104 protein-coding genes and 1 riboswitch (2 of these 105 cut by a window edge) are annotated in these 115,343 nt (G+C 39.1%); of the genes, 79 read left to right on the top strand and 25 right to left on the bottom strand.

The annotated features are described in order from the left end of the window. Window positions 1-776, top strand: the 3' end of a protein-coding gene (locus L1999_RS04520) for a WG repeat-containing protein (protein WP_235742485.1). The gene continues 1,189 nt to the left of window position 1, outside the view; the window shows 776 of its 1,965 coding nt (coding positions 1,190-1,965); its start codon lies off the left edge, out of view; the stop codon is at window positions 774-776. Window positions 777-841: 65 nt separating this feature from the next. On the opposite strand, the gene L1999_RS04525 is transcribed toward L1999_RS04520, so the two are convergent. Further along, entirely contained in the window at window positions 842-1,198 is a 357-nt protein-coding gene (locus tag L1999_RS04525) for a hypothetical protein (protein WP_235742486.1), read from the bottom strand. 305 nt (window positions 1,199-1,503) lie between these two features. On the opposite strand from L1999_RS04525, the gene L1999_RS04530 reads away from it, so the two are divergent. From L1999_RS04530 to L1999_RS29530, 5 genes are all read left to right on the top strand, one after another. Then, window positions 1,504-2,310, top strand: a complete 807-nt coding sequence (locus L1999_RS04530; protein ID WP_235744248.1) for an MBL fold metallo-hydrolase — start codon at window positions 1,504-1,506, stop codon at window positions 2,308-2,310. A 127-nt stretch (window positions 2,311-2,437) separates the two neighbouring features. Beyond that, window positions 2,438-2,737 carry a DUF5658 family protein gene (locus tag L1999_RS04535; RefSeq protein ID WP_235742487.1) on the top strand — a complete coding sequence of 100 codons (300 nt, stop codon included), beginning with the start codon at window positions 2,438-2,440 and terminating at the stop codon, window positions 2,735-2,737. 96 nt (window positions 2,738-2,833) lie between these two features. Continuing rightward, entirely contained in the window at window positions 2,834-3,979 is a 1,146-nt protein-coding gene (locus tag L1999_RS04540) for a DEAD/DEAH box helicase (protein ID WP_235742488.1), read from the top strand. A gap of 96 nt (window positions 3,980-4,075) precedes the next feature. Beyond that, window positions 4,076-5,545, top strand: coding sequence for an amidase family protein (locus L1999_RS04545; RefSeq protein WP_235742489.1), 1,470 nt, complete (start codon window positions 4,076-4,078; stop codon window positions 5,543-5,545). A gap of 55 nt (window positions 5,546-5,600) precedes the next feature. Continuing rightward, complete coding sequence (locus L1999_RS29530) at window positions 5,601-5,735, top strand: hypothetical protein (protein ID WP_275677366.1); 135 nt, start codon at window positions 5,601-5,603, stop codon at window positions 5,733-5,735. A gap of 68 nt (window positions 5,736-5,803) precedes the next feature. Here the strand turns inward: L1999_RS29530 and L1999_RS04550 are convergent, their stop codons facing one another. The 3 genes from L1999_RS04550 to L1999_RS04560 form a co-directional block, all read right to left on the bottom strand. Continuing rightward, window positions 5,804-7,336, bottom strand: coding sequence for an FAD-dependent oxidoreductase (locus tag L1999_RS04550; protein ID WP_235742490.1), 1,533 nt, complete (start codon window positions 7,334-7,336; stop codon window positions 5,804-5,806). A gap of 253 nt (window positions 7,337-7,589) precedes the next feature. Continuing rightward, window positions 7,590-7,736, bottom strand: coding sequence for a hypothetical protein (locus L1999_RS04555; RefSeq protein ID WP_235742491.1), 147 nt, complete (start codon window positions 7,734-7,736; stop codon window positions 7,590-7,592). A gap of 80 nt (window positions 7,737-7,816) precedes the next feature. Continuing rightward, window positions 7,817-8,203 carry a DUF1360 domain-containing protein gene (locus L1999_RS04560; RefSeq protein ID WP_235742492.1) on the bottom strand — a complete coding sequence of 129 codons (387 nt, stop codon included), beginning with the start codon at window positions 8,201-8,203 and terminating at the stop codon, window positions 7,817-7,819. Between the two features lie 112 nt (window positions 8,204-8,315). Between L1999_RS04560 and safA the strand changes: the two genes are divergently transcribed. From safA to L1999_RS04610, 10 genes are all read left to right on the top strand, one after another. Beyond that, on the top strand, window positions 8,316-8,927 hold the full coding sequence (gene safA / locus L1999_RS04565) for a SafA/ExsA family spore coat assembly protein (protein ID WP_215041248.1): 612 nt from the start codon (window positions 8,316-8,318) through the stop codon (window positions 8,925-8,927). 153 nt (window positions 8,928-9,080) lie between these two features. Continuing rightward, the gene (locus tag L1999_RS04570) at window positions 9,081-9,428 is read left to right on the top strand and encodes a lmo0954 family membrane protein (protein WP_235742493.1); all 348 of its coding nucleotides are present in this window, start codon (window positions 9,081-9,083) and stop codon (window positions 9,426-9,428) included. 83 nt (window positions 9,429-9,511) lie between these two features. Further along, window positions 9,512-10,156 carry a PspA/IM30 family protein gene (locus tag L1999_RS04575; RefSeq protein ID WP_235742494.1) on the top strand — a complete coding sequence of 215 codons (645 nt, stop codon included), beginning with the start codon at window positions 9,512-9,514 and terminating at the stop codon, window positions 10,154-10,156. A 429-nt stretch (window positions 10,157-10,585) separates the two neighbouring features. After that, window positions 10,586-11,320, top strand: coding sequence for a cell wall-active antibiotics response protein LiaF (gene liaF, locus L1999_RS04580; protein WP_235742495.1), 735 nt, complete (start codon window positions 10,586-10,588; stop codon window positions 11,318-11,320). Then, on the top strand, window positions 11,317-12,366 hold the full coding sequence (locus tag L1999_RS04585) for a sensor histidine kinase (protein WP_235742496.1): 1,050 nt from the start codon (window positions 11,317-11,319) through the stop codon (window positions 12,364-12,366). The genes liaF and L1999_RS04585 overlap by 4 nt, the downstream gene beginning before the upstream one ends. Further along, window positions 12,359-12,991: a response regulator gene (locus tag L1999_RS04590; protein WP_215041243.1), complete on the top strand. Its 633-nt coding sequence runs from the start codon at window positions 12,359-12,361 to the stop codon at window positions 12,989-12,991. Before L1999_RS04585 ends, L1999_RS04590 begins: the two co-directional genes overlap by 8 nt. A 329-nt stretch (window positions 12,992-13,320) precedes the next feature. Next, complete coding sequence (efeO, locus tag L1999_RS04595; protein ID WP_235742497.1) at window positions 13,321-14,169, top strand: iron uptake system protein EfeO; 849 nt, start codon at window positions 13,321-13,323, stop codon at window positions 14,167-14,169. Beyond that, the gene (gene efeB / locus L1999_RS04600) at window positions 14,170-15,459 is read left to right on the top strand and encodes an iron uptake transporter deferrochelatase/peroxidase subunit (protein WP_235742498.1); all 1,290 of its coding nucleotides are present in this window, start codon (window positions 14,170-14,172) and stop codon (window positions 15,457-15,459) included. A 19-nt stretch (window positions 15,460-15,478) separates the two neighbouring features. Further along, window positions 15,479-17,239 (top strand): FTR1 family iron permease, encoded by a 1,761-nt coding sequence (locus L1999_RS04605; protein WP_235742499.1) that lies wholly within the window; start codon window positions 15,479-15,481, stop codon window positions 17,237-17,239. 108 nt (window positions 17,240-17,347) lie between these two features. Then, window positions 17,348-18,682: a polysaccharide biosynthesis protein gene (locus tag L1999_RS04610; protein WP_235742500.1), complete on the top strand. Its 1,335-nt coding sequence runs from the start codon at window positions 17,348-17,350 to the stop codon at window positions 18,680-18,682. A gap of 80 nt (window positions 18,683-18,762) precedes the next feature. Here the strand turns inward: L1999_RS04610 and L1999_RS04615 are convergent, their stop codons facing one another. The 4 genes from L1999_RS04615 to L1999_RS04630 form a co-directional block, all read right to left on the bottom strand. Beyond that, window positions 18,763-19,401: a Bax inhibitor-1/YccA family protein gene (locus L1999_RS04615; RefSeq protein ID WP_235742501.1), complete on the bottom strand. Its 639-nt coding sequence runs from the start codon at window positions 19,399-19,401 to the stop codon at window positions 18,763-18,765. A gap of 73 nt (window positions 19,402-19,474) precedes the next feature. Continuing rightward, entirely contained in the window at window positions 19,475-19,867 is a 393-nt protein-coding gene (gene mscL / locus L1999_RS04620; protein ID WP_235742502.1) for a large-conductance mechanosensitive channel protein MscL, read from the bottom strand. A 382-nt stretch (window positions 19,868-20,249) separates the two neighbouring features. Then, window positions 20,250-21,482: an aminopeptidase gene (locus L1999_RS04625; RefSeq protein ID WP_235742503.1), complete on the bottom strand. Its 1,233-nt coding sequence runs from the start codon at window positions 21,480-21,482 to the stop codon at window positions 20,250-20,252. A gap of 88 nt (window positions 21,483-21,570) precedes the next feature. Further along, on the bottom strand, window positions 21,571-22,842 hold the full coding sequence (locus L1999_RS04630; protein ID WP_235742504.1) for an MDR family MFS transporter: 1,272 nt from the start codon (window positions 22,840-22,842) through the stop codon (window positions 21,571-21,573). A 157-nt stretch (window positions 22,843-22,999) separates the two neighbouring features. Between L1999_RS04630 and L1999_RS04635 the strand changes: the two genes are divergently transcribed. Next, window positions 23,000-25,189 (top strand): DNA topoisomerase III, encoded by a 2,190-nt coding sequence (locus tag L1999_RS04635; RefSeq protein WP_235742505.1) that lies wholly within the window; start codon window positions 23,000-23,002, stop codon window positions 25,187-25,189. A 123-nt stretch (window positions 25,190-25,312) separates the two neighbouring features. On the opposite strand, the gene L1999_RS04640 is transcribed toward L1999_RS04635, so the two are convergent. Continuing rightward, complete coding sequence (locus L1999_RS04640; RefSeq protein ID WP_215047786.1) at window positions 25,313-25,516, bottom strand: hypothetical protein; 204 nt, start codon at window positions 25,514-25,516, stop codon at window positions 25,313-25,315. A gap of 140 nt (window positions 25,517-25,656) precedes the next feature. On the opposite strand from L1999_RS04640, the gene L1999_RS04645 reads away from it, so the two are divergent. After that, window positions 25,657-26,031, top strand: coding sequence for a DnaJ family domain-containing protein (locus tag L1999_RS04645; RefSeq protein ID WP_235742506.1), 375 nt, complete (start codon window positions 25,657-25,659; stop codon window positions 26,029-26,031). Between the two features lie 459 nt (window positions 26,032-26,490). Next, a riboswitch (cyclic di-GMP riboswitch) is annotated at window positions 26,491-26,581 on the top strand. 29 nt (window positions 26,582-26,610) lie between these two features. Further along, window positions 26,611-26,754 carry an anti-repressor SinI family protein gene (locus tag L1999_RS04650; protein ID WP_235742507.1) on the top strand — a complete coding sequence of 48 codons (144 nt, stop codon included), beginning with the start codon at window positions 26,611-26,613 and terminating at the stop codon, window positions 26,752-26,754. 45 nt (window positions 26,755-26,799) lie between these two features. On the opposite strand, the gene L1999_RS04655 is transcribed toward L1999_RS04650, so the two are convergent. After that, the gene (locus L1999_RS04655) at window positions 26,800-27,129 is read right to left on the bottom strand and encodes a helix-turn-helix domain-containing protein (RefSeq protein WP_215047789.1); all 330 of its coding nucleotides are present in this window, start codon (window positions 27,127-27,129) and stop codon (window positions 26,800-26,802) included. A 321-nt stretch (window positions 27,130-27,450) separates the two neighbouring features. On the opposite strand from L1999_RS04655, the gene map reads away from it, so the two are divergent. Then, window positions 27,451-28,200: a type I methionyl aminopeptidase gene (gene map, locus L1999_RS04660; protein WP_235742508.1), complete on the top strand. Its 750-nt coding sequence runs from the start codon at window positions 27,451-27,453 to the stop codon at window positions 28,198-28,200. A 47-nt stretch (window positions 28,201-28,247) separates the two neighbouring features. Here the strand turns inward: map and L1999_RS04665 are convergent, their stop codons facing one another. Further along, window positions 28,248-28,472: a DUF1128 domain-containing protein gene (locus L1999_RS04665; RefSeq protein WP_098532862.1), complete on the bottom strand. Its 225-nt coding sequence runs from the start codon at window positions 28,470-28,472 to the stop codon at window positions 28,248-28,250. Window positions 28,473-28,695: 223 nt separating this feature from the next. Between L1999_RS04665 and L1999_RS04670 the strand changes: the two genes are divergently transcribed. Then, complete coding sequence (locus L1999_RS04670) at window positions 28,696-29,061, top strand: YtxH domain-containing protein (RefSeq protein WP_235742509.1); 366 nt, start codon at window positions 28,696-28,698, stop codon at window positions 29,059-29,061. A 25-nt stretch (window positions 29,062-29,086) separates the two neighbouring features. Then, the gene (locus tag L1999_RS04675; RefSeq protein ID WP_235742510.1) at window positions 29,087-29,923 is read left to right on the top strand and encodes a YihY/virulence factor BrkB family protein; all 837 of its coding nucleotides are present in this window, start codon (window positions 29,087-29,089) and stop codon (window positions 29,921-29,923) included. Window positions 29,924-30,156: 233 nt separating this feature from the next. Here the strand turns inward: L1999_RS04675 and L1999_RS04680 are convergent, their stop codons facing one another. Beyond that, complete coding sequence (locus tag L1999_RS04680; protein ID WP_235742511.1) at window positions 30,157-32,076, bottom strand: heavy metal translocating P-type ATPase; 1,920 nt, start codon at window positions 32,074-32,076, stop codon at window positions 30,157-30,159. A 217-nt stretch (window positions 32,077-32,293) separates the two neighbouring features. Then, the gene (locus tag L1999_RS04685) at window positions 32,294-33,472 is read right to left on the bottom strand and encodes an MFS transporter (RefSeq protein ID WP_235742512.1); all 1,179 of its coding nucleotides are present in this window, start codon (window positions 33,470-33,472) and stop codon (window positions 32,294-32,296) included. A 171-nt stretch (window positions 33,473-33,643) separates the two neighbouring features. On the opposite strand from L1999_RS04685, the gene cax reads away from it, so the two are divergent. The 10 genes from cax (at window position 33,644) to L1999_RS04735 (ending at window position 43,223) form a co-directional block, all read left to right on the top strand. Then, window positions 33,644-34,702, top strand: coding sequence for a calcium/proton exchanger (gene cax, locus L1999_RS04690; RefSeq protein WP_235742513.1), 1,059 nt, complete (start codon window positions 33,644-33,646; stop codon window positions 34,700-34,702). Window positions 34,703-35,086: 384 nt separating this feature from the next. Next, a complete protein-coding gene (locus tag L1999_RS04695; protein WP_235742514.1) occupies window positions 35,087-35,707 on the top strand; it encodes a YczE/YyaS/YitT family protein in 621 nt (206 codons plus the stop codon). A 101-nt stretch (window positions 35,708-35,808) separates the two neighbouring features. Further along, window positions 35,809-36,618, top strand: a complete 810-nt coding sequence (locus L1999_RS04700) for a YfkD famly protein (RefSeq protein WP_235742515.1) — start codon at window positions 35,809-35,811, stop codon at window positions 36,616-36,618. 131 nt (window positions 36,619-36,749) lie between these two features. Further along, entirely contained in the window at window positions 36,750-36,947 is a 198-nt protein-coding gene (locus tag L1999_RS04705) for an SE1561 family protein (protein WP_235744249.1), read from the top strand. Window positions 36,948-37,076: 129 nt separating this feature from the next. Further along, a complete protein-coding gene (locus L1999_RS04710) occupies window positions 37,077-38,621 on the top strand; it encodes a fumarate hydratase (RefSeq protein ID WP_275677367.1) in 1,545 nt (514 codons plus the stop codon). A gap of 374 nt (window positions 38,622-38,995) precedes the next feature. Then, the gene (locus L1999_RS04715) at window positions 38,996-39,952 is read left to right on the top strand and encodes a nuclease-related domain-containing protein (protein ID WP_235742516.1); all 957 of its coding nucleotides are present in this window, start codon (window positions 38,996-38,998) and stop codon (window positions 39,950-39,952) included. A 79-nt stretch (window positions 39,953-40,031) separates the two neighbouring features. Beyond that, entirely contained in the window at window positions 40,032-40,799 is a 768-nt protein-coding gene (gene pdaA / locus L1999_RS04720; RefSeq protein ID WP_235742517.1) for a delta-lactam-biosynthetic de-N-acetylase, read from the top strand. A 155-nt stretch (window positions 40,800-40,954) separates the two neighbouring features. Beyond that, window positions 40,955-41,761 carry an amino acid ABC transporter substrate-binding protein gene (locus L1999_RS04725; RefSeq protein WP_235742518.1) on the top strand — a complete coding sequence of 269 codons (807 nt, stop codon included), beginning with the start codon at window positions 40,955-40,957 and terminating at the stop codon, window positions 41,759-41,761. Window positions 41,762-41,778: 17 nt separating this feature from the next. Next, on the top strand, window positions 41,779-42,459 hold the full coding sequence (locus tag L1999_RS04730; RefSeq protein WP_235744251.1) for an amino acid ABC transporter permease: 681 nt from the start codon (window positions 41,779-41,781) through the stop codon (window positions 42,457-42,459). A gap of 17 nt (window positions 42,460-42,476) precedes the next feature. Further along, the gene (locus tag L1999_RS04735; protein ID WP_235742519.1) at window positions 42,477-43,223 is read left to right on the top strand and encodes an amino acid ABC transporter ATP-binding protein; all 747 of its coding nucleotides are present in this window, start codon (window positions 42,477-42,479) and stop codon (window positions 43,221-43,223) included. A 124-nt stretch (window positions 43,224-43,347) separates the two neighbouring features. Here the strand turns inward: L1999_RS04735 and L1999_RS04740 are convergent, their stop codons facing one another. Then, a complete protein-coding gene (locus L1999_RS04740; protein WP_235742520.1) occupies window positions 43,348-44,658 on the bottom strand; it encodes a competence protein CoiA family protein in 1,311 nt (436 codons plus the stop codon). A gap of 258 nt (window positions 44,659-44,916) precedes the next feature. Here L1999_RS04740 and rlmD point away from each other — a divergent pair, with 258 nt between their 5' ends. From rlmD to sdaAA, 6 genes are all read left to right on the top strand, one after another. Then, complete coding sequence (rlmD, locus tag L1999_RS04745; RefSeq protein ID WP_235742521.1) at window positions 44,917-46,305, top strand: 23S rRNA (uracil(1939)-C(5))-methyltransferase RlmD; 1,389 nt, start codon at window positions 44,917-44,919, stop codon at window positions 46,303-46,305. 234 nt (window positions 46,306-46,539) lie between these two features. After that, complete coding sequence (locus L1999_RS04750) at window positions 46,540-48,867, top strand: helix-turn-helix domain-containing protein (protein ID WP_235742522.1); 2,328 nt, start codon at window positions 46,540-46,542, stop codon at window positions 48,865-48,867. A 203-nt stretch (window positions 48,868-49,070) separates the two neighbouring features. Further along, complete coding sequence (locus L1999_RS04755) at window positions 49,071-50,261, top strand: glycine C-acetyltransferase (protein ID WP_235742523.1); 1,191 nt, start codon at window positions 49,071-49,073, stop codon at window positions 50,259-50,261. 111 nt (window positions 50,262-50,372) lie between these two features. After that, complete coding sequence (locus L1999_RS04760) at window positions 50,373-51,350, top strand: L-threonine 3-dehydrogenase (protein ID WP_235742524.1); 978 nt, start codon at window positions 50,373-50,375, stop codon at window positions 51,348-51,350. Between the two features lie 59 nt (window positions 51,351-51,409). Next, window positions 51,410-52,813 (top strand): amino acid permease, encoded by a 1,404-nt coding sequence (locus tag L1999_RS04765; RefSeq protein WP_235742525.1) that lies wholly within the window; start codon window positions 51,410-51,412, stop codon window positions 52,811-52,813. A 68-nt stretch (window positions 52,814-52,881) separates the two neighbouring features. Then, window positions 52,882-54,441 (top strand): L-serine ammonia-lyase, iron-sulfur-dependent, subunit alpha, encoded by a 1,560-nt coding sequence (gene sdaAA / locus L1999_RS29535; protein WP_275677368.1) that lies wholly within the window; start codon window positions 52,882-52,884, stop codon window positions 54,439-54,441. A gap of 137 nt (window positions 54,442-54,578) precedes the next feature. Here sdaAA and L1999_RS04780 read toward each other — a convergent pair whose 3' ends face one another. After that, window positions 54,579-55,745, bottom strand: coding sequence for an MFS transporter (locus L1999_RS04780; RefSeq protein WP_235742526.1), 1,167 nt, complete (start codon window positions 55,743-55,745; stop codon window positions 54,579-54,581). Window positions 55,746-56,081: 336 nt separating this feature from the next. Between L1999_RS04780 and L1999_RS04785 the strand changes: the two genes are divergently transcribed. The 4 genes from L1999_RS04785 (at window position 56,082) to L1999_RS04800 (ending at window position 58,584) form a co-directional block, all read left to right on the top strand. Next, window positions 56,082-56,240 carry a DUF1540 domain-containing protein gene (locus L1999_RS04785; protein ID WP_235742527.1) on the top strand — a complete coding sequence of 53 codons (159 nt, stop codon included), beginning with the start codon at window positions 56,082-56,084 and terminating at the stop codon, window positions 56,238-56,240. Between the two features lie 104 nt (window positions 56,241-56,344). Beyond that, window positions 56,345-57,127 carry a transporter substrate-binding domain-containing protein gene (locus tag L1999_RS04790; protein WP_235742528.1) on the top strand — a complete coding sequence of 261 codons (783 nt, stop codon included), beginning with the start codon at window positions 56,345-56,347 and terminating at the stop codon, window positions 57,125-57,127. Between the two features lie 35 nt (window positions 57,128-57,162). Next, the gene (locus tag L1999_RS04795) at window positions 57,163-57,828 is read left to right on the top strand and encodes an amino acid ABC transporter permease (RefSeq protein WP_235742529.1); all 666 of its coding nucleotides are present in this window, start codon (window positions 57,163-57,165) and stop codon (window positions 57,826-57,828) included. A 12-nt stretch (window positions 57,829-57,840) separates the two neighbouring features. Beyond that, window positions 57,841-58,584 (top strand): amino acid ABC transporter ATP-binding protein, encoded by a 744-nt coding sequence (locus L1999_RS04800; RefSeq protein ID WP_275677369.1) that lies wholly within the window; start codon window positions 57,841-57,843, stop codon window positions 58,582-58,584. 160 nt (window positions 58,585-58,744) lie between these two features. Here L1999_RS04800 and L1999_RS04805 read toward each other — a convergent pair whose 3' ends face one another. Next, a complete protein-coding gene (locus tag L1999_RS04805) occupies window positions 58,745-59,071 on the bottom strand; it encodes an AzlD domain-containing protein (protein WP_235742530.1) in 327 nt (108 codons plus the stop codon). Beyond that, window positions 59,062-59,781 carry an AzlC family ABC transporter permease gene (locus L1999_RS04810; protein ID WP_235742531.1) on the bottom strand — a complete coding sequence of 240 codons (720 nt, stop codon included), beginning with the start codon at window positions 59,779-59,781 and terminating at the stop codon, window positions 59,062-59,064. Before L1999_RS04810 ends, L1999_RS04805 begins: the two co-directional genes overlap by 10 nt. A gap of 109 nt (window positions 59,782-59,890) precedes the next feature. Here L1999_RS04810 and L1999_RS04815 point away from each other — a divergent pair, with 109 nt between their 5' ends. The 7 genes from L1999_RS04815 to L1999_RS04845 all read left to right on the top strand — a co-directional run bounded on the left by L1999_RS04815 (window position 59,891) and on the right by L1999_RS04845 (window position 67,688). Further along, window positions 59,891-61,276, top strand: coding sequence for an aminotransferase-like domain-containing protein (locus L1999_RS04815; RefSeq protein ID WP_235742532.1), 1,386 nt, complete (start codon window positions 59,891-59,893; stop codon window positions 61,274-61,276). Window positions 61,277-61,721: 445 nt separating this feature from the next. Beyond that, window positions 61,722-62,066 carry a TIGR04076 family protein gene (locus L1999_RS04820; RefSeq protein ID WP_235742533.1) on the top strand — a complete coding sequence of 115 codons (345 nt, stop codon included), beginning with the start codon at window positions 61,722-61,724 and terminating at the stop codon, window positions 62,064-62,066. Further along, window positions 62,066-63,112 carry an aldo/keto reductase gene (locus L1999_RS04825; RefSeq protein WP_235742534.1) on the top strand — a complete coding sequence of 349 codons (1,047 nt, stop codon included), beginning with the start codon at window positions 62,066-62,068 and terminating at the stop codon, window positions 63,110-63,112. The genes L1999_RS04820 and L1999_RS04825 overlap by 1 nt, the downstream gene beginning before the upstream one ends. Window positions 63,113-63,171: 59 nt before the next feature. Next, a complete protein-coding gene (locus tag L1999_RS04830; protein ID WP_235742535.1) occupies window positions 63,172-64,641 on the top strand; it encodes a Na+/H+ antiporter NhaC family protein in 1,470 nt (489 codons plus the stop codon). A 303-nt stretch (window positions 64,642-64,944) separates the two neighbouring features. Continuing rightward, window positions 64,945-65,922 carry a tRNA dihydrouridine synthase gene (locus L1999_RS04835; protein WP_235744254.1) on the top strand — a complete coding sequence of 326 codons (978 nt, stop codon included), beginning with the start codon at window positions 64,945-64,947 and terminating at the stop codon, window positions 65,920-65,922. 554 nt (window positions 65,923-66,476) lie between these two features. After that, window positions 66,477-66,809 (top strand): hypothetical protein, encoded by a 333-nt coding sequence (locus L1999_RS04840; protein ID WP_235742536.1) that lies wholly within the window; start codon window positions 66,477-66,479, stop codon window positions 66,807-66,809. A 309-nt stretch (window positions 66,810-67,118) separates the two neighbouring features. After that, a complete protein-coding gene (locus L1999_RS04845) occupies window positions 67,119-67,688 on the top strand; it encodes a DUF4256 domain-containing protein (protein WP_235742537.1) in 570 nt (189 codons plus the stop codon). Window positions 67,689-67,880: 192 nt separating this feature from the next. On the opposite strand, the gene L1999_RS04850 is transcribed toward L1999_RS04845, so the two are convergent. After that, the gene (locus tag L1999_RS04850) at window positions 67,881-69,356 is read right to left on the bottom strand and encodes a DHA2 family efflux MFS transporter permease subunit (protein WP_235742538.1); all 1,476 of its coding nucleotides are present in this window, start codon (window positions 69,354-69,356) and stop codon (window positions 67,881-67,883) included. Next, window positions 69,256-69,519: a hypothetical protein gene (locus L1999_RS04855; RefSeq protein WP_235744505.1), complete on the bottom strand. Its 264-nt coding sequence runs from the start codon at window positions 69,517-69,519 to the stop codon at window positions 69,256-69,258. The genes L1999_RS04850 and L1999_RS04855 overlap by 101 nt, the downstream gene beginning before the upstream one ends. A 292-nt stretch (window positions 69,520-69,811) precedes the next feature. On the opposite strand from L1999_RS04855, the gene L1999_RS04860 reads away from it, so the two are divergent. Next, window positions 69,812-70,111 (top strand): TetR-like C-terminal domain-containing protein, encoded by a 300-nt coding sequence (locus tag L1999_RS04860; RefSeq protein ID WP_235742539.1) that lies wholly within the window; start codon window positions 69,812-69,814, stop codon window positions 70,109-70,111. 163 nt (window positions 70,112-70,274) lie between these two features. Here the strand turns inward: L1999_RS04860 and L1999_RS04865 are convergent, their stop codons facing one another. Continuing rightward, the gene (locus tag L1999_RS04865; protein ID WP_235742540.1) at window positions 70,275-71,654 is read right to left on the bottom strand and encodes an MFS transporter; all 1,380 of its coding nucleotides are present in this window, start codon (window positions 71,652-71,654) and stop codon (window positions 70,275-70,277) included. Between the two features lie 502 nt (window positions 71,655-72,156). Here L1999_RS04865 and L1999_RS04870 point away from each other — a divergent pair. Further along, on the top strand, window positions 72,157-73,374 hold the full coding sequence (locus tag L1999_RS04870; RefSeq protein WP_235742541.1) for an AraC family transcriptional regulator: 1,218 nt from the start codon (window positions 72,157-72,159) through the stop codon (window positions 73,372-73,374). A gap of 34 nt (window positions 73,375-73,408) precedes the next feature. On the opposite strand, the gene L1999_RS04875 is transcribed toward L1999_RS04870, so the two are convergent. Together L1999_RS04875 and L1999_RS04880 are read right to left on the bottom strand one after the other, a co-directional pair. Beyond that, the gene (locus L1999_RS04875; protein ID WP_235742542.1) at window positions 73,409-73,966 is read right to left on the bottom strand and encodes a TetR/AcrR family transcriptional regulator; all 558 of its coding nucleotides are present in this window, start codon (window positions 73,964-73,966) and stop codon (window positions 73,409-73,411) included. Window positions 73,967-73,976: 10 nt separating this feature from the next. Further along, a complete protein-coding gene (locus L1999_RS04880; protein ID WP_235742543.1) occupies window positions 73,977-75,200 on the bottom strand; it encodes an MFS transporter in 1,224 nt (407 codons plus the stop codon). A 322-nt stretch (window positions 75,201-75,522) separates the two neighbouring features. On the opposite strand from L1999_RS04880, the gene L1999_RS04885 reads away from it, so the two are divergent. Continuing rightward, window positions 75,523-76,707, top strand: a complete 1,185-nt coding sequence (locus tag L1999_RS04885) for an ROK family transcriptional regulator (protein ID WP_235742544.1) — start codon at window positions 75,523-75,525, stop codon at window positions 76,705-76,707. Between the two features lie 108 nt (window positions 76,708-76,815). On the opposite strand, the gene L1999_RS04890 is transcribed toward L1999_RS04885, so the two are convergent. Continuing rightward, the gene (locus L1999_RS04890) at window positions 76,816-77,712 is read right to left on the bottom strand and encodes a DMT family transporter (protein WP_235742545.1); all 897 of its coding nucleotides are present in this window, start codon (window positions 77,710-77,712) and stop codon (window positions 76,816-76,818) included. Window positions 77,713-78,114: 402 nt separating this feature from the next. Between L1999_RS04890 and L1999_RS04895 the strand changes: the two genes are divergently transcribed. Beyond that, window positions 78,115-78,789: a uracil-DNA glycosylase gene (locus tag L1999_RS04895; RefSeq protein WP_235742546.1), complete on the top strand. Its 675-nt coding sequence runs from the start codon at window positions 78,115-78,117 to the stop codon at window positions 78,787-78,789. Between the two features lie 136 nt (window positions 78,790-78,925). Here L1999_RS04895 and L1999_RS04900 read toward each other — a convergent pair whose 3' ends face one another. Further along, the gene (locus L1999_RS04900; RefSeq protein ID WP_235742547.1) at window positions 78,926-82,894 is read right to left on the bottom strand and encodes an endo-1,4-beta-xylanase; all 3,969 of its coding nucleotides are present in this window, start codon (window positions 82,892-82,894) and stop codon (window positions 78,926-78,928) included. A 288-nt stretch (window positions 82,895-83,182) separates the two neighbouring features. Here L1999_RS04900 and L1999_RS04905 point away from each other — a divergent pair, with 288 nt between their 5' ends. From L1999_RS04905 to L1999_RS05015, 23 genes are all read left to right on the top strand, one after another. After that, window positions 83,183-85,219: a Na+/H+ antiporter gene (locus tag L1999_RS04905; RefSeq protein ID WP_235742548.1), complete on the top strand. Its 2,037-nt coding sequence runs from the start codon at window positions 83,183-83,185 to the stop codon at window positions 85,217-85,219. 300 nt (window positions 85,220-85,519) lie between these two features. Beyond that, window positions 85,520-86,764 (top strand): C40 family peptidase, encoded by a 1,245-nt coding sequence (locus L1999_RS04910; RefSeq protein ID WP_235742549.1) that lies wholly within the window; start codon window positions 85,520-85,522, stop codon window positions 86,762-86,764. 370 nt (window positions 86,765-87,134) lie between these two features. Beyond that, complete coding sequence (locus L1999_RS04915; protein ID WP_275677370.1) at window positions 87,135-88,049, top strand: proline dehydrogenase; 915 nt, start codon at window positions 87,135-87,137, stop codon at window positions 88,047-88,049. 30 nt (window positions 88,050-88,079) lie between these two features. Beyond that, window positions 88,080-89,651, top strand: a complete 1,572-nt coding sequence (gene pruA, locus L1999_RS04920) for an L-glutamate gamma-semialdehyde dehydrogenase (RefSeq protein WP_235742550.1) — start codon at window positions 88,080-88,082, stop codon at window positions 89,649-89,651. Between the two features lie 117 nt (window positions 89,652-89,768). Continuing rightward, a complete protein-coding gene (gene putP, locus L1999_RS04925; protein WP_235742551.1) occupies window positions 89,769-91,232 on the top strand; it encodes a sodium/proline symporter PutP in 1,464 nt (487 codons plus the stop codon). Window positions 91,233-91,564: 332 nt separating this feature from the next. After that, window positions 91,565-93,259, top strand: a complete 1,695-nt coding sequence (locus tag L1999_RS04930) for a sigma-54 interaction domain-containing protein (RefSeq protein WP_235742552.1) — start codon at window positions 91,565-91,567, stop codon at window positions 93,257-93,259. Between the two features lie 71 nt (window positions 93,260-93,330). Then, on the top strand, window positions 93,331-93,957 hold the full coding sequence (locus tag L1999_RS04935; RefSeq protein ID WP_235742553.1) for a nucleotidyltransferase family protein: 627 nt from the start codon (window positions 93,331-93,333) through the stop codon (window positions 93,955-93,957). Between the two features lie 172 nt (window positions 93,958-94,129). After that, window positions 94,130-95,587, top strand: a complete 1,458-nt coding sequence (locus L1999_RS04940) for a protein adenylyltransferase SelO (protein ID WP_235742554.1) — start codon at window positions 94,130-94,132, stop codon at window positions 95,585-95,587. Between the two features lie 357 nt (window positions 95,588-95,944). Continuing rightward, window positions 95,945-97,075 carry an ATP-binding protein gene (locus L1999_RS04945; RefSeq protein ID WP_235742555.1) on the top strand — a complete coding sequence of 377 codons (1,131 nt, stop codon included), beginning with the start codon at window positions 95,945-95,947 and terminating at the stop codon, window positions 97,073-97,075. A gap of 239 nt (window positions 97,076-97,314) precedes the next feature. After that, a complete protein-coding gene (locus L1999_RS04950; RefSeq protein ID WP_235742556.1) occupies window positions 97,315-98,007 on the top strand; it encodes a Na-translocating system protein MpsC family protein in 693 nt (230 codons plus the stop codon). A gap of 86 nt (window positions 98,008-98,093) precedes the next feature. Further along, entirely contained in the window at window positions 98,094-98,798 is a 705-nt protein-coding gene (locus tag L1999_RS04955) for a Na-translocating system protein MpsC family protein (protein WP_235742557.1), read from the top strand. A gap of 124 nt (window positions 98,799-98,922) precedes the next feature. Continuing rightward, a complete protein-coding gene (locus L1999_RS04960; protein WP_235742558.1) occupies window positions 98,923-99,192 on the top strand; it encodes an iron-sulfur cluster biosynthesis in 270 nt (89 codons plus the stop codon). 168 nt (window positions 99,193-99,360) lie between these two features. Further along, the gene (locus tag L1999_RS04965) at window positions 99,361-100,137 is read left to right on the top strand and encodes an IclR family transcriptional regulator (RefSeq protein WP_235742559.1); all 777 of its coding nucleotides are present in this window, start codon (window positions 99,361-99,363) and stop codon (window positions 100,135-100,137) included. A gap of 47 nt (window positions 100,138-100,184) precedes the next feature. Beyond that, window positions 100,185-101,072, top strand: coding sequence for an acetaldehyde dehydrogenase (acetylating) (locus L1999_RS04970; RefSeq protein ID WP_235742560.1), 888 nt, complete (start codon window positions 100,185-100,187; stop codon window positions 101,070-101,072). Window positions 101,073-101,096: 24 nt separating this feature from the next. Next, window positions 101,097-102,125, top strand: a complete 1,029-nt coding sequence (gene dmpG / locus L1999_RS04975) for a 4-hydroxy-2-oxovalerate aldolase (RefSeq protein WP_235742561.1) — start codon at window positions 101,097-101,099, stop codon at window positions 102,123-102,125. 212 nt (window positions 102,126-102,337) lie between these two features. After that, a complete protein-coding gene (locus L1999_RS04980; protein WP_235742562.1) occupies window positions 102,338-103,744 on the top strand; it encodes a GntP family permease in 1,407 nt (468 codons plus the stop codon). Between the two features lie 221 nt (window positions 103,745-103,965). Next, on the top strand, window positions 103,966-105,036 hold the full coding sequence (locus L1999_RS04985) for a branched-chain amino acid aminotransferase (protein ID WP_235742563.1): 1,071 nt from the start codon (window positions 103,966-103,968) through the stop codon (window positions 105,034-105,036). 10 nt (window positions 105,037-105,046) lie between these two features. Further along, window positions 105,047-105,961, top strand: a complete 915-nt coding sequence (locus L1999_RS04990) for a ketopantoate reductase family protein (RefSeq protein ID WP_235742564.1) — start codon at window positions 105,047-105,049, stop codon at window positions 105,959-105,961. Between the two features lie 289 nt (window positions 105,962-106,250). Beyond that, window positions 106,251-107,027 carry an amino acid ABC transporter substrate-binding protein gene (locus tag L1999_RS04995; protein ID WP_235742565.1) on the top strand — a complete coding sequence of 259 codons (777 nt, stop codon included), beginning with the start codon at window positions 106,251-106,253 and terminating at the stop codon, window positions 107,025-107,027. Window positions 107,028-107,124: 97 nt separating this feature from the next. Continuing rightward, window positions 107,125-107,784: an amino acid ABC transporter permease gene (locus tag L1999_RS05000; RefSeq protein ID WP_235742566.1), complete on the top strand. Its 660-nt coding sequence runs from the start codon at window positions 107,125-107,127 to the stop codon at window positions 107,782-107,784. Window positions 107,785-107,799: 15 nt separating this feature from the next. Continuing rightward, window positions 107,800-108,543, top strand: a complete 744-nt coding sequence (locus L1999_RS05005; protein WP_235744256.1) for an amino acid ABC transporter ATP-binding protein — start codon at window positions 107,800-107,802, stop codon at window positions 108,541-108,543. A 352-nt stretch (window positions 108,544-108,895) separates the two neighbouring features. Continuing rightward, window positions 108,896-110,458 carry an ATP-binding protein gene (locus tag L1999_RS05010; protein ID WP_235742567.1) on the top strand — a complete coding sequence of 521 codons (1,563 nt, stop codon included), beginning with the start codon at window positions 108,896-108,898 and terminating at the stop codon, window positions 110,456-110,458. Window positions 110,459-110,509: 51 nt separating this feature from the next. Then, window positions 110,510-110,740, top strand: a complete 231-nt coding sequence (locus tag L1999_RS05015; protein WP_235742568.1) for a hypothetical protein — start codon at window positions 110,510-110,512, stop codon at window positions 110,738-110,740. A 62-nt stretch (window positions 110,741-110,802) separates the two neighbouring features. Here L1999_RS05015 and L1999_RS05020 read toward each other — a convergent pair whose 3' ends face one another. Next, a complete protein-coding gene (locus tag L1999_RS05020) occupies window positions 110,803-112,299 on the bottom strand; it encodes a peptide MFS transporter (RefSeq protein ID WP_235742569.1) in 1,497 nt (498 codons plus the stop codon). Between the two features lie 283 nt (window positions 112,300-112,582). Here L1999_RS05020 and L1999_RS05025 point away from each other — a divergent pair, with 283 nt between their 5' ends. The 3 genes from L1999_RS05025 to L1999_RS05035 form a co-directional block, all read left to right on the top strand. Continuing rightward, complete coding sequence (locus L1999_RS05025) at window positions 112,583-113,533, top strand: sensor domain-containing protein (RefSeq protein WP_235742570.1); 951 nt, start codon at window positions 112,583-112,585, stop codon at window positions 113,531-113,533. A 117-nt stretch (window positions 113,534-113,650) separates the two neighbouring features. Further along, a complete protein-coding gene (locus L1999_RS05030; protein ID WP_235742571.1) occupies window positions 113,651-114,415 on the top strand; it encodes a MerR family transcriptional regulator in 765 nt (254 codons plus the stop codon). A gap of 231 nt (window positions 114,416-114,646) precedes the next feature. Beyond that, on the top strand, window positions 114,647-115,343 hold the 5' portion of the coding sequence (locus tag L1999_RS05035) for an ABC transporter ATP-binding protein (RefSeq protein ID WP_235742572.1). 311 nt of this gene lie beyond the right edge of the window; 697 of the gene's 1,008 nt are visible here — the first part of the coding sequence; the start codon lies at window positions 114,647-114,649; its stop codon lies off the right edge, out of view.

Genomic DNA, 115,343 nt, shown 5'->3' on the forward strand with positions numbered 1-115,343 from the left:
ATGATCAGCATACTTATTTTATAGATAAGAAAGGAAATCGAATGGATCACTTGCCCTACGTAAGTGGAAACGGGAGACTTAGCATTGAAAAGACCCTTATAAAAGGTGAGATTGATCAGCGCCTCATTTACTTTAATCAAAAAAATGAGTTGGTTTGGAAACAAGCATCTATCTACCCATTAACTAACCAATACGCTGTTGTGGAGCATAAATATAAGCCTAATTTTGATTATCTCGTTTATTATCCCGAGATAAAGGGAGTGGAAAATGCAGTCCAAGTAAACGATGCTTTAAAGGCAATGGCAGGGGTAAAACAAGTTCCTGTTACACCATTGGATTCCCATTACACAGGCGATTTTACGATAAGTTTTTTTAAGAAAAATTTACTCGTGATTGAGATAACTGGTTATGATTATCCATTTTGTGCGGCTCACGGAATGCCGCTAAAAAAATATGCCCATATAAACCTTAAAACGGGTAGTTTGTACCATTTAGCAGATCTTTTTAAACCAGGAAGCCCTTATGTAAAGGTGATTAGTGATTTAATTGAGGATCAAATCAAAAGTAATGACGAATACTCATACCTCTTTCCAGATCAATACCATGGGATTCAAGAAGATCAGCCGTTTTATATAAGTGAAGCAGGATTAAATATCTACTTTCTGCCTTATGAAATTGCTCCTTATGCGGCTGGCTTCCCAACTTTTTCAATACCGTTTTATGAACTGAAAGAATGGATTGATGATAATGGTGAATTTTGGCTGGCCTTTCATTAAGAATAGAACTAAACAAAAAAGCGTATACCTTGTGGTTAAACGCTTTTTTGTTTCATGAAGATCTTCTAAACATACTTCCTCCTAAAACCAAACCAGTAGCCGCCAAGGACGATGATGAGGAAAAGACACACAGCTGCAGGAACAACGTAGTCTTTAAAGGAAGGCTGAATACTCTGGTTTTTTTTCATAAGCAAAACCGCATTTTCTGTCTGATTTTTAGTGCCTTTTGTATCTGTTGCCTGTATATTTGGGTTTTTATTTGAGCTGGTCACCACAGTTAATGTTGAATTATTATGAAATGAATCTGCCGGTATAGAATCAGATGGAGGAGTAGATTTTTCTAAATGTGTATAGGCAAAACTAGTTGTTCCAAATAAAAAGAACAATAACGATGCGCAAAGTGCAATTCTGCTAAACATCATATTCAACTCCGATATATTGTTTTCCTGATGTTCATTTTATCATCAATTGCACTGTTTAAATCCAATTAGCGACAATGTTCACAAACCTTTCAATTTTCATATCTTTGAAGATAAGTAAGATTTCTTAATAAAAGCATGAAGGTATAATTATTCTTTATTAGAAACAAAAATGTTTGTTATAATGTAAATGCCGGTTGCATTTAGAATCTAACATAAAATTACTTACTGAGTTACATAATATTCAAAAAGGGGGTGTTTGCTTGGATCAGACTCAGGATAGTAAATTTGAGGATTCATTTCTTCCAATGTCTTCGATTGGCAGTGGGATTGGCGTTGCTGTTTTGCCGGATATATATTGCTACACGGACCAAATTGTTAATCTAGTTTTGATAGGAAACCCAGGAGAGACAACTGAATTTGTTCTGATTGACACTGGGATGCCAAAGTCGGCTGGGCAAATTAAGGATATGATTCAGGAGAGGTTTGGCGAAAATGCCACTCCGAAAGCAATCGTCCTAACACATGGACATTTTGATCATGTTGGGTCTATTGCCGATCTTTTAGAGGATTGGAAAATACCTGTATATGCACATGAAAAAGAGCTTCCTTATTTAACGGGAAAAGAGAATTATCCACCTGGAGATCCAAATGTGGACAGCGGGCTTGTTGCTAAGATGTCAACGATGTTCCCCAACCATGGGATTGATATTAGTGCGCAGGTTCAGCCGCTTCCAAGTGATGGGACGGTTCCATGTATGCAAGAGGGTTGGAAATGGATTCATACACCTGGACATACACCAGGCCATATCTCATTATTCCGTGAACAAGATAGAACCCTAATTGCCGGAGATGCCTTTGTGACTGTTAAACAGGAATCTCTTTATAAAGTGATTACACAAACACAGGAAATCAGCGGTCCGCCGCGTTATTTTACGACTGATTGGGATACGGCCTATCAGTCAGTGCAGAAATTGGCGGCTTTGAAACCACAAGTTGCTGTAACGGGGCATGGAATTCCGATGAACGGGGAAGCGCTATCCAAGAACCTCAAGTATTTAGTGGAACATTTTAATGAAGTGGCTAAACCTGCAAGCGGGAAATACGTTAATTAAGGGGATTACATGGGTTGCTTTAACCAGCAGCCTTTTATTTCGGTTGTTGTGTTCTTAATAAAGAATGTATTGCTGGATCAATATTTAGAAAGAATGGTGTTGAAACAGGGAATTTTAAGGAGGAAATATGAAACCTTGTATCTTTTTATTTGCTGCAGGTTTATTAGATGCAATCTTGACAAATGTTGGAATCTCATTGGGGTTTATTGAAGAGGGAAACCCGATGATGAGAGAAATTATTGATGAGGGCTGGTCCTATTTTTACTTAATTAAAATATTACTGCCGCTGGTGCTGATTGTTTTATTTTATCTCAAACCCTTTCAAGGAATCATTCGGACGCTGCTTATTTCAACTTGTGTCCTTTATTTATCTGTCTTGGCCTACCATATGGTCTGGGTGATCCTCTACCTCAATACTCCGGCCTAATCCAAACTAGACACCTCATGAATTATAAGATAGTATCAATACGATATCGATTAACAAATAATAAACGTAAAATGATATAGATAGAAGGAGTACAAAATGTTAAACACCTTACAACCCTTTTTACAGGAAGCATGGCAAAAGTCAGGATTTCAAGCACCAACCTCCATTCAGGAGTCAGCGGTTCCGCTCATCCTTGAAGGAAAAGATGTAATTGCGGAGTCACCCACAGGGACGGGGAAGACATTGGCTTATTTACTTCCATTGTTACATAAAATCGACATGAAGGCCTCTTCCTTACAGGCAGTAGTTTTAGCCTCTTCTCAGGAGCTTGTCATGCAGGTTTATCAAGAATTTCAAAAGTGGTCAGAGGGAAGCGGGATAAGAGGTACTTCCATTATTGGCGGTGCCAATCCAAAACGTCAGCTGGAAAAATTAAAGAAGCGCCCGCAGATTATTTTTGCTACGCCAGGAAGGTTACTGGAGTTAATCAAGCAAAAAAAGGTAAAAATGCACGAAGTTAAGATGGTGGTCCTTGATGAGGGTGACCAGCTGCTCATTCCGGAGCATTTGCAGACGGTACAGCAGATTGTCAAAGCGACTATGGGTGACCGGCAAGTCGTATTATTTTCGGCCACAATGAAACAAGTGACAGAAAAGTTAGCTAAAGAATTGACCAATGAACCTGAAGTATTGCGGATTGAAAAAGATGAAATGGCTTCTTCGGGTGAAGTAGAACATATCTATCTTTTGTGTGAGCAAAGGGATAAAATTAAACTCCTTGAAAAAATAGCCCGCCTAGAGAAAAGTAAATCGTTAGCCTTTATTAATGATATTGGTGAGATTCAAGTAGTTAAAGAAAAATTGTTATTTAAAGAGTTATCAATTGGTATCCTTCATAGTGACATGAAAAAGCTTGAGCGCCAGGCAGCATTAAAGGATTTCCGTGATGGAAAAATGAAAATGCTGATTGCTACCGATATTGCGGCACGAGGTCTGGACATTCAAGGCGTCAGCCATGTCGTACAAATTGATTTTCCTAAGGATATTACTCAGTATGTCCACAGAGCTGGAAGAACGGGAAGAATGGGGGCAAACGGTACGGTTATATCGCTTGTAACAGAGCGTGAAGAACGCGAGCTGAAACGTTTTTGCCGGGAATTACAAATTCCGCTTCATAAAAGAGTTTTTTATCAAGGGAAAATCGTTGCGGAAGAACAAAGACAGCAAAAGCTTAAACGGTAAGAGAAAAGCAGTGGTGTATTCCACTGCTTATTTTTATGAAAAAAGGATTCTTTATGGGTTCACTTGAATTATTTATGTGATATGAGGAGGGAAACGATGCAAAAACCAAAATTGAAAAAACTAGTTGATGAGTGGCTTGAGGAGGCCTCAATCCGTGCGATGCAAGAAAAATTAACAGCTGGTGAGCTTACCTCTAAAGAGCTTGTCTTGCTGTATTTAAAGAGAATCTCTATTTTTGATAAAACGATTCATTCTATCCTAGAAATAAATCCAGATGCTTTACATATTGCTGAAGCTCTTGATGCGGAACGGAAGAAGTCTGGACCACGCAGCCAACTGCACGGTATACCGATTTTAATCAAGGATAATATCGATACACATGACAAAATGCATACAAGTGCGGGTTCATTAGCCTTAAAAGATTCGATTGCATTGGAGGATTCGGCCGTAGCGGAACAATTACGTCAGGCAGGGGCAGTTATTTTAGGGAAAACCAATATGACAGAATGGGCTAACTTTATGGCTTACGGTATGAAAAGCGGTTATAGCTCAAGAGGCGGGCAGGTCTTAAATCCGTATGGACCTGAAAAATTTGACGTTGGTGGTTCAAGTTCCGGATCGGGAGCAGCCATCGCCGCTAATTTTGCTGCTGCGGCAGTCGGGACGGAAACATCCGGTTCGATTTTAAACCCAGCCTGCCAGAATTCTTTAGTGGGGATTAAACCAACGGTTGGTTTGATCAGCAGAAGAGGGATTATCCCAATAGCACATACTCAAGATACGGCAGGACCAATGGCGAGGACGGTTGAAGATGCTGCTATTTTATTGACATCTTTATGTGGAATGGATGACTGCGACCCCATCACGAAAACAAACCCATTAATAGGGACAGACTTTACGAAGTTTTTGCGAAAGGATGGTCTTAAAGGGAAAAGAGTCGGTATCGCAACAGAAGGTTTTATCGAGCTTCTAGATAAAAATAAGGCGGACGTCGTTAGAAAAGCATTGGATGTATTAAGAAAATCAGAGGCTGAGGTAGTTGAGAATATTTCCATTCCTTCAGTCAAAGCCGAGTGGAAGTATGATGTGTTAACCTATGAATTTAAGCCGGATCTAAATGCGTATTTAAGTAAGCTTCATCCGTCGATTCCAATTAGAACGCTTGCTGATTTAATTGCTTTTAATAATCAAAATGACGAGCAAACGCTTAAGTATGGGCAAGAGGTACTCGTTGAATCAGAAGCAACAAGCGGGTCACTAACCGAACAAGCTTACATTGACGCATTAGAGTTTGATCTTTATCATTCCACCGAGCAAGGGATCGATTATGCCCTTAAAAATAATCACTTAGATGTGCTAATCATTCCAAGTGACGAAGGGTCGCATATTAGTGCGAAGGCGGGATATCCAACCATAACAGTACCAATTGGTTACACTCAAGAAGGAGAACCTGTGGGTATTTCGTTTGCTGGAACGGCTTTTAGTGAACCGGTATTAATTGAAATTGCTTATGCTTTTGAACAAATTACCGGCCATCGAAAACCACCAGTTTTAGGTAAGGAATAGGGGCAATCTGAATCAACCATACTATAAATGATTTTCTTACAAAGGAGATGGTTGTGTGGGAAGACAGAAACTTGGTAACGCCAATGCCCAGCGTAATAATAATCGTAAAAAGGGTATGAAGGATAGTGCAGAGTTAGTGGAATTTACAACCGGAGAAGAATTAAAACGGAACCGTCCGAATAGCAAATAAATAAGAAAAAACGCCTCCTCCGGACGGAAGGAGGCGTTTTTGGATGTTGAGTGATGACGCTAATGAATTTATTCTCCTTGAAGCAGTTCTAACGGCTTTTTAGTTGGACCCTCAATCACATCGCCAGCGTACGAATAGCGGGAGCCGTGACATGGGCAGTCCCAAGACTTTTCGGCACGATTCCATTCACATTCACAGCCAAGATGGGTACAAGTGGTGTCAACAATATAGAGTTTTCCCTGGTCATCCTTATAGGCACCCGCTCTTTTTCCACGGTACGTAACAACCGAACCTTCACCTGTCTGTAAATCTTCCGGCACCTTTTCAACAACTTCAAGCTTACCCTTAAGTAAGTGTTTGGCCACATCAACATTCGTTGAAATTACTTCCTTTAAAGCGGGATCGGCGTGAAAGCGTGATGGACTATATAACGCTGCATATCGACTCGTACCGCTGATAATATAATCTTTTAAAATATGCCCAGCCAGAATCCCCGTGGTCATTCCCCATTTTTTATAACCGGTGGCTATTAAAACATTTTTTCGGTCCTCCGTATAAGGGCCGATGTAAGGCATTTTATCCAAGGTCACATTATCTTGAGCAGACCAGCGGTATTGGTATTCCTTTATGCCAAAAACTTCTTCGGTAAAGGCCTGCAGCTCGTCAAAGTGCTTTAACGTATCAACGCCCTGACCCGTTTTGTGGTTTTCACCGCCAATAATTAACAAATTCTCTCCATTATCCAGAGGGGTATACCGAATCGAACGGGTGGGGCTGTCAGCGCTGATGTACATGCCGCCAGGGTATTCTTGCTTCGTTTTGACCCCGATAGCGTATGAACGATCAGCATACATCCTTGCAAAATAAAGTCCTGGCTTATCATAAAAAGGAAAATGCGAAGCAATAATTACCTGTTTAGCTGTCACTTTTTGGCCATTCTTTGTGATCACCTTGGGCTCTGTAAAATCGTCCTCTATATTATCAGCAACGGTATTTTCATAAACAGAACAGCCTGCTTGCACTGCTTCATCCAAAAGGGCCTTTAAAAATTTTAAGGGATGATACTGAGCCTGATTACTCATCATAAGTGCCATTTTAACAGGAATATTAAATGGAATTGAATCTTTTAAGGCTCCAGCAATATCAAGATCCTTGTAAGCCTCCCATTCGGTTTTAAGCTTGTCCGCATACTCCTCCGTTGTGGCATATACATAAGCATCCTGCTTACTAAAGTCGCATTGAATGCCTTTCTCGTTCACGGTATAATCCACAAATTGAACCGCCATCATCATTGATTCATAATATAATCTAGCCTTTTCTTTTCCAAAATGATTCATAAACTCATCATAAATAAGGCCGTGCTGAGCCGTTAATTTGGCTGTTGTGTGCCCAGTCGTTCCGTTTAAAATGCCCCCTGCTTCAAGAAGGGCTACCTTTTTTCCTTCCTTTGTCAGCAGGTAGGCCGCCGTAATACCTGTAATCCCAGCACCCACAATGGCTACATCCACATTAATATCCTGATCTAAAGACTTAAATGCAGGCAGTTCAATTTCACGCCAATATGTCCGAGGAAACTTTTGGGTGTTTTCAGATGAACTCATATGTATTCCTCCACTTCAAAGTAATCACATGTTTAATTTTTCCTAAAAAGAAAAAATCATGTGAAAAAGGATTTTATTTTATTTATTGGCTGTGATAAAGGTTATTGTTGATTTTTTAGCATGTTGATTGGAGCGGAAAGCGAAGCCGCCTGGAGCGGAAATCAACATTCAAGATTAACACAGCCTATTTATATCTAAAAAAGAAGACTCGCCTATTAGGCGAGCCCACAGTTCGTTAATTTAATGAGAGAAGCTACATAGATTCTTGATCAGAATTAATTTTATCAATCCGGTTGGGGTCGTCTGTATCCAGCCCTTGCCGTAAGAAATAAATAAAAATTCCACCTGCAATGCCAAGACAAAGGACAAAAGCGATGGTCGTAATCCACCAAATTGCCATTGGAAATCCCCCTTTAGATATGCCTAGCGTAGAAGCTTATCTAAATATATGCGCAGGGGCTCGTAATTTTTCCACTTGTCTTATGTTTTGTTTCTGTCCTTTTTATGAAGCTCGGAGTAGTAATCGACCTTTTTTATGTTCACTCCGACAAAGGTTTCGATAATCGATTGGCCGCCTGCTATGGAGAGAATTAAAATAATGACATAGGTGACCTTAGGGAATAGCAAGTAGGCGCCGCCTAACAAAAAAGCGCTCCATACGCCGGCACACCAATAACATTTTAATAAGTAACCAAACAGTGAGGTAGGAACTTCCTTTGTTGTGGTTCCCTCGCTCGTTTCTACCTTGACCTTTTTTACAAATGGTCTGCGGATAAATTCGGTGATTTTATCAAAAACAATCAAATGGGTTAATCGGTAACTTGCTAAAATTAGCATAATATAAGTCATCCCAGAAATGTCTGCCACTTTTTTAGTCCTCCAAAGACGTTTTGTTATTGTGATTCTTTCAGAAATATTTTTTCGCCGCCTGTATATTTTGAGCCTGAAATCAAAATTATATATCGAGGAGGCGAATAAAATGAAAAAATCTTTTTGGTTTAGTTTTCTGTTCTTACTATCCCTTTTCTGCATTCCAAGTGTTTCGTTTGCCCAACAAATCTATACGGTTCAGTCAGGTGACTCACTTTGGAAGATTGCTGTCAGGTATCAAGTTGGAATTAGTGAGATTATTTCAGCAAACCCGCAATTTAAGAATCCTAACTTGATTTATCCTGGTCAAAAGGTAAACATTCCTGATTTAGGTGGAGTAAAATCAATTGAAAACCAAGTGATTCAACTTACAAATCAGGAGCGTGCAAAGAATGGGTTACCTGCCATGACGGCCGATTGGGAACTGTCACGGGTTGCACGCTACAAAGCGATGGACATGAGAGACAAAAATTATTTTAGTCATACAAGCCCAACGTATGGAAGTCCTTTTACGATGATGAAGAATTTTGGTATTACATATCGCTCTGCAGCGGAAAATATTGCTGCCGGACAAACGACACCACAATCGGTCGTACAGTCATGGATGAATAGCTCAGGTCACCGTGCCAATATTCTTAGCTCCAACACTAGAATTGGGGTTGGTTACGCTAAGGGCGGTTCCTATGGTTATTACTGGGTTCAGATGTTTATATCCAAATAATCTAAAGAAAAGGTCAGTTTCTTAAAGCTTATGCTTAAGAGGCTGACCTTTTCTACGTCTTAAGACCGATACAAAAATCAAGCTTAGGCGCAATTTTAGGAGCAGTGAAAAATAGGTAAGATGAAAGTAAGAAAAGAAAGGAGTGAAACAAAGATGAAAAAATTTGGTTTACTTTTAGCCGGAGGGATTGCCGCAGTCATCCTTTTGTCAACGATCGGTCCAATGGTAGGATTACTTGTAAGTGTGGTTCTTCTGTATTTTATCTTTAAGCAATTCTTAAAGACAAAATCGATTGGGGGCCGAATCGGGCTTGGAATAATTGGCTTTATCGTCCTGATGGCATCCCTTCACAACGCCCCAGCGATTATTGGTGTAGCAGCGGCTTACGTTTTATATCTTGTTTATAAAAAGTGGAATAAAGGGAAGGTCAACAAAATTCACGCAGCTGATGATCCATTTATTAATTTTGAAAAACAGTGGAACGAATTGAAGAATTACTAAAAATTTTAAATTAAGCGAAGCCGCCTGGAGCGGAAATCAACATTCAAGATAACACAGCCTAAATTAAAAGGAGAGAATGAACAATGACAAACTTATTTACAAGGATTAAAAATACGATTACTGCAGATCTACATGAGGCGCTCGACCAGAAGGAAAATAAAAACCCAATTGCGATGCTGAACCAATATCTTCGCGAATGTGAGCAGGAAACAGAAAAGGTAAGAAAACTGTTAGAGCGTCAATATACTTTAAAGGATGAATTTACGAGGGAATACCATCAGGCGGAGGAGTTAGCCAATAAAAGAAAGCACCAAGCAGACATTGCTTCAAAAGCGGGGGAAACAGAACTAGCCCACTTTGCCTCGTCAGAATATCAGCAATATCAAGACAGGTCAAACCGCATTAAGGCATCACTTGACCAAGTCACTGGACAGCTCGGGGATTTAGAAAGAAAATATGAAGAAATGAAGCATAAATTAAAAGACATGCATTTGCGCCGGATGGAATTAATGGGCCGTGAGAATGTAACCCGGGCAAACCTAAGAATGAACCAAGTGCTTGATGCCCATACTTATTCCGATCAATCTTACTCAAAATTTAAGGAAATTGAAAACTATCTCGACCGACTCGAACATCAAGTTAACAGCTCTTATTACCGCAATACGATCGATACGAGGATTGCCCAAATAGAAAAAGAAATGAAATTAGAAGAAAGCAAGTCCATTTAATCAAAAAAATGGTATTCTATAAAAGAAAGCGGAAGCGCCTTGTTCAGCCCCGACAAGCACAAGACGAGCCGGCCGAAAGGTTGCTTTTTAACCTTTTGGGCGGATTGTCCTAATGGTGGAGGCGACTGCTCTGGGACGAAGGCATAAGACGGCCCATGCAAGAAGGCGTTTTTGGCCTTCTTCAGGGGATGGCTTATGACTTGAGTCCCAAGGAGCCGAAACTGAATAAGCTTGTGACCTCGAGGGGCTAGGCGCTGGAGCTGGACTAAGAAAAGCGGAAGCGCCCGTTTAGCAAAGTACGCTGAAGCTGGACAATATTCAAAGCAAAGCGGAAGCATTTTCTAGAGAGAGAAGTGCTGGTCGGTAAAAGGCGTAGTGAAACTGCGCCTTTTACCTGTAAAAATCCTGCATAAAAAGGGAGGGTAGCCAATGTTTAAAAATACAAAAAGTGATTATCTTAGCTGGCTGGTTATCATCGGGATTGTCATTCTGCTCTTAGAGATTCTATTTTTTAACAGAGGGCTGATATTCTCTCTTTTTATTGCAGGCGGAATGATGTATTTAGGCCGCAGAAAAGCTGGTAAAAAGCTAGGGAAAGTTCTCTTTATTATGGGGATCATTTTCTTTATTTTAAGCATCATCAATATGATGACGTTTAAGTTTTTATTATTAGCCATACTATTGCACTTTTTCATTCAATTTATAAATTCAAAGAAGCATGCTAGAAAAATAGTACCTGATATCGGTCCTGCAGAACCAGCACAATCCGAAGAGACGTTGATTAGTTCGGAACCATTGTTCAGTAATATTCTCGTTGGACAGCAAAAAACGCCTCAAGGTGTTTACGAGTGGGATGATGTGAACATTCAAACAGGGATTGGCGATACCGTTATTGACCTTAGTTATACGATGCTTCCAAAGGGAGAAGCCGTTATTTTTATCCGCAATATCATTGGAAATATCCATATCCTTGTTCCATACGAAATGGAAGTAAGTATTCACCATTCTGGTGTCGTGGGTTCGGCTAGAGTATTTGGCAATGGCAGAGATAAAATATTCAATCAAGTTTTTCGCCTAAAAACTTCTGGCTATGAAACTGCTGAGACTAAGGTGAAAATCGTTACCTCGCTTGTGGTCGGGAATCTAGAGGTGAGCCGGATATGAGTTCAACCCAGCGGCAAATGATCTGGCATATATCGTTTTGCTTTCTTATCGCGTTAGTCATTGGAGCGGTTTTAATTTATGTATTTCCATTGGGAAACTGGTCGGAGTTATGGTCGAGACAATTCATGAATATACCGATTGTCATTTTTGTTCCTGTCTTTAGTATTGCAATCGGAATATTTTTAGGCGGGTTTTCAGGCCTTTTTTGGCGTAAACAATTACTAGCAGTTGAACATTCATTGCATCAGCTGGAAGAAGGAAGACAAATCGAAGTGCCAGAGAAGCCCGCTGTTTCAGAAATCCAAGCCATTGCTAAAAGAATTGAGAACGTTGGAAGGCAAATGTCTGAGCAGGCAAAATTGTCACAGCGGCTAGCTACTGAAAAGGTAGAGGGTCAAGAAGAAAGAATTCAGCAAATCATTGAACAGGAGCGGAATCGTCTTGCCCGAGAATTACATGATTCCGTCAGCCAGCAATTATTTGCCGCCTCGATGATGATGTCCGCCATCAACGAAACAAAAGACCAATCTGAAGATGACCGGGAAGCGAAGCAATTAAAGCTCGTTGAGGAAATGATTCATCAATCACAATTAGAGATGCGGGCACTTTTATTACATTTACGCCCGGCTGCGTTAAAGAATAAATCGCTTCAAGAAGGAATTGAGGAGCTGTTAATCGAACTATCTCAAAAGGTGACAATGGATATTAAATGGAAGGTCGAGAATTTCCCCTTAGATAAAGGAGTAGAAGATCATCTGTTTCGAATCCTGCAGGAGTCTGTTTCCAATACCCTTAGGCACTCAAAAGCCAGTAAATTTGAGGTTTTATTAGTAAAACGGGATGACCTTGTTATTCTTAGGATTGTAGATGATGGAATCGGCTTCGAAGTGAATGAAATGAAAGCTGGATCCTATGGCATGCAGAATATGCACGAACGGGCAGTCGAAATAGGCGGCACACTGAAAGTGGTTAGTGTTAAAAATAAAGGAACAAGGCTGGAAGTGAAGGTTCCGGTGATTATTAATGGAGATGGTGTGAATGATTAGAGTAGTGTTTGTCGACGACCATGAGATGGTAAGAATCGGAGTTTCTTCTTACCTTTCAGCTCAGCCGGACATTGAAGTGGTAGGTGAAGCTGATAATGGCAAAAAAGGGGTAGAACTCGCATTGTCCCTTCGCCCTGATATTATTTTAATGGACCTTGTTATGAAGGAAATGGATGGAATTGAAGCAACCCGGCAAATCATTGAACAATGGCCGGAGGCTAAGGTTATTATCGTGACAAGCTTTTTGGATGATGAAAAGGTTTATCCTGCGCTTGAAGCCGGGGCGACCAGTTATATGCTGAAGACCTCTAAGGCCAGCGAAATTGCAAACGCTGTCCGTGCTACCTATCATGGACAATCGGTCCTTGAGCCTGAAGTGACTGGAAAAATGATGGTCAAAATGCGTCAAAAAACTACTCATCTTCCACATGAAGAACTAACGACCCGGGAACTGGAAATCCTCCTGTTAATGGCTGAGGGGAAAACGAATCAGGATATTGCAGATGAATTATATATTGCCCTGAAAACAGTAAAAACACATGTCAGCAATATCTTAAGCAAACTAAATGTCCAGGATCGTACCCAAGCGGTTATCTATGCTTTTAAGCATTCCTTAATTAAATAAACGATCAAACCTCCTAACAGTTGATGGGAGGTTTTTTAATTTTTGGCTGTGTTAATCTTGAATGTTGATTTCCGCTCCAGGCGGCTTCGCTTTCCGCGGGCGTGCCGGGGAGCCTCCTCGGCGCTAAAGCGCCTGTGGGGTCTCCCCAGCCCCGTACTCCCGCAGGAGTCTTCGCCGCCTTCCGCTCCAATCAACGTGCTAAAAATCAACTACATCCTTTAACACAGCCTAATTTTTAAAAAAATGATTGAAAATAGTTCTCATTTACTGTTATTATAATAATAATGAAAATCATTCTCACTACTATTCTATTTGGAGGAAATTCATATATGAAAATACATACATTATCTGGACTTGTTTTATTATCTAGCAGTCTATTATTTGGCTGTTCCAATTCGGACCAAACCTCGAGCACAGAAAAAGCAAAGAAAACCCAAAACACATCAATGGAATCGTTAAAAGGTGTATCGGCTGAATATCGGCAATATGCCATTTCCGAGATTGAAGAATTTGTTAAGGCCACAGACGCTTTTACTGCAGCTGTTAAAAACGGCGAAATTGATAAAGCAAAGGAGCTATATGGACCAGCTCGGATGCACTATGAGCGTGCTGAACCAATCGCTGAAAGTTTTGGTGACCTCGATCCTAAAATTGATGCACGAGAAGGAGATGTTCCCGCTGCCGAATGGGGCGGATATCACCGGATTGAAAAAGGATTATGGATGGAAAACACAACAAAAGGTTATGAACAAATGGCTGATCAGTTATTGAAAGATGTAAACCTGTTACGTGCTAAAGCAGATACAGTAGAAGTGACGCCCGATTTATTAATTACCGGAGCTGTTGACCTTCTAAATGAAGTTTCCACTTCAAAAGTAACCGGCGAAGAAGACCGCTATTCCCATACAGATCTTTACGACTTTGCGGCAAACGTTGAAGGAGCGGAGAAAATCTATCAGCTGCTTAAACCAGCACTAGAGAAAAAGGACAAGGAAGTTTCAACAGAGATACAGGCTCGTTTTGATGATGTTTATCGTCTATTAAACCAGCATAAAAAAGGTGATGGCTACAAGCTTTATACAGAATTGACAGAAGCACAAGTAAAAGAACTTAGCCAGGCCATTGATGCACTAGCAGAACCATTATCACAAATAGGTATCATTACGGAGGCGTCTTAATTGACTAACAATCCAGCCAACTTAGAGGGATTAGCAGAAAAAAAGGTATCAAGACGGGATATTTTGAAAACTGCCGGCATTGGCGGGGTCGGAGTCATACTAGGAGCTTCCGGTCTCGGCAGTGTCCTTGCACTAAAGGAAAGTAAGGCATCAGGCCCTGAGCCAAGTCAGGATATTGTTCCTTTTTATGGCGATTACCAGAGCGGTATTACGACAAAACCACAAAATCATGTTTATTTTGTTTCCTTAGATGTCACGGCGTCTAAGCGAGAAGACTTGTCCAAACTATTTAAAGAATGGACCAAGGCATCTGCTCTGATGACAAAGGGGAAGTCAGTCGGCAAGCTTTCTAGCAATGAATTTTTACCTCCAGATGATACTGGGGAGGCGGCAGGACTATCGCCATCCAATTTGACGATTACATTTGGGGTCGGACCTAGTCTTTTTGTAAAAGACAATCAAGACCGCTTTGGGTTAAAACACAAGCAGCCGAAGGAACTGGTTGATCTTCCCGCCTTCCCGCTTGATGCCTTAGAAGAGGAATGGACCGGTGGTGATCTTTGTATCCAAGCTTGCGCAGATGATTTGCAGGTAGCCTTTCATGCGGTCAGAAATCTGATTCGAATCGCCAGAGGGAAAGCCACATTGCGCTGGGCGCAAACTGGTTTCCAGCGGACGAAGCAGGCAGATCCTAAAAAGGAAACACCGAGAAACCTATTCGGTTTCAAAGATGGTACAGTGAACCCTGATGTTGACAGTAAAAAACAAGTGAATGAACATATCTGGGTTCAACAGGGCGACGGACCGGATTGGCTTGTTAATGGCAGTTACCTTGTAGTCCGGCGGATTCAAATGTTTATTGAGGTATGGGACCGAACCAATCTAAGGGAGCAAGAAAACACTTTTGGCCGCTACCGGGACAGTGGTGCACCGTTAGGGCAAAAGAATGAGTTTGATAAACCTGATTTCACGCATAAGAAAGAAACTGGTCAGGACGTGATTCCTGCCAATTCTCATGTTCGCTTATCTCATGGAGATGGCTCGCAGCAGATTCTCCGTCGGGCCTATTCCTATGCAGATGGGATGGATTTGAAAACGGGCAGCTTTGATGCAGGTCTTTTGTTTCTATGCTTCCAGCGGACACCAAGTAAACAATTTATCCCCATTCAGAACAGGTTAGCTAAAATGGATAAATTAAACGAATATACCGTCCACCGTGGAAGTGCCATTTTTGCTTGTTTACCAGGTACTAAAGAGGGCGGTTTTATCGGAGAGACACTATTTAACTAGTGGTTGAGGAGAGAAGATTATGCAGTGTTTAAATTGGAAGCCTTTATTAGTAATGATTATGTTAATAAGTTTTTTTCAAATGAGCCTTCCCGTAAAGGCAGCAGAAAATAGTGATGAACTTTTTGTCTTAATTGGTGATAGTTTAATGAAGGCCAAGGATGGCGAGCAGACTGTTGTAGCCAAAAACATGGAGCAGTTTGCAAGCGAGTGGCAGTCCATTAAAAAAGCTGGCAGCGAACGAGCCCAAGCTGTTGACCAAGAGTTAAAAGAAGTTCAAAGTTTACTAGCTAAGAACAGCGTTGATCAAGAGGCACTCTCGAAAGGTCTCTCGGCCCTTTCAAGTGCAGTCGTTCAATATGAAGAGGAACAAAATCCCAAAGATAAAGAAAAAGGCAAAGAGCAGGTAAAGCAGTTGCTTCCGCTTATTTCTGTTATGGAGGGCTCGGTAGAAAAAGGGGATACCGCTTCATTAAAGCTTCAATACCAAAAATTAATGAATGGGTGGACAGCTTCAGAGAAGGCTGTTCACGATGAGAGTATTGCTGCATATGGAAACATTGAAAAATACACAGCTCTCATAAGAATTGCGATTACACAGGAACCAGCCGATTTAGATAAGGCCGGGCAAAACTTAGATCAACTTAAAGTAGAAGTAGAAAATTTTCTTGCTGGTAAGGTATCGAAACAGCTAAAAGGAGATTACTCCTTGAATGACTTAGCTGCATTGTTAAGTGATTCTGAAAAAGCAATTTCTCAAAGGGACTACAAAGGGGCCAGTGAACATTTAAATAAAATTTTGACCATCTGGCCAATGGTAGAAGGCGATGTTCAAACGAGGGACAGCAGTTTGTACAGCGATATCGAAACGAAGGTACCAACTGCCATCAGTCTCTTAGATTCTGAACAAGTAAATGCCGATAAAGCTACCAATATTGTTAAGGACCTAGAAGATCGGCTTGCACCGTTATTAAGTAAAACAAGTTATTCATTTTGGGATGCAGCCCTTATTTTATTGCGTGAAGGATTAGAAGGATTATTAGTTGTCGCAACCCTAATTGCCTTTTTAAAAAAGATGGGGCAATCCACCCAGCAAAAGTGGATTTGGACTGGAGTGGTTGCCGGAATCTTGGCCAGTGCCGTCCTAGCCGTCATTATTAATATTGTCTTTTCAAAATTTGTGGCAGCTTCAAGCCGGGAGTATATTGAAGGGATTACCGGTATCGTTGCTGTCATCATGATGCTGACGGTCGGGGCTTGGCTTCATAATAAGTCAAGTATTGGAAATTGGAATAACTACATTAATCAGCAAATGCAGCAGGCAATTGCCAAAGGAAGTCTCCTTTCCTTTGCCTTTATTAGTTTTCTTTCGGTCTTTCGTGAAGGTGCAGAGACAATTATCTTCTATACAGGCATTACTCCTTATATAGGTTTAGCGGAGCTTGTATTAGGGATTTGTCTGGCGCTTGTGGTGTTAGTCATCGCTGGCTTTGCCATTATTCATTACAGTGTAAGAATTCCCATTCGCTTATTCTTTCGAACCGCAACCATCTTAATTTACTTCTTAGCGTTCAAAATTTTAGGGATCAGTATACATGCACTGCAGATTTCAAATGTGCTATCAACCACTACAGTGGAACGCTTGCCATTTATTGACTGGCTGGGGCTTTATCCAACATATGAAACCACTTTACCCCAATTACTATTACTGTGCATTATCTTCTTCACTACTTATTTGGTGAAAAAAAGTGATGGGAAACAAGTAATCTCAACCAATGTTTAAAAGGGCTGACTTGATCAGTCCTTTTTCTTTTAAAAAAATTTCTCCTACTATTCAAGGGACTTGTCTCATAAGTTAGTAAAAGAGATGAGAGTAAGGGAGATTTGCAAATTGGGTATTTATTATAAAGGAATCTTTTTTCTAGCTGCTTCTGCTTTCTTGGGTGAAATGATTGAGGTTTTAATCAATATGATTTTGGCGAGAGAATTGGGATCTCATGGGCTGGGACTTTATATGACAATCCTTCCATCCATTTTTTTACTGGTGTTATTGTCTAGCTTTGAATTACAAGTTTCCATTTCAAAGTTCATTGCTGAGAGGGAGCAGCGGTATCACCGTACGATTCTTTATCATGCTATGACCATCACTATCACTTTTACTTGTATTCTATTTTTAGCAGCCGCTGCGCTCCTTCCGTTTATCTCGGTATTTGATAATTACCATCCATATGTCAGATGGCTGGTTTTGATTTTAATCCCAGTTATCTCGTTCACCTCTGTGGCAAGAGGCTACTTTATGGGTGTTCAGGAAATGGGGAAAATAGCGGTTTCCAACTTCCTTCGTAAGGCAGTCCAGCTAGTAGGCTTATTTATCCTCTTTCGCTATTTTGAATATGATGCGGAGGCCTCGTTATTAATTGCGATTTGCGCCCTGATTGGCAGTGAGGTTGTGATGTTTTTATATCTGTTCTACTTGTTCATTATTCAATTTCAACAGTTAAAACGGAAGCCCTTCTCTAATATGAACCGAAAAGGGGTACGGAAAAACTTAATCGCTGTGTCGATTCCAACGACAGGCCTGCGGCTATTCTCAGCGGTCATGAATGCCGTTCAACCGTTTGTGATCAAGGGAGCCTTGGTTTACTCTGGAGTGTCGAGCACCCTGGCAACCCAACAATTCGGCATGCTGATGGGGGTGGCGGCTTCGATTGGATTTTTCCCGGCTTTTATTGCACACTCGTTAATGATCGTGCTGATTCCAGCCGTTTCTAAGACCAATTCACAAAAGGATTACGCAACCTTGCAAAAAATGCTCCAACAGGTGATGACGATAACGTTTCTATATGGTGTTCCTGCTGTAGCAATTTTTTACTTTTTCGCTCCGGAACTAACCTCTTTATTTTTTAAATCGGATACATCTGCTGTTTATTTGCAGCTGCTCTGGCCGTTTTTTCTCTTTCATTTCTTTATCATGCCAATGCAGGCTTTTTTAATTGGTCTTGATATGTTAAAAGAGTTGTTTTTTCATATAATTTGGTCGACCATTATCTCCTTTGCTTTAGTCCTGTGGCTTGGCTCCTCGCACGACTGGCAGATGAATGGGGTAATTATCGGCATGAATACAGGGGCCGTTCTTTTGGCTCTCATGCATTACTTAACAATCTGTAAGAAGATTGGGGTTTCTATTTTTATGAAAGGGATGGTTACAAATGCAGCGGAACGATGAGCTTTTTTTAAAGCGGAGGGGGCAGCAGTTATCGAGACTAAAAAAACAGGAGCTTGGCAATTTGCCAAACTCCTGTTTTTTTAGTCTCTACTTGAAACAATTCCAAGGATACGAAGAATGCTGATAAATAAGTTAATAAAATCAAGATATAAATTTAAGGCCATCAACGGCACATCTTCAGCTCTTACTCCGTAGTGCTTCATACGGCTGATATCGAAAAGAACATATCCGCTAAAAACTAAAACACCGACAAAGGAGTAAGCTAGCATTCCTGTCGAGCTTAAAGGGAAGAAGATATTATAAAGTGAAATGGCTACTAATGCTAAGATAGCTGCCAGTAAGAACCCGCCCAAGAAAGAAAAATTACGTTTGGACTTTGCTGCGTAAATGGCAATCCCTGAAAAGACTACGGTTGTGCTCGCAAATGCCATCCCGACTACATTAGCTCCTGAAGTAGAAAGGTAGTAAGCTACGATCGGATACAAGGTAATCCCTGAGATAAAAGTAAAGATATACAAAAAGCCATAAGAAACTGCTTTTCTCCTTCTAAAGAAAAAGGCGGTTATCAACATAATAAATTCTAAAATCATTAACGGCATAAACAATCCAGGCGGAACAACAAATGCCCCTGCCATCGTCCCTAAGAAGGCAATTGCTAATGAAAGTGCAAACGTCCTTAAAACGGAAGGCATAAATTCAGTCGATGTTTGTGTATACAAAATCTTCACCTCAAAATGAATTTGATAGAAAGTCTAGTCTCTGACTTCCTTATTAAGATATACGTATAAGTGGTCAAGATGTTTCATTTTTTCTAAAAGATTCTTGGTTTTCTTTTAAAAGGTCACGAATCTCCGCCAAAAGCTCTTCTTGACGTTCTACTTTTACCACGACCTCGGCAGGTGCTTCCTTCTTTTTAAAACGGTTAATGAACTTTACAAATAGGAAAACGGAAAATGCAATGATAAAGAAATCAACCACCGACTGGATGAATTTCCCGTAGTTCAAGCCGAGAAACGAAAGCTCCGCAAAGGAGTCCACTCTCCCAAGTAACAGCGCAACAATTGGCATAATAATATCGGCGACAAGCGAAGAGACGATTTTTCCGAATGCTCCGCCAATGATTACCCCAACGGCTAAATCAATGACATTGCCTTTAATAGCAAACTGTCTAAATTCTTTCCACATTTAAGCAGCCTCCCTTGCTTTTTTTCTTAATTGTTCATTTTATCTTTACCTAGCAAGAAAGGCAACTAGATATTTTTGGTACATATGGTCCGTTTAGGATATTAATTTCATTTTTAGGATCATAACCGCCGAAGCCCCACCAAGTTGTGGAGTACGAAGGATAAGAAGGGTTCATAACTGCCGAAGCCTCACCAAGTTGTCGAGTTCGAGGGATAAGAAGGGTTCATAACTGTCGAAGCTTCACCGTGCTGCCGTGTTGGAGGGATAAGAAGGGTTCATAACGGCCGAAGCCTCACCAAATTGCCGTGTTCGAGGGATAAGAGACACAGTGAAGGAATAACTCCAGCTCCATCCCTCAATCACGTCATTCTGCTATCGTTTTTTAAAAAGCCCAGTTACCCGCTCTGAAGATAGGTTCTGTTTTTCCATCAACCGTTACTCCGTCAATGTCCATATCCTTAGAACCAATCATGAAATCAACATGGGTAATACTTTCGTTAAGCCCATTTTGTGCTAATTCCTCTGAAGACATTTTCTTTCCGCCTTCAATACAAAAAGCGTAGGCACTGCCGATCGCTAAATGATTTGAGGCATTTTCATCAAATAAAGTATTGAAGAAAAGAACATTGGATTGTGAAATGGGAGAATTATAAGGAACAAGCGCTACTTCCCCAAGATAATGTGAACCCTCGTCAGTTTCCACAAGTCGCTTCAAGATTTCTTCGCCTTCTTCTGCTTTCACACCAACAATTTTCCCATTCTCAAACGTAACCGAAAAACGGTCGATGATATTGCCGCCATAGCTTAAAGGCTTCGTACTTGCAACCGTGCCGTTCACACCGATTTTTAGAGGGACAGTAAAGACCTCTTCAGTTGGCATATTTGCCATAAACTCATGCCCGCTTTCATTAACACTACCGGCACCTACCCAAAGATGTTTCTCCGGCAGTTCGATGGTTAAATCTGTTCCTGGCGCAGTATAATGAAGTTCTTTGTATCTTTTCCCATTTAGATAGTGAACCTTCTCATGAAGGGTTTCGTCATGTTTTTTCCAAGCCTCGACCGGATTTTCTGTATCGACCCGGACAGATTTGAAAATAGCTTCCCAAAGCTTATTTACTTGATTGTCACTCGGTTCGTTCGGAAATACTTTCGCAGCCCAATCCTTTGAGGCTGCAGCAATCACTGTCCAACTGACTTTGTCTGATTGGATGGCTTTCCGATAGTGGGAAAGTGCCTTTCCGGCTGCCTTCTGGAAGTTAGCGATTCGCTCAGGATTGACCCCTTTTAATAAGTCAGGACTGGAAGAAATAACCGACATAAAGGCTGCCCCTTTTTCTGCTAGATCCTCCATTTCCTTTGCACGCCATACCGGATACTCTAAGAAAGCCTCATCTGGTGCTAAATCATATTTTGTTCTTGAAACAAAATCATCATTCCAGTTCACAATGACATTTAGTGCGCCTGTTTCGTAAGCCTTTTTGACAATAAGACGAACCAATTCAGCTGCTTCTAAAGTGGCATTTACCACCAAACTTTGGCCTTTTTGAATATTCACACCAACCTTAACAGCTAGCTCGGCATATTTTTCAAGATTTTTAATAAAATCACTCATAGTATGTATCTCCTTTTTATCAGAATCTTCCTATATTGTAGCGTGTTCAAATGGAAAAATAAACCGTAAACCATAGTAATGAAGCAGTCTAAGCTGTGATTCTGCTTTTTTGTTTTTCGAACACATAAAACATAATCCAATATAATCCTGCACTCGCAAGGGCAAGCAGACAAAGAATGAAGAACGTCCATCCATAGCCCACCCAAACAGTCATTGGAATGGCAAGAGGGGCGATTGTCCGGCTAATCGTAAATCGCAAGCTGGCCGCTGCGAAATATTGGCCTCTCATATGCTCTGGTGCAAGTTTGGAAACAAAACCTTGCTGCAATCCAGCTCCCATTAATTCTGCAAAAGTAAAAATGGCCATTGCGAAAATTAATCCCCAAATCCAGTGTGTCTGACTAAAAATAACAATAGATATTGCGTAGACAACAGATGAGAGGGCGAAGACGTTTCTCTCATAATATTTACTCATCCATCTTGTTACAAAGACCGTCAACAAGGCAACAAGGAAACCATTTTCAGCTAAAACAATTCCAAATGCCTGCTCTCCTTTAATAAGGAACGACCAATCGCCAATGGTTAGCAGACTTTGGTCTTTTACATAATCCTTGATATAGACCGGTATTAATAAGTCCAATTGCATAAAAGTCTGACCTGCTAAAACTCCAGCAATTATGAACAGAAGGAAGGTTTTATCTTTCACAATTAAAGCATAGTCTCTTATTTGGTTCCTTAAAAAATAATACCATTTTCCCTCGGTGGTGAGAGAGCTCCTTGTTTGCGAGGGGACGGTTTCCCGAGTCCATTTTGTCAGGATTAAGCCTACTAAAATACAAACAGCCCCAGCAAAAAGCAATAGCTGAAAGCGATAATGAACATAAAAAATCGATCCCAAAATGGGCCCGACTACAACAGCTATGTTAATCGATGTGTAAAAGATAGCAAACACATCACTGCGGTCCTTTTCCTTGACCACGTCGGCGACCATGGCCTGACTTGCGGGCCAGTAAAATGAACCAAACACACCTGCTGCCGTAAACGCCACAAATCCTAACCACGGAGACTGAAGCCATGGAGAACTGGCTAAGGCAAAGCATAAGAATGAAAGCCCCTGGCCGAAAGAAGCTAGAACCATCATTCGTTTTCTTCCAAAGCGGTCAGCAAAATATCCGCCCATTAGGTTAGCTAATACAGAAAATACTTGTGAAAACACTAATAATAAACCTGCTTTATTTTTGCCAAACTCTTCAGCAAAATAAATCGATAAGAACGGAAAAAACATCCAGTAGGTGATATTCACCAAGGCTTCCGCAAATAATCGAACCTTTAAATTTGCATCCCAATCCCTTATCCTCATAAGAATCCTCGTTTCTCTTTATGCGTGCCACTACATCATACTATCCCCTTGGAAGTGGATTCAAGGGAAAAAAAGCCACTTCCCCGGCTAAACTGAATTTAATGATGTTTTATGCTATATTAGAGGTTAATGGGTTACCGAAAGGATGTTTAGAAAAGTGAAAAAAAGTGTAGTTATAGCCGAAAAACCCTCTGTCGCTCGAGATATAGCACGAGTAATGCATTGTAATAAAAAAGGGAATGGTTTTTTTGAAGGAGATAAATATATTGTTACATGGGCATTAGGACATTTAGTTACCCTTGCAGACCCCGAAGTGTATGACGATAAATATAAAACCTGGAAAATAGAAGATTTGCCAATGCTTCCAAATGAGCTGAAGCTTGTTGTCATTAAGCAAACGAGTAAGCAGTTTCATACTGTTAAAAGCCAATTACAACGCTCTGATGTCGGGGAGATTGTTATTGCAACAGATAGTGGTCGTGAAGGGGAATTGGTTGCAAGATGGATACTTGCTAAGGCAAAGGTGAATAAACCTACAAAACGTCTATGGATATCTTCCGTTACTGATAAAGCAATTAAAGATGGCTTTGCGAAATTGAAGCCGGGCAAGGACTATGAGAATTTATATCATTCTGCTGTTGCACGGTCAGAAGCGGATTGGTATATCGGTCTTAATGCCACCCGTGCATTAACAACTCGTTTCAATGCCCAGCTAAACTGCGGCCGTGTTCAAACTCCAACGGTTGCAATCATTGCAGCGCGGGAGGATGAAATCAAAAACTTCAAACCGCAAACCTATTACGGGATCGAAGCCCAAACAACCGACAATTTAAAATTGACTTGGCAGGATCCAAAAGGAAATAGCCGCAGCTTTGATAAAGAAAAAACCGATGCAATTGTGAAAAAACTAGGCAAACAAAATGCCATTGTAAAAGAAATTGAGAAAAAACCGAAGAAGTCTTTTTCTCCGGGTCTTTATGATCTAACTGAACTACAGCGCGATGCGAATAAAATCTTTGGCTACTCTGCAAAGGAAACGTTAAACATTATGCAAAAACTATACGAGCAGCATAAAGTCTTAACCTATCCTCGTACAGACTCGCGTTACCTTTCTTCTGATATTGTCGAAACACTTCCTGAACGTTTGAGGGCATGTGGAGTTGGAGAATATCGTCCGTTAACTAATAAGATCTTAAGCAAGCCGATAAAAGCTTCGAAAGCATTCGTTGATGATAGTAAAGTATCCGATCACCATGCGATTATTCCAACAGAAGGGTATGTAAACTTCTCGGCTTTCACCGATAAAGAACGAAAAATTTATGACTTAGTGGTAAAACGATTTTTAGCGGTGTTATTCCCGGCATTCGAGTATGAGCAGCTAACGCTTCGTGCAAAAATCGGGGAGGAGAACTTTGTTGCAAGGGGAAAAACCATTTTATCAACCGGGTGGAAAGAAGTATACGAGAATCGCTTTGATGACGAGGATGCAGCAGAAGACCTAAAGGAACAGATTTTACCTCGCATTGAAAAAGGCGATACCCTTATCGTGAAACTAATCGCTCAAACATCTGGTCAAACCAGTGCACCTGCCCGTTTTAATGAGGCAACGTTACTATCAGCAATGGAAAACCCTACGAAGTATATGGAAACCAAAAGTAAGCAACTGGCCGAAACTTTAAAATCAACTGGTGGATTAGGAACTGTCGCAACCCGTGCTGATATTATTGATAAGCTTTTCAATTCATTCTTAATCGAGAAGCGCGGCAAAGACATTCATCTTACTTCTAAAGGACGTCAATTGTTGGATTTAGTGCCTGAAGAATTAAAATCTCCTGCCTTAACAGCTGAATGGGAACAAAAGCTAGATCAAATTGCCCATGGAAAGTTGAAAAAAGATGCGTTTATCAGCGAAATGAAAAAATATACAAAAGAAATTGTTGCTGAAATTAAATCGAGCAATAAAAAGTATAAGCATGACAATATCTCAACAAAAAGTTGCCCAGATTGTGGTAAACCAATGCTTGAAGTAAATGGGAAAAAAGGTAAAATGCTTGTGTGCCAAGATCGTGAATGTGGACATCGCAAAAATGTTTCGCGAGTCACCAATGCGCGCTGCCCGCAATGCCATAAAAAACTGGAACTCCGAGGAGAAGGGGAAGGACAAATTTTTACTTGTAAATGCGGGCACCGTGAGAAACTATCTGCTTTCGAAGCGCGCCGTAAAAAAGAATCGGCCGGTAAGGTGGATAAACGTACGGTGCAAAAGTATCTGAAAAGCCAAAACAAGGAAGAAGAGCCCATTAATACAGCTTTGGCAGATGCTTTAAAAAAGCTGAATCTAAAATAAGCTGTATGTGTTGCAATATAGAAAAGAGGCTCCGATCCCTAATCTAAAAGGTTGAGGAATCCAGCCTCTTTCTTCCTTTTATAAAAGAGTTCATCAAAAAAGGCGTGAAAAACTCACGCCCTTTTACTTCATATGATTTGGGAGCCAGCGGCCAGTATCTACACGCTGTTCCTCCTCATTCTCGATTCTATTCTTAAAAGCTTCTTGGGTAACAATTAATTCTTCATCTCCAATGGCTTCCTTTACATGCTTTTCTGTAAGGCTGTCCTTTGGAAAATTACCTGGGTGATTTTTCTTTTTGTGTTCAAAATGTTCTCCACGAGCCAACGTTAACACTCCTTTCGTCTTCGCATGTAGTTTCCCCAAACATTCCTAAAAATAAATTGGAATCATTTTTCCAATTTATCAATAGGTCAGCAGTTGGTATAATTATGAGAGACAATCGAGTGTAAAAGGAGGCATTGAACATGGACTTTTTTCAGATTCTGTCAGAAGACCGAATAAAAAAAGCGTATCAAGATGGTGAATTCGATTCACTGCCTGGCTTTGGCAAACCAATGCAGCTTGAGGATTTATCCGGCATTCCTGAGGACATGCGTATGGCCTATAAAATAATGAAAAATGCCGGTTATACAGAGGATGAAAGACGCATACGTCAAGAAATGCTGAACATTGAAGATCTCCTCAAAAAATGCGATGATAACGACAGGAAGAACCTTCAAAAAAAACTAAATGAAAAGCTGCTCAGGTTTAATCAGTTAATGGCAAAGAGGGGCGTTAAAACAAATTCTTCCATGTTTAAAAACTATGAGTTAAACCTTCAACGCAAAATAAATAAATAAGAAGAGCTGGTTTGGTGAATAGGGAGCTACTCATCACCAGCTTTTTTTTCTTGTTCAATCGGTTTGCACATTCTGTCTAATAAAAAGCCAGCAACCACCATAAAGGCAATAGGGATGGAAAAATTCAAAACATGTATCAAGGTCATTTTACACACCTACCTCATATTTTTTGAATTTTTAGTATATTTATATGTTGTTTAAATTATATGTCAGTTGTCACACTTTAGACAAATTTAACCCTAACCAGTAATTCAGGGAAAATTTGTAAATAAAAAGTAGTTATTTGTAGAATTATAGGAGAAATTGATTTAAAAAGGTGTTAGAAAATTAGTAAAAAATGACAAAAAACAACACAATCCAGTTGCGGTAATCGATATAATGAACATATCACAAAAAGATTAAGTAAAAAGACCTAGATAAAAAGTGTTGGTGAAAAGATTGCATTACTTAAGTAGGGAAAGCAGAAAAGGGCAAACCTGTTGAAAAGCAGGGACGCAAAGCCGAGGATCTAAGGCAGGGAAAAAGCTGCTATGATGGCCGGGTTACCTGGAATACAGAGGTATTTTGGGAGTGAGTAGAATGGTGATTACTGAAAAAGAAATGGATGTTGTTGATCAGGAATGGATGGAGCTTATTTTAGAGGCAAGAAAAATCGGACTCTCCATCGAGGATGTGCGCAATTTTCTTACACAGGATGAGTTAAAATCATCAGCTACATATTAAAAAAAAGCATTCTACAAAAATAAACGCTTTTGTAGAATGCTTTTTTTATTCATTATTATTTTGATTAATCCGCCATTTATTAAATTCGAGAAAATCCTTGAATTGCTCTTTAGAAACACCAGAATTCATGGCTTCTTTGACAAGGTTCATCCAATCCGTATCTAAATCGTCCTTATTGATTTGTTCGTGAATCAGATGCTCGACAGGAAGATTTAATACGCCGGCAATTTTTTCAAGAAATTGAATGGAAGGGTTCTTTTGTAAATTTCTTTCTAAAGAACTTAAATAAGATTTTGCAACTCCCGCTTGCTCAGCAAGCTCGGATAGTGACATCTTCTTTTCTAAGCGGTATTTTTTAACACGGTCACCAATCATTGAATCTCACACACCTACATTTTAAATTTTTCCGATAAACAGTGTAATTACATTTTAATCGGTCAGAGTTCTTTACATATATTCTATCAAAAAGGTTGATGAAGTACCATATTAAGAACAGACTATTATTACAATATCATGAACTATGTGAATATTTTCCTAGACCTAGGACCTGTGGAAGGTTTGTTTTGAAAAAAAAGCTCAATAGCGTTACTATTATGTTGTTGCCATTATAGTATGAAAGAATAATGTTCTAAACCACACTACAGCGAACAATATCAATGAATGTACATAAATATAATCAAAAAGGCAGGGAATCAGATGATTGTATTAAAATCACAACGTGAAATTGAAGCAATGAAAAAGGCGGGAGAAATACTTGCAGCCTGTCATAAAGAAATTGCTAAGCTTATTAAACCAGGAATCACCACGTGGGAAATTGAAGAATTTGTAGATGAATTTCTCAGGAAACATGGAGCAACACCTGAACAAAAAGGGTATAAAGGATACGAATATGCAACCTGTGCTAGTATAAATGACGAGGTATGCCACGGGTTTCCTCGAAAGGATCCATTAAAAAATGGAGATATTGTTACTATTGATATGGTTGTAAATTATAATGGGGCGCTTGCGGATTCTGCCTGGTCTTACGGTGTTGGCGAAATTCCGGAGGAAGCAGCCCATTTATTAAATGTTACAAAAGAAGCCTTATACAAAGGGATTGAGCAGGCGGTTGTCGGGAATCGAATTGGAGATATCGGTCATGCGATCCAAACGTATGTAGAAGGGGAAGGGTTTTCTGTTGTTCGTGATTTTATTGGCCATGGTATCGGCGCAGTTATGCACGAGAAACCAGATATTCCGCATTATGGGCTTCCAGGCAAGGGGGCACGTATCAAAGAGGGAATGGTATTTACGATTGAGCCGATGGTAAATATCGGACGATACCAGACCAAAATGGATCTCAACGGCTGGACTGCTCGAACAATTGATGGCAAATATTCTGCCCAATATGAGCACACACTAGCCATAACAAAGGACGGTCCCATAATTTTAACTGAACAAAAATAAACGAAAGACCCGTTATTTGGATAGATCTAAATAACGGGTCTTTTTTATTATTTCTTTCTAAGACTACCAAGTTCCTCGACTAAAGCCTGCATTTCATTTGGACTAAACGATTTCTTCTTCAAGACCATTTCATAGATTTCTTTTAATTCTTCGTACATTTCTTCATCGAAATGGGAGGGTTTAATTGCTCCAAGGTTCAGCACCTTTAATTTTTCTTTTATTTGTTCGATCATGAATTCGACATTCTCAACAGACTTTTCTGATAAATTCATTTTCCGTCACCCTTTTCACAAATTTTAATCCCATCTTTTCATGTTAAAAAGTATCTGTCAATACTAATCTCATTTGTAGTTTGTCCAAAGAAAATCATTAATGATATCGATCTGTTTGCATTGTAAGGTTTGATATCGCAAAATAAATGGTAAGATAAACAATGGTATTATTTTCTTTTATGATGAGCAAATGATAATTATAAAGAGGGAAGGAGAGGTTAAGATGACAAGAAAAAACCAGTTTTGGAAGGGGATCCTGCTAGGGGCAATTGCAGGTGGTGCACTTAGCTTATTAGATAAAGATACACGTGAGGCTATGAAGGAAAATGTAATAAAGACTTCTGGAAAGGTAGGGTATATCATCCGTCATCCTGATGAAGTATCTGAAAAAGTGAAGGAAACAGCTGCAAAATTTAAATCGACCTTTGAAACAGTTAGTGAGGATATAACCTTTATTACTGAAAAAGTCGAGGAGTTAAGGGAACTGACACCACAGGTAACGGAAATGATTAAAGAAACAAAAGAAACCTTTGCTGTTAATGCGGAAGATGATTTATTTGACGATGTAACAGTAGGAAAGGGCGAATAAATCTCAAATAAAAAGGAGGATCTATATGGACAAGAAAGCAAATGTACGCTCTTCATTAATTAGATTACTTTGGCATCGGATTGAAGAAGATGATCTTCCCGGTTTGAGTGCGCAATTGGCCTACTTTTTTCTTCTTTCCTTATTTCCACTTTTAATTGTATTATTTACGCTTCTTCCGTATTTCCCGATTCCACATCAGAATATACTCGGGATGATCAAGGATTTCGCACCTGATGAGGCAATGGCACTTATTGAAAAAAATGTTAAAGAAATTATGAGTCAACGAAATGGCGGCTTGCTTTCGTTCGGGATTATCGGGACCATTTGGTCGGCATCGAATGGAATTAATGCCATCGTAAGGGCTTTTAATAAGGCATATAACGTGAAGGAAAGCCGTTCCTTCATTGTCGCAAGGGGTATGGCGGTTTTATTAACATTTGGTATGATTTTTGTTTTCTTACTTGCCCTTATCCTCCCTGTTTTTGGTAAGGAAATAGGCCTTTTTTTATTCTCCCAATTAGGCTATACGGAAGAATTTATAAAGATTTGGAATGCGTTAAGCTGGCTGGGCAGTGCGATCATTTTATTTCTAATTTTTACCGGGCTTTATTGGATTGCACCAAATGTCAAAATCAAATGCAAAAGTGCTTTTCCGGGGGCTATCTTTGCCACGGTAGGCTGGATCATATCGTCAATGGGTTTATCCTTCTACGTCGGGAATTTTAGTAATTATTCTCTTACATATGGGGGGATTGGCGCAATTATTGTGTTAATGATTTGGTTATACCTATCCGCCTTTATTATTATTCTTGGCGGTGAAGTAAATGCCTTCTACAGTGAAAAATACAAGACAAACTGCTAACACTTACCTTACTGAAAATAACTTATCAGGCCAAACTATGATTAGGGGCTTAGCACCCGAACATCAAGGGAGGATGACAAGATGACAAAGCATACGAAAAAAGATGGCAGCACAAAGCAAAAAGGTAAAGGCAGTAAGGGGAATAAAACTTCAGGTTCTGCAAACGGATCTAACGGCTATCACTAAGCCTTCTATAAAAGGACCAGGTGAGAAAATTCACCTGGTCCTTTCGATTACCTTGATTTTAACAACCTAAGGCTATTTAAGATCACAAGAATAGTACTTCCTTCGTGACCGATGACTCCGAATGGTAAATCCAGCAGTTGAAAGAAATTCGAGCATATGAGCAACATAATTACAGCAATAGAGAAGACGACATTTTGTTTAATAATCTTGTTCATTCGCTGTGAAAGACGGACAGCCTCGGCAATTTTGGGCAAATCATTTTTCATTAACACAATATCCGCCGTTTCGAGGGCTACATCTGTTCCTTCTCCCATTGCAATTCCAACGCTAGCAGTGGCGAGTGCCGGTGCATCATTAATTCCATCCCCAACCATGGCGACCGTTTTGTATTTCTGCTTAAGTTGTTTTAACTGCTCCACCTTTTCTTCAGGAAGACATTCTGCGTAAAATTCATCCACATGACTCTCAGCAGCTATAGCATGGGCTGTTTTTTCACTATCACCGGTCAGCATGATCGTCTTTATGTTTTGTCTCTTTAAATCCTCAATCGCATGCTTAGTTTCCTCGCGAACCACATCTTTCATCGCAATCATCGCACTAAGCACACCATCAATCTCAATAAAAACTAAGGTATTCCCTAAGCCAGCCAGTTCTTTCGATTTACCTTCAGCAAACGTATCGGCCTCGTCGTTTCCAACAAACGCTGCCTTACCAATTTTCCACTGCTCGCCGTTAATGGATGCTTTTACACCCCAGCCGGGTATGTCTTCAAGGCTGTCTGGTTGTAATAATTCCTGTTTTAACGTTTGTTTAGTGTATTTGACAATTGCTTGTGCAAGTGGATGTGTTGATTGGTTCTCAATCGATGCAGCTTTTAAAATAAGTTCTTCTTTATTAAGTCCTTCTTTTACAATGACTTCGGTTACTTCGGGTTTTCCTTTTGTTAAGGTACCCGTCTTATCAAAGGCAATCGCTTCTAAATGTCCTAAATTTTCTAAATGGACACCGCCTTTAACTAAGATTCCGTGCTTTGCCCCATTTGAAATGGCAGAAAGGGTGGCAGGCATAATTGAGGCAACAAGGGCACATGGTGAGGCAACAACCAGTAAAATCATCGCCCGATAAAAAGACTCATGCCAGCTCCAGCCAAGTAAGAAATAGGGTAAAAAGAACATGCTGATCACGACAAGCAGGACCACTTTTACATAGGTTCCTTCAAAGCGCTCAATAAAAAGCTGAGAAGGCGATTTTTCACTTTGAGCCGATTGAACCAGTTGAATGATTTTTTGAAAAAGTGTATCGGTGCTTGCCTTGTTTATTTGGACTGTAATTGATCCAGTCAAATTGACCGTACCAGCAAACACTTCTGCTTGCTCGCGCTTCGAGACAGGCATAGATTCTCCGGTAATGGCCGCTTCGTCAATATTGGTTTGCCCCTTTATGATCACCCCATCAGAGGGCACACGCTCACCCGGTTTAATTAAAATATGGTCACCCACTATTAGTTCAGAAACGGCGACTCGCTTTTCATATCCATTGGTAATCAGTAACGCCTCTTGCGGCTGCAGTTCCATTAAGGAGGAGATCTCCTTGTGGCTTTTATTCATGGTGTAGGTTTCCAAAGCTCCGCTGACAGCGAAAATAAAGATTAGCACGGCTCCTTCTGTCCAATAACCGATAATGGCCGAACCGACTGCAGCAAATATCATTAGCATTTCTACGTTTAGTTCCTTATTTTCATAGGTGGCCTCGATCCCTTCTTTTGCCTTGGCAAACCCCCCAATGACGAATGCTAATAAATAGGCAATAATCGCTTCGACCCCATAATCATACTTATCAAACAGCCAGCCTGCCGCGATTAAGATGCCGCTTAACCCTGCAGCGATCAATTCAATATGTGGTTTTATTTTTTCAATCAAACTGGTTTCTTCAATCCCCTTTGTTAAAACTTTTGCATCTGAACTCATTGTACTCCCCCCTTATCATTGATACGGCTAGCTTCAGTGCCTAAACAAGGCGCTGAAGCTTTTGAATCTAATTGATAAAAATAATCATCTTCATTACCCTTAAAAAACACGAAAGCTGTCATCAAGTGATGACAGCACAAATCTCGACATATATTCTTTTTATTTATTTTACCATATATCGTATGTTTAAGGATATGATTTTGCTTTTAAAAAGCACTTAGGAATTTTGCTGTTCAAGCCTTACCTCCGTGTTTTTTGCAAAGGAAAAAATGATGAAGGTGACGATTAGAAGCATCGTGCTAATAATGTAAAAGAAACTTACATGTTGAAAAAATTTAATAAATAGCCCGCCAATGATGGGTCCGCTTAAACTGCCAAGGCTATAGAAGATTCCACATAATAAATTCCCTGTTGGCAGCAGAAACCTTGGAACCAAATCCGTCATAAAGCTAATACCGAGTGAGAAGGTCGAACCCACAACCATCCCAGAAAAAAGAAAAGCGATGAAAAGGCCAATAAACGAGTGCTCCACAAAACTAGCCATCGTAAAACTTAAAAATCCAAGCAGCAACACGATCATTAAGACATTTCTCCTCCCATATTGATCACTTAACATTCCTAAAGGGAGCTGTGTAATGATGCTGCCGACGGCAAATACAGAGAGAACAAGAGAAACATTGGAAACATTAATGTTGGTCCGAAGAGCGTAAACGGGAAAGCTTCCGTTTAAGCAAGATTCTAAGAACCCATATGTAAATGGAAGTAAAAATGCAACCCAGCCGTATTTGAAAGCTTGCTTAAATTGTTTAATGGTTGCTAAAAAAGAATGAAGGTTGACAGTTTGTTCAGGAAACTCATTTTTCAACGTAAATACAAAACCCCAGCCAATTAAACATAAAATCGAAGAGATAATAAAAGGTAAGGATTGAGTAATCGTGACGAGCGGGGTCATTAAAGGTCCTGCCGCAAAACCAATTCCAAAAAACAATCCATATAAGGAAATATTGCGGCCGCGTTTTTCTGCTGGAGAAGACGAGGTGATCCACGTTTGTGTTGCAAAATGGAGGGAGTGGTCACCAATTCCAATCAGTAATCGTAACGCAAACCAAAACCAAAATGTCTTCCATAGCGGGAATAAAGCAAGTGAAATAGCAACAAGACCTCCGCCCCAAACGATGACAGGCTTGTATCCATACTTTCTTAATGGCCTTTCCATAAACGGAGAGACTAAGAGTATTCCGATATATAAGGCGGTTGCATTAAACCCATTTAATGAAGGAGATACACCGTTCTTTTCAAAAATAATCGCAATGAGCGGAAGGAGCATCCCTTGAGAAAATCCTGAAATTGCCACAATACTGACAAGAATCCAGAAACGTACATTTATTTTATTCATAAAACATCCTCGCGTAATGTAAAGTAAGTTTATTAGTCCCTCCATGATGGTATCTAGAAAGTAGGTCATTTGCAAGGGAATTGTTACCTAGACATTTTACTCGTTTTTAGGTAAATTAAGGAACATATGGAAACATATAAAAACTAGTTCGAAGTAACTGGAGGGAATGCATTGACGAATAAAGTTTTTATGCTAATGACATTCATTGGGGTTCCAGTGTCTGTGATTGGGACCATGATGCACTGGTCGAGCATTATATTATTTATCCTGTACTGTTTAACGATTATCGCCTTATCGAGTTTTATGGGGAGGGCAACGGAGAGCCTTGCCATTGTGGCTGGTCCTCGGATTGGCGGACTGTTGAATGCCACTTTTGGAAATGCGGTTGAGCTGATCATTTCCATTTTCTCCTTGAAGGCAGGTCTTGTAGGCGTGGTTTTGGCCTCGTTAACCGGTTCAGTACTAGGGAACTTACTGCTTGTTGCGGGGCTCTCCTTTTTTATTGGCGGTTTAAAATTCAAGCGTCAGGAATTTAATGTCTATGATGCCAGACATAATTCCGGCTTGTTAATGTTTGCTGTCATGATTGCCTTTGTTATTCCAGAAGTATTTTCCATTAATATGGATGATTCCAGTACACTAACCTTAAGTATAGGAACATCCGTTATTTTAATTCTGCTTTATTTAGCTGCTCTTTTCTTTAAGCTGGTTACCCATCGCGGGGTCTATCAATCAGGAGCCCCGAAAGAGGTCCATGACGAAGAGGTTCCCGAATGGGGGAAGGGGAAAGCAATCGCAGTTCTCCTCATCGCAACCCTTGCCGTCGCTTATATTTCCGAACACCTCGTTCATACGTTTGAATATGTTGGGGACACTTTCGGCTGGTCTGAATTATTTATTGGGGTCATTATTGTCGCTATCGTCGGAAATGCCGCAGAACATGCCTCTGCCGTTTTGATGGCCTACAAAAATAAGATGGACGTTGCTGTTGAAATTGCGATTGGATCTACCTTACAAGTGGCGATGTTTGTCTTGCCAGTGCTAGTTCTAGTTTCACTACTTTTTGAAACGTCGATGCCGCTTATTTTCAGCTGGCAGGAATTAATCGCCATGGTTTCGTCAGTCCTATTGATGGTGGTTATTTCGAATGACGGCGAGTCCAACTGGTTTGAAGGATTAACATTACTAGCTGCCTATGTCATTATGGGGATTGGATTTTTCTTGTTATAGAAATAGAAAAGACTCTATGCCAAATGGTATAGAGTCTCCTTTTTACAAACTTTTTCAATGTACGGTAAATGCTCATCCATGTGCTATAATAATTCAGCACTATTTTTTAAGGGTTCTAAATCAATCGTTTTCATTTTGTGGGTACCATCAATCACCAACCTTCATGTTTAGTGGAAACTAATAGTAAAACACGAGTGTTGAATTTCATATAAGACGGGAATCCCAACCTCCTTAAGCTAAGTAAAAGTAAGTATATCGTAAACCGATTGATTACTGCCCTCCTTTTTTTAAGGTTAAGTTTATTATAATTCCTAGTTAAAGTTTTGTAAATAATCAGATTATTACAATTTTGTTACTTCTGTACCAATACTTAAGGAGCGAGAAATGAAATTTACGATACGATTACTATTTTTTATTATTGGGCTAGCAATCATGACCTTTGGTGTATGTATGACCATTAAGGTTGCGGACATTGGGGTGGGGGCATGGGATGCATTGAATGTTGCCCTGACAGAAAAATTGGGGTTATCGGTGGGGAAGTGGGTCATGATTGATGGGGTTATTTTAGTCTTTGTTAATGCCCTCTTAGTAAAAAGAAGACCAGATATCTTCTCTCTTATGACAATCATTGTGATTGGCTTGTTAGTCGACTTTTGGCTCGATACTGTTTTCAGTTTGTTTCAAGTTGATGACCTGCCAGTGAAACTGGTCATGCTATTGCTCGGGATTTTGATTATCGGTTTTGGCGCCTCTATCTATTTACAGGCAAAGTTTCCTCAAAGCCCGATTGATAATTTTATGCTAGCGATTAAGGAGCGGTTTCAAGTTAACTTGATGGCAGCAAAGACCATTGGTGAAATTACTGCATTGATTCCGGCTTTTTTCCTACATGGACCTATTTCCTACGGTACTCTTATTATTACGTTTACTGTTGGACCAGCCATTCAACTGTTTTTTCCCTATTTTGAAAAATTTATGCAGCATTTGCAAATGAAATATTCATAGTATGGCTAAAAAAGTCTTAGAGGGAAATGGATAATATGAGGGAACTCCGAAAAAACTACTAGCAGACTGATTAATGTTCTTAGTGAAAGGAGTTCCCACTCGTGAAGAAAAATGTTTCTTTACTTATGACATTGCTCTTAATGTTAACCTTTATACCGTCTGCTTTTGCTCAAAAAGCTCCGGTAAAACAATCTGCAGTAAAATATCAGGTTCCACCATCGGTTCGTAACATTTCAAAAGAAAATACGTATCCGAATTCAACACAGGACTTGCCATTGCTGCAGCCAAGTGATATGACCAAAAAACTGATTAATTCTTCAAGAGTTAAAATTGAAAACCCTGATCTGATTCGGATGCTTAATGAGTCAAGCATTAGCAGTTCACCGTTTGCAATTGGGTATAGGGCGATTATTTATCTGGGCCAGTGGCCATTAAACTACGAATCATCGGAAACTTCCCCAAACTGGGAGTATCAAAAAATTAACACCAACTATTTTGATAATCGTGGCGGCAAAACTCCGTATCAAATCAAGTATGTACAGGAATCGCAAAAGGTTATCAGAGGCGGTTTAACTTCTAAAATTCCCGATGCAGAAGAAGTTAAAAAGATGATGTTGTTGAAGGCAATGGAAAAGACTCGTCTTCCGCTAGCCTTTGAAACCATTATTGGCACAGGGACCAAGAATGACCACATTTACAATATCCCGCCAAATCGCTTGGGTTATTTATATGCTTATGCGCCAGGGGTGAATGAAAAAGGAAAGGTAACCTACGGGGAAGTCTATTTGATGCTAAAAGGAAGTAAAAAGTTTATTGTGATCAAAAACGTTACATCCCAAGGCATTGGTGCTTGGATTCCTGTCCAGGATTATGTTTCCTTCGGATTTGCGGCCTCTGAACGGCCAAGATAATCGTGTGGATTTTTTAGGGCTCCTCAAACCGAGGGGTTCTTTTTTTAGGGAAAAGGGTAAAATATGATTAATCCATTGCCAAAGTTGTTATATTTCGATAGGATGGAACGGTAATGAAAGGAGTGGATCATTTGGGCAGCCCAATTCAGAATAAAAATACACAAGTGGATTTCCTAAAACACCGTTTAAACATGTTCATCGATGTACTTGATGCGATTGATCCGGAAGAAACGGATTTAGAGGATATTGATCGTTTAATCTCGATGCTCGATGAGATGGAGTCTAAGTGCCGTGAATTTACTAATCGTGATGTGAGTGAGTCTGTTTAAGAACAGGCTCTTTTTTACTGGGGAAATTTCCTTTAATTCTAATGGTTATAGGAGTATAATGTAAGCGTGTAAATAGTTGTAAAATTAAAAATAGATAAAATTGCAGACAAGGGGAAAGGGGTACTCGAATTGAATATCGAAAAATTTCAAGAAAGCATGTACGAGCTAATTGTTGAAACATCAACGAAACTCCCGAAAGACGTTCGCCGTGCTGTGTTAGCGGCAAAGCAAAAAGAAAATGCAGGAACAAGTGCCGCAATGAGTCTTGCAACGATTACCAACAATATTAAAATGGCTGACGATCAAGTTTCACCAATTTGTCAGGATACTGGTCTGCCCACTTTTAAAATTAAAACGCCAGTGGGTGTTAACCAATTAGAAATCAAAGAAGCGATTAGAAATGCCATTGTCCTCGCTACAAATCAAGGAAAACTGCGACCGAACTCCGTTGATTCCTTAACTGGTAAAAACAGCGGTGATAACCTGGGTGCCGGGGTACCGGTTATTAAATTTGATCAATGGGAAAAGGACTATATTGATGTCCGATTAATTTTAAAAGGCGGCGGCTGTGAGAACAAAAACATTCAATACAGCCTGCCATGTGAATTAGAAGGGCTCGGACGCGCTGGCCGCGACCTTGATGGCATCCGTAAATGTATCATGCATTCTGTTTACCAGGCACAGGGCCAAGGCTGCAGCGCCGGGTTTATCGGGGTAGGTATCGGCGGTGACCGTTCATCAGGTTATGATTTAGCAAAAGAGCAATTATTCCGTTCGGTTGAAGATGTGAATCCAAATGAGGATCTTCGCAAACTAGAAGAGTATGTAATGGAAAATGCCAATAAGTTAGGAATTGGAACAATGGGCTTTGGCGGCGAAGCAACTCTTTTAGGTTGTAAAATCGGCGTCATGAACCGGATTCCAGCTAGCTTTTACGTTTCAGTTGCCTATAACTGCTGGGCATTCCGCCGCTTAGGTGTGAGTATCGATGCTTCGACAGGTGAGATTAATGAGTGGGCTTATCAGGATGGTGAGTTTATCGATTTCGCTGAAACGGAAGCTGAAAAGGAAACAGCTGCTGCGTTGTCGTCTGATGTGATTACGTTAGAGGCACCTATAACAGAAGAAAAGATTCGCTCGTTGAAAGTTGGCGATGTTGTTCAAATTAATGGTTTAATGTACACCGGTCGTGATGCGATTCATAAGTATTTAAGTGATCATGATGCACCGGTTGATTTGAATGGACAGGTTATCTATCATTGCGGTCCAGTTATGTTGAAGGACGAGGATGGCCAGTGGCATGTGAAGGCTGCCGGTCCGACAACTAGTATTCGTGAGGAACCTTATCAAGGTGATATTATGAAGAAGTTTGGTATCCGTGCCGTGATTGGTAAGGGCGGAATGGGACCAAAAACATTGGCAGCCTTGCACGACCATGGCGGTGTGTATTTGAACGCAATTGGCGGCGCTGCTCAGTATTATGCGGACTGTATTAAAGGCGTTGAAGGCGTTGATTTGATGCAGTTTGGTATTCCTGAAGCCATGTGGCACCTTCGTGTTGAGGGCTTCACGGCCGTTGTCACGATGGACTCACACGGAAACAGCCTGCATGCGGATGTAGATAAGTCTTCTTTGGAAAAGTTAGCTCAGTTTAAGGAGCCGGTTTTTAAATAAGAGAGGGTTGGGGATAGGCGTGAGAGTGGCGCCTGTCCTCTTTTTATTGAAGGAAGTTGGTAAAAAAATACAATTTTTGTTGAATTAACTTTGGATTTTGTAGAATTTCTCTGGTTTTTTGTAGAATTAAGGTCATTATATTTTTAAATGGTAATTAATTTCCGGATTTTGTAGAATTGAAGCCTTGATTTGTAGAATAAATTAAATAATTGTAGAATTCCTCCACTGTTTTGTAGAAATCAGCATCAACTTTGTAGAATTCCTATAACAAGATGCCCTATTTTATTAAATTCATAAAAAGTTCATGTAATTATTAAAGGATAATTCCTCAAATAAAACGAAAATATTCTTCATTATGAAAGGAGGCATGAATTTTGTTTGTTAAAAACTTAAAAGTACCAATTATTTTGCAAAAAGCGGAAGCTCTTGAGAAAAGAATTCCCCCAAATCATCCTAGAATTTCCGATTTAAAATCTTTTATCAAAAATTTACGATCAGGATATAATGGCGAAAGGAAAATAAATTATTATTTAAACCAAATACCGCCGCAAAGGTTCTATATTTTCCACGATCTTCGTCTACAATATGGTGAGAATGCCTACTTCCAAATTGATGCCCTGCTTCTCTGCTCGAGAGGAATATTTATGTTAGATGGTAAAAATCACTCAGGAAAACTAACTATAGAACCGAATCAAATGATCCAAGATTATGATGGAAAAAGAGTTATTTATGAAAATCCTATTTCCCAGGCCAACCGTCATAATCTATTGTTAAATTATTTTTTAGAAAAAAATAAGATACCAGCTGTCCCAATAGAATCCCTTGTGGTGATTTGCAGATCCTCAACTGAACTAGTTATTAGTCCTGGATATACAGAAGCTGCAAAGAAAGTCTGCCGGTTAAGTGACTTACTAAAAAAATTAGACGGACTATATCACCGTTATAATCGAGAGCTACTAGATAACAAAACCTTGGAAAAAATAAAAAAACTGCTTCTAAAGAAACATACCCCATTATATACAGACCTCTATGAAAAATTTGAAATTTCAAAAACTGAAGTAGTTACCGGCGTCCAATGCCCCAAGTGTCTTTCTTTTTCAATGGATTATCATAGGAAGATTTGGCAGTGTCCTACCTGCAAATTTGTTTCCCAAGATGCCTATCTGAATGCAGTAAGAGATTACTTTTTGTTAGGAAATTCCTCGTTTACAAACATGGAATTACGGTCATTCCTTCACGTTCCATCTTCACGGGCTACCACCTATACCATATCATTATTAAATTTCCCTTATACAGGTTCAACCAAGGGCCGCTCCTACCACCCCCCCTAAAGATTTCCTATAAATACTAATCATCCTTTTCCCTTTAATAACAAACACTAAAATGAACAAAATAATAGGGGGAACATGGATGAAACGCTTAATCACCTTTCTTGCCATCATGTGCTTAATAATCCCGACAAGTACCTATGCGGCGGTATCCAACCAGCCGATTAACTGGGGGTTTAAAAAAGCCCAAAACGAGATTCCGCCGGAAGCGGGTGCTCAGTATGATCAACTCTTAGCCAAATACGGGGCTTTTTATAAAGGCGACCCTAACTCAAAAATCTTATATGTTACCTTTGACAGCGGCTATGAAAATGGCTACACTCCGAAAATTCTTAAAGTCTTGAAAAAAGAAAAAGTCCCAGCAACCTTTTTTGTGACAGGCCACTTTCTAAACTCACAGCCTGAGCTTGCCAAGCAGATGGTAAAAGAAGGACATATCATCGGCAATCATTCCTGGAGCCATCCAGACTTTACGGCTGTTGGTGATGCAAAAATTCGGGAAGAGCTAAAAAAAGTAAAGGTTAAAACACAAGAAGTAACCGGGCAAAAAGGAATGAAGTATCTTCGCCCGCCTCGGGGTGTATTTAGTGAAAGAACCATGAAAATTGCCAAAGAAGAGGGCTACACACATGTCTTTTGGTCACTTGCTTTCGTGGACTGGAATATTAATCAGCAAAAAGGCTGGCAATATTCCTACAATAATATCATGAGGCAAGTTCATCCAGGCTGTGTCCTCCTGCTTCATTCGGTTTCAAAAGATAATGCGGATGCATTAGAACAAGCGATTAAAGATTTGAAAAAGAGGGGCTATAAATTTAAAAGCCTTGATGATTTTCCTAAACCGAAATAAATGCAAAAAGCTGAATTCAACCTGAATTCGGCTTTTTGCATTTTCTACTTTTTAAAAAGTCTTTTACTATAATAAAACTATTTTGTTGACATAATAGAATTTCTGGATTAATGTAAAAAAATAAACAATACCGATAAGAATATGGGGGATTAATTGTGAGAAAATATTTACTATCTATTGTAAGCATACTTTTATTGTTTGCACTAGCTGCATGTAACAATACAGAGAAAAAGAATGATTCAGCATCAACTGCTAATAAATCACTTTATGATCAAATTAAAGCGAAAGGTGAGATAACAATAGGTACTGAAGGTACTTATGCTCCATTTACCTTTCATGATAATAACGATAAATTAACCGGTTTTGATATTGAAGTTGCGACAGAAGTATTTAAGCGTCTAAACATTAAGCCAAAATTTATTGAAACAAAATGGGACGGAATGATTGCCGGCCTTGATGCGAAACGTTATGATATGGTTGCAAACGAAGTGGCGGTTCGCCCTGAGCGCCTTGAAAAATACGATATGTCCGATCCTTATATCGCTTCAAAAGCAGTATTGGTTGTAGGATCAGAAAATAATACGATTAAATCGCTTGATGATTTAAAAGGTAAAAAAGTTGGACAGTCATTAGATAGCAATTACCGGGTCATTGCTGAAAAACATGGGGCAACTAATACAGTGGTTGACGGTTTTAACCAAGCAATTGATTTAATTACTTCTAAACGAATTGATGGAACCATTAATGATAGTCTTTCTTATTTAGATCTAAAGAAACAACGTCCTGATTTACCGATTAAGGTTGTTTATACAGAACCAAACGCTACAAAAAATGCTTTCTTATTCCGTAAAGACAACCCTGAATTAGTTAAGGCTGTAAATAAAGCATTAGCAGATATGAAAAAAGACGGAACCTACTTGAAAATTTCCAAGAAATACTTTGGAGAAGATGTTTCTAAGTAAAGGATTGATTCAAATTGATGGCAGATGATCGTTTACATCGGATAATGGGAATCCTAAGTGATTCCTTTTTTCCACTTTTAAAAGCGGGATTGTATTTTACAATCCCTTTAACATTGATTTCTTTTGCATTAGGGATTATTCTTGCTTTCTTGACCGCTTTAGCACGCTTGTCGAGTATAAAGCAATTGAATGCAATTGCGAGATTTTATTTGTGGATTTTTCGCGGCACACCATTATTAGTGCAGCTTTTTATCCTCTTTTATGGATTGCCAAGCATGGGAATCACGTTAAATCCATTTCCGGCAGCCGTCATCGGTTTTACCCTAAATGTTGGTGCGTATAGCTCTGAAATTATTCGTGCCGCCATCCAATCCATCCCAAAAGGACAATGGGAGGCTGCCTTTTCAATTGGAATGACAAAGTCGAAGGCGATGCGGAGAATTATCCTGCCGCAAGCAGTAAGAGTATCCCTGCCGCCGCTTGGGAATTCCTTTATCAGTCTTGTAAAAGATACCTCCCTAGCAGCGACGATAACGGTTACAGAAATGTTTCAAAAAGGTCAACAAATTGCTTCAGTTACTTATGAACCCCTATGGTTATATATTGAAGTGGCATTTATTTATTTGATTTTTTGTACCTTCCTATCTAATCTGCAATCGAAGCTTGAGCGGCGCTATGAAAAAGGCGTTGCTAGATAATGGAGGGAGGGAAATATATGATTTCAGTTGAAAAAGTGGCGAAGCGATTTGGAGAATTGGAGGTCCTTCGGGAAATCAATTTATCCATCGAGAAAGGCAAGACAGCCGTTATTATCGGTCCTTCCGGTTCAGGCAAGACGACATTTTTGCGCTGCTTAAATTTACTAGAAATTCCTGAGTCAGGAAAAATAACTTTAGGCGAAAAGTCCATTGATTTTTCAGGAAAAACAAAATTGTCATCCTCGACGATAACATCATTTCGCCAGCAATCAGGAATGGTATTTCAAAATTATAATCTATTCCCGCATTTAACTGCGCTAGAGAACGTAATGGAAGGCCAGATTCATGTCTTAAAGCGAGAAAAAACAGCAGCTCGGGACAAAGCTTTGGCTTTACTAGACAGAGTGGGTTTGCGAGATAAAGCTGATATGTACCCGCATCAATTATCAGGTGGACAACAACAACGGGTGGGGATTGCTCGTGCCATGGGGTTGGATCCAGCTGTGTTGTTATTTGATGAACCTACCTCAGCACTTGATCCCGAATTGGTCGGAGAGGTCCTAAAAGTAATGAAAGACCTTGCAGATGAGGGGATGACGATGGTTGTGGTAACACATGAAATGTCATTTGCTAAAAATGTCGCAGATCAGGTCATTTTTATGGACCAAGGGGTTATTGTAGAAAAAGGAACACCGGAAGAAATATTCACCAATAATGAAAATCCAAGATTGGTTCAATTTCTAAATAAAGTGATTAGCAGATAGAATAAATTGTAAAAGAAGGCAACTAACCCATTTGGGCGGTTGCCCTTTTTTGTTATTTGAAAGGAATTAACACTGCAATCGGGTATGTTAGGGTTAAACATGGCTCCAGCTGTGTGTTTAAAAACTACCTTCTTTTACTTAATGCCGTCTGAAGAATCGGTCTTAATTCATCAAATGATTTACATTTATTCTCCACCACTAAATCCCATACAAACTGATAATTATGCCTAAGTCCTGGCATTGTTGACCAAAGTTCCATCTGCTCTCGCTGAATTAAGTTAATATTTACTCTCAAAAGTGATTTAAGTTCTTCGTAATTCATCTTTCTAGGGATATTTGAAGTACCTCTTTGTTTTATCATTTCTTGTCGTAGTTGATGTTTGCAATTCTGTTCTTCTTCTCTTGCTGCTTTAAGTCGTTCTTCCTGCTCATTAGCTTCTTGTAATACTTTTTGTTGCTCAGCTTCTTTAACTCTCAATTTTTCATGATATTCATCCCGTAAATGCTGATACCTTTTTAAAAAGTCTTCACGCTCATGTTGATCTATTTCTGGTTTACTTAATACGAATCCATTTTTGATAACAAGCGCATCTGCAAAAGGAATCTCATAGCCCTCGTTTAAAAGAAAGGCGCGGTATGGCTTTTCGATTCGATCTTTTAATAGTCGCTGCACTTTGACCACAATTCGATCCCCATTAGAATATATGTAATACATACTTCTTACATCTATCGAAAGATGACCGTGTGACACGGGGTAATTAAAATAAGTAAAAAACATCTCGTCTTTTACCACGTCTGATAATATGGAATCCCATTCTTGATCTTCTGTCGTTTTCGCGGCAATCGTTAATTCTGCATCCCACAACACGATTGAATTTTTATCCTTTTCAATCGATTGTTCCTTCTTTTCAATAAACCAGATAGGTTCCATCCCATGCTCAAGAAAGGTTTGATGTCTTTTACTAATTTGATTTGACAAATTGGAGTCTGCTGTTGATGTAACATTGGTAACAACGGAAATAGCAAATTCTCGATTGCCAATTCTTACCCAAATATCTGGATATTCTTTTAAACTAGGTTTTGCTTTGTAACCATAATTGACCTCAAGTTGAGGATTATTCTTCGCCTGGGTAGTAAGTTCGTCATGAAGAATAGCTTGTATGACTTGATGAACTTTGGTTTCTCTTTCAATTTGCTTTTTGTACTTTTTTTCAGCTTTATCTATTTTCCTAGATTCTTCACAAGCCTCTGAGTGCATATGTGAAAAATATAATCCTTTTTCGTCGCCATATTTTACTATTAATTTCGCTTTACAATAGGGGCAATGAAATAAGTTCTTCTCTGCCAATTTCTTTAAATTACTTACTTCATCCGTGGTTGTCGAATTGGGCAGTGTAATTACATCGTTATCGATAACATGCAGTGCCTCTTTCAAAAATTCTTCACCTCAAATTATTTCCTTTTTTTACAAGAATCTTATATTACAAGATGGAAGTCAATATGGATTTTTATATAAAAACAACAATTTTAGTAATTATTGTCTTTCTATACAAGGCAGTTGGAATTGCTGTTTAAGCTTGTTCTCGATACCTTAGCAACCATTTACCAAGCTAGATTCAACAGAATTCGGCTTTTCGTATTAAAACATGCTATAATACAACTCAAGCTTTTTTATAAATTTGGAGTGAGAAAAATGAAAACCGAACAAGGTATTAAAATACAATTAAAACAAACCTTTCCGTTAACCATCAAAAGGCTCGGGATCAATGGAGAAGGCGTGGGTTATTTTAAAAAGCAGGTCGTTTTTGTGCCAGGTGCTCTTCCTGGTGAAGAAGTGGTCGTAGAGGCAACCAAAATTAACCCCAAATTTGCCGAGGCACAAATTAAAAAAATTCGTGTAAAGTCACCTCATCGTGTTCAGCCACCCTGTCCGGTTTACGAGCAATGCGGCGGCTGCCAGTTACAGCATTTACAATATGGCCAGCAATTGAAAGAAAAACGCGATATCATTATTCAATCCCTGGAACGGCATACGAAGCTGAATGTGGCTAAACTTGATATCCGCGAAACGATTGGGATGGAAAATCCTTGGGGTTACCGGAATAAAAGCAGTTTTCAGGTAGTACAGAAAAATGGCAAAGTCTTAGCTGGATTATATGGCATGAATTCACACCAGCTTATTGATATTGAGCATTGTGCGGTCCAGCATTCGCAAACAAATGAAGCGGTAACAACTGTAAAGTCGATCCTCCAAGACTTGCAGATCCCTATATATAATGAAAAAACTAGAAAAGGAATTGTTAGAACGATTGTTGCACGTGTAGGTGTGGAAACAGGCGAGCTGCAGGTAGTCCTGATTACCACCCAAAATGATTTGCCTAAAAAGGTATCTATTATTGAGGAAATCCAAAAAAGGCTCCCTAAAGTGAAATCTATTGTTCAAAACATAAATGGTGAAAAAACCTCATTAATTTTTGGAGAAGAAACTCTCGCGCTGGCGGGTGAAGAATTCATTCAGGAAACACTAGGAGATCTTCAATTTGAATTATCAGCAAGAACGTTCTTTCAGCTGAACCCTATTCAAACCGTCAAGCTTTATGATGAAGTGAAAAAAGCCGCAGACCTGACAGGAAACGAGAAGGTCCTTGATGCTTACTGTGGTGTTGGGACAATTGGATTATGGCTTGCTGACCAAGCGGCAGAGGTCCGCGGAATGGACGTTATCCCTGAATCGATTGATGATGCTAAGAAAAATGCCAAGCGTCACGGGTTTACTAATACAAAATATGTCCCGGGTAAATCGGAAGAGGTATTGCCGAAATGGGTCAAAAAAGGGTGGAAACCGGATGTGATTGTGGTCGATCCACCAAGAACCGGACTAGACAATCAGCTCCTTCAAACCATTTTGCAGGTGAAGCCAGAGAAGCTTATTTATGTATCTTGTAATCCTTCTACGTTAGCAAAGGATATTCAAACTTTAAGTGCGAAGTTTGAGGTGAAATATATTCAACCTGTGGACATGTTCCCGCATACGGCGCATGTAGAGTGTGTTTCACAACTCATTTTAAAAGAAGGAAGCTAACCCACATTGGGTATTCCCTTTTCATTTTTCTTATAACAATTAACGTTTATTAATATTTAGCTTCTTCATTAGAACATTAAAAGAGTTCTTTGTTCTTGTCGGACATTGCTTCATCATTTGTACGTCATTAAACGTCTCCCTCTGAATAACGAAGTAAAAAGGCTAGAGTTAAAGACTCTAGTCTATTCTTTATGTGCATACCATGTGTTTAATCTAATCCTGAGGTGAATATTCATGAACAAGCCAATAAAAGATGATTCTTATCAAATAAGTATACAAAACATTGAATATTACTCACACCATATCCGTTTAGGAATTGAGATTCTTCTTATTATAAGGGGAGAAATTGAGGTTACGGTCAATCAAAGTTCCTTCCAATTAGCCGAAAATGATCTTCTGCTTATAAATGCCAATGATATTCGCTCTATTAAAGGGAATAAGGAGAATGTGGTCTTATCGTTACAAGTCCCCTTGGATCTAATCGAGCAGCATTATCCGAATATCCATGAGTGTTATTTTAACTGCAATTCATCCAAAGAGGGTAACGGGCTGTATCTGCTTTTTGATCAAATTCGCCAACTAATGGCGAAAATTTTGATTGCCTATTATCAAAAGCAGGATGGAAGTGAGATCGAGATTAACGGACTGATTTTTCAGTTAGTTACACTGTTGATTCGAAATTTTAAAACCACACACCTTGGAAGTCATCAATTCACCGAAATGAAGGATGAAAGAATTAGAGAGCTCCTGGCTTTTATCGAAAGAAACTATCGCAAACCGATATCATTGGAGGAAATCGCCAAGCAGCAGTATTTGTCTCTTTATTATTTATCGCGTTATTTCAAGCAGGAAGTTGGGGTTAGTTTCTCCCAATATGTTAAAAATGTCCGTTTGAAATCAGCGGTTCATGAGCTCCTGTATACCGACCATAACATTCTTCGGATCTCGCTGAATAATGGTTTTCCCAATGTGAAGGCGTTTAATAAGGCTTTTAAAGAAATGTACCAGCAAACACCTACTGAATATCGCAGCCTTCATAAAGTGGAACCGATGGATGTCGAGGAAATGAACCATGAAACAGAACAATATACTTTACTGCAATCGCCTAATTTTTTAATGGAAATCAGCAAATATATTTCAGGAAATGAGAAAAGCACTACGCTGATGGAACCGGCTGCTTCAGCCGTATATGTGGAGCTGCCGCATGAGCCCATTTTTATCAAAGAAAAATCCTTAAAGGTACTGGTGATTGGGCAGCTGGAATATGCTTTGCACGAAGAGGTGCAGGCAGACTTAAAGTTAATTCAAGAGGAACTTGGTTTTGACTATATCTATTTTACGAACCTTTTTTCGGACAGCTTTGCGATGACAACGCCCCTCTATCAAATCGGTGGGCAATTTTATCAGATGGATGCCTTGTTCACCCGCTTTCAGCAATTAGGGTTGGTTCCTTTCATTCGCGTAGAAGTAGAAAAGGAAGTAGAAAGAAGCTCTGAATATCTTAAAAAGCTTGATGAATTCTTACAGCACAGTCTTAGTTATTTTGGCGGTGCCTTTGTAGGCAAATGGCGGTTTGAATTGGTTTTCTCGGCTTGGGATGAGACAGGAAAGAGCTTTTATCAAGATTTTTATCAAACTGTTAAAAAGTGGGCCTCTGCCGCAAAAGTGGGTCTTCATGTGCCGTTTTCTTTAGGAAAGGCTATACCCGGTCCTGCTGATGACTTTTTAAAGCAAATTTCCGATCGTTGTGACCTGGTCTGCTTCACCTGCAACCCGAATGAAGAAGTGGATTTTACCGATATGGATAATCTTACTTTTGAAGGAGTAAAAAATTATGTAAAAAAAGCATGCAGCAGATTAAAGGAATGCTTATCTCCTGCCGGTTTGGAGGAGATTCCGATCTTTCTTACGGATTGGAATACGCTATATGGGAATACGATGGATTTAAGCGGCACCTTTTTCCGTTCAGCCCTTATTTTTAAAGAAATGCTGGATGCGATGAAGGAAATAACCGGTTTGGGGTTTTGGATTGATACCCACTCGCTGGAAAAAAATAATCTGGATCAAGACCATATTGCCATGAATGGAATTGCTCTCCTTTATTATTATCAAATTAAACGCCCTGCTTATTTTAATTTTCAGCTAATGAAAAAAATAGACTTGAGGATTTTAGCTGAAGGTGAGGATTTTGTCATGACAAAGGGGGAAAGCGGCTATCAATTGGTCGTTTATAACCCCTCCTATATTAATCCTTCTTATTCGGTCGAGAGCTTCTTTTTGCAATCCATCACAAAGGAAAAGAAAGTCGTGATTTCGGGTCTGCCGCCTGGACGGTACCAAATTCGCAAGCACATTCTTGACCAAAATAACGGTGAATTTTATATTAACTGGATTAATTTGCAGCATCAGGATATTTACGACCAAGAGGTCATTTCTTTTATCAAGCAGGGAACCCGCCCTGATCTGCAAATTTATGAGGAAAAAGTGGAAGCAGAGCTTTATTTACAATCCATCCTGACCTTTAATGCTTTTCATCTCTTTGAAATTAAGCCATTAAGTTAAAACTTAATGGTCTTTTTTTGTCGTTGAATGTGACGAAATTGTGAAGGAGGGCAAATATGGGTGATACATACAACAAAGATGGGAATGTAAAGCGACAAAAAACGATATAAACTAGGTATATGAAAACGTTTTCAACCTAACTCTTCCTAATCGAGAATAAAAAGAAATTCTCACTGAAAAGTTAATCGATGGAGGTTTATACGATGTCAAGAAAAGTTTTAGAAGAGATATTAACTCCCCAGCTGCAAGAGCTGCATGAGAAAGGGCTATATAACGTCATTGATACAGTAGAGGGAGCTAATGGCCCAATCGTGACAATCAATGGCAAAGAAGTCATCAATATGTCGTCCAACAATTACCTTGGATTAGCAAACCATGAAAGATTAATCCAAAAGGCGAACGAAGCCACAGAACAGTATGGTGTGGGTGCTGGTGCCGTTCGGACAATCAACGGAACGATGACCATTCATAATGAATTGGAAAAAAGGATTGCCGAATTTAAGCATACGGAAGCAGCGATTGCGTTCCAGTCAGGATTTAATTGCAATATGGGCGCAATCTCGGCAGTCATGACGAAGAAGGACGCGATTATTTCTGATGAATTGAATCATGCCTCGATTATTGATGGCTGCCGTTTATCCGGAGCAAAAATCCTTCGGGTCAAGCATCAGGACATGGATGATTTAAGGCGGGTTGCAAAAGAAGCAGTCGAAAGCGGCGCTTATGAAAAAATTATGTATATTACCGATGGTGTTTTTTCAATGGATGGGGATGTGGGAAAGCTTCCGGAAATCGTGGAAATCGCCGAAGAATATGGCTTGCTTACATATGTTGATGACGCACATGGATCAGGCGTTATGGGCAATGGCGCCGGCACGGTTAAACATTTTGGCCTTTCCGATCAAATTGATTTTCAAATTGGAACGCTTTCCAAGGCCATTGGTGTCGTGGGCGGCTATGTGGCCGGTACCCAGCAATTGATTGATTGGTTAAAAGTACGCGCCCGTCCATTTTTATTTTCAACATCACTTACACCCGGAGCTGCTGCTGCCTGCATTGAAGCCATTAACATCATGACGGAATCAACGGAGAGAGTTGATCAGCTATGGGAAAATGGCCGCTATTTAAAAGAAGGCTTGAAAAACTTAGGGTTTGATATTGGACATTCAGAAACACCGATTACACCATGTATTATCGGAGAAGAAACATTAACGCAACAATTTTCCCGCCGTCTACTGGAAGAGGGAGTTTACGCCAAAGCCATCACCTTCCCAACAGTGCCGAAGGGAACAGGCAGGGTGCGCAATATGCCGACTGCAGCCCATACAAAAGAAATGCTGGACCAAGTGCTTGCTGTATATGGAAAGGTTGGAAAAGAGCTGGGCGTCATCTAAGTTTAGAAGATAAACAGGAGAGGGTCTTGTTTCCGGAATAGGTCCCCTCTCTGTTAAAACTTGATACCATGTGTTCATTAGATAAGGGAAATACTCAGGAGGTTGTTTACGGTGAAAAAAATACTTGTGACTGGAAGCTTGGGTCAAATCGGTTCAGAGTTAACGTTGAGGCTTAGGGAACTCTACGGAGAGACAAATGTCCTTGCCACTGATATCCGCCATGTAGATGGCAACCCAGTGGTGGAAAATGGCTTATTTGATACATTGGATGTGCTGGATGGAGAGAAAATGCAGAAGCTGGTTAATGACTATCAGATTGATACGATTATCCATTTGGCAGCGCTGTTATCGGCCACAGCTGAGAAAAAACCGCTGCTGGCTTGGAATTTAAATATGGGCGGATTGGTAAATGCACTTGAGGTGGCGCGGAATTCCAATGCACAGTTCTTTACACCAAGCTCGATTGGCGCATTTGGTCTATCTACGCCAAAAGACAATACGCCCCAGGATACAATCCAACGGCCAAACACGATGTACGGTGTCACCAAAGTCAGCGCCGAATTGCTTTGTGACTATTATTTTTCAAAATTTGGCGTCGATACCCGAGGCGTCCGCTTCCCTGGATTGATTTCCTACAAAACACTACCTGGCGGAGGAACGACAGACTATGCGGTTGATATCTACTATGAAGCATTAAGGAACAAAAAATATACGTCCTATATTGCGCAAGGCACTTACATGGATATGATGTATATTCCAGATGCGATTGATTCGATTATCAAACTAATGGAAGCGGATTCATTTAGATTAAAACATCGAAATGCCTTTAATATTACAGCGATGAGCTTTGAACCTGAAGAAATTGCTGCTTCCATCAGGAAATTTATACCGGATTTTACCATGGATTATCAAGTGGATCCAGTCCGGCAGCAGATTGCCGACTCTTGGCCAAACTCCATTGATGCGACCGCTGCCAAGGAGGAATGGGATTTTAATCCACAGTACGATTTAGACCGTATGACAAAATCAATGCTCGAAAACTTAGCGAAAAAATGGGACGTTCCGATTGGAGAACTTATATTGGTTTAAAGGAAAGAATAACATCAAGAAGAAACGGTTTAAAACAACAAGGGGAAAGAGGGAAGTTTATGTCAAAAAACCAGGAATTAAAGCGTGGACTTAAAGCGCGTCATATTCAAATGATTGCTTTGGGTGGTACAATCGGGGTTGGTTTATTTATGGGTTCGACCAGTACCATTAAATGGACAGGTCCATCGGTTATGATTGCCTATGCAATTGCCGGCCTTTTCTTATTCTTCATTATGCGCTCGATGGGGGAAATGCTTTATTTGGAACCAACCACCGGTTCATTTGCTGACCTAGGAAATAAATATATCCATCCTTTGGCTGGTTATTTGACTGCTTGGAGCTATTGGTTCCAATGGATCACTGTCGGCATGTCGGAAATCATTGCGGTTGGTGCGTATATGCATTATTGGTTCCCACATTTGCCAACCTGGGTCCCAGGGGTGGTCGCAATGGTGATTCTGGGCGTTGCCAATATGATTTCGGTTAAAAACTTTGGTGAATTTGAATTCTGGTTCTCATTAATTAAAGTGTTAACGATTGTCTTTATGATTATTGCTGGTATTGGTATTATTCTCTTTGGGTTCGGAAATGGCGGCCATGCCATTGGATTTTCAAACATTTGGAAAAACGGCGGCTTTTTCACTGGTGGATTTAAAGGATTCTTCTTTGCTCTTTCCATCGTTATCGGTGCTTATCAAGGGGTGGAACTAATAGGGATGACGGCTGGAGAAGCAGAGAATCCGCAAAAAACAATTACACATGCTGTGAAAACCACCGTTTGGCGTATTTTAATTTTCTATATTGGTGCTATCTTTGTCATTGTAACTGTTTATCCTTGGAACGAGCTCAATCAAGTTGGCAGCCCATTTGTATCGGTTTTCGCTAAAATTGGAATAACAGCCGCAGCTGGTATTATCAACTTTGTCGTCATTACGGCAGCAATGAGCGGCTGTAACAGCGGCATCTTCAGCGCAACACGAATGCTTTACGCATTGGCAAAAAATGGTCAGGCACCAAAGATTTTTGCCAAATTATCGGAAAATAAAGTTCCTGTTTATTCAACCATAACGGTTTTAATAGGTTTGGCTTTTGGTGTTGTGTTAAGCTATGTTGCACCGCCATCCATCTTTGTGTATGTTTACAGTGCGAGTGTACTTCCAGGAATGATTCCATGGTTTGTACTGCTCATCAGTGAAATCAAATTTAGAAAAGTAAACGCTGATGCAATGGAAAAACATCCATTTAAAATGCCTCTTACACCGTATAGCAATTATGCTACAATTGTATTTTTACTAGTTGTTCTTGTCGGTATGGCGATCAATCCAAGCACACGCATCCCGTTAATCGCGGGAATTGGATTCCTTGCCATTATGACAGCCCTTTTCTATCTGTTAAAAATGGAAAAACGCGTACCGTTAGACGAGTCCGAAAACGAAAAAGACACAAAAACGAAAGCAGTATAATAAATAAAACAGGGGGACGGTTCTAATGCTTCTTGCATGGGGACCGTCTTCTTTGAGGGAGTGATATTATGTCTTTCACGAGTTTAAGAGAAGTAATTGAACTGGCCGAGCAGCAAAATATAACGATTGCGGAATTAATGATCCGAACTGAAATACAGCAAAAGAGCATTCCGCGGGAAGCGATTATCGAGAAAATGGCCGAGCAATTTAAGGTAATGGAAGAGGCTGTCCTTACGGGGACGACAAGTGCTGTCATGTCTCGTACCGGCTTGACAGGCGGCGATGGGTACCGACTTCACCAATACGCCCAAAATGGAAAATCCTTTATCAATCCCGTGACTTTAAATGCCGCAGCCAATGCACTAGCAGTATCAGAGGTTAATGCGGCAATGGGGCGGATTGTGGCAACACCGACTGCAGGCTCAGCAGGAATATTGCCGGCAGTACTTGTTCACGCTCTGAACAGCGGAAAATTCACACGGGAGCAGATCGTACTGTCAATGTTTACCGCCTCTGCCCTTGGTTTGGTGATTGCTAATAAAGCTTCCATATCAGGGGCTGCCGGCGGATGCCAGGCGGAAATCGGCTCAGCAACTGCGATGGCCGCTGGCACTTTAGTTGAGCTTGCCGGCGGCACTCCAAAGCAGGTTGGAAATGCCATCGGAATTGCTTTGAAAAATTCACTGGGACTAGTTTGTGATCCGGTCGCCGGGCTGGTGGAAATTCCATGTATCCTTCGGAACGGGTTGCACGCAATTACCGCCCAAGCTGCGGCAGATATGGCGTTAGCAGGGGTGGTCAGCATCATTCCACCGGATGAGGTGATCCATGTGATGCATGAAGTCGGGCAGCAAATGCCAGAGTCGCTGCGAGAAACAGGGATTGGCGGACTTGCCGGGACTCCGACAGGAAAAAAATTAAAAGAGCAGGTTTTCGGGGGAAGCAGTAAAAGTGGACCGGCGCAATACCAAAGTGCCTATGAGATTATCGGGCCTGTCATGGTGGGGCCATCCAGCTCTCATACCGCTGGGGCTGTCCGCATTGGCAATATTGCACGCCAGTTGTTAAACGAACAACCATTATTTGTGAGGTTTTCGTTAATGGGCTCCTTCGCCGAAACTTATCAAGGACATGGAACAGACCTGGCACTAATTGCCGGTGTAATGGGCATGACAACCAAGGATGGAGGCATTCCACAAGCTAAATCCATTGCTGAGGAAAATGGCTTACAATACGAGTTCACGAAACGAGTGCTTGGAAGCTACCATCCGAATACGGTGCTTGTAGAATTATCTGGGGCAACGCAGACTGTAAAGGTACTGGCCAGTTCTTTAGGCGGCGGCAAAGTAGAGGTTCAGGAATTGAATGATTATCCCTTGAAGTTTTCCGGTGAACGGACGACACTTGTGATTCACCATACGGACCGAAAAGGGGTCATTTCCGAGCTATCAGGCATTCTTTATCAAAAAGGGCTTAATATTGCACGTATGGCGAATGAACGATCAAAAATCAATGGTCCAGCGATTACAATTTGCGAAATCGACAATCAGATTGGGGAAGAACTTTTAACCACATTAAAAAAGGAAATTCCAATCATTGATGAAATATTAATAATCCAGACTAAATAATGATTTCGTGAGAAAGGCAACTAACCACTATGGCAGTTGCCTTTTTCAGTTTCCTGACAATAGCCTTTTTCTTGCTGATAATCAGAATATATTTTCTGCAGAGTACTTTCGTTAATTTCCCTATAAACGTAATTTTTTTACCCCGCTAGCTGTTGTTCATGTTCATGATCAAATCTTCTAAATCTAATAAGTGAGTAAACAAGTACAAGCATCACTCCAAGCGCCAAATAAGGAAGGTAAGGAGAATGAATCGACTGAACAAACAGGTACAACAGCAGATATATTATCGAACGGCCAAGTGTGATTAAGAATTCACGTTTCAAAAGAATCACGATTTGATCTTCTTTTTTCATGCCGTTTAAATATCGGAAAAAGGTATTGTCCATTGTGTAACCGTACACGTAAACTGAAATCACAAGTCCGACCATTGCCACAAAATAAAGTGGTTTTAATTGTGCGAAGCCGGTGATCAGAATGAACGCGATACTAATTAGGGTATAAATCACAAACTGTTTTTCCATTTTCAATTCTTTCAATCTCGTTATATATACAATGCCAATGGTTAAAACCACAATATTTAACACATTCAAATACGATACATAAAGTGCATTTTTGGATAAAACCACCATCAAAATGACTTGAAGGCACGCCATACATTCTAAAACGCCTGCAGTAATGATCCCAAATGGCACCATTTGTTTAGATACTTTAACAGTCCTATAATCGTGGACGAAGTTGGATTTAAATTCAGCTTCAATGGAAGGCATTTTTGTGACCGCAACAAAATAAAAAATTGAAATCAAAAGCATAAAACAAAAGGAAACCGTGAAATTAAAATAATAAATGAAAAAAGAGTTAATGAGCGGAAGTATAATCATTAAGATATTCTTTACATAACCAATTCGCGAATTAAAGATATCGAGTTCTGATCGAGTTGATAGAACACTTAACGCGTAATTGGAAGACGAATAAAAGAAACCAAAAACACAGCCAAAACAAGCAGATGAGATGACAAGAAGAACTATATGATTTAAGTAAGAACTTAAAAGCAGGACAATAAAAAGGATGATGGCGGACAAAGCGCTTAAATAATAGCTTGTTTTTAACTTATTTTTAAATAGATAATATGTTCCGATTGTATATGCAAAGCACGACAAAAAATAACTTAAGCCATTGAAGGCAATCAGTAGTCCGAGTGTGGTGCTGTTTTTCCAGAAATAATAACTGATAAAAATGGTGCTGTACCCGGTTATGCTCAAAAAAACCGATTGAAGAAGGAACAGCTTTTTCAAATCTGAATTCATTAAAAACATCTCTTTTCTCGTTGAATTAAAGCATTTGTATACTTAGTTTAAAGGATAAACAAAGTATTGTAAAGGAGAATTAATTTACACTCATGATGGATATTAAGTCAAGGCTCTCATATATGGTGAGAGCCTTTTTACTTATGTCTGAACACTTACATCATAAAAACGACGCTACACCAAAGGGAAAGAAAATACATGATCTTTAAAGAGAATAAAAGCTTCTAAATGATGAGGCTGCTTTGGCAATGGCAAAGCACTGGTGGGAACCTCTTGTTTCAAGCAACTTAGAAGGGGGTAATAAAAAAGAAAACCTATTAGAGGGGGTGGCACAATATGAAAATAGAAGTGAAATGTAATGTTAAAAATTGCAAGTATTGGGCTGATGGCGACCAATGTGTGGCTGACTCCATTTATGTGATCGGTTCACACGGCAGCAGCGAGGCTGATAGTGTGGAAGAAACAGCTTGCAAAACTTTCGAGCTTCGTGAATGAAAATCAGGGGACTGTTCTTCTGCTTCACAAGCAGAAGGGCAGTCCTTTTCTTAAATGCCGGGAAAGAAACGGTATAGCTTGAACGAGAGAGGAGAACATCAAGCATGAAAAAACGATACATAATGATACTATCGTGCTTGTTTCTAATGGGGATGCTGACTGGCTGTATCCAAAAGGATCAGCTGGCAGATGGAACAAAGCTGATAGATAAGCAGAAATTCATTTTTGCAGCTTCAGGAGAATTTAAGCCTTTTAGCTATGTTAAAAATGATGAGTTATCGATGACCGGTTTCGATATTGAGGTAGGAAACGCAGTTGGAAAAGAACTGGGCCTTAAACCAGTCCAAAAGAGGATGAAATTCAAAGGACTCATCGAGGGCATTAAAACGGGACGGGCAGACGCAGCCGTTGCCAGCCACACCATTAACCCAGAGCGTGCCAAACAAGTTAACTTTTCCACACCCTACTATTACTCAGGTCCACAGATTTTCACAAGACCTGACAGCAATATTAAAACAGTAGATGACTTAAAAGGAAAAGAAGTTGCCGTTGCAAAGGGCTCCACTTATGCGGATACAGCCAAAAAGTATACCAGCAATATTAAAATGTACGACAGTGATATTACGGCATTAAAAGCGCTAAGTATTGGCCGGCATGACGCCGTTATTACCGATTTTGTCACTGGTAAAAGTGCAAAAAAAGAGGGGTTCAAGATTCAGGGGCAGCAGTTAATCGAGCGAAGCGAGCAGGCTATTGTTGTTCCGAAGGATAATCCAAAGCTGCTTAAGCGAATTAATGACGCACTTCAAAGACTTCGTAACGATGGAACACTATCACGGATCAGTCAAAAGTATTTTGGTGAGGATATTACGAAAAAACCAGAATAATAGATTGATCATTAGAAAGAAAGGATGTTGTTATTTTGCCTAGTTTTTCTCACTTTTTACATACGTTGATCAGCAGCAAAAACCTTTTCATAGATGCAGCGCTGTTGACATTAAAGCTTACGGTTGTTTCTATTTTAATTGGGATTTTATTTGGATTATTTTTTGCTCTTTTAAAAATATCGAGGATTAAAGTATTGGAATATATTTCAAATGCGTATGTATTCCTAGTAAGGGGAACTCCGCTTATAGTTCAGATTTTCATTCTGTATTTTGGCTTCAGCGGAATTTTCCTCATTCCTGACTTTTGGGCGGCGGCTCTGGCACTCGCCTTCCATAACGGTGCCTATATTGCTGAAATTTTCAGGGGAACAATTCAGTCCATTGATAAGGGGCAAATGGAAGCGGCACGATCTCTCGGTATGACCAGAATACTAGCAATGCGCCGTATCATTCTTCCACAGGCTTTCAAGAGGGCACTGCCTCCCCTTGGAAACCAATTTATTATTGGACTTAAGGATTCATCTCTGGCCGCCTTTATTTCCATGAATGAATTGTTCAATGTCTCAACGACACTGGGTTCCAATAATTTCGATGAAATGACCTACTTGTTAATAGTAGCCGTTTATTATCTCATACTTGTTGCAGTATTAACGATGCTGGTGAGCCTGTTCGAAAAGAGATTGGCCGTTAGTGATCGATAGGAGGACGATAGCGTGAATGAACGAGAAATGATAAAAATAGAAAACTTACATAAATCTTATGGCAGTTTACATGTATTAAAAGATATAAACATGTCCGTGTATGAAAGTGAAGTTGTCTGCTTGGTCGGAGCATCTGGTTCTGGTAAAAGTACGCTGCTGCGCTGCCTGAACTTTTTAGAAAAAAGGGATGGTGGGAGAATTTCAATCCGCGGGGAAGAGATTAGCCCGGAAACCCACAATATTAATAATGTCCGCCAAACGGTGGGGATGGTCTTCCAGCACTTTAATCTATTCCCGCATAAAACTGTTCTTGAAAATGTCATGGAAGCACCTATCATGGTAAAGAAAATCCCTAAAGACCAGGCGATTGCTGAAGCAAAGGAGCTGCTCCAAAAGGTGGGTCTTGAGGATAAGGCAGATGTTTATCCTAGCAAATTGTCAGGCGGTCAAAAGCAGCGTGTGGCAATTGCCAGGTCGCTGGCGATGAAGCCCGATATCATGCTTTTTGATGAACCGACATCTGCCCTTGATCCGCAGCTTGTTGGTGAGGTATTGACAACCATGAAAGAGTTAGCCGATGAAGGAATGACGATGGTAGTGGTTACGCATGAAATGGGCTTCGCTCGTGAGGTTGCTGATTGGATTGTCTTTATGGACGATGGGAGAATTATCGAAAGAGATCGGCCAAATGAATTCTTTGATCATCCAAAAGAGGAACGTACAAAAGAATTCCTCCAAGCTACCATGTTAAAATAAAATAGCAAAAGCTCCAATAACAATGATTGGCTTAATCAAAATGAATAATTGTTAATACTCAAGATGTTTGGAGAATAACGAAGAGGGGCTGTTCACGAAGTGTTGGAAAATAACTTTGTGAACAGCCCCTCTTCCCTTATTACAGCAGTACTTTACCAAGTTAAAACACAAAACGTAAGACCATTATAGAGAGGATTCCAGCGACAACAGTTCCTAATAAACTGCGTGTGACAATCGCAATCATAAAAGCAGGCAAAGCGGCGAGTAGTTCAAGGTTTTTTTGCAAAGGTTCCAATTTTCCGTTTGGCATTAGTAATTCTTGCCCCACTAAGGCTGCCATAACGGCAATGGGAACGTAGTTCAACCACCGCATGGTCCATTCTGGCAGTTCAACACGGCTCAAGATCGCAATTGGAAGTACTCTTGGAATGAATGTTACAAGGGCTGAGCCTAAAATAATTAAAAAGATGGACCATCTTACTTCCATTTTTCCACCACCATTCCTACACTAGAGGCAATGATAGTCGCCACAATAACACCTACACTTCCAGATGCCACTAAACTTACCCCTACAACAATAGCAACAGCAGTTAGTGCAACAAGAACATCTTTCATCCATTTTCTTCGGCTGATCAATTGCAGGACAAGCAGGCCAATAAACATACCCGGCAATGCAAAATCAAGACCGAATTTTTCCGGGTTCGAAATCCATTCTCCGAAAATTGCTCCTGCAATATTAGCAATAAACCAATTTAAATAAGCAGTTATATTTAACCCATACATCCATTTTTCGCTAAGCCATTTTTTACTTGCTGCTTCATTCATTGCTACACCAAATGTTTCATCGGTAAGTAAAGAACCGATAAATATATTCTTGAAGGGTGTAAGATGACGGAAATAAGGCGATATAGCCGCGCTCATTAAAAGATGGCGGAGGTTAATAAAGAAAATAGTAAAAATAATCGCTAGAGTTGGACTATTAGCTCCAATCATCGCGGCTGCAATAAATTGACCTGAACCAGCGTATAAAAGTAAGGAAATGAGTCCAATTTCAACAATCGATAGTCCTGCTGTTTTTTCCACAACACCGGCCGCAAAGCCAATACTTAAGTATCCAAGTACAGTGGGCAGACAATCCTTTACACCGGCAAGGAAGCTGCTTTCTTCCCGCAAAAACGTGTTATCACTGATGTTCAAATCTTTCACCCACTTATAAGAAATTGTATGTAAATTTACTTTATCATCCCTATTGTATGGCTTCAATGATATAATTGTATGCAATACAATTTTTCGGGCGAGGTGTTATATGCCAGTTAATTCATTTGAAAATTATCCTATGTCGTGGAAGCCGGATAAAAATCAGCTTGCTGCTCCATTATATCGATCGATTGCCAGTCTGCTGGAATATGATATACTCAATGGTTTTCTCGCACCCAATACGCAACTTCCTCCTCAGCGAGAAATTGCAGACTATCTTGATATAAACCTAAGCACTGTCACAAGAGCATTTAAAATATGCGAGATGAAAGGATTCATCTATGCCGTTACGGGAAGAGGAACCTTTGTTACGCCCAATATAAAAAATGCGATCTTTATGGCGGACAGTGATGAGAATAAGAATTATATAGAGATGGGGATCATCAAGCCCCTTGACAGCACAAACGCATTCGTCGCACAAGCGATTAAAAACATTGCCACCAAAGATTATCTGGAAAATTTATTAGATTACAGACATCCGTTGGGAATGCCTTACCACCGAATGGCAGCTAAAAAGTGGATGCAGCGCTTTAACATGGATGTACCCATTGAAAATATAGCGATCACTTCAGGAGGGCAAAACTCGTTTTCGCTTATTCTAATGGCCTTGTTTCATCCGGGAGATAAAATAGCGGTCGATATCTATACTTATCCTAATTTTATTGAACTGGCCAAAATACTAAATATCCAATTAATCCCTATTGAGGGGGATGAGTTAGGCATGAAGCCGGAGAGATTGGATGCCGTCTGCAGAACAAATCCATTGCAGGGAATTTATTTGAGCCCCTCCTGCAACAATCCTACTGCTGTATCAATGAATATGAACCGCCGAAAGGAAATAGCAGAGGTCATTAATAAACACAGGCTTATTTTGATAGAGGATGATGTATACTCTTTCCTGGCACCAACAGGCTATTTCCCTATTTCACATTTTGTACCGGAAAGGTTTGTTTATATCCTGAGTATTGCCAAATCACTCAGCTCTGGTATCCGCGTTGCCTTTATCGCTTACGCCAATCAATTTGTTGAAAAAATCACCTATGGAATTTTCAATCTCAATGTAAAAACATCTGCCTTAAATGCTGAAATTATCACAGAATTAATTAATACAGGGGCTGCTGAACAAATTATTAGGAAGAAGCGGGAAATTTCGCAAGAACGGAACCATCTTTACCAGAAATACTTTCAAATCAATCATCCGAGCGAAAACCCGATTAGTTTTTTTCGCTGGTTACCATTGCATAAAGAATGGCAGCTAAACCAGTTTGAGGATATTGCTTTAAACCAGGGAATCCATGTTTATCATTCACATCGTTTCTTGGTCAAAAAAGATGAATCACCTCAATTTATTCGTATTTCACTAACATCTCCTAAGGACTCTGTTGAATTGGAGAAAGGGCTTTGCATCCTAAAGAAATTTTTGTTAGAGTCGTAAAGTTCTGGTCACGTTGTCCCAGACACTCTAGTCACCTTGAGTGTCTGGGGAAACTAACCTGAGGAGTAATATTTTAAATTATCTTAATATTGGAAATTATTGTTGACAATAGAAAAATAGGGTGCTAACATTCTTATAAACCAAAGACGAGGGAGTAAAACTGTTAAACGATCTCTTAGCGAATCCGGGATGGTGTAAGCCGGACAGATGCAGTCACAGCAATTGGGCCTCAGAGGGCGAAGTGAAAGAATTTTTTTAGTAGCTTAGACGCAAAGCCAGCGTTATGGGGCTAAGGGTGTGAAAACAACACCCTGCAGAGTGGGTATGTATGATACATATCAAACAAGGTGGTACCGCAAGTTAACACTTGTCCTTGAATTATATTTAAGGACAGGTGTTTTTTATTTATTTTATGAGCCCAAACAACTGTAAAGGAGAAGGTGTGATGGATGATAGATTTACACTATTTAACTTAAAAGTAGAGGTGGTGGCTACTGATAAACCAATGGTCTGCAGTCATAAGGAAGGTGACTATTTCTTGGTTATAGGGGAAAACCTGATCTTTCCGGAAACTAATTCATTTTCCATGTATGCATTAAGCGCTATTTTGCCACTGCTTCCTGCAAAGCAGCGGGCATTACATGCTAATGACTGGATGTTGTCTGATAGTCTCATTGCCTGCCCGGACCCAAACTGTGGTGCCAAATTTAAAATAACTCGTATCGGAACTCAGGAATTTAGTCATGCTGTATGCACAATAGAACCCATACATAAAGGAGATCGAGAATAATGGCAGAACGATTCGAATTAGCAAAAGATTATACAATCAATAGAGTGATCAACGGCTGTTGGCAATTATCAGAAGGTCATAGTTTAGAAACGAAATTGGATATGAAAGATGTCATGAAGGCCTTCTATATGCTTGCTGACAAAGGATTTACGACATTTGATTGTGCAGATATCTATACAGGTACTGAAGAATTTCTAGGTGAATTTTTAACGGAACTAAAAACAGGGAGTACCCTTTCACCACATGATATCCAAGTTCATACCAAGTATGTACCGGATATCAACTTGCTTCGTGAGGTCGATTACAGTTACACCGAAAAAATAATAGACAGAAGTCTCAAACGTCAAAAACGTGATGTATTGGATCTTGTTCAGTTTCATTGGTGGGATTACAATGTGCCCGGCTATGTTGAGACAGCGGGAGATCTATTGAAACTTAAAGAAAAAGGAAAGATCCGTAATATCGGCGTTACAAACTTTGATACGAAGCATTTGGCCGAACTTGTTGATGCCGGTATCCCTGTTGTGTCCTGTCAAAGTCAATACTCGGTTTTTGATAGACGTCCAGAAAAAGAGTTACTAGATTACTGTAAAAGCAAGGGAATTTCTCTGCTGTGCTATGGTACATTATCAGGAGGTATGATAGCGGAAAAATGGATTGGACAAACTTCTATTCAACCAGAAACGCGCTCACATGTAAAATATTTTCAGGTAATTGAGGATACCTTAGGTTGGGATGACTATCAAGAATTATTGTTATTGCTGCAAGGAATCGCTAATAAACATTCTGTCAAGGTTTCACAAATTGCAACAAAGTATATATTAAATCAGCAAGGTGTCGGAGCTTCCATTATTGGAGTTAGAAATAGCAGGCACGTTGATTCAAATGCGCAAATATTTACATTCGAACTCGACAAGTCTGATATGGATGAGATAAAACAATTCTTAGACAAGTATCCAATAGTAGAGGGTGAACCTTTTGAGTTAGAGCGGACAATTGGTTCGAAATATCGTAATATTATGAAAATGAATTTAAACGAAGAATAAATATTCCAGCTTTCCAAAATTACCAGAGTAAAAATTTACTATTAAAAGGGGGGTTTTATATGGATAAAAAACTTGAATTTAGAGGCGGCTGGGGAGTTGCGTTTATTCCAGTTGTGATTTTTCTGTTCTTCTGCATATTGTATTTTATCGTTTTTAAAGCATTTGAAATGTATGCTCTTGCAATGGGCGCTTTCGTAGCACTTATGGTCGGTGCCATTTTTGCCAAAAAGGGCAACTACGATCGATACTGGGATTCAGTCTATGCAGGTGTAAAGGAGGCCGTCCCGATTTTAATCCTTCTGTTCGTCATCGGGATGTTCTCGGAATTGATAAAATCTACAAACATTTCGTCGGGTTTCGTATGGCTTGCAAACCTCTTGGGTGTGGATGGAGGATTATTTACGGCGTTTACATTCCTGGCAGTTTGTATGATTTCGACTGCCACCGGATCATCGATTGGAACAATGTTTACCTGCTTCCCTATTTTCTACCCGGCTGGGGTATTGTTGGGAAGCGATCCTGCCGTTCTTGCAGGTGCACTCGTCAGTGCTTCTATCTTTGGTGATAACTTAGCACCGATATCAGATACCACCATCATCTCTGCAGGAACGCAAGAATATACAAAAAAAGAAGGTTTTGCTGAAGTGGGCGGCTGTGTTGCCAGCCGGTTGAAATATTCCTTGGTCGCAGGTACTATCTCTTTTGTTCTGTTCTGGATGCTCGGCGGCGGCGGCACGGTAGGCGATGGCGCTTCGGATATCCTTGCCAAGAACATGAATCCAAACTCACTGGTTATGCTGGTTCCGGTCGTCGTCATGTTAATTATCGCTATCAAAACCCGCAATATCTATAAAGCTATAACTATAGGGATTATTTTAGGAACAATAACAGGCCTAGCGTTTCACCTTCTAACGTTCGACAATGTTATCTCCGTTAAGGATGGTGCACCGAAAGGTTTCCTAACGGGCGGCATCAGCAGCATGATGGCAACGGTTACGCTGGTTATTTCTGTCTATGGAATAATGGGTGTACTCAACGGTGCCGGTGTGCTAGAAAAGGTGACAAATGGCATACTTAACAGCAAAATGGGTAAGACAGTCCGCGGTGCAGAAATTGCTATGATGTTAGGTATTTCGTTTACAACCTTGCTCTTCGGTGGTGTGACTAGTGCATCAATGACGACATTTGGAAAAGTACAGAATGAGATTGGTAAACGTGTAGGATTGCATCCATACCGACGTGCCTATCTATTGGATGGTTTCGCTAATGCTATTGTGCTGGTTATACCTTTTTTAAGTGTTTTTGTATTCCTCGGTGCGTTGCTGTCGAAAGGATATGATTTTGTTAAACCGCTTTTACTAACACAGGTCTCAAGCGGTATGATTTATTCCATGGTACTGTTTTTGGTGCTATTATCCTCGGTCATAACGGGATGGGGCCGTGAATATGAGGGCTCTGAAGGGAAAGTAGTTAGAAATCCTCAAGAATTAGCAAAACAAGGAACCAAGCCCGCCTCTCATAATATATAATGGCCAGTGCCTGTCACTCCTATCGACTAATTTCGGTGGTGACAGGCACTATTTTTTTGATTAGGAAAAAAATTAGCAATGCTGAAACCTGAACGATTTGTCTATACCTTTTTCCTAAATTACCTCAACTTCCCTATTTTCCTTTGCACTTTTTATTTGATAATATTAAAATGTATATTTACTATAGCTTGATAAAAGTGCTTAAGCACGTATCAGGGTAGAAGAAGCAGGGGAATCCTTGCTTTTTATTTTGGGGAACAAGGCTTGCACAGATATCCCGTAATGAGAGGATTTGAATTTGATATGATAGATAATTTTTGGCGTGATTTACCACGACCATTTTTTATACTGGCACCAATGGAAGAAGTGACAGATGTTGTTTTTCGCCACGTAGTAAGCGAGGCAGCCAGACCTGATGTGTTTTTTACAGAGTTTACAAATTCGGAGAGTTATTGTCACCCAGAGGGAAAACAAAGTGTGAAGGGGCGTTTGACTTTTACAGAGGATGAACAACCGATAGTAGCCCATATATGGGGAGATAAGCCTGAATATTTTCGGCAAATGAGTATTGGTATGGCGGAACTTGGGTTTCGAGGTATAGATATCAATATGGGTTGTCCCGTACCTAATGTGACACAACATGGAAAGGGAAGCGGCCTTATCCTTCGTCCAGAAGTTGCTGCAGAATTAATTCAAGCAGCAAAAGCAGGAGGATTGCCCGTTAGTGTAAAGACAAGGCTTGGTTTCACAGAGGTAGACGAATGGCGCGACTGGCTGACACACATATTGAAACAGGATATTGCTAATCTTTCCATTCATCTGCGGACAAGAAAGGAAATGAGCAAAGTAGATGCTCATTGGGAACTAATCCCGGAAATTAAGAAACTTCGAGACCAGGTGGCACCGGATACACTCTTGACAATCAATGGGGATATTCCTGACCGTCAAACTGGCTTGAAGCTTGCTCATCAATATGGTATTGATGGGGTTATGATTGGACGTGGTATTTTCCATAATCCTTTTGCCTTTGAAAAAGAACCGAAAGATCATAGCAGTAAGGAATTACTTGATCTCTTAAGATTGCATTTAGATCTCCATGATCAATATTCAAGTTTAGGGCTGCGTCCGTACACTGCTCTTCATCGCTTTTTTAAGATATATGTCAAAGGGTTTCGAGGGGCAAGTGAATTAAGAAATCAATTAATGAATACAAAGTCAACAGATGAAGTGCGTGAATTGCTTGATAACTTTTTAAATAGTCTTGAAGGAATCGGCGAATAATAAAACTTTTAATTGAAGGTCTCCTATTATTACTAGTGACTACTCCAGATAAAAAAAGTTCAATAAGTAAAAGAGCCTGTATCGTGGATTACCAAGTAATCGTCGGCGATACAGGCCATTTCTATTACGTTTATTTTAATGATTTACTACTATGTTCACATAATTGTAGAAAAGCTTTTGAAAAGACTAAATTATATGAAATCTAATGTGATATTATTTTATCGGGAGGAGGTAACAAAATGGAAATATGCCAATAAAAATAATTATTTTTAAAATTATGGCGAATCTTTTCTTCATCATTTTCCCCATCAAAACGATGATTTTATGATGCCCTCGAAGAATAAATACAACTTTTAATGATACAACGTTTATGTACAACCTTCTTATTGAACCTTCACGTATTTCTCTTTTAACATCCATTTCTTCCGTGTTATTCCAAACAAATTGTTTAATAAAAAAATAGACCTGAAAGGATAGGTAAACCAAATATATAAGTTTCCTAAGACTATTTATTTCTGATAAGTTAATTTAGATTTGAAGGAGGAAAATTAATAATGGGCCACGATATATCAGGATTCAATAAAGCAGGAGAAGAAATTGCTTATGCTCGATTTAGCATGGGGAATTATAATGCTACCATACTATATAATGTGCTTGATGCAAATAACTACTATGCAGGAGTTAGTGGATCAGGCGGCAGTACTACCTTCTCCATACAACAAATTGAAAAGGCTCTGAATGCCTACAAGCAATTTTGTAAAAAAGGTGATTTTTCTCTGGTAAGAAGGGAGTTCTTTCCTTGGGACCAAAAACAAATCCTGGATTTTATCCAAAATTGTTTAACAACAGCAAAAGTAGAAGGGAGTGTAAGAGTGTACTTTGGCTAATGTTTTAAGAAGTTTTCTGTAAACTCCTCCATTTCACTGCGTATCCATACCCCTCTATAGAAGCAATTACTTCCTAAATAACCATTTGCCTTCATTTCCAGATCATCTTAAGATTTTCCTTTTATCTTAAAAAAAACCCTACTAAATTTAAACATTTATTATTTATCGACAAAATGAAGAAGGTATAAGAAAATAGTAGATGAAGTAACCAAAAAGAACCATTTCTGAAAAGTAAGCGAATTCTCTCGGGGCAAATGAAGTAATCTAAAAAAGGTAGTTCTAATCATATTATACAAAGAGGGTTTTAGTATGGAAAATGATAAAAGGAAGTTGTCACCAGAACAACAGGAAGAAATACTCAAAACATTAAAAGCCCGTTTTGAGAAAAACATGAATCGCCATAATGGACTCGAATGGGCTAAAGTACAAACAAAGCTAGAAACGAATACGGAAAAACTGTGGTCGCTTAATGAAATGGAAAAAACCGGCGGTGAACCGGATGTTGTTGCCTATGATATAAAGGCAGACGAATACATTTTTTATGATTGTTCAGCGGAAAGTCCTAAAGGCCGCAGAAGTGTTTGCTACGATCGTGAAGCGCTAGAGTCGAGGAAAGAACACAAACCAAAAAACAGCGCTATTGATATGGCTGCTGACATGGGTATTGAGATTTTAACGGAAGAACAATACCGGGAGCTGCAGGAACTTGGGAATTTCGATACTAAAACATCGAGCTGGGTGAAAACACCTGCGAATATTAGAAAACTCGGCGGGGCCATCTTTTGTGATCGTCGCTATGACACTGTCTTTAAGTACCACAATGGAGCAGAATCCTACTATGCTGCCAGGGGATTCCGTGGTTCGCTAACGGTCTTTTGAGGAAAAAACAGTATATTAGTTAAGCTTGGCACGAATGGTTATTAATAATTTGAAAAAAACTGACCCAATCCATTTTTCTGATGGTAGAGTCAGTTTTTTCTTTCTTTAATTAAAAAGCTGAGGTCCAGCCAGCGTCGGTTACTATAACCATTAAATTTTCTACATATACTTTATTTTACTTCCTTCGAAAATTCAACTTTCTTCAGCAGGCTTCGTAGTGTGTTGCCGTTCTATTATGGTTTTCTCTTGCTTCGCCGCTCCCTTTCTAGGCATTAATAAAGTCAAAAGGAAGGCGATGATGACCAAAATGACCGTGAAAATATAGGCATCACTTGTGCCAAGTATAGAAGATTCCATCATTAGCTGAGATTTAGACAGCCCTTTACCAGAAAGAATGAGCCCAGTAGCATGACTTTTCGCTCTGGTTGTCATAATGGTGATCACCAGTGCAATTCCAATTGAACCCGCTACCTGGCGGACCGTGTTAGAGACAGCTGAACCGTGGGAATGCAGGTGTTTCGGAAGAGCATTTAGCCCTGCGGTAGTAATCGGCATCGTAATGAAAGACATACCAATTCGCAAGATAATAGTTCGAATTAGCAAATAACTATAACTAGTCGTTTCACTTAAATCGGTAACTCCCCATGAGGCCGAAATAATAAAGATTAACCCAATTATCGCAAGCGGTTTTACCCCAAATTTATCGAATAACCTGCCGGTGATCGGAGACATGATCGCATTAATGAGAGCACCAGGCAGTAATAGCAGTCCCGTTTCAAGAACGGTATATCCTCTACTTGTTTGCAAGTAGATAGGCAATAAAATCATATCCGCATACATGACCATCGTCACCAAAATATTAACAATGGTGGTCATGGTGAACATTCTGATTCTGAAGACTCGGATATTTAACAATGGATTCTTCGAAGCCAGCTGCCGCCAGCAAAAGAGTATTAAACATAATATACCTGCTGTTATACAGCTCAAAACCAAAACATTTCCCCATCCTTTGTCGCCTGCAATGCTGAACCCATAAAGCAATGCACCAAACCCTGCGGTAGACATAATTATACTGGTGATATCGAGAGTTGGTTTAGAGGTTTCCGATACGTTTACTAGATATTTTAAGGATAAAGCAATCACGATGGCGACAAGAGGGAACATGCCAATAAATAACCAGCGCCATGAAAAGTGTTCAATAATGAATCCAGCTAAAGTCGGACCAATTGCTGGTGCAAAAATCATCACAAGTCCGAGCATCCCCATTGCCGTCCCCCGTTTTTCTTCGGGAAACACTGTAAGAGTAACGGTCATTAATAGAGGCATAATGATACCTGCTCCGGCAGCTTGAATTAGCCTGCCAGTTAATAAAAGAGCGAAGTTTGGGGCAATGGCATTGATGAAGGTCCCCACAAGTAATAAAACCATCGAGCTAATAAAAAGCTGCCGAGTGGTAAAACGCTGCATTAAAAAGGCTGTTACCGGAATTAAGATTCCATTTACGAGCATAAAACCAGTTGACAGCCATTGAATGGTAGTGGCTGAGACCTCAAATTCCTTCATCAAATCAGGTAATACCACATTTAAAATTGTTTGATTTAACACGGATAAAAATGAGCCTAACAATAAGACGAAAAGTAGAGGCCCTTTTTTTATTGATTGATTCACAGTAGAACGTCGCCCGGTTTAATTCAGCTCGGTCCGCAATCATTTGTACTGTCAATCTACTTGCATCTTCGTGTTCCTGAATCAATGAGATGAGTGCCTCTTTAAACATTTTCTTTGTCCGTTTGATTCGTGGATCGGTCTTTAACTTCTCTTGATTAGACATCTTATCAGTCCTTCGTCTATAATTTCCAACTTTATCGACAAACACATTATAGAATGTTGATTAGTTTACATTTAATCAAAAAGTGTTTATGGTTTTACCACTATTCTCATGGTAGTATTTAATTTATTGATACACTATCAATCAAACGACAACATGTCAATTAAATAACAAATGGGAAAGGAATTTAATCATTCACTATCACGATATTCACGATCTAATGGAGCAGATGATTGAGGAAGTATTCGAAGATCTAAATGATACAATAAAATCTTCACCGGAGGGGCAACGGACCATGAAAGTTCAAACACCTCCGGGAAAGCTGGTCTCCTTTCTTGAGCATTTTTATCGAAATGCCAGACTCTACAATGTAATGCTCGAAAACAAGGATTTCCGCAAAAGAGTGTTTGGTATCTTGTTAGATATCGTCACTTATTCGGAAGTAAATCGCAGAGAAAAAGGGCAGTCGTTCCAATTGCCCAAAGAGATTCTTGTTGCCTCGTCACTTGGCATCATTACATGGTGGATACAAGAAGGGACCCCTTATAGCCCAAGTTACTTAGCAGAGCTTATTATGCAAAGGTTCAATAATTAACAAAACCTTCATAGTTTGGAGACAACATTTTTTCTGATGTACATTTCTTAAAAAAGAAAAAAGACGTATCGAACAATTGGAGGTTCGGACGTCTTTTTCGTGTCATATTTGTTTTTTAGATTAACTCGAACCCATTAATAGGTTCCCCTTGATTTTCCAAACGTTAAGCTGGTTTGCCGCTTGATTCAAGCGGAGCTTTTCTTTTTTCTGTTAAATCAACGGTTAGTTGTAGTGTGCGTTTTTTGTTTAATGGATACAAGAATAGGATGATTAATCCTACTACAGCATAGCCAACTCCCATTATAATTGTATTAAGTGAGAAAATCCCATGAAGTGTACTTGCTGTTTGTGCTTTAAGCGTAGCATCGTATCCAACAGCGGAAAGGGCAAAACCACCAAGACCGCCAGCTACAGCTTGGCCTACTTTGCGTGAAAAGGAATAAATCGAATAGATCGTTCCATCTTCTCTTATGCCTGTTAATAGTTCCTGGTAATCAATACAGTCTGTTACAAATGCCCAAATTGCTGTATTGAAGAAACAAAGTGCAAAGTAAGCAAGAGATGAAAGAACAATAAATGTTGTTAGACCCATATTTGGCATGAAGTACATTGCAGTGTACACAACACCAGAAATCACCATCGATATACCGGACATTTCTTTTTTTCCAAACTTTTTCGCTAATGGAGTGATTAAGGGTATAGCTACGAATGCTAGAACAGTTTGGACAGTGGTCATGATACTTAAGGTTGTGGCACTACCAAAGTAATCTTTCAGTAAATACGTTTGAACAGTTCCTTGGAGCATAGTAACAACAAGTAAAACCAAGGCAGCAAGCAGAAGCACCAACAATGCTTTATTTTTCAAAACACCTTTTAAGGTTTTTCCAAGGTTAACTTTTTCCTGAGTTTTAGCGTTCATTTCAATTCGTTCAGTTGATAATTTATAACATGCCATGTAGCAAGCAAGAGAAAGGATAGCAAAAATTACTGCCCCCATTAGAAAACGATTTGCATTTGCCTGATTATTAACAAAAAAGATAAATGGAGATGCAGCCCCAATGATTAACCAGGCAAAGTTTGCACCTGCTGTTCTCCAAGTGGCTAAACTTGTACGTTCATTCGGATTATCTGTCACCACAGATGCCATTGAGCCGTATGGAATATTGACTGTGCTATAAAGAGTTCCCCATAAAATATACGTAACGAATGCCCATGCTAAATGAAAACCATCTGATACACCCGGGATTTTCACAAACATCAATACACCTGAAATCACAAGCGGGATTGACATTCTTAAAATCCACGGTCTAAATTTACCATTTATCCCAGCTTTTCTAGAATCAATAAAACGTCCCCAAGTAACATCAGCCACCGCATCCCATAATCGGGCCGTTAAAAAGAGGACACCAACAGTTGCAGGGCTGATATGAAGAATATCCGTATAAAAAACCATCAAATAATAAGTTACGATTGCAAAGAAGAAATCATTGCCAAAATCTCCAAACATGTAGCCGATTTTGTCTTTCAATCCAAATTGTTGCATTAGTGTTACCCCCATTATTCTTAAATATGATAAGAATTCGTAAAACGCTTTCAGTTTTAGTAATATAAGATTGATTGAAATTAGAATTATTCCTGTTTGCTGGTGTTCCAAAAAGCGTTAAAGTATTGACTGTAAAATCCCTTTCAAATCCTATTGAAAAAAGTACATTAACAGACCTTTCTAGAGAGATTTCAATTAATTAGTTAATTTATTAAACAAACCAATTGAAGATTCAAATTATCATCCATTACCTCCTTTATTCGAGTCTTTTTCTAAAGTAAAATGACCAAAATGACCCAACCTTACTTAAACTTAAACTTGTTGTTGGCTTAACCGTTAATTGGTATCATTAACATATTCAAATAATAAAGAGAATAAAGCGTTTTCACATCCAATTTTGTTGTTTTTTTTATAAAATTGAGACTTTGCAAAAAAAATTAATTTTTCCATTCTTACTATGATCTAGATATCAATGTGGTAAAGGATTCGAAAGGTGATTATAATGGATGAACTTCTAAGTAAATGTTTGCTTATTAAAAATGCTTTTAATATAGATGTTCAGGTGTTTGATCACCAGTTTCAAACGATTTTTCACCTATCTAGTGATAATGAGCCGCTCATTTTGGTTGAAGCAAGAAAAAGAATCTACTCTGATCTTCAACGGGCGCTAGAAAAGGCAAATAAAAATAGTTTTTGTTTTCATACAGATTCTTTTCAACTCTCGTATTTCGCGGTTGGTAACCATGAAGAAGCACAGGTTGCAGAAATTATTTTAGTTGGTCCTTTCTTAAATGAGCGAGTTAATGACTCATTTCTATGGAATATAATTAGGAACAATCGTCTTGAAAATACCTGGTTCAACCCTTTAGAAAAGTTTTATAAATCATTAGTCTATTTAGGACAATCATACCTAGCAGTCGGTGATATGTTAGTAAATCTAATAGTTAACCCGCATATTGACTCTCAATTTATTATGATGAATAACAGAGATAAGCGCGATCAGCCATTGTTACAGCTAGAGGATTATGATCGGAAGGGCTTGGACATTAAACTAAGGTATGAGGCAGAAAAGAAGTTTTTACATTTTATTGAAACTGGGGATAAAGAAAATGCCATGAAAGCATTGCCTGAATATACAGGTGATTTTTTATATAGAGTCCCAGGGAATCCATTAAGGGCAAGAAAGAATATTACCTTTTCGAGTAATACCCTGTATAGGATCGCTGCGGCTAAAGGAGGAGTTGAACCACAATATTTACATGCAATTTCCGATAAATTCGCGTTGAGGATTGAGGAGGCTGTGTCTATGTCGGAATTAGATACAGTCGAATTCAGTATGATAGAAGAATATTGTGAGGCGGTAAAGAACTTTGCAGTTAAAGGATATAGTCCTGTCGTAAGGAAAGCCTTAGTGTATATAAATCTCTACTTTAATGAACCAATAAATGTGCAAACTATAGCTGATGAAATTGGATTTAATCGAACCTATCTTGCAAAGAAATTTAAACAGGAAGTGCAAATAAGTGTGATTGATTATATTCATAAAAAGCGGATCGATGAGGCCATTTTTCTCATTGAGCAAGGGCGGTTATCGATTACGGATATTGGTATCCAAGTAGGCTTTAGCAGCTATAATTATTTTTGTAAGGTATTTAAAGAAGTAACACGAATGACAGCAACAGAATATAAAGGCAGTAAGAAAAAAGAGGCACATGATTAACTTCATGGCCTCTTTTTGAATGTTAAGCAGGCATCTATTGGATACCTCTCCAATAAATATCCCATGTGATCTTTTGGGCTCTTTCGTAAGCCAGGCGTGTTTCATATACTAATTGAATATCTAGACCATCCAGCATCGTAACAAAAGCAATCGTACATTCTTCAGGGCTTAATCTACTCTTATGCTGGGTAAAGCATAATCTTAGTACCTCTTTTAACGCTGTTAAGTACATCCGGAATTGTGAGAGTACAAAATCATGCACCTCTAATGGTGTAATGAATGATAATGAGTACATTAAGGTAACATTAGGTTCTGTCAAAAAACGATTCTTATGTTCAGTGATAAAATCATATAACTGTTTTTCTAATGGTTCTTCTTTATGTTCTTCAAAATAGTGACGAACAAAGGCACATTCTTCTTCGATTACCTCTTTATATACTTCCATAAGTAACACTTTTTTTGTTGGATAGTGGTAGGAAAGGGATTGTTTGCGAATTCCAGCCTCTTCAGCGATTTGAGCCATCTTAGTTCCATCAAAACCAAATTGGTTAAAATGTTTTATGGCGACTTTTTTAATCTGTTCTTTGCTCATATTACCTCCATTAGCGAAAAAGTGAAACCTTCTGATTTTTTGCAGCGGATATCTGTCTATTTTTACTGGCAGTATAGATTATATAGATAAGTAGAAACAATAAATAAGCGATTATAGCTACGAAATATACTGACTGGTATGAAAATGCTTCTGCAACGATACCAAGAATAAGTGAACCTCCTCCTAAACCAAAATCGAAGAAATTAAAAAAGGAGGCAATTGAATTTTCGCGTTCATATATTTCAACCATGTTTAAGCACCATGTTTGAAGTGCTGGGAAAATAGCCCCAAATCCTGAGCCATATAGGAATCCGGCTATAAGAAACTGGGGTTCATTATGTGCTAATAATAACACAATAAACCCCGCTATCGTAATCAATCCTGAGGGTATTAAAACTGCCCCAGGTCCGTAACGGTCAAACATTTTTCCAGATATCACCCGCACCACTAGACCACTCGCTGCGGAAAGAAAGAAAAACCATGCAACAAGGTGGAATCCTTTTTCTACTGCGTATAAAGCCGTAAAGGACATGACTCCACCAGCAGCTATTCCTGTCATAAAGATAAGAATAGAAGGGAGCAATACTCGTTTTTCAACCCATTTGAATTTTGAAGGAGTATGGTTTTCAGTTCCATTTTCATTACTAAACTCAGATTTTCTAGAAGTATAACAGGCGAATAATATTGCTAAGAGAGAAATCGCCATAGCACTCCAAAACATTCCGTTAAAATTAAAGGATTGTAACAGACTAACCCCTATTACCGGTCCTAGAGAAATAGCGATGGTCTCCCCAACACCAAAATAACCCATAGCTTCACCCATTCGCTCCTTAGGCATATTTTCAGCCGCAATGGTTGTAATATAGATGGTTGCTAATCCAAATCCAATCCCATGAATTAAACGAATAACAAGAAGCATCCAAACATCTGACGCCAGGTAGTAAAGACCTGTTGAAAGTGCACAAATTGCCATCCCGAAAATCAGTAGATATTTTTTATTGAATCTTGTTGTGAGTATCCCAGAAAATGGACGGACAAGAATAGCTGAAACTGTAAAAATCCCTGTAATCAGGCCAATTTGGGAAGCTTCACCTCCAATGCTTGATACAAACAAGGGCAAGGTGGGAAGCAACATTTCAAACGCCATAAACAGCAAGCCGTTTGCTGCCATAATAAAGAGGAAAGAACGGGTCCATAAGCTTACTTTTGCAGCTGAATCGATTTGGTCAGACATAAATATCACCTCAAAATTGAAATATATCCTTTCAGATATAAAAAGTATTCTATCTGACGATAGTCAGATTGTAAATAATTATAAAAATATTTAAAGCCATTACGCAATTTTATATAAAAGATAGCAATATTGGATGTGAAAACGCATTCAATATTGCTACTATAAATCTATATACTATTTAGGGAATCGAAAATAAATAATGATTTCGCACTGGAAACATTCTGTTTGTTAGGAAATCTATAGACTGGGTCATGGACTAACATATTAATGTAGCATGTCAATACGTTAGATAGATGTTTTTATGAGTAGAAGGGTGATCTTCATGGAAATAGGCGTAGGTACTTATCTTAAGAAGATAAATAGAAGCTTGATTATTAGTAAAATTATCGAACATGGAAAAATTTCGAGGGCCGATTTATCTACTATAACTAACTTAACTAAAGCTACTATTTCTGTACAGGTAGCAAATCTACTAAAAGAAGGGATAATTGTTGAATCGCAGCAGGAGTATAACCATGTTGGAAGAAAGCCAATCATGCTATCTTTAAATGCGGATGCTGGTTATGCTTTAGGAGTTGATTTAGACTATCAAACTATAACTTTTACTGTATCCGATATTCTGGGGAATCCAGTTCATTCTGAAACTTTAAAGGTAGAAAACTCAAACTATAAAGAGATTCTTCAAATATTAATCGACCATATTAGAGAATATAAAGAAAAATATTCTAATAGTCGATTTGGGATTGTTGGCGTAGTCATTGGAATTCATGGAACTGTGAAGAGTGACCAAACCATCGGCTTTGTTCCACAGCATCAATGGCATAACAAGGATTTAAAGGGCGATTTAGAGAAAAATTTAGGTATGATCGTTTATATTGAAAATAATGCAAATTTATGTGCATTTGCGGAAAAGGTCTTTAATTGCCATCGAAGTGAGAACTTAATCAGCATCAGTATGTATTCTGGAATAGGCCTAGGATTTTTGATTAATGGTGAATTAGTAAAAGGATATCAAGGATACGCAGGTGAAATGGGCCACATGATCATTAATCCTAATGGGGAATTATGTAATTGTGGTAATTCAGGCTGCTGGGAGCTTTACACTTCAGAAGTCAGCTTTTTTAAACAATTATCTAAAAAACTAAATAAAACCAAATTGACTTATAAAGAGCTTGAAAATCTAATTGAATTAAGAAATCCAATAGTTATGACTCAGATGGACGTGTTTATTAAGTATATCTCTATCGGTTTAAATAATATAATAAATATATTAAATCCTGATACAGTAGTGTTTAATAGTGAATTATTGCAATTGTTTCCTGATGTTGAGAGTAAAATTAAAACAAACTTAAAATCCTCCATTAGTAATTATAAAGAGTTCTTACTATCAAGGCTTGGGAGAAATGCGTGTGTATTGGGCGCCTGTACCCTGGCAATAAAGAATTTCTTGGAAATACCTGATTTAAGGCTGCCATTTGAACAGAATGTGTTGGAACAGATTATTTAATAAAGGTCATAAAACCGAGCCCTAAAATCTTTGGTGATTTTGGGGCTCGGTGCTTGTCAAACTTATAACAATTAAACGAGGGTCTGCTTTCGGTTTCCTTCTGAAATATTAAGCTCCAATTTTCCCTTTAATGACAGCCTGTTTCGTGGTCTGCTTCCTATTTACGAGATAAATACTAGCCACAATCAGTACAATTCCTAAAAATAAGAGTTTCGTAAAGGGTTCGTTCAAAAATAAAGTTCCTATGACAACTGCGAGCATTGGAACTAAAAATGTAAATGTTGCCACAACACTTGCGTCCCCTGTTTTCACAAGCATGACGTACAGAATCCATGATATCGCGATCCCGAGAATTGTACCAAATGAAAGTCCCCATAAAAAAGTATCATTCCAGACAATACTAGTCCATTTTTCAGACGAAAGTCCGGCTATCATAAGAATACATCCCCCAATTAAACACTGGAAAGCAACCATCCAAAGAGAATCAACCGAGTGAGCATTTTTTTTTGTGTAAACCGTCCCTAACGCCCAGGAAAGGGCTGAAAATAAACCAAATATAATACCTAAAATTGAGACATGGCCGGAAAATCCCTCTGCGCTGACCGAAATGACTCCAAGAAACCCTAGAAGCAGCCCCAATACTTTAGTTAGTGTCATCGACTCGCCTAACCATAGCCAAGCAAGGAGACCTACTAAAATAGGTTGAAAATAGACAATTACAGAGAATAAACCCGATGGTACTAATTTAAGACCCTCTGTTTGCAGCCCATAAAACAACGCAATATTTAAAGTGCCGGTAACAATATATATTTTCCAATTCTTTCGCCATTGAATGCGGGCACGTGTTTTCCAAATGACTGCACCTAGGAGCACGCCGCCAAACAAACACCGCATCCCTGCAAAAAGCAATGGAGGTGTAAATACCAATGCAAGTTTATAAATGGGCCAAGAAACACTCCAAATTATGATTAAGCCTGCCATCATTAAAAACCATTTTCCATTCATCAAAGCCCTTCTCCCTCATTGAACTAACTAACTGGCTCATAAACTTTGGAGCCAATGTCCTATCACTAAAAAAACAATAACTTTCATAGAATACGCCCCTTGATAAAATATTTCAATTAAGAAATCTTGGATAAAATTTACCATGACTGTTAGATTCCCAAGAAGCATGGTTAAACTGCTGCAAAATTCAAATCATCGCCACTACAGGTGACCTCCTAATGTTTACCTCATTTCCTGATAGGGTATTTGATGATGTAGAAAAGGGAGATACACAAAAATGACTTCCTAGTTCTATTCTTTTATTCAAGCAATTAAAGAAATAATGTTTTTTGACATTGATAACATCTTCTACCGGTATTTACAATAAATAGACAACCAAAAAATGAAACGAGTGTTTATGTAATGACTACTTTAAAAAATGACTGGGCTCCTTTACTAGAACGGGAATTCACAGAAAGCTATTATCTGCGTTTGCGGCAAATACTAAAGGAAGAATACCAAAACAAAGTAATTTATCCTGATAGGAATGATATATACAATGCACTCCATTTTACTTCCTTTGAGGATACAAAAGTGGTGATTATCGGACAGGATCCCTATCATGGAAAGGGACAGGCTCATGGACTTAGTTTCTCCGTCAAGCCAGGGGTGGCCATACCGCCTTCATTGAGAAATATTTATAAAGAATTGCATGATGATATAGGCTGCGAGGTACCAAATCATGGATCTCTAACGGAATGGACGGGGCAGGGAGTGCTGCTGCTTAATGCGGTGCTTACGGTACAGGCGGGAAAACCCAACTCGCATAAAGGATTAGGATGGGAAAAGTTTACTGATAGAATCATAGAAATCTTGAATGAAAGGGAGAAACCGGTCGTCTTTATCTTATGGGGGAGATTTGCTCAGCAAAAGCAGGAGCTCATCACTCAAAAAAGGCATTACATCATAAAATCGCCGCATCCTAGTCCGTTTTCTGCCAACAGTGGTTTTTTTGGCAGCAAGCCTTTTTCCCGGACTAATGAGTTCTTACGCCAAACAGGGCAGAAGGAGATTGACTGGACCATCGCTAACATTTAGGTACAAGTCTAATGGTGAAAATGAAGTTTTGTTTGATTGACAGATAAGTCGCAAATATTTAGCTAACTTTAACAAAATATATATCAAAAAAATACCCTGAATGGTGCACATTCAGGGTATTTCGACATTTTAAATATTATTTAGATTGATCGTGTGGAACAGTGACAGTAACACTCTTAGTTGTTACATTACCAGCTTTATCTGTAGCCGAAAAAGTAATCGTGTAAACACGTCCATTACCGTTTCCTAATCGATCTGCACGAAGATCAAAGGTAGCAGTAGAACCAGTAATGGCTGTATTCAATTTAGCGCTCTGAATATCATCAGATTGAAGCTTCTCATTGCTTGTAATGGAAGTTAACACAACTGAGTCAACTCCTGATGCTTCATCAGACGAACGAATAGTTGCGGTGACAGGCACCATTTTATGATTCGGTGACCAAATAGTCGTTTTATCTAGAGTAATAGATAACGTTGGTGCTGTCTTGTCAATTTTGACCGTCGCTGTATGTTGCGCTTCGGTATTTCCAGCGTTGTCTACACTCCAATAAGTGATAGTATGAACACCCTCATCAGAAATAGTGATAGATTTTCCAGTTTGTTCGGTTCCGTTATCCATTTTGTAATACGTAGCTTTAACTCCTGACCCGTTATCAATTGCTGTAAGATTAACTGTCACATCTTTATTAACCCAATCTTTTGGTGCGTTATCTTTAGTAACAGGTGCAGTGGTGTCAACCAGTGTTAGGATGCCAAATACAGATGTATCTTGATATCCATTACCAGTTGTGTCGTTCCATGTAGCAGAGCTTTGACGGGCTCCATCTTTACCGTCATTGATCTGTACGTCAAAACCAATCTTCGAGTTATATTGTGGAGTAACGGTTTTGAACGGAATCTTCATTTCAACGACGTAGCTATTTCCAGAAACGTGTGTTGCAGATTCGAAACCATTGGCAATGCTTCCTGGGTTGAAGGAAGTTTCATTGTCAAAGTTTACTCGATATTGTCCGTCTCCGTTTTCATAAGACGATGTTTTTGCATTGTTTTCGTCGACGAAGACTTCAACCGAATCCTGTTCCCATGGATTAGGGCTTGATTTGTCAAGCTGAGAGTCACTGACTTGTGTTAGAATATACAAGTTTTTATTATCCCAAAGGACCTTGGAAACACCATTTGCTCCTTGCCAAGCCTGTAGATAGTGGTTAACTGGAAGCTCTGGCGCGTTCTTCCATACATCATCTACTGATCCATCAATGGTAGGAGTACCGAATAAAGCGGTAGATTGTTTAGCGACCTTCACTTCAGGTGCATGTTCTGCGATAAATTTATCAGGATTGATGACAGCATAGTAAGCTGGTTTCGCTTGTAAGTTTTTATCAAAGATAAGCGGACTTTGAGCAGATCTCCAGCTTGTTGCATCATTTAATCCCCAGAATGTAACGCGACCGATGTGAGCTGCGTGATCTTTATAGATCTTAAATAATTGCGCGTATAGATAAGCCTGATCATTCGCTTGCTTTTCAGTAAGTTGGCTGTTGCTGCCGGCTGTAACATCAAGCTCGGAAATACTTACTTGAACCCCTAAAGATATAAACTTTTCCATCGACGCTTGAACGTTTGCAGGATTGGTGTTTAAGTTATAGTGCGACTGCATGCCAATGCCGTCAATCAGAAGTTCTCCATTGTGATCTTTTGCATATTTATCGTTAATATTTTTAACCATGTTATAAATGGCTTGAGCTTTGTTCTGATTATCCTCATTGTAATCGTTGTAATAAAGCTTAATATTCCAACCATGTTCGTCGACTACTTTTCTTGCTTCTAAGAAGGCCTGCTCAACGAAGTCCGGTCCAATTGATTTATACCAACCGGATTGGCGTAAGTTTGCTTGCCAATCTGCTGGGTTTGTTATGCCATCATTAATTGCTTCGTTGACCACGTCCCAAGAAACGACCTTGTTTCCGTAATGTTCAATGACTGTGTCAATATGTCTTCTTAAATTGGCTAGTGCTGTATCACGACTTAATGGTTGTCCATTTTCATCAGAATACAACCATGTTGGGGTTTGCTGGTGCCAAACAAGGACGTGTCCGTGCAATTTTAGGCCTGCAGCTGCAATTTTGTTAACAAGCGCATCCTCATCGGTAAAGTCAAATTGTCTGTTCGCATTGTACACTCCATCTGGTTTCATGGCGTTTTCTGCTGTGACAATATTGAAATGCTTTTTGAGAAGCTCGCCTCTAACACCATCCAAGTCTGCTAATGATACAGCATTTCCGATCAAGAAATCATTTTTATAGACATCTTTTATCGGAGTTAAATCTTGGACGGTAACCGGAGCTGAACCAGTAGGTTCAAAGGTGATGTCGTCAATATAGAAAGATGCGGTAGCGTTATTTGAACTTTCTACATAAATCGTCAAATTTTCGTCGCCTGCAGTGGTATAACGATAAGTTCCTTCTAGCTTAACCCAGCCGTCTGCCTTATTGATTGTTTTCCCTTGAAGGTTATTGTAGCTGGCAGCGCCGCCAGTTCCAACCTGTGTGGAAAGCTGAAGCTGTGAGCTTTCTGGTGAAATCAGCTTGACCCAAGCAGAAATCTTATATTCTTGTCCAAGATCAATGTATTTCGCAACATTTAAAGATGGACCATTCCAGGCTTGTGTTCTTCCCTCAATTTTCAGAGCATAAGAACCGCCAGAAGTATGGTTATCTTCATTAGTTACAGTAAGCGTTTCAGTACCAGCTCTGCCCACGAAGCCACCTGATGTTTGATTTTCAAACGTAATTGGATTGAAGGTTTGCGCTGCTGGTCTTGTAACCACAGGAGTAGGGCTAGTTACCTTTTCCGTGATCAGGATATCTCCAATGTAGAACGGAACAGTTTTTCCTGCGTCGTTAGATTGAATACGCAGTGCGCTATCTTTGCTTGTATCAACGGTGTAATCTCCAGTTAACGTAAAAGCTTGTCCTGCTTTATAATCGGCTGCTACATACAAGCCATTATAGCTGTTTACATTCTGAAGCAAAGCTTGTGCACCTGCAGGAACACTTTCACTACCGTCAACGTACCCTTTGACTGTGATCGTATATTTTTTGCCGTTTACTATGCCAACTTTGCTGAAAGGGATATCTACGCTATCCCAGTTGTTCACTCTACCGCTTACAGAGATCGCTTTTCCATCAGCATTGCCATCAAAAACCTTTCCGGAAACTGCTTCTATTTGCGGGTTGCCTGCTTTTGTTGCAACACCTAAACCATTTTCAAAGGTTTCGTGAAAAACCGTTTGCGTTTGGTCTCCGGTTGTTGGAGGAGTTGTTGGCTCAGGTGCTGGTCCGCCAACCCAGCCTGCAATTGTTGCTAAATCTGCATCTAATACATAGTAACGACCCTTTTCGTAATCCCCAGTACTAGGGGTACCAACCTTAAATGCATACTTGATGCCGTTGGTTTTAGCAACATCCTTTACAGTTGCATTAAAAGAACCATATGGATAGGCTAAAAGGACAGGAGCTTTGCCTGTTAAATCTTTTAAATAATTTTCCGCTGTTACAATTTCATCTGAAGCTTGCGCAGTCGTCATTGGACTATTGCCCGCAGCACCATTTCCCCAGATATTTTGATCGTGAGTTTTGGAATGATTCTCAATGCTCACACTTGGTTCATTCAACAAACTTTTCAACTGGTCTAATGACATGCTGTAACCGCCGCCAATCCAACTGCTGACAACAAACAAAATGGATTTCATGTTATATTGCTTCAATACTGGAAGAGCAGTGGTAACGAAGTCAGGAGTAGCATCATCAAATGTTAATAAAACAGCCTTCGCAGGAGCCGTTGCAGTTCCTTGCATGATGCTCACATATTCATCCGCTGATAACGTGGTGTAACCATTGTCATGAAGGTACTTCATGGCCTGGTTAAAATGGTCAATGCTTGTATCAGTCCATTGGTTGGTAGGAGTTTGAACAATTCGGTGATACAAAAGAACGGGAATATCTACATTTGTCGCTGCCTTTGCAACATGTCCAATCCAGCCTGTCGGGATTACTAAAAAGGCTACAAGAAGTAATGAAATGAATCTTTTCAACTTTCCTCTCATTTTCTACCCCCACAAAAATATTTTTCATAATCGATGAAGCGCTTACAGGTGAAGAGCTGCCCTCCTCCCATTCTCTTATTCTTTTATTCTAGCTTGGCTCTCAAAACTTTTAACCACCAAAAACTAAAGATAATACTTAAGAAATTAAAGATACTTCTGGTTTGCGGGTGTGAGACACTTTATGTTTTGTGTTGCATTAAATAATGATGGAAAATACTTGAAGATGAGTTTCGATATTTTTACTTATGGGGATAATAAAAACATTGATCGCAATAGGAGAGTAACGGGATGAATTTATTAATGACTATTTTAATCTTGCTGTTATGTTTATTAATATCAAATGTTATCAGCCATTATATACCGTTTATTCCGACAGCATTAACACAAATTGCCTTCGGTATAATGATTGCCCTACTATCAAGCAAATTAACACTTGAACTGGAAGCAGAGTGGTTTTTGCTGCTATTTGTAGCACCATTGTTATATAACGATGGGCGGCATTTTCCGCGGGATGAACTGTGGAAAATGAGAAGACCCATCCTTGCTAATGCCATTGTCCTTGTTTTGGTCACTACTATTGGCGGTGGTTATTTCATTCATTGGGTGATTCCAAATATTCCCATTCCGGCGGCTTTTGCATTGGCAGCGATTCTATCACCAACGGACCCTGTTGCAGTAAATGGAATTGCAAAGCGAATCCATATACCAGAAAAGGTATTAAATCTGGTTAGAGGAGAATCCCTCATTAATGACGCCTCTGGTTTGGTGGCATTTAATTATGCAGTTGCAGCTGTTGTAACGGGTTATTTTTCCTTAAAAGAGGCGATATTTGATTTCTCCTATATGTTCATTGTAGGGGCAGCCGCCGGTCTATTCCTAGGAATCCTGATTACTTGGGTCCGCTATCTATTAAGAAAACAAGGAATCATCGATGTGACTTTTCACTCCTTATTACATATCCTGACACCGTTTGTTATTTTTATCATAGCTGAAGAACTGCTCCATGCTTCTGGAGTGATTGCAGTTGTTGTTGCCGGAATATTTCATTCCCTCGTAAAAGAAAAGACAGAAACCTTCGTGGCCGAAGAGCAGGTGCTGACAGAGGGGATTTGGTCGATTGTGCTATTTGTGCTAAATGGAGTTGTCTTCCTTCTATTAGGATTAAACATACCAACATCGATGGAGCAGGCAGTCAGAAATCCCAATATAGGAAATGGGTTAATCATTTGTTATGTGATCGCGCTTGGAGTTGTGATTCTTGGGATCCGAGCTATCTGGTCGTACTTTATTTCATATTATGAATATCATGAGGCAGGAACAAAGGATACACCGAAGCCCGATATAAAAACAGCACTAATCACTAGTTTAACGGGGGTTCGCGGAGCTGTGACAATGGCAGGCATACTTTCGATTCCTTTTACCAAGATAAACGGCGCGGCATTTCCGGAACGTTCCTTGCTTCTCTTTTTGGCAGCAGGGGTGATTCTGTTTACACTGCTTGCTGCTACAGTGTTTTTGCCATTTTTAAGCAACCATGAAAAGATTGAGGGAACGGACAAGCATTACATAAGCATTCAAGAGGCAAAGCGAAAGATTTTGCTGGCAGCGATAAAGAAGATTAGGGAAGAAATAAACGAAGAAAATGAAGCCGCAGGATATGAGTTAATGGCTGAATATAAACGGAAGTTTCATCAAATTCAACCTGGTAAGAATGCCAACTCAAAATATTCTCACGTCTTTCAACAACAGGTAACCGAAATTCGATTACTGGCATTGAAAGTGGAACGAATCTATATACATGATCTTATGAGAAAAAAAGGGTTGGATGAGGAAGTATTTGCTACGTTTGAAAAAGCGCTGGATCATCGTGAAGAAGCGTTATCTAACAATGTTCGCTCGAGGACCTTGTATCTTTTACGGGTAATAAAAAGAACATGGGACCGCTTTTTGCTAAAATATCGAAAGGATAAAGAAGTAAGAGTCGCTAGATTACGTGTAAGCAGAGGAATTCAATTAAAATCCTTGCATGCCGCACTAAAATTTCTAGAAGAATATATAAACAAATCAGATAAAATAACAGATGCAGTGAACCTGGTGATCCTCGATTACAAACGAATCATTGATCAATTAAAACAACGGGCTGCCCGTTATAATGAAAAAAGCGAAGAGCAAAAAGAAGAGCTGCGGCTGAGGGTCATGGATATCGAACGTGCAGAAATACATAGAATGTACGAGTTTGGTGAAATTGGAAGAGATCAAACAAAAGAACTTCGAAAATTCATAAACTACATTGAAAGTGTAACTTTATACGAACATGTGGAGTAACTTTCTGATCAGGAAAAATACAAAGTAGAACTAGTTAGCAAAGCAAATAGGTCTTAGGCACAAGTAAAATAATGAAATGGGATTATAGATCCTGTTTCTTTTTTTTGCCGGTTGTACCTCCTCTAGTATGTAATAACAGAAGTCGACACTCTAACTATATTATTCTACATTAAATTACAATTATATTACATTATCGACTAATTCATTGTTTTTAGTCCTTTCGGAATATAAACTAGGAATATATTAAGAATAGATTAAGAATGTATGAATGAATTATAGGTTACTAGAGGAGAACTACTAATGATAAAAAAATTAATAAAATATACCGTATCCGCTTCCATAATTGCGACAATGATTTCTGCTACACCTGCTTTTGCGAATCCAGTCACCCAAGGTCAAATCAATCAAACACAAAATCAAATTGATGACTTTGAAACAAAAGTTCAACAATTAGACGATCGAATTTCTATTGCAATCGAGAAAAGTCAAGAACTTAATAATCAAATTAAAACACAACAAGGGAAAATCGAAGAAACAAAGGGTGAAATCACAGCGGCTCAAAAGTCTCTAGATGCTCACAAAGAGGTCTACGCTGAAAGACTAAAAACTATTCAATTAGAAGGAAAACAGTCTGTAGCAACATACGCAGAACTTTTGCTGTCATCTGATAACATTTCTGAGTTTTTAACTAGGTTTACTGCAATTTCTAGTATTATGCAAAGTGATACAGATTTGCTGAATGGTTTGAATGAAAAAGAACAAGCGTTAAAAAATGCTGAGGAAAAATTACATAATGAATTCGATCAATTAAAAGAGAGCCAAACTGAATTAGCTTCTGAACAACAAAAGATTGCAGAAGATAAAAAAGAAATTGAACAAGAATTAGCAGATGCGAAAAATACATTACAAAATCAACAGGCGCAATTGGCAGAACAAAAGGCTGAAGAAGCCCGCCAGATTGCACAACAAAAGGCTGAGGAAGCAGCTCGTCAGTTAGCCCAACAGCAAGCGCAACAGCAAGCCCAACAACGTGCTCAACAAGCACAACAGCAAGCTCAACAACAGTCCCAGAAGCCTGCTCGACAAACCGAGCAGCAACCTGTACAACAAGCACCTGAAACGAAAGCGCCAGTAAGCAGCCCGCCTGTTAAACCTGCACCACCGGCAGTCGCAGCTCCTCCAGTTAACTCTGGTTCGGCAAGTGCAATTATTGCTTATGCAAAACAATTTTTGGGCACTCCTTATGTTTGGGGCGGGACAACGCCAAGTGGATTTGATTGCTCGGGATTCACTTCATATGTGTTTAGAAATGCAGCTGGCATTAATCTTCCAAGGGTAGCACGAGACCAGCAAAATGTTGGTACCAGAATTTCTCCTAGTCAAGTACAGCCGGGAGATTTGGTATTCAGAGGAAATCCAGCTTACCATGTTGGTATTTACATTGGCGGCGGACAATATATCCACGCGCCACAAACCGGTGACGTTGTAAAAATCGCAGCTTATAATCCGTCTAAATTTACTAGTGCAGCTAGAGTTTTACGTTAGGTCGAACCATTTTTGATATATAGCTATAACCTCAAAACATCCTATTTACGAGAATAGGATGTTTTTTTTGTGGAGCAATAAAAGTTCGTTGCTAGATTTGTAACTAGAAAATTAGAAAAGGATAATTTAGTTCTTAGGTATAGCAAAGTTCTTCAATTTTATATTAACTCGTGAACAAATGGATTAAACACTATTGTAAATATCGTGTGAGATTATGTGACGATAATGTTCAAAAAGTGACGATTATAGTTTATTATCAATTTGTTAAGTTAACAACATTGTTTAAATTAAAAATATATAGACAAATGTGTGTAAATAATATTAAAATTGTGTAAGAGCTTACATAATATTTTAAGGAGGATTGAAGGATTTGGAATTAATAATGAGAAACATGTTTCAATCACTTGGGAAAAACTCTTCCGCCAATAAGCTTGCAAAGAAATATGGATTGCGTTTTGGGGCAAACCGTTTTGTAGCAGGTGAATCCATTAAATCTGCTATAGAGGCTGTTAAAAGGCTTAATAGCGAGGAGAAGGTTGTGACCTTAGACCATTTGGGTGAATTTGTTTATACCGAAGAAGAGGCACTCGAATCAGCAGCCATGTGTATTCAAACTTTGGATGCTATTAATGAAGCAGGCGTTAATTCAAATCTTTCCCTTAAGATGTCTTCTCTTGGCCTTGATATTAGCAAAGAGCTGTGTATGAAAAATATGCGTAAAATTCTCGATCGTGCTAAACTCTATAATAATTTTGTACGAATTGATATGGAGGATTATGCGCATTGCCAACTATCAATCGATATTTACAAAGAGCTTCGCAAGGAATATGACATTGTCGGCCTGGTCATCCAAGCTTATCTCTACAGGACCGAGCAGGATATAGCCGAGTTAAATATGCTGAATGCAAACTTACGCCTTGTAAAAGGAGCTTACAAAGAATCACCGACTGTAGCCTTTCCAGAGAAAACAGATGTGGATGAAAACTACAAAAAAATCATTAAGCAGCATCTACTGAATGGCAACTATACTGCCATCGCAACCCATGATGAAACAATGATTGAATATACCAAGTCAGTTGTTAAAGAGCATCAAATACCGAAAGAGCAATTCGAATTCCAAATGCTTTATGGAATTTGTGAAGATATTCAAACAAAACTAGTAAAAGAAGGCTTTAAAGTTCGAGTGTATGTACCGTACGGGGTCGATTGGTTTGGCTATTTTATGAGACGTTTGGCAGAAAGACCTGCTAATGTTTGGTTTGTACTGAAAAATCTATTAAAATAACAATTTTATATACAGAGGAGTCGAAAAATTATGACAACAACAATTCAGGTATCACCATTTAAAAACGAGCCTTTCACTGATTTTTCAATCGAGGAAAATAAACAATCCATGTATGCAGCTCTTGCAAAAGTTAAAAAAGAGCTTGGCAAAAAGTATCCAATAGTAGTTGGGAAAGATAAGCTTTTTACCGAAGAGCAAACCGTTTCTATTAATCCGGGAAATGTAGATGAAATGATTGGAACTGTTAGTAAAGGGAGTAAGGAGATAGCTGAAAAGGCTATGCAGGAGGCTTTGAAAACATTTGAAACGTGGAAAAAAGTTGCCCCCGTCGAACGGGCAGAGTATTTATTCAAAGCAGCTGACTTAATGAGACAACGAAAGCATGAGTTTTCTTCCTATCTTGTATATGAGTCAGGTAAAAACTGGGCTGAGGCGGATGCAGATACTGCAGAGGCAATAGATTTTATGGAATTTTATGCGAGGGAAATGATTCGTCTGAGTGAGACAAGCATTCATCAGCCTCTTACTAAAATCGAAGGAGAAGACAACCAAATTTCTTACATCCCGCTGGGCGTTGGTATTGTTATATCTCCATTCAACTTTCCATTGGCCATCATGGCAGGGACGACAGTGGCAGCGATTGTATCTGGAAATACAGTTATTTTAAAGCCTGCAGATGCAACTCCTGTGATTGCAGCTAAATTTGTGGAATTAATGGAAGAGGGTGGACTTCCTTCAGGTGTACTTAACTTTTTGCCTGGGGATGGAATTGAAGTGGGTGAGTATCTGGTTGAACATCCAAAAACACGTTTCATCTCGTTTACAGGCTCACGTGCTGTAGGATGCCGGATTTATGAGCGGGCATCAAAGGTACAGCCAGGCCAGTTATGGTTAAAGCGTGTCATCGCCGAAATGGGTGGGAAAGACGGCGTTGTCGTTGATGAAACAGCTGACTTGGATGCAGCGGCGGCAGCAATCGTGGCTTCAGCTTTTGGTTTTCAGGGACAAAAATGCTCGGCTGGATCTAGGGCGATTATCGTAGAATCGGTTTATGACCAAGTGGTAGAAAAAGTTGTAGAATTGACGAAGAACCTATCCATTGGTTTGCCGGAAGAGAACAGTTCAATTGGTCCAGTAATCGATCAGAAATCGGTCGATAAAATTATGGACTATATTGTAATTGGTAAAACGGAAGGCAGACTGCTTACTGGAGGTTCAAGAGCGGAAGGGAACGGATTTTATATTGAACCAACAATTTTTGCTGATGTTAATCCAAAAGCCCGTATCATGCAGGAGGAAATCTTTGGACCGGTTCTAGCGATTTCGAAAGCTGCTGATTGGAAGGAAGCCATTGAGATTTATAATGATACAGAGTATGGTTTAACAGGTGCCTACCATTCAAAGGATGAGGAAAGAATTAACTTTGCTCTTGAAAATCTGCATTGTGGCAACTTGTATATCAATAAAAAGTGTACGGGTGCATTAGTGGGAGCACACCCGTTTGGCGGTTTTAATATGTCAGGAACGGATTCAAAAGCAGGCGGATACGATTACTTACTGTTATTTACTCAAGCTAAGTTAAAATCTAAAAAACTATCATAACCAAAATGATCGGAGAGCTCCCTCTTGAGGGGGCTCTCCCGGGAAATTGAACCAAGTGTATCTTCTATGGATGTAATCGTGTTATTATGGGGTAATACGGAAAATGGGGGATGAAGATTGAATACTCAGATACTTATTTCAATTGGTATTTATATGGTGGGAATGCTGTTAATTGGTTATTTCGCCTACAAACGAACTTCTAATCTATCAGATTATATGATTGGTGGAAGAGGCCTGGGAGCGGCAGTTACGGCATTAAGTGCCGGTGCATCTGATATGAGCGGATGGCTGCTAATGGGATTGCCTGGTGCGATGTTTACCCAAGGTTTGAGTGCATCCTGGATTGCCATCGGTCTGACAATAGGCGCATATTTAAACTGGCTGTACGTGGCTCCAAGACTGCGAATTTATACGGAAACCGCTAATAATTCAATGACGATACCTGCCTATTTGGAAAATCGTTTTGGGGATAACTCGTCAATACTGCGGTTAACTTCAGGGCTTGTAATTATTGTATTCTTTACTTTCTATGTTTCTTCTGGAATGGTATCAGGCGGGGTTCTTTTTGAGTCAACGTTCAATCTTAACTATCAGGCGGGTCTTTGGATAATCGCTGCTGTTGTCATTGGCTATACTTTATTTGGCGGATTTTTAGCGGTTAGTTGGACCGACTTTGTCCAAGGAATAATCATGGTGATTGCTCTAGTTCTTGTTCCCGCTGTTACTATTATGCAAGTAGGCGGATTTGACTCCGCATTTGGTGAGATCAAAGGGATCGATCCTAAATTATTTGATATTTTTAAAGGAACTTCTTTGATCGGGATTATTTCTTTAATGGCATGGGGGTTGGGTTACTTTGGACAACCCCATATCATTGTTCGTTTTATGGCAATCTCATCTGTAAAAGAGATTAAGAAGGCTCGGAAAATAGGTATGGGATGGATGATTTTCTCTGTCGGTGGCGCGATGTTTACTGGTTTTATTGGCTTAGCTTATTATTCAAAGCAAGGACTTAATCTATCAGATCCAGAAACAATTTTTATTAAATTAAGCGGTATTCTTTTCCATCCACTCATTACAGGTTTTTTGTTAGCGGCATTATTAGCTGCCGTCATGAGTACGATTTCTTCTCAACTTTTGGTCACGGCAAGCTCGCTGACAGAAGATGTCTATAAGACTTTTTTCCGCAGGTCAGCAACAGACAAAGAGCTGTTGCTTGTAAGCAGACTTTCAGTCCTTGTTGTTTCCTTTGTAGCTGTATTACTGGCCTTTAATAAAAATGGTACTATTCTCTCCCTTGTTGCTTATGCATGGGCAGGCTTTGGAGCAGCTTTTGGGCCAGTTATTCTTTTGAGCCTTTACTGGAAACGGATGAATCGGTGGGGGGCTCTTGCCGGTATGATTGGTGGAGCGGTTACTGTAATTGTTTGGGCCAATGTTCCTGTATTGGCAAAAAGTCTTTACGAGATTATTCCAGGGTTCATTGTTGGGGTGGCGGCTATCTGGTTAGTCAGTCTAGTTACACCGGAACCGAGTGACCAGTTAAAGAAAGAATTTGATCAATACAAACAATCAGCATAAATGTTAAGTTGCAAGAGATATTTCTGATTTTGATTGTTTAGTCAGAGTTCTAGATTAATTTGGTGGGGAAGTATTCAGTAATTCCATTTAAAAAAGCTGAAGCCGTACCATACGGGTTCAGCTTTTTTATACTTAATCTGAGCTTTGGTGATTGATAATCAGGCGCCTTAAAATATCTAACAATGATTAACTTGTTGTTAAAAATTCAGATAAAATCAGTTATTATAATAATGTTTTTGCTTTATAGGTGTTGAAGCATTCTTGAAGTGATTAAGTGGATAAAGCGCTTTATTTTGTGTTAAAGTGAAAGAAAAGCGAGAAAGGATTATAGTATGTTCAAAAGTGCACAATATCAATTAGATTACTCCTTTACAATTGTAAATGATCGTACACCGTTAACTGAAATTAAAAAGAAACTGAACGAGTATAATTTTGTCATTGTTGCAGATGGAGCATACTTTATCATTAATAACTATGAATATAACCTGATGGCTTTGGGGAACGATTCTATGCCTATTATTGACTGGCTTCGGCATCTCAAATGGCTGCCTTCAACAGTAGTTTTAGCTGATAAAGGTCTCCCGTCGGAAGTGGACTGGAGAAGGCCAGTCCTTTTTAAAAATGAAGGGGAATACATGGGAATCCTAACATCAGGAAAGGAAATAAAAAAACTTAATGAAGAGAATAACAAGATTGCAGCTTATTTTGAAACCTTGGCTGAGACTATAGGTGATTCTGTTACGGCAGTGGATGAATCAGGAAATGTTGTTTACTGGAATACCACGGCAGAAGAGACATACAAGATTAAAAAGGAATTTATCCTGGGTAAGAAAATTGGTGAGCACTTTAATGATGACTCGGTTATTCTTCATCGAATTCTGAATGAAGGGCGGTTTGTAAGGGGAGAGTACCATCGTCCAAATAAAGATACGCATGTTCTAATAAATGCCTTACCGATTATAATTGAAAACAAAATTATCGGCGGTGTCGCTACAGAACATAATATTACCAATATTATTCGGCTTAATGAAGAATTGGACTCAAACTCATCTTTACTCGTCCCTAAAACAAATCCGTTTTCCACAATGGTAACGGGAAGCGCGAGATTTCAAGAGTCATTGAAAATTGCGCAAAAGGTAGCGCATGCCGACATACCAATTCATATAACAGGGGAACCTGGCTCAGGCAAGGAAATGTTAGCACAAGCGATTCACTATGGTGGAGCAAAAGCAGATGGAGCTTTTATCACTTTAAATTGTGCGGTTATTCCTGCGGCCATATTAGAAATTGAACTTTTTGGTTTTCAAAAGGTTACCGACACCTCCGAACAGCAAACTTTGCAAATTGGAAGGATTGAACAGGCGTCTAATGGTACGTTATTTATTGAAGATGTTGATAAAATGCCGCTATCCATCCAAGGCAAGCTGCTGGAATACCTAGTCGACCATAATTTTTACAGGGTTGGAGGAGCTAAGAAGATTGCATCTAGTACCCGGATCATAACGTCTACCTCGGAACCCATTGATTTGCTGCTAAGGGAAGGGAGTTTAAATGAGAAGCTCTACTTCCATCTATCAGTGATTACAATCGATATCCCTCCGCTTCGGACCAGAAAAGAGGATATTGTCTCATTGGTTGATAAATTTATCAATGAGTTTAGTGCTAAATATAAAAAAATGGTTCCAGAAATTCATCCCGAAACGATGCTTCACATAGTGAACTATGATTGGCCTGGAAATGTGCGTGAAATCAGGAATACCATCGAACGAATCGTTCTACTGAATGACAAGCCAACTATTACAAGTGAACAATTGCCTGAGAACATAAAGAGCAAAATTATAATCAATCATAACGAGGGAAAAGGTGCGGAAAGCACCTCTTCCGAAGTTTCCACAAAGAATGCGGAAGCGTTGCAAATAGAAGAGGCATTAAGAAAAACATATGGAAATAAGAGTGCCGCGGCTAGTTTACTCGGTATTTCACGAGGGACTCTTTATAACAAAATAAAAGAATATGGTTTAAGTTGAGCTATTCTATTAAACACCAACCTGTGTGTCTTTTTAAACCTCACGCTTGATAAAAGAGGAGGAAAAAATTCATGGGGCTACCCATAAATTTGATACCGATAAGAGCAGTAGTTTTAGCTGCAGGTGTTTCCTCAAGAATGGGGAAATTTAAGCCTTTGCTTCCGATTGATGGAAAACCTATGCTTGAGATTGTTTTAACAAAAGTTTTATCTTTTCCATTTCAAGAGGTTATGGCAGTTGTAGGGTATAAAGGACAGGAACTAAAAGAAGCTATAAATCTTGAAGACGATCGATTCAATTGGATCACTAATGAACAATTCTTAGAAGGGTTAAGTAGTTCGATAAAAGAAGCAATGGTTTTCGGTAATAATGAAACAAGTGGTGTTTTAATTTTCTTGGGTGACCAGCCCCTTCTAAGGCTATCGACAATCGACCATATCCTCAAAGTTATTATAGAAAAGGGACTCGCTCAATCCAAATGTATTGTTCAACCAACCTACAATGGAATTCCAGGGCATCCTGTTTTTATTTCTGCTTCAATGATCCCTTATCTAAAAACAATAACCGGTGATCAGGGGGCAAAACCGATTTTTAAATTTGCTAATCAGCATATTTACGTGCCAATAGATGATGAAGGGACTATTTTGGATGTGGATACGAAACATGATTACCAAAATATAGTTAACCCTTCTATATGAGGCTGCTCTCTTCAGAGAGCTGCTTTTTTTATAACTTAGCAGTGCAGAACTCACATTACCTTTTAAGGAGAAAAGGTATAATAACTAGGCGAAGGCAAAAATTAAAAAGGGCTTTCACCAGTTTACGAAGAATAACAATAAAATGAGGATTTTATGTAGAAAAGGAGCTCCCATGACAAAAACAGGATGGAATTTTGATAACAGTTACTCCCATCTTCCTGAATCATTTTACACAAGACAAAACCCAGGCCCTGTAAATTCACCAAAGCTAGTGATTTTGAATGAACCATTGGCAGAGGATTTAGGCCTTGAAATCTCGACACTCCAAAGTGAGGATGGTATAGCAGCGTTTGCAGGAAACCAGATTCCTGAAGGTGCCGAGCCGCTTGCTCAAGCCTATGCCGGACACCAATTTGGGCATTTTACCATGCTGGGAGACGGCCGGGCAATACTGCTTGGGGAGCAGATTACCCCTAAAGATGAACGGTTCGATATTCAGTTAAAAGGTTCAGGCCGAACACCTTACTCACGCGGCGGTGATGGCAGAGCAGCACTCGGACCAATGCTTCGCGAATACATTATCAGCGAAGCCATGCATGCACTTGGAATTCCAACTACTCGCAGCCTTGCAGTGGTTACAACTGGGGAGACGATTATCCGCGAAACCATGCTGCCTGGTGCCGTTCTTACACGAGTGGCCGCCAGCCATATCCGTGTGGGAACGTTCCAATATGCAGCAGGAAGAGGAGAAGTGGCTGACCTACGGGCATTGGCTGACTATACTATAAAGCGCCATTATCCACATATTAAAGATGCTCCGAACAAATATTTATCGCTGTTGCAGGAAGTTATTAAACGTCAGGCTGCTTTAATTGCCAAATGGCAATTAATCGGTTTTATCCATGGAGTCATGAACACTGATAATATGGCCATAAGTGGTGAAACCATCGATTATGGACCTTGTGCCTTTATGGATCAATATGATCCGGCAACTGTTTTTAGTTCCATTGACAGAGAAGGGCGGTACGCCTATGCTAATCAGCCGTACATTGGCGGATGGAATCTGGCACGATTTGCAGAAACTTTATTGCCGCTTCTTGATAATAATCAAGAGCAAGCTATTCAATTAGCACAGGAGAATATTTCAGGATTTACAAAGTTGTTTCAAAAAAATTGGCTCACAGGAATGAGGGCGAAACTAGGCATATTTAACGAAGAGGAACAGGATGAATCTTTATTTGAAGAACTGCTCAATTTGATGCATAAGTATAAGGCAGACTATACTAATACATTCCTAGCCTTAACCTTTGATAAATACGAAGAGAACGAGTTATTTGGGTCAGTTGGATTTACACAATGGAAGGAGCGGTGGCTGGGTAGACTTGGAAGGCAGGAAGAAACAAAAGAGCAATCCCACCAGTTAATGAGGAGCAGTAACCCTGCGGTAATCCCTCGAAACCATCGGGTAGAGGAAGCGCTTGAAGCGGCAGTAAATCACGAAGATTTCAGCGTCATGAACAGGCTCTTAGCTGTGCTCTCAAACCCGTATGCTCATACTACGGAACATGTGGAATACAGCAAATTGCCAGATCCTTCAATAAGTCCTTACCAAACCTTTTGCGGAACATGAGATAAGAGGTGCAGGGCTAAATGACTATTTATTTTGAGAAAATACTGATAACTTATTGCTAAATATGGAAGAATATAATATATTTAGTATGGATATAGAGTAGACGCTCTGTTCTTATGTTCTAACTTGGCAATTCGTGAAAATAGGGAAATTTATAAAGGTAACGAACTCTAGAAAATGTATGCTAGATTTTAAAGCCACAGTAAGAAGTAGGTAATTACCTGCTCTTATTGTGGCTTTTCTATTTTTATTGCTGTGTTAATCTTGAATGTTGATTTCCGCTCCAATCAACATGCTAAAAATCATCAATAACCTTTAACACAGCCATTTTTTTATGGTGAAAGGAGGTTCTGCCTTATGGTTATGCATGAAACTGATCGAAAAAGTATTCTGTTAAAAGTGTACCGAGATACGAATATGGATAAGGATTTTTCGATCCTGTCAAAAACTCGTGATGCGTTTATACTAATCGATTTGCAAGGAAATATTGAATATGCCAGCCATGCTTGTGAACCACTACTAGGTTTTTCAAGGGATACTTTGCAACAGGTAAAGTTAAATAAACTGTTTGTGTCCGACTTTTTAGATCAAAAGCAAACCTTCTTTAAAGGCAGAGAACAGGAGAAAATTGATAATTTTGATGCGAAGGTAAAAGTAATTGAGGGAAATGCATTAGATGTTAACGTTACCGCGATTCCTATTTTTTTTGAACATGAGTTTCTTGGCTCATATTTAGTTTTAAAGGATATAACCTTCATTAAACAAAATAGGTTATCGTTGGAACGTGAACAAGAATATCATACCCTAATCCATCATTTATCCCGCTTATCAGAAAAACAAGCCACTGCCGGACAACTAGCTGCCGGTATTGCCCATGAAATACGCAACCCCATTACAGCCATTAAAGGCTTTTTACAATTACTAATGGGAGAAAACATTGGTAATAAAATCTACTTCGAAATCATTAATTCAGAGATTGAGCGAATTGAAGACATTCTAAAGGAATTAATGGTACTCGCTAAACCATCCAAACAAAAATATGAAAGAGTAAATCTTCAAGTCTTATTAGATCAGGTTGTTACCTTAATGGCCTCACAGGCCCTCCTTAATAATATTCAAATCGACAAACAGTTTGATTTCGCTAACATGTGGATCGTCGGTGATCCTAACCAGTTAAAACAGGTTTTAATTAATTATATAAAAAATGCAATTGAAGCAATGTCCGATGGAGGAGTGCTGATAATAAATGGAAGCCCCCTTGTAGGCGGGCAGGTCAAAATTAGTATTATCGATCAGGGTCGTGGGATTCCCCCAAGCATTCTTTCTCAAATTGGCCAGCCTTTTTTTACAACCAAAGAAAACGGAACGGGGCTTGGCATGCTGGTCAGCCGGCAAATTGTAAAAGAACATAAAGGGGATCTACGCATTGAGAGTGATTCAAATGGAACCTCTATCCATGTGAAATTACCCTTATCGTCACAAGCATAGAGGTTTGGCCTTTTTATTTTTTTCTAATGGTGTTGTTATCTTGAAGAATTAATGTTATTATGATATTTGTCTAATGTCTTGCAGTCATTAGTTTTGGAGCCTTATTTTAAGAACATTATATATAATACTTTCTTTGTGATGGTAAATGGTGGAAACTATTTTTATATAGTCGTCTTTTCCGTGGCCTAACTTCCTTTTAGTGAAGTTAGGCCTTTTTATATTTTATTAGGGGGATTTGAATGGTTGCAACTCAAGAGGATTTGCTTTCTCTAAGCAGTTCATTTAGTAAAATAATAAAGCGGGGATTTGGTAAAGGTCCTGAAAGCTGTTATACAGTTTTAAAAGGAAACAGATTATATGTGCAAATCCGTAATTTTATGACACCAGCGGAAGAAATTTTATCAGAAAAACAAGAATATAATTTGGTAACCAAATTCCGTTCATCTGTCATAACCGTTTTCTCAAAAGAATTAGTGCAAGAGGCATCGCAACTTTTAGGAATTTCGTTTGAATCCTTTTACCAAGATTGGAACTTTAATACGAATTCGGGAATTTTACTTTTAGTAAATAATCGCAGTAATCCAGTTGTGAAAATAGATGATCGTCTTGAGAAGAAGCTATATCATCTAATCCGAATGGTGGGCTCACAGCTGCACAAGGTTCCCAGTCAATTAAAGGTAGTGAAGTATACTCAGAATATCTGTGCAATTGAATTAAAAGGGGTTATGCTGCCATTAGATCATTTGTTAGCAGAAAATGGTGATTCCGACTTATTTTTAACTTATACAAGAGAAATTAAAAAAGGGTACTATCGGCAAAAGCTGCTATTTGAAGACTTATTTAATCGGTCGATTGAGGATTTATTTATGATATGGGATATCCCAGCTAATAAAGGTTTCTTAATCTTTAGTTTCAACAAGATCTATACATAAATGAACCATAAAAATTTCCTGCCTGGACATATTAATGTCAGGCAGTATTTTTTTGCCATTATCCGAAAGTGAGGTTGAAAACCTAAATGGTATTGCCAATGCAACAAAAGCTAATGGATATTAGCAGCCTAACTAGTAAATTGCTAAGAAAAAGTTTTGGGCGCGGACCGGAATCCTGCTATGCTTATGCAAATGAGCGGTTTTTAGTGTTTTACATACGCGGTTTCATGTCTCCATTAGAATCCACTTTATTGGAGAATGGGAATTCTGATAATATTGATATCTCGCGACATATTGTTATGAAGTCGGTAAATAACCAGTTGAAAGGAATTCTTGAACTAGAATTTGAACAGGATATTGAATCCTTTTACCATGATTGGAACTATCCGCAAAATACAGGGATGATTGCAGTCGAATTTGAAGGTGATATTGCACAGCCTATGGCTCGAAATCAGGGGGGCTCTGTGGACCTTAAACCTTTGATTGAAGAGGTAGAGAGGATAAGCATACTGGTACAAAAAAGACCTGAAAGAACAGAAGCTTATTTTATTTCACCAAATATTTATTTAATAAAACGCGATGGAATATTGGTTCAGATTGAAAAGGCATTAGTTTCTAAGGGATATGAACATACACTCTTGGTCACTAAGGACGAACTGGAAAAGTCATATTTACATCGAGATGGACGCTTTGAAGAAATCTTTCACAATCCTGTTGCGGACATTTTGGTGGATTGGGACTTAAGCGAAGATAGAAGCATTATGTGCTTTGTTTTAAAGGATAATAAGTAAAAGCATTATGCTAATAACTGCACTTTGGCATGCCCTAATCTACGATGGGGTAATTTTTGTCCATGACAGGCCTCCATTAATCTGCCATAATCATCCTAGGTACGAGTAGAAATGGGGTGATTTTATGTTTATTGTTACAGATGCGGCAATTCAAGAGCTGCAAACAAGGTTAAAACAATATGGTCCTAAACAGTTTATTCGGATGCAAATGCGGAAAAGTTGTTTTATGAAAGTGAAGGTTACATTAGAAGAAAACATTCAAGCCAATGATACAGAAGTCATAAGAGATAGTCTGCATTTCATTATTGATGCAGGAGAATGTCATTATTTCAATCATAAAACGTTAGATTATCTTCCGGATACAACTGGTTTTAAACAATTTGAGATTATTTAGTCGGATTATTTTAACAGAAGCCGTATTTTCCCAAGGGAGAATTCGGCTTTTTTTATCAAAATAGTACAAATGAAAACGTTGACAGAATGGTGACCTAAGAGTACTATAAAAGTGTACTTAATATTTACGAACGTCATTCGGTAATGTCGAACAGAAAGAGGGAACGAAGTGACGGAACGCCTGATTCAATCAATCGAAAGAGCTGCAGATATCCTCGAAGTTTTTTTGACTTCACATCCAGAACAAAGTATTAAAGAAATTAGCGACAGATTGAACTTATCAAAGAGTACTGTCCACGGCATTATTAAAACCTTGGAACATCGAGGTTACCTGGAGCAAAATTCGGACAATCTGAAATATCGACTCGGAATTAAACTTTTTGAACTAGGTAATTATGTAGGGAAAAATCTTGATATTGGTAGAATTGCCAGACCTATCATTAAAGATCTTGTTGAAGAACTAAATGAAACCGTTCACCTAGTTACGATGCAGCGTGATGAACTAATTTACATTGAAAAGGTAGAGGGTCCAAGTGCCTTAACGATTTATTCCCATATTGGCAAAAGAGCCCCATTTCATTGTACAGGTGTTGGCAAAGCCATCCTGTCCCAATTAAGTGAAGAAGAGGTAGATCGTATTTTATCATCCGTCAGCCTGGAAGCATTCACGGAGTTTACGACCACCGATATCGAGGAAATCAAAAGCATTTTGCCCTCAATCAGAGAACAAGGTTATGCCTTCGATGATGAAGAGATAGAGCTAGGACTTAAATGTATAGCTGCACCAATTTTTAATCATCAAGGGAAAGCAATTGCTTCGATAAGCTGTGCCGCCCCTAAAATGAGGTTAGATGAAGAACGTCTGCCTAAAGTAATTGAGGGTATTAAACATGCAGCAGCTGAGATTTCAAGACAATTAGGTTACAAAGGGAAAAATGCAATTTAAATAGAGCAAGTACAAAGAATAAATTTTGGTATTGGAGGAGAATTATTTTGTCAAAAGTAAAAGTTGCCGTTCTTGGATCGGGAAACATTGGTACAGATTTAATGATTAAACTAGGCCGTTCTGAATTATTAGAGTTAACTGCTGTGATTGGGATTGACCCACAATCAGATGGACTCCGTCGTGCGAGAGAATTAGGTTATGCCGGGGTTGATACAGGAATTGATGGATTCCTTGCTGATCCAACCTTAGAAGCAGACATCGTCTTTGATGCCACGTCTGCAAAAGCGCATTTATATAATGCAAAAGTTTTAAGAGAAGCTGGCATCAAAGTAATTGATATGACTCCGGCTGCTGTAGGACCATATGTATGTGCAGCTGTTAATATTGAGGACCATTTAGATAAGGATAATATCAATCTAATTACTTGCGGCGGTCAAGCAACCATTCCAATGGTACATGCTGTAAACCGTGTTGCACCAGTTGAATATGCAGAAATCGTTGCTACCATTGCAAGTAAGAGTGCCGGGCCTGGAACACGTGCCAATATTGATGAATTTACGGAAACCACTTCCAGAGCAATTGAAGTAGTCGGAGGGGCGAAAAAAGGGAAAGCCATTATGATATTAAACCCTGCTGAACCGCCAATTATGATGCGTGATACAGTTTATACACTTGTTGAAGAAGGAAAAATGGATGAAGAAGCGATCAGACAATCCATCGCTGAAATGGAGAAAGTAGTTCAATCCTATGTGCCTGGCTACCGTCTCCGGACTGAAGCAATTTTTGACGGTAATAAAGTGACGATCTTCCTTCAAGTAGAAGGTGCTGGTGATTACTTGCCGGTGTATGCAGGTAACCTTGATATCATGACTTCTGCTGGTGTAAAAATTGCCGAAGCATTTGCGAAAAAACTATTAACGAAAGAAACAGTTTAAGCTGTTAGAAAGGGGTAAAGAAAAATGACAAATGAGAGAGAGATCGTAATTACTGAGGTAGCCTTACGGGATGGAAGTCATGCGATTAACCATCAATATACAGTAGAACAAGTACTTAAAATTACCAAAGCATTAAACGATGCTAACGTACCATTTATAGAAGTATCCCATGGAGACGGGCTAGCTGGCTCTTCCCTGCAGTACGGCCTTTCCCGTACGAATGAAATGGAATTAATTGAAGCTGCTGTATCCGTTGCTGATAAATCAAAAATTGCTGTGCTTCTTTTACCAGGAATCGGTACTTTGCATGAATTAAAAGAAGCCGCTAATTTAGGCGCTAAAATGGCCAGGATTGCCACGCATGTGACAGAGGCAGACGTAGCTCCACAGCATATTGCTTACGCTAAAGAACTAGGGATGGAAACAGTTGGATTCCTTATGATGAATCATATGGCTCCAGTTAATAAACTAGTTGAGCAAGCTAAATTAATGGAAAGCTATGGTGCTGACACGGTCTATGTTGTGGACTCTGCTGGTTACTTATTGCCTAACCAAGTACGTGAAAGAATTCATGCCTTGAAAGAATCAGTTGGTATCAATGTCGGTTTCCATGGTCATAACAACTTATCACTAGCAATGGCTAATACTCTTGCAGCGATTGAAGAAGGGGCAACGCGAATTGACGGAAGTGTACGCTGCCTGGGTGCGGGCGCAGGTAATACGCAAACGGAAGTATTAGTTGCCGTTTGTGAACGGATGGGAATTAAAACAGGAGTAGATTTATATAAAATGATGGACTTAGCAGAGGACATTGTTGCTCCGATCTTACAAGTACCACAGGAAATTACAAAAGATAGTTTAACATTAGGATATGCGGGCGTATACTCAAGCTTTGCCCTTCATGCCAAACGTGCTGCTGCGAAATTTGGTGTTGATTCACGAGATATTTTAATAGAATTAGGTAAGCGCAAAGTCGTCGGCGGCCAAGAAGATATGATTGTCGAAGTGGCGGCTGAGATTGCTAAAAGTAATAGTAAAGTGGCGTTAAGCTGAATAGTTAAAGATTCATAACTTCTAAGAATGGGAGAAAAGGGGTACATTACCCTTTTCGCCAGCATACTGACGCAAGAATATATATTTTTTCGAATCACTGAAGTATTAATTGAAAGCGGTTTTAAGTTCTGTAATCATGATCCTCAGTTACTAAAATATATCTCTGCTGCAACTTCTTAGAATAATACTCGTTGAAATAGAGGAGAGATTTTATGGAACTGGTTATTATCCTATTAGCACTCGGAATGTTAATGTTTATAGCTTACCGGGGTTTTTCAGTTATTTTATTTGCGCCTATTTGTGCATTATTTGCTGTATTCCTAACAAATCCTGATTTCGTCTTACCATTTTTCTCAAATGTATTTATGGGGAAAATGGTTGAATATATTAAACTATATTTTCCGATTTTCTTATTAGGAGCAGTTTTCGGTAAAGTTGTTGAAATGTCTGGATTAGCACGTTCGATAGCAACAACGCTAATACAATTAGTAGGGCGTAAACGTGCCATGCTGGTCATTGTATTATTATGTGCAATTCTTACCTATAGTGGTATCAGTTTGGTCGTAGTTGCTTTTGCTGTCTATCCTTTTGCGGCAAACTTGTTTAGACAATCTAACATTCCCAAACGGTTAATTCCTGGTACAATTGCGCTTGGTTCATTCACCTTTACAATGGATTCACTTCCAGGGTCTCCACAGGTACAAAACGTTATCCCGACTACCTTCTTCAAAACAACTCTTTATGCTGCGCCAACACTTGGTATCATTGGTGCAATTTTCATCTTTACGATTGGTATGCTTTATTTAAATACACGCCGGAAAAAGGCTGAAAAAGTGGGTGAAGGATACGATTGCTTCGGAACAATTAAAGAAAAACAAATTGAAGTAAACCTTGACCTACAAGAAAGTACGGCCCGTAAAATTTTGGCGTTTGTTCCAGTTGTACTTGTCGGTGTATTAAATAAAGTGTTAACTACCTTTATTCCTAAGTGGTATCCGAATGGATTTGATTTTTCAAAAATCGGTTTGAATTTTCCTAATATTGAAACTCCGCAGGTAGTGGGAATATGGTCGGTAGAAATAGCACTTATTGTTGGTATTCTTACTACTATTTTATATAATCGAAAACCAATTTTCCTAAATTTTAAAGATGGTATGAATATAGGGATTGCCGGAGCCTTGTTGGCTATTATGAACTCAGCAACTGAATACGGTTTTGGTGCTGTTATTTCATCACTGCCTGGTTTTACAATGGCGAGAGATGGCATTTCTAAATTATTTGTTAATCCATTATTAAACGGTGCGGTGACCACAAACGTTCTTTCCGCCATTTCCGGTTCCGCTTCAGCGGGGATTGCCATTTCACTCGGAATTATGGCTGATAAGTATATTGCATTGGCCAACCAATTTGGAATTCCCTTAGAAGTCATGCACCGGGTAATTTCTATGGCCTCAGGCGGAATGGATACTTTGCCCCATAATGGTGCGGTCATCACGTTACTTGCGATTACAGGTTTAACACATAAGCAGTCCTACCGTGATATTTTTGCTGTCACCATTATTAAAACAATCGCTGCCTTCTTTATTATTGGCGTTTATTTAGTAACAGGACTAGTTTAATAGAAGAAATGGCAGTAGACTAGGCGAGTAAACGATGTCTTTAATCAGACAAGTTTACTTGCTTTTTCTTTGCCAAAAAGTTCTTTCCTCTTTTTATTAGATTCTAGCAAAAATAACCCTATTCTTCAGAAAATATGTTAAAATAGTCAAAATAGTATTAAAATTATGCAACTATATCTTTTAAGGAAAGTTTATAGAAATTAAGGATGGGAGCCACAATCATGAAGGAGTTAAAAATTGACGTAACTTTAAGCACAGAAAAAAAACAAAAGCCATCGTTTGATAACTTGGAGTTTGGAAAGCACTTTACAGATCACATGTTTATTTGGAATTACACTGAAGGAAAAGGATGGCATGACGCACGAATTATCCCGTATCAACCGATTATGCTGGACCCTGCAGCGACCGTATTCCATTATGGGCAAACAGTTTTTGAAGGAATGAAAGCATATTTAACAAAAGATGAACAGGTATTATTATTTAGACCTGAAGAAAATATGAAAAGATTAAACCGATCAAATGACCGGTTATGTATGCCGAAGCTGGATGAAGAAGGGGCATTAAGTGCCTTGAAGCAATTAATTCAAATTGACCGTGATTGGATCCCGTCTGGTGAAGGGACCTCCCTATATATTCGTCCGTTTATGATCGCGACTGAAGCCTTTTTGGGGGTTCATCCTGCAAAAACCTATCAGTTTATAATCATTCTTTCACCTGTAGGTGCTTATTACAAAGAAGGAATCAATCCTGTTAAAATTGCAGTTGAAAGCGAGTATGTTCGTGCTGTTGCTGGCGGAACAGGAAATGCCAAAACGGCAGGGAACTATGCAGCAAGCTTAAAGGCGTCCGAGATTGCCGAGCAAAATGGTTATTCACAGGTGTTATGGCTAGATGGCAGAGAAAATCAATATATTGAAGAGGTTGGCAGTATGAACGTCTTCTTTAAAATCAATGGTGAGGTTATTACTCCAGAGTTAAATGGAAGTATTCTCGAAGGTATTACACGTAAATCAATTATCGAACTATTAAATTATATGAATATTCCACTGGTTGAACGAAGAATTTCTATTCATGAAATTCAGCAGGCCTATCAGGATGGGGTATTAGAAGAAGCATTCGGCACGGGAACCGCTGCAGTTATCTCGCCAATTGGGGAGCTCCTATGGAAAAATGAGAAAATGGTTGTTAATAATGGAGAGATTGGTTCATTATCGCAGCAATTATACGATACATTAACCGGAATCCAAAATGGCACAAAAGAAGATCCTTTTGGATGGTCAGCAAGGATTTAGGTGAATAGCGATGGTCATAAAAAAAGTCTCTATTATCGGTCTGGGGGCATTAGGGATTTTATTTGGGAACCAATTAGCCAAGAAATTGCCCCGTACTGATTTAAGAATAATTGCTGATCAAGACCGTATTCAACGCTATAAAGAGGACGGGGTTTTTTGTAATGGTGAGCGCTGCGATTTCAACTATGTAATGCCTCAAGAGGTGTGTGAGCCTGCCGATTTACTGATTATAGCAGTAAAGTTTAATGGCTTAGATGATGCAATTCAAGCGGTAAAACAACATGTTGGTGAGAAAACGATTATACTATCACTCCTGAATGGTATTACTAGTGAAGAAATCATTGGTGAGGCTTATGGGAGGGATAAAATCCTATATTGTGTGGCCCAAGGCATGGATGCTGTTAAAGTCGAGAACCAACTGACCTACGACCATATCGGGATGATTTGCTTTGGAGGAAATGAAACAGAAAAGGTGAATATCCTAGCTGAGTTTTTTGAACAAGTGGAGATTCCATATGAGGTTGACCCCGATATGTTAAAAAGGCTGTGGGGGAAATTCATGCTTAATGTAGGGGTAAATCAAACTGTTGCTGTTTTTGAAAGTAATTATGGAGCTGTTCAGCTTGAGGGACCAGCCAGAACGATGATGATCTCGGCAATGAGAGAGGTTATGTCGCTTTCGGAAAAAGTAGGAGTTCGTTTATCGGAAGAGGATTTAGTTTATTGGTTAAAGGTATTAGGTACATTAAGTCCAGATGGAAAACCCTCAATGGCCCAGGATGTTGAGGCAAGGCGATTTAGTGAAGTGGAGTTATTCTCCGGTACCGTAGTAAAGTTGGGGAAAAGGTATAATGTACCAACACCGGTTAATCAAGTGTTGTATCAACAGATAAAGTTGACTGAGAGCCAGTACACAATGGAATAAGGAAAAGACGTAAGGCAACTGCCCGTTTTGGATAGTTGCCTTTGTTTTTTTATAGATTACTAATTTTAAGCAGACTCAATAAATTATTATAATAAATAAAAATATTATCTATATTAGAAACATACATAAAACGAAAAAGGTCTATTTCTACGAAGAGGGAGACTTTTTTCATTTTAGTAGAAAAGTGATTGTAATTTAAAATATTATAATGTTATAATGTGCTAGTATGATAATATGGTAACGTACTAAAGGGTTTATAAAATTATCTTGTAAAAGGTGGTAAAATAGAATGAAACGTATAGCAACGATGGTCCTGGCAATTGCGGCTGTTTTTTCGCTGCTAACAGCCTGCTCAAGCAAGACATCTAGTACTAATAAAGATTCGCTAATTATTGGGATCGACGATAAATTTGCTCCAATGGGATTCAGGGACGAAAACAATAAAATTGTTGGCTTTGATATTGACCTCGCGAAAGCTGCTGCTGATAAAATGGGGAAAAAGGTAACGTTCCAGCCCATTGATTGGAAGACAAAAGAGTCAGAACTTAGCAGCGGACGGATTGACCTAATATGGAATGGATATACTATCACCGATGACAGAAAGAAAAAAGTGCTTTTCACAAAACCTTACTTAAAAAATGCACAAGTAGTTGTTACAAGAACTGATTCAAAAATTACTAAACTATCAGATTTAGAGGGTAAGACGGTTGGTCTTCAATCACTTTCTTCTGCGTCAGATGCCCTAGATGCAAATCCAATTAAATCTAAAATTAAAACTGTCACAGAATTCAAGGACAATGTGTTAGCTTTAAACGACCTAAAGAGCGGCCGTTTGGATGCAGTAGTTATTGATGAGGTCGTTATTAATTATTATATGACCAAAGAGAAAGATACTTTTAAAATATTGGATGAATCACTTGCTCCTGAGGAATATGGAGTCGGCGTGAAAAAGGGTAATGAAGAATTACTAAAAAATCTTCAAAAAGCTCTTGATGACATGAATACTGATGGTACAGCATCAAAAATTTCAACAAAGTGGTTTGGCAAAGATAAAGTATTGAAGTAAAATATAGTTGGCAAAACAGGATTTCCATAGGGAAGCCTGTTTTGTTGTGTTAATTGGTATTGGTGCTTACGCTTTTCTAATTGGAGGAAAATTAAGAATGTCTATAAATTACATTATTTCAATTCTGAAGCCAATGCTTGAAGGGGCGCAGATGACTGTGCTATTATTCATCATTGCCATTGTAGTCTCTATTCCATTGGGCTTTTTATTAACATTGGCGGTAAGAAGCCAAATTAAACCATTATCATGGCTTGCTCAAGCCTATATCTATGTAATGCGTGGCACTCCACTGCTATTGCAATTATTATTCATCTGCTTTGGGCTGCCAATGATTCCTGTCATCGGAGAATATTTAGTTTTGGATCGCTTTGTTGCGGCCTGTTTAGGGTTTATTTTGAATTACGCAGCATACTTTGCAGAAATTTTTCGTGGAGGAATCCTTGCGATTGATAAGGGACAATACGAGGCGTCACAGGTATTGGGGTTAAATAGGTGGCATATGACAACTAGAATTATCATGCCGCAAATGTTTCGAATTGCTCTTCCTGCTGTAGCAAATGAATCGGTTACATTGATTAAGGATACTGCGCTGCTTTATGCTGTTGCAGTGCCTGAATTATTACATTTTGCCGAAACAGCCGTTAATCGTGACTTTACTATTGTGCCTTTTTTGGTTGCTGGGATTATTTATCTCTTGATGACACTTGTATTAACATTAGTGTTTAAATGGGTTGAAAATAGATTTAGATTTGAATAGAAGGTATGGGTGAATATGGCGATCATTGAAGTTTCAAACCTCAAAAAGTCTTATGGAAAACTAGATGTATTAAAAAGGATTACATTTGATGTAAATAAAAATGATGTAGTAGCAGTAATCGGTCCATCTGGTTCTGGAAAGAGTACAATGCTCCGCAGTCTTGTCCATCTTGAACAAGTGGACGCTGGCAGTATCAGTGTTTCCGGTGAACATTTGGTCAAGGATGGAATCTACCCAAAACAGTCCGAGATTAAGCAGATTACGGCTAGGATGGGAATGGTCTTCCAGCATTTTAATTTGTTTCCCCATCTTACAGTTCAGGAAAATTTGATCATTGCTCCTAAATTGGTGAAAAAGGAATCAGCTGCAGATCTGCATCAGCGAAGCTCAGAACTCCTTGATAAAATAGGCTTATCTAATCGTGCAAAAGCCTATCCCGCTAATTTATCTGGCGGTCAAAAACAACGGGTTGCCATTGCGCGGGCTCTTATGATGAATCCTGAAATCTTGTTGTTTGATGAGCCTACATCTGCCCTCGACCCTGAACTAACAGGGGAGGTTCTTCAAGTAATGAAGGAGCTAGCTGAAGAGAAAATGACCATGATTGTGGTTACACATGAAATGGGATTTGCAAAAGAAGTGGCAAACCGGGTAATTTTTATGGACAATGGTGAGATCATTGAATCCGGTCACCCGTCAGAGGTTCTTACTAGACCTCAGTTTGATCGAACAAAGGCCTTTTTAAACCGGAGTCTCTGATTAATATAGAATAAAGTTAAAAAGCTCATCTTTCTTTTTCAATAAGATGAGCTTTTAATTTTTTAAATTAATTCCTGTAGGAGTTCTGCTGAATTATCGGTTATAATTTTAATCATTTTCTCTTCACCTTCTATTTTGAATAGATGGTAATAAGTATAATAGTTTAGCTTTTTTTATGAGAAAATTAGGACTTTTGGGTTATTCATATTTGAATAAAAGAGCCGTACAGTTTAGATAAGTAGATAAATTTACCATTAATTATTTCCATTGGCAAAGTGTTCCTTGTTAAATTATCGAAATTATTAAAATTTAGTGTTAAAAAATATAATTTTACTGAAAGGATTTTTTAACAATGATTACAGATGGTAGTGTAAAGCAAGAATCAGAACAAGGTACACATTTAAGCCAATTAGCCTCTGTTGGACAAATTGCCGCAGGGATTGCCCATGAGGTAAAAAATCCGTTAACCGCAGTTAAAGGCTTTTTGCAATTGCTAGAACAGGATGGAAGAAGAGAATATATTCAAATTGCACAATCAGAATTAGATAATGCCCTCGCAACTTTAAATAATTTATTGCAGGTATCCAAACCTGATTTGGAAAATGAAGATTTTCAGACGATTTATTTAGCTGTAGAGATAGAATCAATCCTCAATTTATTTCAAGATAAATTATATAATATTAGGTTACATACTGAATTTTTTCATACAAATATTCCGATTAGTGGAAGAAAAAATCAATTCAAAAAAGCATTTTTTAACTTAATTAAAAATGCGATTGAATCAATGGTTGGAATAGGTACACTAACCATTAGCCATGAGCTGGTGGGCAATGAGGTCATTGTAAAAATTAAGGATACAGGAGTGGGGATTTCAGCGGATAAGATTCAGTTACTAGGAACTCCTTTTTTTACCACCAAAGAACAAGGAACAGGGATGGGGTTAACGCAGGTATTTTCAGTCGTCTATCAGCATGGCGGGAATATTACGGTCGACAGTAAAGAGAATCAAGGCACCATGTTTACAATAAAGATTCCAATGATGCAACAGGTAAAACAAAAGGGAGTAAAAACGTTGAATTTACACTATAAAGAAAAACTCTCGATGAAGCATTTCTTCTTCGAGAATCGCCAGGCGTTTGAAGAAAGACTGTTGCATGAAGCCATTAATGTAAAAGATAAAATCGAAGAAATACATAAAATAGGAAATATAAATCTATTATCAAATGCCCATAAATTGGTTTTATTTGTACTGGAGGAACGGGGGCATGAACTTATCTCTTTTGCTAAGCAAGAAGGGATTGCATGGGCAAAGTATTCTTTGACACTAGCATTTAAATTGGAATGGATTCAAGCAATCAGAAGAACAGTATGGGACTTCTTGTATAATTATGATCTTCTAAGTAAAACAGAAGCTGACAGATTGGCGTTTTATTCATTGGAAAAACAAATAAATGAAAATATTGATCAATTTCTTACGTACTTTTTTATCAGTTATTCTAACTATAAGGATGAACTACTGGCAACCCACCAAAAGATGGTGGATGATCTCTCGGTCCCCATTATCCCGATTAACAGGGAAATATGTATTTTACCCTTAATTGGTCCGATTGATTCATTACGCCTTGCGATCATACAGGATAAAGTGTTTTCCGAGATTGAAAATCATCATATTCAGTCATTGATAATCGATCTTTCTGGCATAACGCCGATGAAACATGACGCAACTGTGCAGTTTATCAAGCTTATTGAAGGGATTTCCATGATGGGGTGTAAAACATTCTTAACAGGATTACGTGCGGAGATCGTCAAAAATTTAATTAGTATCGATGCAGGCTTTAAGCCGATGGCAAAATTTAAAGGAACATTAGAACAAGCCCTTAATGATGTTATTAATGACACTGAACGAAAGAGGTAACATAAATTCCGTTAGGTTAGAGAAGGATAAAAGTAAAAGGAGGTCCCGCTCATGGATTACCATCTGTTCAACCGAAAGGACAAAGAAGAAGAGGAAAACCTTGAAATTATTCTGGAAAATTCAAAAGAAATAGAAGAAGATTTAATGCGAACTTATTTGATTACAGCAGAGCGGATTCATGATAACGATGAATTAAAAGAACGCCTCGAAAATTTTGCCGAAGGAAACGCAAAACGGACAAAACAATTAATCGATGAATTAAATGATCTTACAGATAAGTAAAAAATGAGTAAAAGAAAAAGGTGAAGTTCTCTTTAAATAAGAGTGCCTTCACCTTTTTATTATTAGCGTATGCCTTTCATTAATCCTTGAATTTTTGGTGCAAGTGCTAATAGAATAAAACCAAGGACGATCGAAACACCGCCGATTACACCGAAGTAGGTCATTTCTGTTTCCGGTGTATAGAATTTAACTACTTGTGCATTTAATGCCTGAGCAGCTGCACTGGATAAGAACCATAAGCTCATCGTTTGTGCAGAAAAGGCTGCCGGAGCTAATTTCGTTGTAGCTGAAAGTCCTACAGGTGAAAGACATAACTCACCTAATACAACAATTAAATAACTAAGAACTAGCCATAATGGATTTACCAATGAATTTGTTCCTCCGAAATAGGCTGGAACAAGGATAACCATAAATGATAAACCAGCAAATAATAGGCCTAAAGAAAATTTTTGCGGAATGGAAGGCTCGCGCTTTCCTAATTTCATCCATATTGCTGCGAATACCGGAGCTAATACAATAATGAATAATGGATTTAGTGATTGGAACCATGCTGGAGAAATAGTTATTCCAGCAAAATCTAATTGTGTACGCTTGTCCGCATAGTTGGCTAGGATGGTTGAACCCTGCTCCTGAATGGCCCAAAACATGACGGATGCAATAAACAATGGAATATAGGCGATAACACGTGATTTTTCAACTGATGTAGTTTTAGGGCTTGCATACATGCGAATAAAGTAGATAGTAGGAATTAAAATTCCAAGAATACTTACAATGTTAATAAACCCTTCGAATGTTAAAATTCCGTTTGGAATCGTCATAAAACAAATAATAGCAATGACAATAATCGCAATTGCGAAATATGTGTATACTTTTTTCTTCTCAGAACCTGTAAGCGGGTTTGATACGGTTGTTCCTGCAAGGCCAAGATTTTTCTTCTTTGTTATTAAAAAGACAACTAATCCTAGGAACATTCCTACAGCGGCAATACCGAAACCTAAGTGGAAGCTAGTATTCATGATGGTCTTGGATCCAACGATTAACGGTGATAAGAAGGCGCCCGCGTTAATCCCCATGTAAAAAATACTAAATCCAGCATCACGGCGATTATCATTTTCAGCATACATTTCACCAACAACGGTTGAAACGTTTGGTTTTAATAAACCTGTACCCAAGACAATCAGTACCATAGAAACAAAGAAAAAGGCGATGCTTCCTGGGATGGCGAGGGCAATATGACCGAGCATAATGAGGATGCCCCCAATAAATACGGCTTTTGAGGTACCGAAGATCCGGTCAGCGAACCAGCCTCCAATAATCCCTGACATATAAACGAGGGATCCATATATCGACATAATCGATAATGCCAAGGTTTGGTCCATTCCTAAGCCGCCCTTGGTTACACTATAATACATATAGTAAACAAGAATGGCTCTCATTCCGTAATAAGAGAATCTCTCCCAGAATTCTGTAAAGAAAAGTGTAAATAAACCTTTAGGATGTCCAAAGAATCCTTTCTGAGGTACACTATCCACAATTTTCTGTTTATTTAGATTTGACATTACATTACCTCCTTTTACATTATTCTATGATACTTTTTCTAAGTTTGAATTGTCAAAAACTTTTTTTTGGTAATAGAGAGAAAAGTTAATGAAAACCTTGATAATTCAATATATTTGAGATGTTGGGTGAAAAAAGAAAGTTTTTTTAAAATAATAAATCATTTCAGACTAAAATGATTTTTCGCACAAAGAGATTGATAGAGCCGCAATTAGGTTTTAATTTAAAAGCAAAGGGCATTTTATATGTATCCGCTAAGTGGGTAAACGAAGAGGCTTAAATTTAATGAATACAGGTGACTTATATATGGTGAGTAAAGATAATCTTGACTTTTTAAATAAAGATTTATTTTTTAAGTTATTTAATAATATGTCTGATTTGGTCTATTTGACGAGTGTAGAAGAAGATGGTCAATTTAGTTATGTTCTAGCTAATGAGCCGGCCAAAAATTTCTCAGGACTAACATCAGACTGCTATGGAAAGCCGATTAAAGAGGTGCTTCAACCAGAGGTTTATACTGTCATTGAAGATAAATACTTACAAGTCTTGGCTACTAAGAAACCAGTCAAATATGAAGATAAAATCGTCCTTTCAACGCCAATGAACCATTCAAAGAACCATGTGGTTTATTGGGAATCAACGGTTACACCAGTGGTTAATCAGGAAGGTCAATGTACGCATTTACTGGCTGTAGTTCGTGATGTAACAGAGCGGAAAAAGTATGAGCAGCAATTAAAACATTTGGCCCACCATGACAACTTAACAGGACTGCCAAATCGAACTTACTTTTTTATAAGGCTGAAGGAGGAAATGGAATTATCGAAACAGACGCAAACAACATTAGCTGTATTTTATCTTGATGTCGATCATTTTAAAAAGATTAATGATTCAATGGGACATGATATGGGCGATAAACTATTAAAGGAGTTCTCCCGGCGCGTAAAAGCCTGTATTCGGGATGAGGATATGCTTGCAAGGCTGGGAGGAGACGAATTTGTCATTCTACTGTCGGGATTGTCAGAAGAAAACGTCACTCAAATCGCCAAGCGAATAATAGCCTCAAGTAGTAACGAATGGAAAATAAATGAAACAAAAATTAAAATAACGACAAGTATCGGTATTGCATTTTACTCCCATCTTAGCCAAGACGAAAAAACCTTACTACAACATGCAGACCATGCCCTTTACAAAGCAAAAGAAAATGGCAGAAGCAACTACCAGATATACAAGAGCTAATTGGTGCCTGTACACCTTGAATGGACAAATGTCTTTTAATGGTGTCAGGCACCATTTTTTTTGTTGACTTTGACGTTGCGTTAAGGTGTATTGTTGATTTTAAGGGGAGGTGAGCGAATGGAGTATACTGTGCAAAAGTTGGCGAGTTTGACGGGGATTAGTTCGAGGACGCTTAGATATTATGATGAGATTGGCATTCTTAAGCCGGCGAGGATCAATTCGTCTGGATATCGGATCTATGGTCAAGCGGAAGTCGATCGGCTGCAGCAAATTCTCTTTTACAGGGAATTAGAGGTCAGTTTGGATAGAATCAAAGAAATTGTCACTGATCCAGCCTTTGATGGTGCGGCTGCTCTTAAAGAACACCGTGAAAAACTCCTTGAGAAAAAGAAACAATTAGAAGTGTTAATTGCTAATCTTGATAAAACCATTGCGTCAGCGGAAGGGAAAATGAAAATGTCTAATAAAGATAAGTTCGAAGGTTTTAAGAAAAAAATGATTGAAGAAAACGAGAAAAAGTTTGGAGAAGAAATCCGCCAAAAATATGGTGATGATCGAGTGGACCAATCAAATGAAAAGGTAATGAGTATGACGCAGGAGCAGCACAATGAAGTTACTGCATTGGCTGAAACTATTACTGTTACCTTAGCTGAAGCGTTTAAAACAGGCGATCCTGGAGGGGAGTTAGCCCAAAAAGCGGCAGAACTGCACAAACAATGGCTAAGCTATTATTGGACCAAATACAGCAAGGAGGCCCATGCCGGGCTTGCTCAAATGTATGTAGATGATGAGAGATTTACGGCCTATTATGATAAAGTGCAGCCAGGTACGGCCAAGTTTTTACGAGATGCCATATACATTTACACAGGTATAAAAAAGTAATAGTAATATAGTAATATCAAAATGGATCTTTGATGTTTAGTGCCTACACTACCCTGCAGTAACGCTTTAATGCAGTTTGGTGTAAGGCGCTTTTTTATTATTTTTTATGTTATTGACAAGTTTCGATAAAAACAGGCATGTGGTATATGTCATAATTATTTTAATATTTTCTATATTATAATATTTCAAAAGAATTGGTTGCTAATCATAGATAATGAGGTAGGTGTTAATGTGAGTCATATTTTACAGATTAAGGACTTAAAAGTATCGTTTCAATCTGGGAAAAAGCTCTTACCTGCAATTGATGGGATTAGTTTTGATTTAAAAGAAGGAGAAATTCTTGGAATCGTAGGTGAATCAGGGAGTGGTAAAAGTGTAACTTCCTTAGCGGCAATGGGATTAATTCCTTCACCACCAGGAAAAATGGAAAAGGGTCAAATTATATTTGAAGGAAAAGATTTAAGACACAACACCGAAAAAGAATGGCGTAAAGTTCGTGGAAATCAGATATCGATGATCTTCCAGGAACCAATGACATCACTGAATCCTTTGTTCACCATTGGGAATCAGTTGATGGAAGCCATCAAACTACATACCAATCTCTCAAAGAGAGAAGCACTAGTTCGAGGCATTGAATTATTAAGACTAGTAGGAATCCCAAGAGCAGAGGGGATTTTGAAAGAGTATCCCCACCAGTTATCGGGTGGAATGAGACAACGGATCATGATAGCCATGGCAATGGCGTGCAATCCTAAGGTATTGATTGCGGACGAACCCACAACCGCATTGGACGTAACGATTCAGGCACAAATTCTTGCCTTAATGAAGGATTTAAATAAAAAAACAAATACATCGATTATCTTGATTACGCACGATTTAGGCGTGGTAGCGGAAATTTGTGAACGGGTAATCGTTATGTATGCAGGAC

Origin of the sequence: Neobacillus drentensis (assembly GCF_021560175.1) — a bacterium.
GTDB classification, from domain to species: Bacteria; Bacillota; Bacilli; order Bacillales; family Cytobacillaceae; genus Neobacillus; species Neobacillus drentensis_A.

Bases quoted from the DNA above. Each gene is read 5' to 3' on its own strand.
- L1999_RS04535 (WP_235742487.1), top strand. From the start codon at position 2,438: ATGAAACCTTGTATCTTTTTATTTGCTGCAGGTTTATTAGATGCAATC.
- L1999_RS04680 (WP_235742511.1), bottom strand. From the start codon at position 32,076: ATGAGTTCAGATGCAAAAGTTTTAACAAAGGGGATTGAAGAAACCAGT.
- L1999_RS04590 (WP_215041243.1), top strand. From the start codon at position 12,359: ATGATTAGAGTAGTGTTTGTCGACGACCATGAGATGGTAAGAATCGGA.
- L1999_RS04685 (WP_235742512.1), bottom strand. From the start codon at position 33,472: ATGAATAAAATAAATGTACGTTTCTGGATTCTTGTCAGTATTGTGGCA.
- sdaAA (WP_275677368.1), top strand. From the start codon at position 52,882: ATGTCTTTCACGAGTTTAAGAGAAGTAATTGAACTGGCCGAGCAGCAA.
- L1999_RS04785 (WP_235742527.1), top strand. From the start codon at position 56,082: ATGAAAATAGAAGTGAAATGTAATGTTAAAAATTGCAAGTATTGGGCT.
- L1999_RS04960 (WP_235742558.1), top strand. From the start codon at position 98,923: ATGTTTATTGTTACAGATGCGGCAATTCAAGAGCTGCAAACAAGGTTA.
- L1999_RS04545 (WP_235742489.1), top strand. From the start codon at position 4,076: ATGCAAAAACCAAAATTGAAAAAACTAGTTGATGAGTGGCTTGAGGAG.
- L1999_RS04955 (WP_235742557.1), top strand. From the start codon at position 98,094: ATGGTATTGCCAATGCAACAAAAGCTAATGGATATTAGCAGCCTAACT.
- L1999_RS04910 (WP_235742549.1), top strand. From the start codon at position 85,520: ATGATAAAAAAATTAATAAAATATACCGTATCCGCTTCCATAATTGCG.
- L1999_RS04525 (WP_235742486.1), bottom strand. From the start codon at position 1,198: ATGATGTTTAGCAGAATTGCACTTTGCGCATCGTTATTGTTCTTTTTA.
- L1999_RS04875 (WP_235742542.1), bottom strand. From the start codon at position 73,966: ATGAGCAAAGAACAGATTAAAAAAGTCGCCATAAAACATTTTAACCAA.
- L1999_RS04830 (WP_235742535.1), top strand. From the start codon at position 63,172: ATGGATAAAAAACTTGAATTTAGAGGCGGCTGGGGAGTTGCGTTTATT.
- L1999_RS04935 (WP_235742553.1), top strand. From the start codon at position 93,331: ATGGGGCTACCCATAAATTTGATACCGATAAGAGCAGTAGTTTTAGCT.
- L1999_RS04645 (WP_235742506.1), top strand. From the start codon at position 25,657: ATGGACTTTTTTCAGATTCTGTCAGAAGACCGAATAAAAAAAGCGTAT.
- L1999_RS04815 (WP_235742532.1), top strand. From the start codon at position 59,891: ATGCCAGTTAATTCATTTGAAAATTATCCTATGTCGTGGAAGCCGGAT.
- pruA (WP_235742550.1), top strand. From the start codon at position 88,080: ATGACAACAACAATTCAGGTATCACCATTTAAAAACGAGCCTTTCACT.
- L1999_RS04630 (WP_235742504.1), bottom strand. From the start codon at position 22,842: ATGAGGATAAGGGATTGGGATGCAAATTTAAAGGTTCGATTATTTGCG.
- L1999_RS04670 (WP_235742509.1), top strand. From the start codon at position 28,696: ATGACAAGAAAAAACCAGTTTTGGAAGGGGATCCTGCTAGGGGCAATT.
- L1999_RS05030 (WP_235742571.1), top strand. From the start codon at position 113,651: ATGGAGTATACTGTGCAAAAGTTGGCGAGTTTGACGGGGATTAGTTCG.
- pdaA (WP_235742517.1), top strand. From the start codon at position 40,032: ATGAAACGCTTAATCACCTTTCTTGCCATCATGTGCTTAATAATCCCG.
- L1999_RS04860 (WP_235742539.1), top strand. From the start codon at position 69,812: ATGAAAGTTCAAACACCTCCGGGAAAGCTGGTCTCCTTTCTTGAGCAT.
- L1999_RS04820 (WP_235742533.1), top strand. From the start codon at position 61,722: ATGGATGATAGATTTACACTATTTAACTTAAAAGTAGAGGTGGTGGCT.
- L1999_RS04995 (WP_235742565.1), top strand. From the start codon at position 106,251: ATGAAACGTATAGCAACGATGGTCCTGGCAATTGCGGCTGTTTTTTCG.
- L1999_RS04570 (WP_235742493.1), top strand. From the start codon at position 9,081: ATGAAAAAATTTGGTTTACTTTTAGCCGGAGGGATTGCCGCAGTCATC.
- L1999_RS05025 (WP_235742570.1), top strand. From the start codon at position 112,583: ATGAATACAGGTGACTTATATATGGTGAGTAAAGATAATCTTGACTTT.
- L1999_RS04930 (WP_235742552.1), top strand. From the start codon at position 91,565: ATGTTCAAAAGTGCACAATATCAATTAGATTACTCCTTTACAATTGTA.
- L1999_RS04840 (WP_235742536.1), top strand. From the start codon at position 66,477: ATGGGCCACGATATATCAGGATTCAATAAAGCAGGAGAAGAAATTGCT.
- L1999_RS04585 (WP_235742496.1), top strand. From the start codon at position 11,317: ATGAGTTCAACCCAGCGGCAAATGATCTGGCATATATCGTTTTGCTTT.
- L1999_RS05005 (WP_235744256.1), top strand. From the start codon at position 107,800: ATGGCGATCATTGAAGTTTCAAACCTCAAAAAGTCTTATGGAAAACTA.
- L1999_RS04750 (WP_235742522.1), top strand. From the start codon at position 46,540: ATGAACAAGCCAATAAAAGATGATTCTTATCAAATAAGTATACAAAAC.
- L1999_RS04885 (WP_235742544.1), top strand. From the start codon at position 75,523: ATGGAAATAGGCGTAGGTACTTATCTTAAGAAGATAAATAGAAGCTTG.
- L1999_RS04825 (WP_235742534.1), top strand. From the start codon at position 62,066: ATGGCAGAACGATTCGAATTAGCAAAAGATTATACAATCAATAGAGTG.
- map (WP_235742508.1), top strand. From the start codon at position 27,451: ATGATTGTATTAAAATCACAACGTGAAATTGAAGCAATGAAAAAGGCG.
- L1999_RS05010 (WP_235742567.1), top strand. From the start codon at position 108,896: ATGATTACAGATGGTAGTGTAAAGCAAGAATCAGAACAAGGTACACAT.
- efeO (WP_235742497.1), top strand. From the start codon at position 13,321: ATGAAAATACATACATTATCTGGACTTGTTTTATTATCTAGCAGTCTA.
- L1999_RS04780 (WP_235742526.1), bottom strand. From the start codon at position 55,745: ATGAATTCAGATTTGAAAAAGCTGTTCCTTCTTCAATCGGTTTTTTTG.
- L1999_RS04540 (WP_235742488.1), top strand. From the start codon at position 2,834: ATGTTAAACACCTTACAACCCTTTTTACAGGAAGCATGGCAAAAGTCA.
- L1999_RS04855 (WP_235744505.1), bottom strand. From the start codon at position 69,519: ATGTCTAATCAAGAGAAGTTAAAGACCGATCCACGAATCAAACGGACA.
- L1999_RS04980 (WP_235742562.1), top strand. From the start codon at position 102,338: ATGGAACTGGTTATTATCCTATTAGCACTCGGAATGTTAATGTTTATA.
- L1999_RS04835 (WP_235744254.1), top strand. From the start codon at position 64,945: ATGATAGATAATTTTTGGCGTGATTTACCACGACCATTTTTTATACTG.
- L1999_RS04805 (WP_235742530.1), bottom strand. From the start codon at position 59,071: ATGGAAGTAAGATGGTCCATCTTTTTAATTATTTTAGGCTCAGCCCTT.
- L1999_RS04870 (WP_235742541.1), top strand. From the start codon at position 72,157: ATGGATGAACTTCTAAGTAAATGTTTGCTTATTAAAAATGCTTTTAAT.
- L1999_RS04550 (WP_235742490.1), bottom strand. From the start codon at position 7,336: ATGAGTTCATCTGAAAACACCCAAAAGTTTCCTCGGACATATTGGCGT.
- L1999_RS04940 (WP_235742554.1), top strand. From the start codon at position 94,130: ATGACAAAAACAGGATGGAATTTTGATAACAGTTACTCCCATCTTCCT.
- L1999_RS04945 (WP_235742555.1), top strand. From the start codon at position 95,945: ATGGTTATGCATGAAACTGATCGAAAAAGTATTCTGTTAAAAGTGTAC.
- L1999_RS04900 (WP_235742547.1), bottom strand. From the start codon at position 82,894: ATGAGAGGAAAGTTGAAAAGATTCATTTCATTACTTCTTGTAGCCTTT.
- L1999_RS05020 (WP_235742569.1), bottom strand. From the start codon at position 112,299: ATGTCAAATCTAAATAAACAGAAAATTGTGGATAGTGTACCTCAGAAA.
- liaF (WP_235742495.1), top strand. From the start codon at position 10,586: ATGTTTAAAAATACAAAAAGTGATTATCTTAGCTGGCTGGTTATCATC.
- mscL (WP_235742502.1), bottom strand. From the start codon at position 19,867: ATGTGGAAAGAATTTAGACAGTTTGCTATTAAAGGCAATGTCATTGAT.
- L1999_RS04575 (WP_235742494.1), top strand. From the start codon at position 9,512: ATGACAAACTTATTTACAAGGATTAAAAATACGATTACTGCAGATCTA.
- L1999_RS04905 (WP_235742548.1), top strand. From the start codon at position 83,183: ATGAATTTATTAATGACTATTTTAATCTTGCTGTTATGTTTATTAATA.
- L1999_RS04555 (WP_235742491.1), bottom strand. From the start codon at position 7,736: ATGGCAATTTGGTGGATTACGACCATCGCTTTTGTCCTTTGTCTTGGC.
- L1999_RS04735 (WP_235742519.1), top strand. From the start codon at position 42,477: ATGATTTCAGTTGAAAAAGTGGCGAAGCGATTTGGAGAATTGGAGGTC.
- L1999_RS05000 (WP_235742566.1), top strand. From the start codon at position 107,125: ATGTCTATAAATTACATTATTTCAATTCTGAAGCCAATGCTTGAAGGG.
- L1999_RS04865 (WP_235742540.1), bottom strand. From the start codon at position 71,654: ATGCAACAATTTGGATTGAAAGACAAAATCGGCTACATGTTTGGAGAT.
- L1999_RS04790 (WP_235742528.1), top strand. From the start codon at position 56,345: ATGAAAAAACGATACATAATGATACTATCGTGCTTGTTTCTAATGGGG.
- L1999_RS04880 (WP_235742543.1), bottom strand. From the start codon at position 75,200: ATGTCTGACCAAATCGATTCAGCTGCAAAAGTAAGCTTATGGACCCGT.
- L1999_RS04730 (WP_235744251.1), top strand. From the start codon at position 41,779: ATGGCAGATGATCGTTTACATCGGATAATGGGAATCCTAAGTGATTCC.
- L1999_RS04530 (WP_235744248.1), top strand. From the start codon at position 1,504: ATGTCTTCGATTGGCAGTGGGATTGGCGTTGCTGTTTTGCCGGATATA.
- L1999_RS04695 (WP_235742514.1), top strand. From the start codon at position 35,087: ATGAAATTTACGATACGATTACTATTTTTTATTATTGGGCTAGCAATC.
- L1999_RS04990 (WP_235742564.1), top strand. From the start codon at position 105,047: ATGGTCATAAAAAAAGTCTCTATTATCGGTCTGGGGGCATTAGGGATT.
- L1999_RS04950 (WP_235742556.1), top strand. From the start codon at position 97,315: ATGGTTGCAACTCAAGAGGATTTGCTTTCTCTAAGCAGTTCATTTAGT.
- L1999_RS04655 (WP_215047789.1), bottom strand. From the start codon at position 27,129: ATGATTGGTGACCGTGTTAAAAAATACCGCTTAGAAAAGAAGATGTCA.
- L1999_RS04895 (WP_235742546.1), top strand. From the start codon at position 78,115: ATGACTACTTTAAAAAATGACTGGGCTCCTTTACTAGAACGGGAATTC.
- L1999_RS04890 (WP_235742545.1), bottom strand. From the start codon at position 77,712: ATGAATGGAAAATGGTTTTTAATGATGGCAGGCTTAATCATAATTTGG.
- L1999_RS04845 (WP_235742537.1), top strand. From the start codon at position 67,119: ATGGAAAATGATAAAAGGAAGTTGTCACCAGAACAACAGGAAGAAATA.
- L1999_RS04985 (WP_235742563.1), top strand. From the start codon at position 103,966: ATGAAGGAGTTAAAAATTGACGTAACTTTAAGCACAGAAAAAAAACAA.
- L1999_RS04650 (WP_235742507.1), top strand. From the start codon at position 26,611: ATGGTGATTACTGAAAAAGAAATGGATGTTGTTGATCAGGAATGGATG.
- dmpG (WP_235742561.1), top strand. From the start codon at position 101,097: ATGACAAATGAGAGAGAGATCGTAATTACTGAGGTAGCCTTACGGGAT.
- L1999_RS04625 (WP_235742503.1), bottom strand. From the start codon at position 21,482: ATGAGTGATTTTATTAAAAATCTTGAAAAATATGCCGAGCTAGCTGTT.
- L1999_RS04675 (WP_235742510.1), top strand. From the start codon at position 29,087: ATGGACAAGAAAGCAAATGTACGCTCTTCATTAATTAGATTACTTTGG.
- safA (WP_215041248.1), top strand. From the start codon at position 8,316: ATGAAAAAATCTTTTTGGTTTAGTTTTCTGTTCTTACTATCCCTTTTC.
- rlmD (WP_235742521.1), top strand. From the start codon at position 44,917: ATGAAAACCGAACAAGGTATTAAAATACAATTAAAACAAACCTTTCCG.
- L1999_RS04665 (WP_098532862.1), bottom strand. From the start codon at position 28,472: ATGAATTTATCAGAAAAGTCTGTTGAGAATGTCGAATTCATGATCGAA.
- L1999_RS05015 (WP_235742568.1), top strand. From the start codon at position 110,510: ATGGATTACCATCTGTTCAACCGAAAGGACAAAGAAGAAGAGGAAAAC.
- L1999_RS04765 (WP_235742525.1), top strand. From the start codon at position 51,410: ATGTCAAAAAACCAGGAATTAAAGCGTGGACTTAAAGCGCGTCATATT.
- L1999_RS04755 (WP_235742523.1), top strand. From the start codon at position 49,071: ATGTCAAGAAAAGTTTTAGAAGAGATATTAACTCCCCAGCTGCAAGAG.
- L1999_RS04605 (WP_235742499.1), top strand. From the start codon at position 15,479: ATGCAGTGTTTAAATTGGAAGCCTTTATTAGTAATGATTATGTTAATA.